The sequence below is a fragment of the Paenibacillus doosanensis genome (genome assembly GCF_025060755.1).
Classification (GTDB): Bacteria; Bacillota; Bacilli; order Paenibacillales; family NBRC-103111; genus Paenibacillus_S; species Paenibacillus_S doosanensis.
This window is the reverse complement of record NZ_JANYUY010000029.1, coordinates 1-95,388: the sequence shown is the minus strand read 5'-3', so window position 1 is coordinate 95,388 and position 95,388 is coordinate 1. Positions and strand designations below refer to the sequence as shown.

Annotated in this window: 105 protein-coding genes, 1 tRNA gene and 1 pseudogene; 7 read left to right on the top strand and 100 right to left on the bottom strand. The window is 52.3% G+C overall.

What is annotated here, in order from left to right; all coding sequences use genetic code 11:
• The 10 genes from N0M98_RS20475 to N0M98_RS20430 all read right to left on the bottom strand — a co-directional run.
• Positions 1-1,650 (bottom strand): dynamin family protein (locus N0M98_RS20475; RefSeq protein ID WP_259618978.1); only part of this gene is annotated, 1,650 nt, incomplete at its 3' end.
• Between the two features lie 64 nt (positions 1,651-1,714).
• On the bottom strand, positions 1,715-1,987 hold the full coding sequence (locus N0M98_RS20470) for an NAD/NADP transhydrogenase alpha subunit (RefSeq protein WP_249864070.1): 273 nt from the start codon (positions 1,985-1,987) through the stop codon (positions 1,715-1,717).
• Between the two features lie 39 nt (positions 1,988-2,026).
• Positions 2,027-2,692: an endonuclease III gene (nth, locus tag N0M98_RS20465; protein WP_249864071.1), complete on the bottom strand. Its 666-nt coding sequence runs from the start codon at positions 2,690-2,692 to the stop codon at positions 2,027-2,029.
• 221 nt (positions 2,693-2,913) lie between these two features.
• A complete protein-coding gene (locus N0M98_RS20460; RefSeq protein ID WP_249864072.1) occupies positions 2,914-5,670 on the bottom strand; it encodes an S-layer homology domain-containing protein in 2,757 nt (918 codons plus the stop codon).
• Positions 5,671-5,721: 51 nt separating this feature from the next.
• Positions 5,722-6,279: a GerMN domain-containing protein gene (locus N0M98_RS20455; protein ID WP_249864073.1), complete on the bottom strand. Its 558-nt coding sequence runs from the start codon at positions 6,277-6,279 to the stop codon at positions 5,722-5,724.
• Between the two features lie 13 nt (positions 6,280-6,292).
• Positions 6,293-8,008, bottom strand: a complete 1,716-nt coding sequence (locus N0M98_RS20450; RefSeq protein ID WP_259618977.1) for an N-acetylmuramoyl-L-alanine amidase — start codon at positions 8,006-8,008, stop codon at positions 6,293-6,295.
• Positions 8,009-8,197: 189 nt separating this feature from the next.
• Positions 8,198-9,703: an AAA family ATPase gene (locus tag N0M98_RS20445; RefSeq protein WP_249864075.1), complete on the bottom strand. Its 1,506-nt coding sequence runs from the start codon at positions 9,701-9,703 to the stop codon at positions 8,198-8,200.
• Positions 9,696-10,229, bottom strand: a complete 534-nt coding sequence (locus N0M98_RS20440) for a hypothetical protein (protein ID WP_259618976.1) — start codon at positions 10,227-10,229, stop codon at positions 9,696-9,698. Before N0M98_RS20440 ends, N0M98_RS20445 begins: the two co-directional genes overlap by 8 nt.
• A gap of 200 nt (positions 10,230-10,429) precedes the next feature.
• Complete coding sequence (locus tag N0M98_RS20435) at positions 10,430-10,921, bottom strand: cell wall elongation regulator TseB-like domain-containing protein (RefSeq protein ID WP_249864077.1); 492 nt, start codon at positions 10,919-10,921, stop codon at positions 10,430-10,432.
• 71 nt (positions 10,922-10,992) lie between these two features.
• Positions 10,993-12,291, bottom strand: coding sequence for an amidohydrolase (locus N0M98_RS20430; RefSeq protein ID WP_249864078.1), 1,299 nt, complete (start codon positions 12,289-12,291; stop codon positions 10,993-10,995).
• Between the two features lie 270 nt (positions 12,292-12,561).
• On the opposite strand from N0M98_RS20430, the gene N0M98_RS20425 reads away from it, so the two are divergent.
• Together N0M98_RS20425 and N0M98_RS20420 are read left to right on the top strand one after the other, a co-directional pair.
• A complete protein-coding gene (locus N0M98_RS20425) occupies positions 12,562-13,182 on the top strand; it encodes a DUF47 domain-containing protein (protein ID WP_249864079.1) in 621 nt (206 codons plus the stop codon).
• Positions 13,183-13,210: 28 nt separating this feature from the next.
• The gene (locus N0M98_RS20420; protein WP_259618975.1) at positions 13,211-14,209 is read left to right on the top strand and encodes an inorganic phosphate transporter; all 999 of its coding nucleotides are present in this window, start codon (positions 13,211-13,213) and stop codon (positions 14,207-14,209) included.
• Positions 14,210-14,381: 172 nt separating this feature from the next.
• Here N0M98_RS20420 and N0M98_RS20415 read toward each other — a convergent pair whose 3' ends face one another.
• The 14 genes from N0M98_RS20415 to N0M98_RS20350 form a co-directional block, all read right to left on the bottom strand.
• Entirely contained in the window at positions 14,382-15,002 is a 621-nt protein-coding gene (locus N0M98_RS20415) for a redox-sensing transcriptional repressor Rex (RefSeq protein ID WP_259618974.1), read from the bottom strand.
• Complete coding sequence (dinG, locus tag N0M98_RS20410) at positions 14,999-17,863, bottom strand: ATP-dependent DNA helicase DinG, 3'-5' exoribonuclease type (RefSeq protein ID WP_259618973.1); 2,865 nt, start codon at positions 17,861-17,863, stop codon at positions 14,999-15,001. Before dinG ends, N0M98_RS20415 begins: the two co-directional genes overlap by 4 nt.
• Positions 17,864-17,949: 86 nt before the next feature.
• Positions 17,950-18,588: a tetratricopeptide repeat protein gene (locus N0M98_RS20405; protein WP_259618972.1), complete on the bottom strand. Its 639-nt coding sequence runs from the start codon at positions 18,586-18,588 to the stop codon at positions 17,950-17,952.
• 67 nt (positions 18,589-18,655) lie between these two features.
• On the bottom strand, positions 18,656-19,039 hold the full coding sequence (gene panD, locus N0M98_RS20400; protein WP_259618971.1) for an aspartate 1-decarboxylase: 384 nt from the start codon (positions 19,037-19,039) through the stop codon (positions 18,656-18,658).
• Positions 19,040-19,124: 85 nt separating this feature from the next.
• Entirely contained in the window at positions 19,125-19,988 is an 864-nt protein-coding gene (gene panC / locus N0M98_RS20395; RefSeq protein WP_259618970.1) for a pantoate--beta-alanine ligase, read from the bottom strand.
• An 18-nt stretch (positions 19,989-20,006) separates the two neighbouring features.
• Complete coding sequence (gene panB / locus N0M98_RS20390; RefSeq protein WP_249864086.1) at positions 20,007-20,861, bottom strand: 3-methyl-2-oxobutanoate hydroxymethyltransferase; 855 nt, start codon at positions 20,859-20,861, stop codon at positions 20,007-20,009.
• A gap of 306 nt (positions 20,862-21,167) precedes the next feature.
• On the bottom strand, positions 21,168-22,148 hold the full coding sequence (locus tag N0M98_RS20385; RefSeq protein WP_259618980.1) for a biotin--[acetyl-CoA-carboxylase] ligase: 981 nt from the start codon (positions 22,146-22,148) through the stop codon (positions 21,168-21,170).
• Positions 22,148-23,455 carry a CCA tRNA nucleotidyltransferase gene (locus tag N0M98_RS20380; protein WP_259618969.1) on the bottom strand — a complete coding sequence of 436 codons (1,308 nt, stop codon included), beginning with the start codon at positions 23,453-23,455 and terminating at the stop codon, positions 22,148-22,150. The genes N0M98_RS20385 and N0M98_RS20380 overlap by 1 nt, the downstream gene beginning before the upstream one ends.
• Before the next feature lie 49 nt (positions 23,456-23,504).
• On the bottom strand, positions 23,505-24,674 hold the full coding sequence (gene bshA / locus N0M98_RS20375; RefSeq protein WP_249864088.1) for an N-acetyl-alpha-D-glucosaminyl L-malate synthase BshA: 1,170 nt from the start codon (positions 24,672-24,674) through the stop codon (positions 23,505-23,507).
• A 74-nt stretch (positions 24,675-24,748) separates the two neighbouring features.
• Positions 24,749-25,447: a bacillithiol biosynthesis deacetylase BshB1 gene (gene bshB1 / locus N0M98_RS20370; protein WP_249864089.1), complete on the bottom strand. Its 699-nt coding sequence runs from the start codon at positions 25,445-25,447 to the stop codon at positions 24,749-24,751.
• The gene (locus tag N0M98_RS20365) at positions 25,444-25,863 is read right to left on the bottom strand and encodes a methylglyoxal synthase (protein ID WP_249866184.1); all 420 of its coding nucleotides are present in this window, start codon (positions 25,861-25,863) and stop codon (positions 25,444-25,446) included. Before N0M98_RS20365 ends, bshB1 begins: the two co-directional genes overlap by 4 nt.
• 48 nt (positions 25,864-25,911) lie before the next feature.
• The gene (dapB, locus tag N0M98_RS20360; protein ID WP_375295512.1) at positions 25,912-26,715 is read right to left on the bottom strand and encodes a 4-hydroxy-tetrahydrodipicolinate reductase; all 804 of its coding nucleotides are present in this window, start codon (positions 26,713-26,715) and stop codon (positions 25,912-25,914) included.
• Between the two features lie 40 nt (positions 26,716-26,755).
• Positions 26,756-27,271, bottom strand: coding sequence for a tetratricopeptide repeat protein (locus tag N0M98_RS20355; protein WP_249864090.1), 516 nt, complete (start codon positions 27,269-27,271; stop codon positions 26,756-26,758).
• Positions 27,272-27,316: 45 nt separating this feature from the next.
• Entirely contained in the window at positions 27,317-27,655 is a 339-nt protein-coding gene (locus N0M98_RS20350; RefSeq protein ID WP_249864091.1) for a nucleotide pyrophosphohydrolase, read from the bottom strand.
• A 192-nt stretch (positions 27,656-27,847) separates the two neighbouring features.
• On the opposite strand from N0M98_RS20350, the gene N0M98_RS20345 reads away from it, so the two are divergent.
• On the top strand, positions 27,848-28,717 hold the full coding sequence (locus N0M98_RS20345; protein WP_249864092.1) for a YitT family protein: 870 nt from the start codon (positions 27,848-27,850) through the stop codon (positions 28,715-28,717).
• A gap of 3 nt (positions 28,718-28,720) precedes the next feature.
• On the opposite strand, the gene N0M98_RS20340 is transcribed toward N0M98_RS20345, so the two are convergent.
• The 63 genes and pseudogenes from N0M98_RS20340 to N0M98_RS20030 form a co-directional block, all read right to left on the bottom strand.
• Positions 28,721-29,587 (bottom strand): sporulation protein YpjB, encoded by an 867-nt coding sequence (locus tag N0M98_RS20340; RefSeq protein ID WP_249864093.1) that lies wholly within the window; start codon positions 29,585-29,587, stop codon positions 28,721-28,723.
• Between the two features lie 43 nt (positions 29,588-29,630).
• Complete coding sequence (locus N0M98_RS20335) at positions 29,631-30,287, bottom strand: DUF1405 domain-containing protein (RefSeq protein WP_249866186.1); 657 nt, start codon at positions 30,285-30,287, stop codon at positions 29,631-29,633.
• 92 nt (positions 30,288-30,379) lie between these two features.
• Positions 30,380-31,261 (bottom strand): menaquinol-cytochrome c reductase cytochrome b/c subunit, encoded by an 882-nt coding sequence (locus N0M98_RS20330; protein WP_249864094.1) that lies wholly within the window; start codon positions 31,259-31,261, stop codon positions 30,380-30,382.
• A gap of 232 nt (positions 31,262-31,493) precedes the next feature.
• The gene (gene qcrB, locus N0M98_RS20325) at positions 31,494-32,165 is read right to left on the bottom strand and encodes a menaquinol-cytochrome c reductase cytochrome b subunit (protein ID WP_249864095.1); all 672 of its coding nucleotides are present in this window, start codon (positions 32,163-32,165) and stop codon (positions 31,494-31,496) included.
• 16 nt (positions 32,166-32,181) lie between these two features.
• Positions 32,182-32,730 carry a QcrA and Rieske domain-containing protein gene (locus N0M98_RS20320; protein WP_283942808.1) on the bottom strand — a complete coding sequence of 183 codons (549 nt, stop codon included), beginning with the start codon at positions 32,728-32,730 and terminating at the stop codon, positions 32,182-32,184.
• Positions 32,731-32,979: 249 nt separating this feature from the next.
• Positions 32,980-33,417 carry a DUF2487 family protein gene (locus N0M98_RS20315; protein WP_249864096.1) on the bottom strand — a complete coding sequence of 146 codons (438 nt, stop codon included), beginning with the start codon at positions 33,415-33,417 and terminating at the stop codon, positions 32,980-32,982.
• 115 nt (positions 33,418-33,532) lie between these two features.
• Positions 33,533-33,724 carry an IDEAL domain-containing protein gene (locus N0M98_RS20310; RefSeq protein ID WP_249864097.1) on the bottom strand — a complete coding sequence of 64 codons (192 nt, stop codon included), beginning with the start codon at positions 33,722-33,724 and terminating at the stop codon, positions 33,533-33,535.
• Positions 33,725-33,994: 270 nt separating this feature from the next.
• A complete protein-coding gene (locus N0M98_RS20305; protein WP_249864098.1) occupies positions 33,995-35,131 on the bottom strand; it encodes a hypothetical protein in 1,137 nt (378 codons plus the stop codon).
• Between the two features lie 145 nt (positions 35,132-35,276).
• The gene (locus N0M98_RS20300; RefSeq protein WP_249864099.1) at positions 35,277-35,858 is read right to left on the bottom strand and encodes a histidine phosphatase family protein; all 582 of its coding nucleotides are present in this window, start codon (positions 35,856-35,858) and stop codon (positions 35,277-35,279) included.
• A gap of 21 nt (positions 35,859-35,879) precedes the next feature.
• On the bottom strand, positions 35,880-36,512 hold the full coding sequence (locus N0M98_RS20295; RefSeq protein ID WP_249864100.1) for an anti-sigma factor family protein: 633 nt from the start codon (positions 36,510-36,512) through the stop codon (positions 35,880-35,882).
• On the bottom strand, positions 36,509-37,099 hold the full coding sequence (locus N0M98_RS20290; protein ID WP_249864101.1) for an RNA polymerase sigma factor: 591 nt from the start codon (positions 37,097-37,099) through the stop codon (positions 36,509-36,511). The genes N0M98_RS20295 and N0M98_RS20290 overlap by 4 nt, the downstream gene beginning before the upstream one ends.
• Before the next feature lie 443 nt (positions 37,100-37,542).
• Positions 37,543-38,634 carry a prephenate dehydrogenase gene (locus N0M98_RS20285; RefSeq protein ID WP_249864102.1) on the bottom strand — a complete coding sequence of 364 codons (1,092 nt, stop codon included), beginning with the start codon at positions 38,632-38,634 and terminating at the stop codon, positions 37,543-37,545.
• Between the two features lie 50 nt (positions 38,635-38,684).
• Positions 38,685-39,785, bottom strand: a complete 1,101-nt coding sequence (gene hisC, locus N0M98_RS20280; RefSeq protein ID WP_249864103.1) for a histidinol-phosphate transaminase — start codon at positions 39,783-39,785, stop codon at positions 38,685-38,687.
• A gap of 278 nt (positions 39,786-40,063) precedes the next feature.
• Positions 40,064-40,873, bottom strand: coding sequence for a tryptophan synthase subunit alpha (gene trpA / locus N0M98_RS20275; protein ID WP_259618968.1), 810 nt, complete (start codon positions 40,871-40,873; stop codon positions 40,064-40,066).
• Complete coding sequence (gene trpB, locus N0M98_RS20270; RefSeq protein ID WP_249864105.1) at positions 40,860-42,065, bottom strand: tryptophan synthase subunit beta; 1,206 nt, start codon at positions 42,063-42,065, stop codon at positions 40,860-40,862. Before trpB ends, trpA begins: the two co-directional genes overlap by 14 nt.
• A complete protein-coding gene (locus tag N0M98_RS20265) occupies positions 42,058-42,765 on the bottom strand; it encodes a phosphoribosylanthranilate isomerase (protein ID WP_259618967.1) in 708 nt (235 codons plus the stop codon). The genes trpB and N0M98_RS20265 overlap by 8 nt, the downstream gene beginning before the upstream one ends.
• Before the next feature lie 6 nt (positions 42,766-42,771).
• On the bottom strand, positions 42,772-43,569 hold the full coding sequence (gene trpC, locus N0M98_RS20260; RefSeq protein ID WP_259618966.1) for an indole-3-glycerol phosphate synthase TrpC: 798 nt from the start codon (positions 43,567-43,569) through the stop codon (positions 42,772-42,774).
• A complete protein-coding gene (gene trpD, locus N0M98_RS20255; RefSeq protein WP_249864108.1) occupies positions 43,559-44,599 on the bottom strand; it encodes an anthranilate phosphoribosyltransferase in 1,041 nt (346 codons plus the stop codon). Before trpD ends, trpC begins: the two co-directional genes overlap by 11 nt.
• A 73-nt stretch (positions 44,600-44,672) precedes the next feature.
• On the bottom strand, positions 44,673-46,211 hold the full coding sequence (gene trpE, locus N0M98_RS20250) for an anthranilate synthase component I (protein WP_259618965.1): 1,539 nt from the start codon (positions 46,209-46,211) through the stop codon (positions 44,673-44,675).
• Between the two features lie 428 nt (positions 46,212-46,639).
• Positions 46,640-47,017, bottom strand: coding sequence for a chorismate mutase (gene aroH / locus N0M98_RS20245; RefSeq protein WP_249864110.1), 378 nt, complete (start codon positions 47,015-47,017; stop codon positions 46,640-46,642).
• Between the two features lie 2 nt (positions 47,018-47,019).
• Positions 47,020-48,114: a 3-dehydroquinate synthase gene (gene aroB, locus N0M98_RS20240; protein ID WP_259618964.1), complete on the bottom strand. Its 1,095-nt coding sequence runs from the start codon at positions 48,112-48,114 to the stop codon at positions 47,020-47,022.
• Positions 48,115-48,134: 20 nt separating this feature from the next.
• Entirely contained in the window at positions 48,135-49,298 is a 1,164-nt protein-coding gene (aroC, locus tag N0M98_RS20235; protein ID WP_249864112.1) for a chorismate synthase, read from the bottom strand.
• Positions 49,299-49,603: 305 nt separating this feature from the next.
• Entirely contained in the window at positions 49,604-49,768 is a 165-nt protein-coding gene (locus N0M98_RS20230; RefSeq protein ID WP_249864113.1) for a hypothetical protein, read from the bottom strand.
• Positions 49,769-49,848: 80 nt separating this feature from the next.
• Positions 49,849-50,628, bottom strand: coding sequence for a CheR family methyltransferase (locus N0M98_RS20225; protein ID WP_249864114.1), 780 nt, complete (start codon positions 50,626-50,628; stop codon positions 49,849-49,851).
• 15 nt (positions 50,629-50,643) lie between these two features.
• Positions 50,644-51,087, bottom strand: a complete 444-nt coding sequence (ndk, locus tag N0M98_RS20220) for a nucleoside-diphosphate kinase (protein ID WP_249864115.1) — start codon at positions 51,085-51,087, stop codon at positions 50,644-50,646.
• A 66-nt stretch (positions 51,088-51,153) separates the two neighbouring features.
• Positions 51,154-52,128 (bottom strand): polyprenyl synthetase family protein, encoded by a 975-nt coding sequence (locus N0M98_RS20215; RefSeq protein ID WP_259618963.1) that lies wholly within the window; start codon positions 52,126-52,128, stop codon positions 51,154-51,156.
• Between the two features lie 14 nt (positions 52,129-52,142).
• A complete protein-coding gene (locus N0M98_RS20210; protein WP_259618962.1) occupies positions 52,143-52,985 on the bottom strand; it encodes a menaquinone biosynthetic enzyme MqnA/MqnD family protein in 843 nt (280 codons plus the stop codon).
• Positions 52,948-53,580 carry a UbiX family flavin prenyltransferase gene (locus tag N0M98_RS20205; protein ID WP_259618961.1) on the bottom strand — a complete coding sequence of 211 codons (633 nt, stop codon included), beginning with the start codon at positions 53,578-53,580 and terminating at the stop codon, positions 52,948-52,950. Before N0M98_RS20205 ends, N0M98_RS20210 begins: the two co-directional genes overlap by 38 nt.
• A complete protein-coding gene (locus tag N0M98_RS20200; protein ID WP_375295511.1) occupies positions 53,577-54,452 on the bottom strand; it encodes a UbiA-like polyprenyltransferase in 876 nt (291 codons plus the stop codon). The genes N0M98_RS20205 and N0M98_RS20200 overlap by 4 nt, the downstream gene beginning before the upstream one ends.
• A gap of 20 nt (positions 54,453-54,472) precedes the next feature.
• A complete protein-coding gene (locus tag N0M98_RS20195; RefSeq protein ID WP_259618960.1) occupies positions 54,473-55,198 on the bottom strand; it encodes a demethylmenaquinone methyltransferase in 726 nt (241 codons plus the stop codon).
• Between the two features lie 11 nt (positions 55,199-55,209).
• Complete coding sequence (locus N0M98_RS20190) at positions 55,210-56,073, bottom strand: heptaprenyl diphosphate synthase component 1 (protein WP_259618959.1); 864 nt, start codon at positions 56,071-56,073, stop codon at positions 55,210-55,212.
• A gap of 89 nt (positions 56,074-56,162) precedes the next feature.
• Positions 56,163-56,684 (bottom strand): hypothetical protein, encoded by a 522-nt coding sequence (locus N0M98_RS20185; RefSeq protein WP_259618958.1) that lies wholly within the window; start codon positions 56,682-56,684, stop codon positions 56,163-56,165.
• Positions 56,685-56,797: 113 nt separating this feature from the next.
• A complete protein-coding gene (gene mtrB, locus N0M98_RS20180) occupies positions 56,798-57,028 on the bottom strand; it encodes a trp RNA-binding attenuation protein MtrB (protein WP_259618957.1) in 231 nt (76 codons plus the stop codon).
• A 96-nt stretch (positions 57,029-57,124) separates the two neighbouring features.
• The gene (locus tag N0M98_RS20175) at positions 57,125-58,051 is read right to left on the bottom strand and encodes a phosphatase PAP2 family protein (protein ID WP_249864123.1); all 927 of its coding nucleotides are present in this window, start codon (positions 58,049-58,051) and stop codon (positions 57,125-57,127) included.
• A 75-nt stretch (positions 58,052-58,126) separates the two neighbouring features.
• Positions 58,127-58,203: transfer RNA gene (locus N0M98_RS20170), tRNA-Pro, on the bottom strand.
• Positions 58,204-58,358: 155 nt separating this feature from the next.
• Positions 58,359-58,631, bottom strand: a complete 273-nt coding sequence (gene hbs / locus N0M98_RS20165) for a non-specific DNA-binding protein Hbs (RefSeq protein WP_249864124.1) — start codon at positions 58,629-58,631, stop codon at positions 58,359-58,361.
• 340 nt (positions 58,632-58,971) lie between these two features.
• Complete coding sequence (spoIVA, locus tag N0M98_RS20160) at positions 58,972-60,450, bottom strand: stage IV sporulation protein A (RefSeq protein ID WP_249864125.1); 1,479 nt, start codon at positions 60,448-60,450, stop codon at positions 58,972-58,974.
• Positions 60,451-60,767: 317 nt separating this feature from the next.
• Positions 60,768-61,505 (bottom strand): YphF family lipoprotein, encoded by a 738-nt coding sequence (locus N0M98_RS20155; protein WP_259618956.1) that lies wholly within the window; start codon positions 61,503-61,505, stop codon positions 60,768-60,770.
• A 3-nt stretch (positions 61,506-61,508) separates the two neighbouring features.
• Positions 61,509-61,838, bottom strand: a complete 330-nt coding sequence (locus N0M98_RS20150) for a 2Fe-2S iron-sulfur cluster-binding protein (protein ID WP_259618955.1) — start codon at positions 61,836-61,838, stop codon at positions 61,509-61,511.
• Positions 61,839-61,863: 25 nt separating this feature from the next.
• The gene (locus N0M98_RS20145; protein ID WP_259618954.1) at positions 61,864-62,451 is read right to left on the bottom strand and encodes a nucleotidyltransferase family protein; all 588 of its coding nucleotides are present in this window, start codon (positions 62,449-62,451) and stop codon (positions 61,864-61,866) included.
• 21 nt (positions 62,452-62,472) lie between these two features.
• The gene (locus tag N0M98_RS20140) at positions 62,473-62,766 is read right to left on the bottom strand and encodes a 2Fe-2S iron-sulfur cluster-binding protein (protein ID WP_259618953.1); all 294 of its coding nucleotides are present in this window, start codon (positions 62,764-62,766) and stop codon (positions 62,473-62,475) included.
• A 64-nt stretch (positions 62,767-62,830) separates the two neighbouring features.
• A complete protein-coding gene (locus N0M98_RS20135; protein ID WP_249864130.1) occupies positions 62,831-63,010 on the bottom strand; it encodes a DUF2768 family protein in 180 nt (59 codons plus the stop codon).
• A gap of 120 nt (positions 63,011-63,130) precedes the next feature.
• Complete coding sequence (locus N0M98_RS20130) at positions 63,131-63,430, bottom strand: stage VI sporulation protein F (protein ID WP_249864131.1); 300 nt, start codon at positions 63,428-63,430, stop codon at positions 63,131-63,133.
• A 69-nt stretch (positions 63,431-63,499) separates the two neighbouring features.
• Positions 63,500-64,543 carry an NAD(P)H-dependent glycerol-3-phosphate dehydrogenase gene (locus N0M98_RS20125; protein ID WP_259618952.1) on the bottom strand — a complete coding sequence of 348 codons (1,044 nt, stop codon included), beginning with the start codon at positions 64,541-64,543 and terminating at the stop codon, positions 63,500-63,502.
• Between the two features lie 17 nt (positions 64,544-64,560).
• Entirely contained in the window at positions 64,561-65,154 is a 594-nt protein-coding gene (gene plsY, locus N0M98_RS20120) for a glycerol-3-phosphate 1-O-acyltransferase PlsY (protein WP_249864133.1), read from the bottom strand.
• A gap of 13 nt (positions 65,155-65,167) precedes the next feature.
• Positions 65,168-66,490 (bottom strand): ribosome biogenesis GTPase Der, encoded by a 1,323-nt coding sequence (gene der / locus N0M98_RS20115; RefSeq protein ID WP_249864134.1) that lies wholly within the window; start codon positions 66,488-66,490, stop codon positions 65,168-65,170.
• Between the two features lie 107 nt (positions 66,491-66,597).
• A complete protein-coding gene (locus N0M98_RS20110; protein WP_249864135.1) occupies positions 66,598-66,789 on the bottom strand; it encodes a capping complex subunit for YIEGIA in 192 nt (63 codons plus the stop codon).
• Between the two features lie 13 nt (positions 66,790-66,802).
• Positions 66,803-67,705, bottom strand: coding sequence for a YIEGIA family protein (locus N0M98_RS20105; protein ID WP_249864136.1), 903 nt, complete (start codon positions 67,703-67,705; stop codon positions 66,803-66,805).
• Between the two features lie 15 nt (positions 67,706-67,720).
• Complete coding sequence (locus N0M98_RS20100) at positions 67,721-68,359, bottom strand: hypothetical protein (RefSeq protein ID WP_259618951.1); 639 nt, start codon at positions 68,357-68,359, stop codon at positions 67,721-67,723.
• Between the two features lie 80 nt (positions 68,360-68,439).
• Complete coding sequence (gene fni / locus N0M98_RS20095; protein WP_259618950.1) at positions 68,440-69,525, bottom strand: type 2 isopentenyl-diphosphate Delta-isomerase; 1,086 nt, start codon at positions 69,523-69,525, stop codon at positions 68,440-68,442.
• Positions 69,526-69,549: 24 nt separating this feature from the next.
• Positions 69,550-70,788 (bottom strand): 30S ribosomal protein S1, encoded by a 1,239-nt coding sequence (rpsA, locus tag N0M98_RS20090; protein ID WP_249864139.1) that lies wholly within the window; start codon positions 70,786-70,788, stop codon positions 69,550-69,552.
• A 123-nt stretch (positions 70,789-70,911) separates the two neighbouring features.
• Complete coding sequence (locus N0M98_RS20085) at positions 70,912-71,496, bottom strand: lysophospholipid acyltransferase family protein (protein ID WP_249864140.1); 585 nt, start codon at positions 71,494-71,496, stop codon at positions 70,912-70,914.
• A 1-nt stretch (position 71,497) separates the two neighbouring features.
• Positions 71,498-72,178: a (d)CMP kinase gene (cmk, locus tag N0M98_RS20080; protein ID WP_249864141.1), complete on the bottom strand. Its 681-nt coding sequence runs from the start codon at positions 72,176-72,178 to the stop codon at positions 71,498-71,500.
• 150 nt (positions 72,179-72,328) lie between these two features.
• Positions 72,329-72,541, bottom strand: a complete 213-nt coding sequence (locus tag N0M98_RS20075) for a hypothetical protein (protein WP_259618949.1) — start codon at positions 72,539-72,541, stop codon at positions 72,329-72,331.
• A gap of 64 nt (positions 72,542-72,605) precedes the next feature.
• Complete coding sequence (locus N0M98_RS20070; RefSeq protein ID WP_249864143.1) at positions 72,606-73,259, bottom strand: flagellar brake protein; 654 nt, start codon at positions 73,257-73,259, stop codon at positions 72,606-72,608.
• Positions 73,260-73,442: 183 nt separating this feature from the next.
• Complete coding sequence (gene ypeB / locus N0M98_RS20065) at positions 73,443-74,798, bottom strand: germination protein YpeB (protein WP_259618948.1); 1,356 nt, start codon at positions 74,796-74,798, stop codon at positions 73,443-73,445.
• Positions 74,799-75,011: 213 nt separating this feature from the next.
• Positions 75,012-75,173 (bottom strand): hypothetical protein, encoded by a 162-nt coding sequence (locus N0M98_RS20060; RefSeq protein ID WP_249864145.1) that lies wholly within the window; start codon positions 75,171-75,173, stop codon positions 75,012-75,014.
• A 52-nt stretch (positions 75,174-75,225) separates the two neighbouring features.
• Positions 75,226-75,918: a glutamic-type intramembrane protease PrsW gene (prsW, locus tag N0M98_RS20055; protein ID WP_249864146.1), complete on the bottom strand. Its 693-nt coding sequence runs from the start codon at positions 75,916-75,918 to the stop codon at positions 75,226-75,228.
• A gap of 231 nt (positions 75,919-76,149) precedes the next feature.
• Positions 76,150-76,379, bottom strand: a pseudogene (locus N0M98_RS20050) (glutamate dehydrogenase); the annotation flags it as partial.
• Positions 76,336-76,488 (bottom strand): hypothetical protein, encoded by a 153-nt coding sequence (locus tag N0M98_RS20045; RefSeq protein ID WP_259618981.1) that lies wholly within the window; start codon positions 76,486-76,488, stop codon positions 76,336-76,338. The gene N0M98_RS20045 and the pseudogene N0M98_RS20050, both read right to left, overlap by 44 nt.
• Positions 76,489-76,512: 24 nt before the next feature.
• A complete protein-coding gene (locus N0M98_RS20040) occupies positions 76,513-78,024 on the bottom strand; it encodes a DnaB-like helicase C-terminal domain-containing protein (protein WP_259618947.1) in 1,512 nt (503 codons plus the stop codon).
• A gap of 119 nt (positions 78,025-78,143) precedes the next feature.
• Entirely contained in the window at positions 78,144-78,746 is a 603-nt protein-coding gene (locus N0M98_RS20035; RefSeq protein ID WP_249864148.1) for a genetic competence negative regulator, read from the bottom strand.
• 201 nt (positions 78,747-78,947) lie between these two features.
• Positions 78,948-79,304, bottom strand: a complete 357-nt coding sequence (locus tag N0M98_RS20030; protein ID WP_249864149.1) for a hypothetical protein — start codon at positions 79,302-79,304, stop codon at positions 78,948-78,950.
• A gap of 108 nt (positions 79,305-79,412) precedes the next feature.
• Here N0M98_RS20030 and N0M98_RS20025 point away from each other — a divergent pair, with 108 nt between their 5' ends.
• The gene (locus N0M98_RS20025) at positions 79,413-80,333 is read left to right on the top strand and encodes a polysaccharide deacetylase family protein (protein ID WP_259618946.1); all 921 of its coding nucleotides are present in this window, start codon (positions 79,413-79,415) and stop codon (positions 80,331-80,333) included.
• A 30-nt stretch (positions 80,334-80,363) separates the two neighbouring features.
• Here N0M98_RS20025 and N0M98_RS20020 read toward each other — a convergent pair whose 3' ends face one another.
• Both N0M98_RS20020 and N0M98_RS20015 read right to left on the bottom strand, forming a co-directional pair.
• Positions 80,364-80,576, bottom strand: coding sequence for a hypothetical protein (locus N0M98_RS20020; protein ID WP_249864151.1), 213 nt, complete (start codon positions 80,574-80,576; stop codon positions 80,364-80,366).
• Positions 80,577-81,170, bottom strand: coding sequence for a CPBP family intramembrane glutamic endopeptidase (locus N0M98_RS20015; protein WP_249864152.1), 594 nt, complete (start codon positions 81,168-81,170; stop codon positions 80,577-80,579).
• 198 nt (positions 81,171-81,368) lie between these two features.
• On the opposite strand from N0M98_RS20015, the gene N0M98_RS20010 reads away from it, so the two are divergent.
• On the top strand, positions 81,369-82,292 hold the full coding sequence (locus N0M98_RS20010) for a hypothetical protein (protein ID WP_259618945.1): 924 nt from the start codon (positions 81,369-81,371) through the stop codon (positions 82,290-82,292).
• A gap of 107 nt (positions 82,293-82,399) precedes the next feature.
• On the opposite strand, the gene N0M98_RS20005 is transcribed toward N0M98_RS20010, so the two are convergent.
• Positions 82,400-82,726: a rhodanese-like domain-containing protein gene (locus N0M98_RS20005; protein WP_249864154.1), complete on the bottom strand. Its 327-nt coding sequence runs from the start codon at positions 82,724-82,726 to the stop codon at positions 82,400-82,402.
• A gap of 601 nt (positions 82,727-83,327) precedes the next feature.
• On the opposite strand from N0M98_RS20005, the gene serA reads away from it, so the two are divergent.
• Entirely contained in the window at positions 83,328-84,914 is a 1,587-nt protein-coding gene (gene serA, locus N0M98_RS20000) for a phosphoglycerate dehydrogenase (protein WP_249864155.1), read from the top strand.
• A gap of 138 nt (positions 84,915-85,052) precedes the next feature.
• Here serA and N0M98_RS19995 read toward each other — a convergent pair whose 3' ends face one another.
• The 10 genes from N0M98_RS19995 to N0M98_RS19950 form a co-directional block, all read right to left on the bottom strand.
• A complete protein-coding gene (locus tag N0M98_RS19995; RefSeq protein ID WP_249864156.1) occupies positions 85,053-86,909 on the bottom strand; it encodes a HAMP domain-containing sensor histidine kinase in 1,857 nt (618 codons plus the stop codon).
• Positions 86,910-87,626, bottom strand: coding sequence for a response regulator transcription factor (locus tag N0M98_RS19990; protein WP_249864157.1), 717 nt, complete (start codon positions 87,624-87,626; stop codon positions 86,910-86,912). It abuts the gene before it with no gap.
• Positions 87,627-87,664: 38 nt separating this feature from the next.
• Complete coding sequence (ccsB, locus tag N0M98_RS19985) at positions 87,665-88,900, bottom strand: c-type cytochrome biogenesis protein CcsB (RefSeq protein ID WP_259618944.1); 1,236 nt, start codon at positions 88,898-88,900, stop codon at positions 87,665-87,667.
• Positions 88,900-90,585: a cytochrome c biogenesis protein ResB gene (resB, locus tag N0M98_RS19980; protein ID WP_259618943.1), complete on the bottom strand. Its 1,686-nt coding sequence runs from the start codon at positions 90,583-90,585 to the stop codon at positions 88,900-88,902. The genes ccsB and resB overlap by 1 nt, the downstream gene beginning before the upstream one ends.
• 205 nt (positions 90,586-90,790) lie before the next feature.
• Entirely contained in the window at positions 90,791-91,321 is a 531-nt protein-coding gene (gene resA / locus N0M98_RS19975) for a thiol-disulfide oxidoreductase ResA (RefSeq protein WP_249864160.1), read from the bottom strand.
• Positions 91,322-91,387: 66 nt separating this feature from the next.
• Positions 91,388-92,134, bottom strand: coding sequence for a pseudouridine synthase (locus N0M98_RS19970; RefSeq protein WP_249864161.1), 747 nt, complete (start codon positions 92,132-92,134; stop codon positions 91,388-91,390).
• A 21-nt stretch (positions 92,135-92,155) separates the two neighbouring features.
• Positions 92,156-92,497: a peptidoglycan recognition protein family protein gene (locus N0M98_RS19965; RefSeq protein WP_249864162.1), complete on the bottom strand. Its 342-nt coding sequence runs from the start codon at positions 92,495-92,497 to the stop codon at positions 92,156-92,158.
• A gap of 58 nt (positions 92,498-92,555) precedes the next feature.
• Positions 92,556-93,089 (bottom strand): spore maturation protein, encoded by a 534-nt coding sequence (locus N0M98_RS19960; protein ID WP_310944063.1) that lies wholly within the window; start codon positions 93,087-93,089, stop codon positions 92,556-92,558.
• A 6-nt stretch (positions 93,090-93,095) separates the two neighbouring features.
• Positions 93,096-93,716 carry a nucleoside recognition domain-containing protein gene (locus N0M98_RS19955; RefSeq protein WP_249864164.1) on the bottom strand — a complete coding sequence of 207 codons (621 nt, stop codon included), beginning with the start codon at positions 93,714-93,716 and terminating at the stop codon, positions 93,096-93,098.
• A 51-nt stretch (positions 93,717-93,767) separates the two neighbouring features.
• A complete protein-coding gene (locus tag N0M98_RS19950) occupies positions 93,768-94,940 on the bottom strand; it encodes a D-alanyl-D-alanine carboxypeptidase family protein (RefSeq protein ID WP_375295510.1) in 1,173 nt (390 codons plus the stop codon).
• A gap of 287 nt (positions 94,941-95,227) precedes the next feature.
• On the opposite strand from N0M98_RS19950, the gene N0M98_RS33920 reads away from it, so the two are divergent.
• Positions 95,228-95,388, top strand: a 161-nt coding sequence (locus N0M98_RS33920) for a helix-turn-helix domain-containing protein (protein WP_375295515.1), incomplete at its 3' end; no start/stop codon positions are given.

Genomic DNA, 95,388 nt, shown 5'->3' with positions numbered 1-95,388 from the left:
CGCCGGGTCCGGCAGCGCTGGCGCAGGCGCCTGCAGCGCGGCGAGCGGCGCCGCCAGCTGCGCGGCGTAGGCCGCCTCCGCGGCGGCGATGCGCTCGAGCTCGCGCAGGCTGCCGAGGCGGCCTTCGAGCGCGGCGAGCCGCTCGCGCAGCTCGCGGAGCTGAGGCTCCTGCGCGGCCGCAAGAGCCGCCGTCAGCTCGTCGATCAGCTCGAACGCGAGCTTGCGGTACTGCAGCTTCACCTCGCCGGCGAGCTGCTTCGTATAGTTGAGCGTATAGTCGCCTCCGAACCCGGCGGCCTCATTCACCTGCTCGGCCAGCCAGCCGGGCGCAACTTCCAGATGAAGCCGTTCCGCGGCTTCGCGAATCCGCTCGGGCGCAAGCAGAGGCCCCGCCTCCGCCTCCACGCCTTTGGCAAGCGCCTGCTGCAGATGACGCTCGATCTGCGTCGCCACTTGCCCGGCAAAATCCGCATGGAACGCAAGCAGACGCCGTTCCACTTCCTTCGCCGTCTTCGCCGCGCCGGCGAAGAAACCGACCTTGAAGCCGGGCTTCCGGCTTTGCAAATAATCGTGCGCGAGATCGCGCGTTACGGCAGGGGTAATATTGGCGTTATCCAATATTCCCCCCGTTTCCTTGCGCAGCGCCGCACGCAGCGCCTCCGGCTTCGCTTCGCCGTCCGTCAGCGCCCGGCTCAGCTCCGCCTGCTGCCGCTGCGCCGACTCGGCCTCCTCGTCGGCGGCCAGACGGGCGCGCAGCTCCTCTTTGGCCGACTCATTGCGTTCGGCCATCTTCCCGGCATGCGCCGCGGCCAAATGCTGCGCCGATTGCCCCAGACTCAGCGCGGCGAGCGGCCCGCGCTCCTCGATCAGACGGCGCAGCAGCCAATCTAGCTTGCCCCATTCGCTGTGCGGATGGTCCGGCGCCTTCACCGACGTATAGACGATGCCGTCGGGCTGAATATGCCAGTTGGCGAACGCTTCGCGGACCCCCGCCTGATAATCTTCGAACGACAGCTCCTGATCCCGGTGTTTGTCGACCTGATTGATCAGCAAATAGAGAGGTTTGCCCCACTCTTTCATCTTTTTCGTAAAAGCAAAGTTAATTTCCGACTGAACGTGATTGTAATCCATCACATAGAAGACGACATCGGCCAAATGCAGCGCGGATTCCGTCGCCAGCTGATGCGCGTCGTCCGTCGAATCGATTCCCGGCGTATCGAGCAGCGAAGCGTGATCGCCAAGAAAAGGAATCGGATAACGGAGATTAACCGTTTCGATATCTTCGCCGTTTTTGCAATAGGCGGCCAGCTCGCTGAGCGGCACGGATTGCACCTTCGGCGCTTCTCCTTCGTTTTCGGTTCTGTGAGCGACTTGCGCTCCGGACTCGCCGTTGCTGATGCTGACAATATTCGCGCTCGTCGGAATCGGGCTCGAAGGCAGCAGCTGATGGCCGCACAGCTTGTTGATCAAGCTCGATTTGCCTGCCGAGAAATGTCCGCAGAACGCAATATAGAAGCCGCCGCTTTCCGCTTTTTGCAGCAGCTGTTTTAATTTTTTCGCATTGCCGCCGTCCTGCTCCCGCTCCACCTGCTGAAGCAGTGTACGAATGGCGCTTTCCATCGTTTCCCCAATAACCGTCAAGTTGCTCATCCCAATCTCCCCGTATCTATTCTCATGCTCTGGAACAACAAAAAAAACCGAATTGCTTCGGCTTTTAGTGTACCACACTTTCATTCACGGGGATAAAAATTTCGAACAAATTGCGGTGCTGCAAAATCGTAATGTCCTTATCCCGCACTTTCATAACGACAACCTCGGGCTTTGTTTTCATACGGTCTATGTAATTGTCGGGCACATCTCCCGATTCCATCACCGTAACGCCCTCGACTTGCTTCTCTTCATTTTCCGCCAGAGGCGTATTCAATACTTTCTCGTAAATATCGGAGAACACTTCAAAATCGTTGGTATATACCGAAATACATTTCATGATAATCCCATCCTTATCTTTTTGCTGTGGTAAAGATTGCTACTGTATAGGTTTCCTACGACTACCGGATTTCATACGTTTTTTTCCTTCACGGCACGTTGCGGCCAAAGGACAGCCGCCGCATTGCGGATTTTGCGCTTTGCAATGATAACGCCCGAAAAAAATAAGCCGATGATGCGTATCCGTCCATTCCTCCCGGGGAACCAGCTTCATAAGCTTTTTCTCGACTTCCAGGACGGAATCCTTCAGGTTCGCCATTCCCAAACGCTTGGATACGCGCTCTACGTGAGTATCCACTGCGATAGCGGGGACGCCAAAAGCGTTGGACACAACGACATTGGCCGTCTTGCGACCTACGCCCGGAAGCTCGACCAGCTGTTCGTGAAGCTTGGGAACTTCGCCGCCGTACTTGTCCAACAACATCGCGCACAGCGCTTGAATGTTTTTGGCTTTATTGCGGAATAACCCGATTCGACGAATATCCTGCTCCAATTCTTCTACTGGAACGGCAAGATAGTCTTCGGGACGCTTGTACTTTTGAAACAAGGAAGCAGTTACTTTGTTGACCGTCTCATCCGTACATTGCGCAGATAACAATACGGCTATCGTCAGCTCAAAAGGATTCGTATGATTGAGCTCGCAATGAGCATCCGGGAACATCTCCGCTATCGTATTCAATACTTCCCGAACCTGCTTCTTGTTCATAGTGACAAGCTACCTCTTTCTAGTAGTATAAACTTCAGTTTAACGAATCAAGCGTCAGGAATCAATGACTTCATCCGACAAAATACGAACTTTTCACGAAATTTCATAAAAAAATATAGTTCTTGAGATACAAAAGCCGTCTAAACGGCAGAAATGCAGCTTCTCCCCTTTAGACGGCGCTTTTGCAATAAAAGTTACTTCACTTTTCGCTCTTTACTCTATTATTTTTCCATCTCGTAAATTTTATCGTCGAGCACGTAAATCGTCACATCGTCATTTTCGGCGAAGCTTCCCGCGGCTACGGCCGATGCGCCCTGATGCAAATAAGCTTTGGAATACAAAGTATAGGTCGTTTTATCCCCGGACACGCCCGCTTTAAGCTGCATCAGATTCAATACGGAATCATAAGCCTGCACTTTACGCTTGCTCGCCGCAGCTACCGTAATAATGGTCTGATCGCCCTTGACCACTTCAACTCGATCGTTGACCTTCACCGAAGCGAGATCAGCCGATGCGGCGCCTCCAATATTCACGGAGAACTGCTTGCCTACGGTAATGGTCTGAACGCCCGCAGTATAATCTTGAACCGTAATGGTTCCCGAAGCCGTGTCGACGGCAGTCACTTTACCGCGATTCGCGGTAAGCAGCTCTACGCTTTCCAGCTTTTTGCCCGTATACGCTACTTTCATATACTCGTCGATCGCAATATCTTCGAAGCTGTGGGTCGCTTTGCCCGGATTCAATATTTTGTCGTTGTTATCGATGACGAATGTAAGCTTCCCGCCGCTCGAATCTTTCACGCTGACCTGACGCTCTTTGTTATCGGTAATTTGCGTTTTATAAACCGCCGTTTTCTTAATCGCGATCGACATAATCGTATCTTGGTCGCGGTTCAATGAACCTACAATGTTGTCGCCAATCTTCACGTCGCTGATCGTCGCATTGGCGATAGCCAGCGTCTCGACCGGGACGCTCGCCGTAATGCCGAAGGTTACGTTTTGCCCGCCTGCCGTACGGATCGTAATTTGGCCCGTCGACGCGTTAACCTGAGATACCGCACCTTCCGCGTCTTTGGCATATTTGATGCTTACGACTTTGTCCTTGGACACTTTCAGATCGACCTTGGTTCCTTTGGTTTTCGTGAACTTGCTGGTGAAGTCGTCCAAATTCATCGGCGCGTCCCAATAGCTGATGCCTGTCGTCTCCGTCATTTTATAGGCATAAGGAGTTCCGTTCTCGTCCGTAACGGTCAACAGCTTGTTTTCCGCATCGTAGTTGACGATTCTGGCGAAGGACAGCTGTGTAACGCCACGGCTTGTGACCGTCACTTTCACAACCTTCTCATTGACCAGATCCAGCTTCAGCTTGTCGCCCAGCTCCAAATCGAAGAAGCCCGCCGTTCCCAATCCGTCGATCGAGACAACGGCATTATCGTCGATATAAAAAGCACCGAGGGTATTGTCCGGCTTGTTGATCGTCAATATTTTCTTGTCGTCGCTGACGCTGGTCAGCGTTCCTTCCACGGCGCTGCCGATATCGGCCTGCTTGCTCACCTTCACGCCGGTAATTTGATTGTTTTTAATGTCATAAGAAACGATGTCGCCGACTCTCAGCTTGGATAAATCCCCTGTCGCATTCCCCGGAAGCGTAACCGCCAGCTTGACGCTAATCGGGAACGATTCGTTTTCTCCGGATGTTTTCTCCAGGAACGTGATCGTATTTTGATCCGCATCGATGCTGACGATCGTTCCCTCCGACGTCTTGCTGATCGGCACCTGTTTCACAACAATTTTCGAATATTTGGAATTAGGAATAAGAAGATTCCGCTTCAATTGGATAATGCTTCCGACCGGTATCGAGCTTAAGCTCAGCCCTCGGCCGTCACTATCGGTAACCGTCACGTTTTCCGCCAGATCCTTCAGATCCTCGGTTCCTCCTTGAGAGACGGAAACCATCATTTTGGACACGTAGAGCTGCTCCAGCGTCCCCTCATACGTCTCCATTTGCTCCGTATCGTTAGTAAGCTCTATGTAGGAAGCCGTTCCTCTATCCTGAATGACATAGACTTCATTCGTTTCTTTAATATCGCTGGAAGGAATCCGCGAATCGCCCTTGTAGAATACCGTATCCGACGCCAGCGTATATTCGCTCGTTTTACCCTGCTTATCCATCACGGTAATCTTGCGGTCTTTCAAATCCATCATATACCCGATCGCCACGCGCTCCGAATGCGTCGTAAGCTCCTTGTCCGCACGGCTGAGGAAGGTCGCCATTTGCGCTCTCGTCACGTTGCCTTTCGGATCGAAATTGTTATCGTCCACACCGTTTACGATTTCAAGGCTAACCGCCGCGTTGATATAACCGACGGCCCATGAAGACATGTCCTTGGCATCCTGGAATATCGAAGAATCGGCGCTTTTCTTGTCGGCCAAATCCTGCTTGTCGATGGCGCGGATAACCAGCTTACAGACCCATTCCCGGCTGGCCGGGCTTGAACCCCAAGCGGTTTTGGATTTGGCGTTATCCGAGCCGGAAGCTTTGGAGCCGGCGCTGCCGGAGCCGTTCGTATCGGCTTCTTCGTCGACGGTTATCAGCCCTTTATCGAATGCGTAAGCAATATAAGGCTTGGCGTAGCTGTCTACGGTCACCGGAAGAATCGTCTCGCTCTTGTTCTTCAGCGCTTCGTTCTCAAGACCCATCATTCGGATCGCCATAATGACGACATCCTGCCGGGATACCTGCGTATCCGGGCTGAATTTGCCCTTGTCCACCCCTTGGATAATTCCAAGCGCCGCCAGCTTCGTAATATGCTTGATAGCCCAATGATCGCTGCTTACGTCGGTAAAGGCCGTTGTCGTACTGCTTGTTGCGCTCGTTTTGGTCACGGTATCCGCCGCATAGACGGGACTTGCGACCAGCACGGATAAAGCGATAATTCCTGCCGCCATTTTCTTTGAATGCTTATACTTGTTGTTCATATACTTGCTCCTCCCGGAATTCTTCGATTGCCAGCTTCAACAAAAGCGCGGTTATCCGCGCTTAATCGGATGAGGCAGATCCATATGTCCCATCAAGCTTTCCACGGCTTTGCCGTCAAGCAAAATGTCCAGATTCTGAATCTCTGAAAATTGAAATACGTTCTTTTTCAAAGCTTGCAGCAGCAAGCTCTCTCCCCCGGAACCCAGCCTGGATTCGGGAGCCATCGATACGTCGACAGTCAGGGTCTGATCCTTCAGCGTGACGGAATTGAAGGTAAAGCCCTTCATCAATGGAATTCGCTTGTCGTCGGAACTTACCGTCAACGTCTTCAGCGCGGCCAAATACTTGTCGTTGTCCTGTTTGTAAGAGATGACCGCTTCCTGCTCGACCAGTCTTTCTCCATTCTCATCGCCATAATAGGTTTTAATCTTCATCTGCTTGACGTCTTGGGCCGCCGGAGTCGGGGTCGGAGTCGGCGCCGACGATTGCGCCTGCTTGCCCGTCTCCTGTCCGCCGGCTGCCGGCGCGGGTTGTTTCTGCCCGCATGCGGCGAGCAGCGCGACCAGCGTAATTCCGATAATGGCGCCGTTCACTAACCGTCTTTGCATCGCTATCCTCTCCTTAGTCGATATTCAACTGCTGTTTGATAGCAGCAACGATGGACGCGGCAACTCGATCTTGAAATGCATCCTGATACATAACTGCTTCCTCGGACTTGTTCGTTAAAAATCCGATTTCCAGCAGCAGAGAAGGCATCGTCGTATTTTTAACGACATAGAAATTTTCCTGCTTCACCTTGCGGTCGGGAAACTGCGTAGATTTCAATAATTGTTCATGCATCAATTTGGCGAAAGGCAAGCTTTGGTCCGTATAATAATACGTTTCCACGCCTTCTACGGATTCCTTGCCCGCCGAATTGGCGTGAATGGAGACGAACAGATCCGCGTTCATGTTGTTGGCGAAAGAAGCCCTGTCTGCAAGCTCGACGAACGTATCGTCGCCGCGGGTCATGTACGGCTCGATTTTGGGCTCTTTCTGAAGCAGCTTGTTCACCTTAAGGCCGAGCGAAAGCACAAAGTCTTTCTCCATGCGTTTTGTCGCCGAGATCGCGCCGCTGTCTTTGCCCCCATGCCCCGGATCGATGACTACCTTGTATTTATCCTTGGCCGCGGAGATCGTCCACGACAGCTGATTCGGCACCTTTTTCACGGACGGCTTGAAATCTACTCTATTAGTTAAATCTATTATTATTCTAACGATAGACGATTCTTTTGAAAATAGCAAATATCGAATTTGCGAGACGCCGGCCCGGTTTACCTTGATGGTTCCCTCGCCCTTGTCGTTCAGCTTGAGCGTCGGGTCAAGCTGGCCGTACGGAATATCGATGACGATACGGTTTTGACTGTTCACGGCCGATACGTTCGCTGCTTGATCGGCGCCGCTCGTTTTGATCACAAACTGGTCGCCCTCAAGCGCTATCGAGCGGATCGTCGTCAAAGGCTCCTTGGCCTGGTCTTTATTCTGATCCTTGCCGCCGTCCTTCCCTTCCGCAGGGGAACCGGGTTGTCCGGACGGATTGACGCTTCCCGGCTTGTCCGCCGCGGTTCCTGCAGCATTGTTCTTGCCCGCGTCCGCCGCGGCTGCGCTTCCGCCTGTTTTATCCGGCTCAGGCTTGTCCTGTTGCTTGTCCCCTGCTGCGTTCTGCTGTTTCTCGCCCGGCTTATCTTGCTGCTTATCACCGGCGTTATCCTGCGGCTTGCTCTCCGTCCGGCCGTCCGTTTTGCCTTCGTCCTTGCCGGCGGTTGCGGCTCCTTCGTCTTTGCCCGGTTTCGCTCCGGCTTCTTCCCCGGCCGCCGGTTTGCCGTCTGCGCCCGCCGCGGGCGAGGAGACCGCCTCTTTGACGTCGCCCTCCGACTGGTATAAAAACACGGAACGGGTCAAGTCGTCCCAGGTTACGTCCACTCCGAACTGCTCGCTGACAAAGCGCAGCGGAAGCAGCGTATTGCCGTCCACGATTGTTGGAGCCGTTTCCAATTCGAACGATTCGTTGTTCACGAGAGCACTCTGCTTGTCGATGAACAGCTGGATGCTGACGCCCGACTTATCGATCGTTACTTTACGGCTCTTTTCATCCCATTTGACCTTGGACCCTAGCGACTCGGCAATGATTCGGACAGGAACGACGGTATTGTCCTTAATAATGCGCGGAGGCACCTCCGCGACAAGCGGCTTGCCGTTCAGAAACAGCTGGATCGGCTGTACCGCGGCGAAAGCCATCATCGGACATAACAGCAAGGAAAATAGCAGTAAAGATAATAACGTAGTAGCAACTCTCATCTTACACCTCAGCTTATGTATTTTGAATTTTGTTATGAATGCGGCTATTATGCAAAAACGACCGGTATTATGGCGAAACTTACCAAAAAAATAGACGCCAAAATGACGGAAAAGTTGCGGAAAACGACAAAAAAAGCTCGAAGCTGCAGGCAAACGGCCTGAACCTCAAGCTTTTGGCGTCATTTTGTTCTATGCGGTCTGCAATCGGGATTGCTCCAGCAATTGACGGAACTGGTCTCCCGACAAAACCTCTTCTTTTACAAGAATCGAAAGCGACTGCTCGAATACGATGCGGTGCCGTTCCAAAATCTCGCGCGTGCGTTCGGTCAGCTGCTCCAAAATAGCGGCGTTTTCCTTCATCAGCTCTTCCTTCGTCACCATTTGACGGTCGATAATACCGAGATTCGTTAATCCAGAGTCCATCATCGTGCGCACTAGGTGCAGCGACTGTTCAAAATCGTTGCGGGAACCGGTGCTCCGCCCGCCGTAGAACATCTCCTCGGCTACGGCGCCGCCCAAAGCGACAATAATTTGCTCCTCCAGCTGCTCCTTTGTATACAAATACTGGTCCTGCTGCGGATTATGACGCACATAGCCGAGCGCTTTGCCGCGCGGGCTGAGCGCAACCTGGGATACCGAACCCGGACGAACGTTCTCTGCGGCTATAGCATGTCCCAGTTCATGAAGCGCTACTCTATCTCGTTCTTCCTTCGTCGATTCGCGGTCCGTCCGCTCTCCGATCATCACCTTGTCTACAGCTTGCGACAAATGCTTCTGTTCGATCAGCGGCGATTCTTCGCGCATCGCGTAAATGGCCGCCTCGTTCATAACGCTCTCCAGCTGCGCGCCGGAGAATTGGAACGTTTCCTCGGCGATCATCTCCAAATTCACTTGCTCTGACAGCGGCTTGTTTTTGCCGTGTATATTCAAGATATGCAAGCGGCCCTTCTTGTCCGGCAGATCCACTTCGATATGACGGTCGAAACGGCCAGGACGAAGCAGCGCGCTGTCCAGCATCTCCTTGCGGTTCGTCGCCGCCATAAGGAGAATGCGCGGAGAATCGGTCGTATGAATGCCATCCATCTCCGTCAGCAGCTGGTTTAACGTCTGATCGTATTCGCGATGCTGCCCTCCGTCGCGCTTGCCGCCGATCACGTCGATCTCGTCGATAAACACAATGGCGCTCTCTTTGTTTTCCTTTGCGGCGCGGCTGCGCGCTTCCTTAAACAATTCGCGGACCCGGCTCGCCCCTACGCCGACATACATTTCGACAAACTCACTGCCGGAAGCGGCGATGAACACCGAATTCGTATAATGCGCCGCGGCCTTGGCAAGCAGCGTTTTCCCCGTTCCGGGAGGCCCTTCAAGAAGAATCCCCTTCAAAGGGCGAATGCCCAGCTTGCGGATCTCTTCATGCTTGATCAAAAAATCCAGAGCTTCCTTAAGCTCGATTTTGGCCCGCTGCTGCCCTCCGATATCGTCAAAGGTCAAGTACGCCGGCGCCTTTCGGGTCCGGGCTTTTCGTTCGGAGCCTCCGAAGCCGCTGCTGCCGCCGCGCATCTGGTTCATATACAGTATTGTGCCTAAAATGACGGCCGCAAACACAAGCGGAATCGCATTGATGCCGATAAAAAACAAGAAAATGATAACAACGGGAACCGTTCCGATGAAAATTTCCTTATAAATTTTACTCATTCGGCCACACCCCTAACTTCTCAGGCGTGCGCGGGAGCATAACATATTTGCTTTTATCCCCGTTCGTCAATGTAATAAATACGTATTTATCGTTCATTTCCGTAGATACTTGCAGGTCAGATACCGTACCGGCGCGCGATTTCAGCGTCGCTGGAATGTCCGAATAATGTTTGGTTTCCATCGCCTGGGCTACGTCGAACAAGGCGGACGACCACCATGCATCCAGATCGGCGGACGAATCGTTCACAACCTTTAATTTCAGTTCTTTTTTACCGAGAATCGAAGATCCTTCGCTTTGAATATGGTCATACACTTCACGCAGGCTGGTTCCCGGCGTCATTTTAATATCGATTTCCGCATCGTTTGCCGTAAACCGCGTAGTGACCAGCTCCACTCCCGGGGTTTCTTGGACAATATTCGTAAGCGGACTTTCCATTGCATAGCTTTGATATACGAACCAACCTCCGAACAGCACGGTGGCGGAAACTACTACACTCACTATCACAGGTAAGAGACGCAACTTCATGAGCCGACGTCCCCCTTTCTATATAATAATATATCAACTAAAGTATATAGAAAGTATATCATATGATATATCAGTTTGCCCGATGTAATGTGTGGTAATGCATCCTATCCCAACCGCAGCCGCCGTTGTATTAAAAAAAGCGCCGCCGCGGCACCGCAATCCGCTATATATGCGAAAATGCGATGCGACAGCTGCGCCATCTATTGAATGCTCAAACGATACGTATCCAGCAACGTGCCCTCTTTAAAAGTATAATAATCGTAATAATAGCGCTCATCGCCCGAATCATCCGCCGGCAGCTTGTAGAAAGCCTCCCATATTAAAGCGCCGTTCAGAACGCCCGGCATCGCCCTTAATAAGTCCGCTTCCGGATGCTTGGCTTCGACCTGGGCTTCGATTTGCTCTTCAGTGACGCCGTCCGACGCCATCTGCGCGAACAATTCCTCTTCCCCGACCCATACGATCATCTTCTGTCCGATTTTATTCTCACCGTGAATGACCGTATACGGCTTGTCTCCGACGAACCTTTCGACTTTGTCCGCTTTAGTTAACAACGTTTTTTGATAGGCGGTCTGAACTGCGGCCCGCTGGATTTTCCATTCGTCTTCCTGAACCGCGTTGATGAACCGTCCTCCAAAAAATAACAGAAGAGCAACGACAGCTACGGAGGCTATCGTTATTTTCAGTTTCATCGGGGGATTGACCTCCTAAACATTTTTGCCAGAACGCCGCTGAATTTGGCGCCAGCATCACGACACTTTATTTATGCGCTAGTCAACCGCTCAAAGCAGCGCTGAGCTTCGGCCAGTACTTTTTCCTCGTCAATCGTCAAACATTCGCCGTTCTTCACGAGACGCTTCCCGTCTACCCATACATCTGTCACATCTTTGGCCGATGCGGAGTACACCACATGCGAAACATAATTCGTTTTCGGAAAGAAATGAGCCTGATCGATATCGATGGCGATGAAATCGGCCTTCATCCCCGCTTCGAGGGCGCCGACATCGTCAAGCCATATGGAACGGGCGCCTTCCAGCGTCCCCATGCGGATCGCTTCCTCGGCCGGCACAGCGACGGGATCGCCGGTGACCGCTTTATGAATCAGCGCGGCAAGCCGGATTTCTTCGAACATATCCAAATTATTGTTGCTTGCCGCGCCGTCGGTGCCGAGCGACACCTTCACGCCGCGCTTCAGCAGCTCGGGCACCCGGGCGACTCCGCTTGCGAGCTTGAGGTTGCTGCCGGGATTATGCGATACGCGAACGTCATATTTTTGCAGCAGCGAAATTTCTTCATCCGTCAAATGCACGGCATGGGCTACCAGCGTCGGTCTGGCGAATACGCCAAGCTTTTCCAGATGCTCTACGGGTCTCGCCCCGTATTGATCTACGTTATCCTGCACTTCGCGGGCCGTCTCCGACATATGCGTATGAATAGGCAAATTCAGGTCGTGAGCCGCCTGCACAATTTTCTCGATGTAATCGGGAGGACAAGTATACGGAGCATGCGGAGACATCATCGTCGTAATGCGTCCGTTCGCTTGGCCGTTCCAATCACGGGCAAATTGCACGGCTTCCTTCAGCTTGGCGTCCTGTACCTCCGGAGGACATAAGCCGATCACGCCGCGCGTCAAGACGGCGCGCATTCCGCTGCGCTCCACAGCCTGCGCGACTTCGTTCATATGATCGTACATATCGACGAACGTCGTCGTCCCTCCCTTGATCATCTCCAGGATGGACAGCTCCGTTCCCCAACGAACATCGTGAGCGGTAAACTTGCCTTCCATCGGCCACATTTTCTCCTGCAGCCAAACCTGCAGCGCGAGGTCGTCGCCGTAGCCGCGCAAGAGCGACATTGCCGCATGGCAATGCGTGTTGACAAGCCCCGGCATGAACAGCTTGTTCGTTCCGTCAATACGTTCGTCATACTGCTCCAGCGGCAGCGGCGCTTCCGTGCCGATATATGTAATCCGGTTGTCTTCTATTACCATACAACCGTTAACGATCGGATGTTGTTCATTCCATATAATGAATTGTCCGTTAGTAATTATCGTTTTTTTCATAATCACCTTATCCTTTCCGACTCCTAGCATCAACCTCCACTGTACAACTTCGTTAGCCGAAAAGCAAGTAATAGAGCGGCTGTCAAGAGGTTTAACCGCTGCATCATTAATGTTTGATGAACATATTCTGAATTGGATAAACTATGATTGCATTCCCTTACTCTGATGTGTTATTTTTATTTTTGGTGTTCATTTTCACGCTTATTCTACATTATTCGCGATCATTATTCGTTGTGTAAATTATTTACATATATTGAAGGAGGCTGTTTCATGCTTTTCGCCAAAAAGAACGATACCGACTTTTTGCTCCTGCTGATCAAAGCGTCGGAAAATACGCTGCACGCGGCGCAAATGTTTCGCAACGCCGTAATGGGAGATCAACCGCCCGCAGCGTTCTATCCTCAATTGAAGGATTTAGAGAACAAAGGCGATCAGATTACCCATCAAATTTTCAAAGGGCTGAACAAAGTGTTCATTACCCCATTGGATCGGGAAGATATTATGGAACTTGCCTCCAAAGTCGACGATGTCATCGACGGGATCGAAGCGACGATCGCACGTTTCGATTATTTGAACATTAACGAGAGCGATAAGTATATGCAGGAGTTTTCCGCCGTTCTTGTTGCCAGCTGCCAGCATATTCTCGATGCCTTCAAACTATTGTCCAAAAAGAAATATATGCAAATTACCGAACATACCGTCCAAATCAACAGCTTGGAGAACGAGGCCGACCGGTTAATGCGGGAAGGAATTCGCGAAATTTTCTTGAATCCTCAAGACCCTTATCACGATTTCAAGCTTAAGGAGCTCTATGAACGCCTTGAGCAAACTACGGATGCCTGTGAAGACGTAGCGAACATTTTGGAAAGCGTCGTATTGCGTTATTCGTAAGCTGCTTCGCAACCGGTAGGAGGTAATTATGTTAACCCTTTTGTTCATCATCGTAGGATTGGCTTTGCTGTTCGATTTCATCAACGGCTTTCACGATACGGCCAATGCGATTGCAACATCGATATCGACCAGGGCATTATCCCCTAAGGTAGCCGTTTTTTTCGCGGCCACCCTCAATTTTATCGGAGCGGTTTACTCCTCTGAAGTGGCCAAAACGATCGGCGGCAAAGTCGCCAATCCGGCAACCATCGAAAACGGGGTTACCGTTGTCATCGCGGCATTAATTACGGCTATTATATGGAATTTAGTCACTTGGTATTTCGGCATTCCTTCCTCCTCCTCGCATACGTTGATCGGAGCTTTAGCCGGCGCCGTCGTGGCCGGTGCGGGGATATCCGCAGTCAACTGGAGCGGCTTTAAAGAAATTATCGCTATTCTGATCCTGTCTCCCATGATCGCTTTTGCAACAGGATTCATCATTATGTGGATCATTAAACAGATTATTTTTGCCAGCGGCAATCATTCCCGCTCGAAGCTAAATCGAATGTTCCGGTTTTTTCAAATTTTTTCGGCCGGTCTTCTCTCCCTGTCGCACGGAGGCAACGATGCTCAGAAAGCAATGGGAATTATCGTTTTCGGAATGGTGGCGTTAGGGTACCAAACCAATCTGGACGTGCCGTTATGGGTCAAATTATGCGCGGCTACCGCCATGGGCCTCGGCACTTCGATCGGCGGCTGGAAGATCATCAAGACCATGAGCAAAAATCTGATTAAGATCGAGCCGATCAACGGGTTCGCTTCCGATCTGAATTCATCCATCGTCATTCAGATTTCGACGGCAATGGGGATGCCGCTGTCCACGACGCATGTCATTTCGTCCTCGATTATCGGAACGGGATCGGTGCTGAGATTCCACGACGTAAAGTGGGCGACCGTTACCAAAATGGTTATGACTTGGGTCATTACGATACCGATTAGTATGGCGCTTTCTTATCTCATTTACAAAGTCGTCGTTCTGTTCGTCTGAACTTGACTGCTGAACCCGACCGCATACATAAGTAAAGAAAAGATTCACGTTAGCGCATAGAGAGTGAGTCGGGCCCGATTCCTCCGCCCGCTACAATTTTATAAATACCAAAAAGCCTGCAGCGCTGCAGGCTTTTTGGTATGCGCTCTGTCTCCGGGACGGAGTTGAAACTCTAATCGAGATAATAAGCGAGGCTTTGCAGCTCCGTCGTAAAATCGGCGTGATGCACCCGAATTTCATTCGGTACTTTAATAATAATCGGAGCAAAATTTAAAATCGCTTCGACTCCGGCCTCGACGAACTGATTCGCTACCCCTTGCGCTTCAGCGGCAGGAACGGTAATGATACCGATTCTTACGTGAAGCTCTTGTATCGCTTCTTTGAGCTCTTCCATCGGCTTCACATTCAAATTGTTGATCGACTCCCCGATCTTCGATGCGTGCGCGTCGAAAACGGCGACAATTTTCATATTATCTTTCAAATAAGCGTTATAGTTGCATAACGCCCGCCCAAGGTTCCCCGCTCCGACGAGCGCAACCGGAATCACCTTATCAAGCTTTAAAATTTGCCGTATTTTTTCGATTAAATAGTCGACGTCATAGCCGATGCCTTTTTTGCCGAACTCTCCGAAATAGGCGAGATCTTTACGGATTTGAGCCGGGTTAAGATCCAGCTTTTGACCCAAATCCTGCGAAGATACCGTGTTCACGCTTTTTTTGCTCAATTCGTTTAAAAACCGCAAATAAACCGGCAGTCTGCGAACGACCGCTTCAGAAATTTTAATTGTTTTCATACGTCGCTTTCCCCCATCCACTGCTTAATTCTCGGTACCAATTGATTGGTCGGCATATGCTCGATTTTGGGGCCGGGCAGCGAGTACAAGAAGTACTTTCCATATGTCGTATCAATGACCCGGGTATCATATATAATGACAATGCCTTTATCGTTCGCCGTCCGAACCAATCTCCCGAAGCCCTGCTTAAAGCGGATCACGGCCTGGGGCACCGACAGCTTCATGAAAGGATTTTGGTTAAGCTTCTTCAAATTTTCCGTCTTCGCTTCCACTAACGGATGATTCGGAGGCTGGAACGGAAGCCGCACGATCGCCAGACAACTCAGCGCGTCGCCGGGAATGTCCACGCCTTCCCAGAAGCTGCTCGTTCCCAGCAGTACGCTCGCCGGACTGTTCTGGAACAAGCGGGTCAGCTTGCTCCGGTTGCTGCTGTCAACCCCTTGACCCAATACCTGAATGCCAAAAGGGCTCAGCACTTCCTTCAATGCCGCGTGAGTGAGCTTCAGCATCCGATTGGACGTGAACAGCACCAGCATACGTCCTTTGGTCTCCAGCGCTACCTCGGCAAGCGATTGCGTCAGCCGGTCCAAGAACTGCTTCTCTCCTGAATTGCCGCGAATGCTGGGGAAATCTCTTGGAATCGCCACCAGCGCCTGCTGACGATAATTGAAAGGAGAAGGCAGCTGCACCGTCTTCAGTTTGGCCTGTACGGAGCCGTCCTTCACTTCTTCAAGTCCCAGCTGCTCGCAGGTATAACCAAAAGACTTGCCTACGGAAAGCGTAGCCGAGGTCATGATGACGCTGTCTTTTACCTCGAAAAAGTGCTGCTGAAGCATCGGGCTGACGTCGATCGGAACGCAAACGAGCTGCAGCGATTTGCTCTTGTTATGCTGTCCCCCTTCAAGCCAATATACGTAATTGTCGTCCGGCATCGTCATAAAAAAATGCAGATTGTCGCGGTGACGGTACAGCTCCTTGACGGTGCCGCCGATATCGGTTACGACTCCCTGAAGATCCTGCTCGTCTTGAAGCTCCTTCATTTCGCTGAGCATTTTATCCAGTTTTTTCAAAACCTCGGAGCAGTTCAAATAAATGTTCTCTTCGAGAACAAGCAGCTTATCCCACGAGCTTGGCGTCTGGTCTTTCTTAATCCGGAATACAAGCTGTCCGCCCTCGGTTTGCGACGGATCGGAACGCGAGGCAAGCAGTTGGTACAGCAGCTCGGCCAGTTCGTCCCACTGTTCCTTAATCGCAACGATTTTCGGAATGACCGCGTCGATAACGCCGCTCCACGCTTGCGCCCGCTCCGATTCCTCGCGCTGCAGCCTGGCCTTCAGGGAAGATAATTGGCCGCTGCGGCCATCTTTATACAGCCACCATAACGTATTCAGGAAAGCCCCGTAGAACAGCTCGATACCCAAATGCTTGCTGGCTACTTCCTCGAAATGATGCGCTTCATCGATAACAAGATGCTTATAGGACGGCAGAAGCCGGTTTTCCGCCTTCGTATCCGTAAACAGCATAGAGTGGTTGGTTATAATGACATCGGCCGTATTGGACTCATGCCGGGCACGATGATAAAAGCAGCGTTTGAACCAGGGGCATGCTCTGTTCAGACAGGAATCGGAATCGCTTGCCACCGTATGCCAAAACTGATTGCCTTTATTCGTGGCAAAATGCAGCTCTTCTTCGTCGCCCTGCTTCGTTTCGCTAAGCCAGACAAGCATTTGTCCGGCCGTGATCCGGTCTTCTTTGCCGTTTTCAAAATCTTGAAGATTCATTTTATGCTCGAATTTGCGCAAGCACAAATAATGACTTCTTCCTTTCAACACCGCCGCGCGAAAGCCCACCGGAAATAAACTGTGCAGAAGCGGTATGTCTCTTTCTCTAATCTGCTCCTGCAAATTGATGGTGTGCGTGCTGACAAGCACCTTCTTATCCTTCTTCAGCCCGTAATACAGCGACGGAATCAAATAACCGAGCGATTTGCCCGTGCCGGTTCCCGCTTCGATCATCAGATGCTTGCCTTCTTCGAAAGCGGCTTCGACCTCTTCCAGCATCTTCACCTGAGCTTCGCGGTCCTCGTAGGACTCGAAACGGATTTGCAGCTGCTGTTTGAGCCATTCATAAAATTCGGCGAAGCTATCCGGGATCGACTGCATTTCGTCGTCCTCGCGCACCGGCTCTTCGTTGCCCCATTCATCCACATTGATGGCAAACTGGCGAAAATAACGTCCTTCCTCCGTATCCACAGAGGTAAACATTTCCTTATACGCTTTCATTTCATGAAGAAACCATCCGAGATCGCTAGTCACTTCATCGAAAATAAGGGATAACCGCTGAAGCGTAAGCAGCGGCAAGCTTTGGAGCCTCTCCAAGCAGCGCAGCCAAACAAGCGCCGTCGCTTCGGCGTCGCTGTCCGCCTGATGCGGCCGTTCATGCTCAATGCCGAGCGACTGGCAAACCATGTTTAGCTGCAGGCTGCCCAAATACGGAAACAGCACGCGCAGCGTATCCATCGTGTCCAGCACCTTGCCGTCGAACGGAAAATAACCGTGCTCATCCAGAGCCCGCTGCAAGAACGCCAAATCAAAGGCGATATTATGCCCGACCAGGACGGTATCCTGCAAAAGCGGCACCATTTGCCCAATAACCGTATCAAGCTCTGGGGCATCTTTGACCATCTCATCGTCAATGCCGGTTAACGACGTTATAGAAGAAGGTATACCTATCCCGGGATTGACCAGAGAAGTATACCTGTCGATGATGTAGTCGTCTTGTATAATGACGAGGCCAACCTGTATGATGCGATCCGCAGGCTGGCTCCCGGTCGTTTCAAAATCCAAAACCGCGAATTTCATTACTTTTATGTCAATCCCTTCATTCCCACTCTCTTCTAAGCATACCAATACTCTCGGGAAAAGGGAATAGTAAACTTATCCTTCGTTTAACGGTAAGGCTGCTGGTGAAACTGCAGCTGGCCCTTCTTTTCGCAGCACAGTCCCATCTCCATCAGAGGCTGAACGCTGCTCGGGTCCGTTTGAAACGCCAAATTAAAATATTCCGCGGCTTTATCCATATTGTCGTGATGAGCTGCTTGAATACATCCCATCGCATTGTAAGAAATAGCTCTCATCTGCAGGTTATTCGTTAATTGCGCCAAAAAATGAAAATGACTGTAGCTTTCCGCGATATCTCCTCTGCGCAAGTAGCTCATGGCCAAATAAACTCGCGCCAATGTAAAATCAGGCTGTTTGCTGACGATAGCGGAAAATTCGCGGATCGCCTCGTCGTACATCCACAGTTTGTAATAACCTTGTCCGCGCACAAATTCGTCCGACCGCTTGCCTTCCAATTCCGGGTCCATCATATTGGCAGCATATAAAGGATGATGGTGCTGCTGCTGATGGAACGCGGCCAGCTTTTCTTCAAACAACAGCCATTCTTCGATAAACGTATCGCTCATGGCCTTTAGCGTGCGAAGCTTTTCCTGCAGCTCCTTCTTTCTTGCTCCTGTCGCCTTATCGTACTTGGAGGCAATCTCGTCCAGCATCTCGTTCATGGAGGCAAATAAATGTTTGAACATGTATGCATCCCACCGCCTTTAAGCTGAGCATACCCTCATTTTTTGCCCCCGGACTTGTTTTCATTCGTTACAGGACGGTGGAATGAATTTCTTCCTTCAATACGCTGACGACCTTGTTATTCTCGCCCATGATGGCCACTTGCGGATGATGCTTTCTGGCTTCTTCGTCGGTCAACATGACATAAGATAAAATAATGACGGTATCCCCTACATGCACCATGCGCGCAGCCGCCCCGTTCAGACAGATGACACCGGACCCGCGCGGTCCGGGAATAATATAAGTTTCGAACCGTGCGCCGTTATTGTTGTTTACGATTTGCACTTTCTCGTTAGGCAGCATATCGATCAGATCCAACAGATCCTCGTCGATCGTAATGCTTCCTACGTAATTAAGATTGGCTTCCGTTACGGTAGCGCGGTGAATTTTCGATTTCAGCATCGTTCTGAACATGTTGAACCCTCCTAAGAGTATTCTGAAGGAAAACTTACTTCGTAAGCATAAGCTAAAAGTTTTCTCGAAGAAACTTACTAACCGGTTATTTTCGGATAATGATATTGTCGATCAGCCTCGTTTTCCCGAATTTGACGGCCAAGGCGATAATGAACGCCGGCGTCGAACGAAGATCGGTTACCGGCACCAATGAAGGATACGCTAAAATATCCGCATAGTCAATATCCGCAAGCGGAGACTGCCGGATGTGATCGATTACGGCCTGCCTCAGCTCCTCCGCCTGCAATGAGCCTGAATCGCTCTGAACGAGCCGCTCCGCCATCTGCAGCGCCGAAGAAAGCACCAGCGCCTGCTTGCGCTCCTCGGGCTGCAAATACACGTTGCGCGAGCTCATGGCGAGCCCGTCTTCCTCGCGGACAATCGGACACGGCACAATGCCCACAGGGATGTTGAGATCGTCGACCATCTGCTGAATGACCGCAATCTGCTGCGCATCCTTCAAGCCGAAGTAAGCTTGATCAGGCTGTACGATATTAAACAGCTTCGTTACGACGGTAGCGACACCGTCGAAATGGCCGGGACGGGCCGCGCCGCACAACCGCTCGGTCACTTCCGATACGGAAACGACCGTTTTCGTCGGCTGCGGATACATTTCTTCTACAGAAGGGAAGAAGACGATGTCCGTGCCCGCAGCCCGCGCTACGGCCAGATCCCGTTCCTGATCTCTCGGATAGCGGGACAAATCTTCGTTCGGTCCGAATTGCAGCGGGTTGACGAAGATGCTGAGCACGACCAGATCCGATTGTTCGCGCGCCGCTTCAAGCAAGCTGGCATGCCCTTTATGAAGATATCCCATCGTCGGCACGAAGCCTACTTTCAGCCCGCTGTTTTCCGCTCTTGCCGTCTTTACCGCTTCCCTGACATCTTGGATACGATGTAAAATTTGCATTTCTTCTCCCCCGCTCGTTTATTTCTTGCTTCCGTACAAAAATTCGGCTACCTGATCTTCCATTTGAAAGGAATGCTCCGGCAGCGGAAAGCGGCGCTGCTTCACTTCGTCGGCATACTGCTTCAAACCTTCGCGGATGATGTTTCCGACTTGGGCGTATTCCTTGACCATACGCTTAGGAACGATGTCCGAGGCGTAGCCGAGCGCGTCATGGAATACCAGCACCTGTCCGTCGCAATGAGGACCCGCGCCGATGCCGATCGTTGGAATCGACAGCTCGGCTGTAATATGCTCCGACAGCTGATCCGTCATCAGCTCGAGCACGATGGCGAATGCTCCTGCTTGCTCCAAGGCTTTAGCGTCTTCCAGCAGCTTCTTCGCCTGCTCGGTACTTTTTCCTTGAATTTTAAAACCGCCGATTTGATGAATCGACTGGGGGGTCAAGCCGATGTGGGCCATTACGGGAATGCCCGCCTTCGTACAGGCTTCTACCGCCGCGGCGATTTCCGTTCCGCCTTCCATCTTGACCGCCTTAGCACAGCCCTCCTGCATGATTCTGGCTGCGTTGCGCAGCGTCTGATCCACGCTTCCGTGATAAGTCATAAAGGGCAGATCCGTAACGACAAACGCCGTTTGCGCCGCTCTGGCAACCGCACGGGAATGATATACCATATCGTCCAGAGTGACAGGAATCGTGGAGTCGTACCCCAATACGACATTGCCCAAAGAATCGCCGACCAAGATGGCGTCGATTCCCGCTTCCTCGGCCAATCGGGCCGACGGATAGTCGTAGGCGGTAATTATGGAGATGGGTGTTCCTTCTTCCTTCATCTTTTTCAGCTTGGCTGTTGTTACCGGTCTCCGTTTTTCCATCACAAACACTCACCTTCCTCCAACGTTTTACGCCGATAAGTTGTAGTATAAACAAAAAAACCTTTTAGCCTACGGGAGCTAAAAGGTTCACATGGCAAAAAAAATCATATGATCCTTCTGTCTCGGTCCGTTAGGCTCAGAGCAGAATCCGACATATTCCAGGTAAAGCTATGCAATTGTCCGTCATGTCTGGTAAGAACTTCCGATCGTTCAGCAAGTGCAATTCCCATGGATATCGCCTTGCATGAACATTATACCAGACTTTTCTTTCTTACAACACCCTTTTTCGACACGCTGGCGCACTTTTCAGGAAGAAAATTGAATATCCCCCGAATACCACTTGGTCACGGTACCGTCCTGCAGCTTTACTATTAGAGCTCCGCTCTCGTCGATGCCGAGCGATGTCCCTTCCGCCAACCCTTTTGGGGTTTGACAGGTGACCGGGCGGTTCAACGAAACGCTGAGCGCTTCCCATAGCAGCTTGATCGGTCCAAAGCCCTGTTCGTGATATATATCGTACAAGCTTTCCAGCTCCTGCAAAAAGGCAACGAGAATTTCCGACCGGTCCAATGTATGACCCGCTTCGATCGCGAGCGAAGTCGCTTTCGCTCTCAACTCGTCATCGGGATAATCGTCCGGCAGCAAATTAACTCCGATCCCCACTCCCGCTACGACATAATTCAAATTTTCTTCTTCCGCGCTCGATTCAAGCAAAATGCCGCTGATCTTCTTCCCGTCGATAAGCAAATCGTTGGGCCATTTGATTCCGATAGGCAGCGATGAAATTTGCCGGAGAGACCTGCATAAAGCAACGGCTACAAGAAGAGTCAGTTGGGGAGTAAAATGCAGCGGAATGCGCGGCTTTAGGATCAGCGTCATCCACAGCCCCTTCCCTTTCGGCGAATGCCACTTGCGTCCCAGCCGTCCCCGGCCGGCGAGCTGCTGCTCGGCAACGACGAGAGTGCCTTCCTGCGCCCCCTGCTGAACAAGCTCTCTGGCTACGTTATTGGTGGAATCCACCTCGTTCATGTAATGTATGCTCCGCCCCATGACGCGCGTATGCAGGCGGCCTAAAATAGCCTCCACATCCAGCTTGTCCGGCTTGGCGACGAGGCGATAGCCTTTGCGCGACACCGCTTCGAATTCATATCCTTCTTGGCGCAACCTTTCGATATGCTTCCAGATCGCCGTCCGGCTCACCTGCAGCGTCGCGCTGAGCTCTTCTCCCGACAGAAACTCGCCCGGCCTGGCCTCGAACGTACGCAGCAAATGTTCGTTTATGTTCATCATTCATCCCGTTCCCGCTCAGTTAATTGATCATAGCGCCGCGCTTCAAGCAGCAGAGCTTCTTTACTGTTGGGAATAGTCCCCAGCGCAGCGGCTCTTAATAAATGCTGCAGTACCGGAGCTACCCAAGGCCCCGCAGGCTTGCCGATATGTGAGATCAGCTCGCCTCCGTTAACCTGCAGCTCCACCGTCTTGCCGACCGGCATCTCATCGAGCCAGACAACGCTGCCGCCGGCAAGGCTGCGGGCTTGACCGCTCTCAATTCCCGCCGAAGCGGCCGCATCTTCATCTATGGCGAGAATGGCGCCTAGAGATCGTACGGCCTGCTTGCCGAATCGAACCGCGGCCAACTTCCACGACTCTCCGTAGGAAGAAGCGGTGACCTCTCCGGCCGGGTCGCCGTTCAAGCAGCCGGCTACATTGCGGGCTGCGGCGATAATAAGCCGCACTTCCTCGACCTGATGGTTCGAGAAAGTCAGATTTCTCAGTTCCTCCTCTACCGCCTTCGCCTCGGCTCCGAGCTGTAAATACATATAAGCCCAACGCTCAAGCGGCGAATGAAGCTGCGCCAGCCCTTCGGACAGCCGGTCCGGGCTGACATCGGCCAGCAGAAGCGGCAGCTTGCAGTAACGCAGCGCTCCGCTTGCCGCCAGCAGTTTGACCGCCTTCACCGGCGCGGCTCCGGCAATCATCCGCTCCAGCTCCATACGGACCCGTTCCATGGCAATATGCTTCAGCAAGTGGACTTGCGCAAGCAGCGCTTCCCACGTAGCGCCTTCCACCTCCATGGAGTATTCCGCGGCGAAGCGGATGCAGCGGAGAATCCGCAGCGCGTCTTCCTCGAACCGCTCCTTGGCTTCGCCGACGCAGCGCAGTATGCCCTGCTCCATGTCGGCCCTCCCGTGAAACGGATCGATCAGCCTGCCCTCCAAATCGAGCGCCATCGCATTCATCGTAAAATCGCGGCGGCGCAGGTCTTCGTATAAGCTGTCTATGTATTCCACCCCGGCCGGCCGGCGGTGATCCTCGTAGGCATCCTCTTTGCGGAACGTGGTCACTTCATAAGGCTGGCCTTCGATCACGACGGTAACCGTGCCATGCTGAAGACCTGTCGGTATCGTTCGCGCGAACGCCGACTTCACCTGCTCCGGCTTTGCCGAGGTGGCGATATCGTAGTCCTTCACTTTGCGGCTCAGCAGCTTATCGCGGACGCAGCCGCCGACCAGATAGGCTTCATATCCTTGCTTCATCAGGGCCTCCACAATGGTGAGAGCTCCCCGTTCCAATCGCTCCAACGGCTCCTGCATTTCAGACCCCCGCATGCGTAATCGGCCGAATCATCCGGCACGGTACCGCTCAACAATTCATCGGTTTCATCTTTAGTTCCTCGGGCATCGGTCTCTCCAGTACCCGATAATATATTTCCTCATACTGACGGGTAATCACATCGTTACAGAACGTAAACCTCGCTCTGTGCAGACAAGCTTGCGTCACTTTCTCGTACAACGCCTTATCGGTCAGCAGCATTTTCGTATAATAAGCCATTTGGTCGACATCTCCGATATCCGCCAAAAATCCGGTTTCCCCGTGAGTGATCAGCTCAGGAATGCCCCCGGCATTCGATGCGACGGAAGGCACGCCGCAAGCCATCGCCTCCAGAGCCACGAGCCCGAAGCTTTCCTTCTCGGAAGGCAGCAGCATCACGTCGGACAACGAGAGAAGCTGCGCCACATCGTCCTGCTTGCCGCAGAAGGTAACTCTGTCGAGCAATCCGCGCTCCTTCACCTTGCAAAGCACCTTGGACAATTCCGGGCCTTCGCCGACAAACAGCAGCCTGGACGGCACGTCGCGGCAAATTTTATCGAATACTTCCACCACATCCGTTACCCGCTTGACCGGGCGGAAGTTAGAAATATGGATCAATATTTTCTCGTCAGGATGCGCGAACTCCTTACGCAAGGCGGTCACCTCGCGCGGATAGTAAACCCGCTTGTCGACAAAGTTATAAGCCAGATCAATCGGCTTCTCGATCGAAAGCAGCTTGCGCGTTTCCTGGATCAAGTCCCGGGATACGGCGGTGACCGCATCGCTCCCGTTAATGGCGTAGCGGATCAGATCGCTCAGCGATTCATCCTGCGCCAGCACCGTAATATCGGTGCCGTGCAAGGTGGTAACTACCTTGACCCTGTCTCCTACCATTTGCTTGGCGAGCAGAGCGCACACCGCATGCGGAATCGCATAATGAACGTGAAGCAGATCGAGCTCCTCCAGTTGAACGACCTGGGCCAGCTTGCTGGCCAGAGACAAATCGTACGGAGGATATTTGAACACATAATAATCATTGACTTCCACTTCATGATAAAAAATATTTTTATCAAACTTCCCAAGCCGAAACGGCATGCTGTGCGTAATGAAATGCACCTGATGTCCTTGTTCCGCCAGCAGCTTGCCGAGCTCGGTCGCCACGACGCCCGAGCCGCCCAGCGTAGGATAACAAGTAATTCCGATTTTCAACCGATCCTTCATGCGCTCCCCTCCCTTGCCTCATATGTTAAGTATCTTATTCGTTTATCCCGTTATGTATATCCGTCTTCCTGCCGTCAAAATAAATCGACCATATAAGGAAGCTTGCTTACAAATCCTTCGGCATACGGAACCATCCGCTTTTGCCCGAGCATGCGATCCTTGGCCTCCACTCTTTCCAAGTATCCTTGGTTAAGAGGGGTGGCGACGAAATCGTTGTTCGCCCCGACAGCCTCGAATTGCGTACGGTAAGCTCCGAGCGCCTGCATCTTGCGTCCATGCACGTCCGTAATATCCACGAGCAGATCCGACTCGGCGACATCGTTAATAAAGTAAAAATAACTTTGTACTACCGTATGCGCTTCCGTCTGCGGCTCGTATTTCCTCAGCTTGGCGTTGAACAGCGCCTCCTGCACCAGCTTGCTGCACGCAATATGATCCGGATGGCGGTCTTCCCAATACGGCGCAAAGACGATTCTTGGCTTATACTTGCGAATTTGCAGCGTAATGGCCCGAATCTGATCCGGCTCCATCCGCAATCCGCGATCGGGAAGCCCCAGATTGCTGCGCGCCGCAAGCCCCAAAATATCGGACGCCTGCGCGGCTTCCTTCTGACGAAGCTCTACCGTGCCGTTCGAGGACATCTCCGCATAAGTTAAGTCACAGATGCCGACTTTATACCCTGCCGCCGTATGCTTGGCGATCGTTCCCCCCATACCGATCTCGGCATCGTCGGGATGCGCGCCGAAAATGAGAATATCGAGCGCTTCCGTCATTCCGGCACACCCGGCTTATATTTGTGCACCAGCTCTCTCCACGCAAAATCTCCGCGGTCGAGCGCCTTGACCAGGATCTCCGCCGTCGCAATATTCGTCGCCACCGGAATCCCCTGCACGTCGCATAGACGCAGCAGCGCAATGATATCCGGCTCGTGAGGCTGCGCCATCAATGGGTCGCGCAAAAAGATGATCAGATCCATATCGTTCGTCGCCACCATCGCGCCGATCTGCTGGTCCCCGCCAAGCGGTCCGGACATAAAGCGATGAATTTGCAGCTTCGTTTGTTCCATAATTCTCGTTCCCGTCGTTCCTGTAGCGAACAGCTCATGGTGTTCAAAAACGGTCTCGTAGGCGGTAATGAAGTTTACCATTTCTTCTTTTTTTCTATCGTGTGCAATTAGCGCTATTTTCATTGACATCCCTGTTAGGCTCCTTTAGTCACTGTAAATCTTCGTGAGACATTAATCTATAAAATGTTCAAAACCGTACACCATGCCGGTAATATCCATTACCTTTTTCACGGCAACGTTGACTCCTGGCATATATCCGGCGCGATCGTAGGAATCGTGGCGGATTTTCAGCGTCTGCCCGAACGCTCCGAAGATAACCTCCTGCTGCGCGAACACGCCAGGCAGCCGGACGCTATGTATTCTAAATCCATTGTATAGTCCGCCGCGGGAACCTTCAATCGTTTCTTCTTCGTTAGGATTGCCTTGACGGAGCTCCTGACGCGTCTGCGAAATCAGCTCGGCCGTCTTGACCGCCGTACCGGACGGGGCATCCAGCTTCTGATCGCCGTGGTATTCGATAATCTCCAAATGCGGCATATACTTGGCGGCTTGCGCGGCAAACTTCATCATCAGAATGGCTCCGATCGAGAAGTTCGGGGCGATAATGCCGCCGATTCCAAGCTCTCTGCATTGCTTGTCCAAATTCTCGATATCCTCCGGAGTAAACCCGGTCGTTCCCATAACGGGACGAACCTTATGACGCAGCGCCAGAGCGGTATGGAGAACCGCCGAATGAGGAGCCGTGAAATCGACGAGCACGTCCGGCTTCCCTTCTACCAAAGCCATCTCCAGATCATTGCTCATATGAATTCCGCACGGGTCCATACCGACAAATCTTCCCGCGTCGACCGTAGGATCGGAAGTCCGGCTTACGGCCGCGACCAGTTCCAGCTCGGGATCGCCCAACACCATTTTTACTACTTCACGGCCCATTCTGCCGCTTGCGCCTGCTACAGCCACTCGAATTCGACTCATTATCTATTCTTTCCTTTCATTCAACAAAAGTGTTAGATCGCTACGACTGCATATATTCCTTCCATTTGGCGCGGCACTCTTCCAGCAGCCGAATGCCGGCTTCATGCTGCGGATCGAGCTTGAGCAGCTCGCGGATCGCAGCAATCGCCTGACTGTACTCCTGAACCTCCGCATAAGCGACCCCTAAGAGCAAAAACGCCTCCGACGACAACGAATCCAGCGCGATGGCCTGCTTCAGCAGCGAAATAGCCAGCCACGCTTGATCCCCGGCTTTCTCCAAATACGCCTCCGCTTGCCTGACGATCTCTTTGGCTTTAAGATGCTGCAGATGATACCGGTAATGCTCTTCGTCCGGGTCCAGCTCAATCGCTTGGGAAGCGTGCTCCAGCGCCTTGACCAGCTTGTTGCTTCTGGCGTACGTGATCGATAATCTATAATGAAAGGCGGCGTTACCCGGTTCCATGGCAATCGCCTGCTCGAACCATTCTATCGCGCTCTCAAAATCATTATGGAGTATGGCATCGTACGCTTTTTGAATCAGCTCATGCCCTGTCATCAGCCCCATCCTCCTTCGGCAAGGTGATGGTACAGCATATGAGCTTTATTCGTTATCCGTGTTTATTTTTGTCCACCGGTTAGCGTCTCTTGTGCGAAATTTATGCATAATCTTGTCATGCGCTTCCGTCAGATCGATGCCTAAGGAATTGGCAAAACAGATCGTTATAAACAAAATATCGCCGAGCTCCAATTCGATGGAGTTGTCTTCTTCCGAAGCTTTTTTCGGCTTTTCGCCGAATTGATGGTTCACTTCCCTTGCAAGCTCCCCGACTTCCTCGGACATTCTGGCCAGCATCGCAAGCGGGCTGAAATATCCTTCTTTAAACTGCGATATGTATTGGTCGACTTCCTGTTGAAGTTCCTGTAACGTTTTTTCGGCCATGTACGCTGCTCACCAACCTTGTCTTTATGCATAAACATTCATTTGTCGTTACCGATCCTATATACCATGTTATCGCAAACGTCTGGGGATGACAAATTTTTTTTGCTTGAAACTAAGGCATACTATGATTAAACTTACACTAATCCGGTCGTTATATGTCTTGAAAGTTCATTTTCCGGGAGGTCGATTTCTCTGTTATCCTCTTATCCGCTCGTCAAATGGAAGAACCTGCTGCCCATCACGTTAGGGACGGCAATCTACGCTTTCGGCCTTCATTATTTCGTTATTTCAAACGAGCTTATGGAGGGCGGGATCACCGGAATCGCTCTCTTGCTCAATTACAGCTTTCATCTTCCTCCGTCCGCGACGACATTGGTCATTAATATCCCGCTATTTTATTTGGGATGGAAAGTTCTCGGCAAGGAAACGATGCTCAACACGGTGATCGGCACTGTCTCTCTATCTTTTTTCCTCTGGATAATGGAACAACTGATCCATCGCGGCTGGATTGTGCCGTTTCACTCCGAACACGACTACTTTCTGGCCGTCGCCTATGCAGGCGTCACGCTGGGCGTCGGTCTGGGGCTTGTCTTCCGGTACGGCGGCACGACAGGCGGGTCGGATATTATAGCTACGATCGGGCAAAAGTGGCTCGGCTGGAGCATGGGCCGGGTCATTCTCGTATTCGACTGTCTGGTCATCGGCTCGGCGCTATTTTTTATCCCTAAGGAAAAAATATTGTATACCTTCGTCGTCGTCTTCATTACGACCAAAGTGATCGACATTATTATCGAAGGGGCCTACGCCGCACGGGCGTTTACCGTCATCACCGATCACGCCGAAGAGCTCGTCGCCAAAATTGCGGAGCATATGGACCGCGGAGCTACCATTATTCCCGCCGTCGGCGCGTACTCCAAAGCCCATAAGAACGTCGTCTATTGCGTCGTCTACCGGCAGGAAATGAAAAGGCTTAAAGACCTCGCCCGTTCCGTCGATCCTCGCGCATTTATCATAATCAACGAGGTTCATGACGTAGTTGGGGAGGGCTTTAAGCCCGAATAATCGCTATGCTTCGTCTTTCTTGCGGACTAGCACCAAGCCGTTGTCTTTCTTCGCCAGCCGCCAGCCTGCGAACCCAAGTGCGGCCAAAATAACCGAACCGATCGCAAACGTCCACAGAATCGGATTTCGATCGTCGACGACAGGCAGGAAGGCGGTCGTATCCTTCTTCAAGAACAGCTTGTCGAGCATTTGCCGGACCGTCGGCAGCAGGTTGCCGACCGGTTGATAAGGCTCTTTCTCCGTCCGGGCTTGTCCGCTCATGAAAGTAACCAGCGAATCCAGCTTCTCCACATCGGTTGCGTCTCTGCTGATCAAAAGGCTCGGATGAATGATCGAAATATGCCGTTCAAACAGAAACACCGATTTCTGAAACTGCTGCGCTTCTTTATCCTTCGCCGCCTGCTCGATTCCGTTCACGTCGTCCTGCAGCAGCTTGTAGTACTGCAGCCACATCGGCTGCTCCGGATGCGACAACGCGTCGGTGGCCAGACGGATTTGCGCGGCGGCTACTTGTCCTTCATCCGGCGAGAAACGCGCCGCATTGAACACTCTCTTGCCCTGAGTGACGGCTTCCGTCAGAGCGTGCAGCCCGTCCAGTGTCGTAAGCCCCTCGTAACGAATCGTCGTCACTTGATCGCTCAGCTGCTGCAGCGCGTCCCGCCCCCCCATAACATCCCCCTGCATTACCTTCTTATACATATCGTCAGCCGTCCGGTTCAGCAGCTCCACCCTCTGCAATTGCTCCGTAGACGGCTTAGGCTCCGCCTCTTGCGCCGGTTTCTCCGCCTGGCGGCAGCCGGCGAGCAGCTGCATTCCGAGCATCGCAACCAACAAGAGGCCGATGCCTCTCCCTACTTTTATACGCAACATCGGACATCCCTCCTATCATCATCCTATGGGGGGATGTCCGCATTTAGACCTCGCGTTTATTCAAAACTTCCCTAACCTTCATAATAACGAAGGCGACGACCAGACTGACAAAGCTGAGCTCAACCGTAAATGCCGCAACCGAAGGAAGGTGATCCATCAAGCTTTCCGGCAGCCACGGGAATACCCCGACGGCATAATCCATAAAATCATTCCACAACGTCCATACCGCCACCGCAACGATAGGCCAGAACCGGTACGTGTATAAACGCCAATATAATAAAGCTTCGGCCGCCATCCCTAAATGCGAGATGCTCAGCATCCAATCCTGCCAGTTCACTTCGCTTCCCATATACGCGCCGGCCCAAATGATCGACACGGCCCATACCCCGTATTTGAAGGAGGTGACGACGGCGAATGCTTCTACAAATCCACGGAACCATCCGGGACGGGGAGCAAGAGACCGCCCTTTGTACGAGTCGACCAGCAAATAGGCCAGAACCCCGGTAAAAAACAAGCTGGCCGTCGGACTATCGGGAACGAACGGCAAATAAGCCGCGGACATCGTTTCAGCCGTATACGTCATCTGGTTCCAATACCATTCGTAACCATATATCGTCCCGAGAAGATTAACCCAGAACAGGCTCCACAGCATGAAGCGGCTGGATAAAAAAGCTCTGGAAAAATAGGAGCGAATCGACATGCTTAGCAATAGGTTTCCCCCCGCCTGAAAATGCTTTCGTTTCTTCCATTGAAAAGACCTGACCGCAACATAAGCGACCAGGTCCTTCGTAACTACTCTTTCTTTTGCTTGGACAACCACTCAGCCACCTTGTCGATGTCGGCGTCCGTCAAGCCTTTTTTGATATTATCATCGTATTGAGGGGACATATTGCCTTGCCCTTTTTTGATGATGTTCAAAATTTCATCCTTGCTGTGCTTGTCGCCTACGCCGCGCAATGCAGGAATTCCGGAAGAAGGCATTCCTTTCAATTCGCCGCCGTGACATGCTACGCAAGTTGCTTTTTTATAAATTTCCGCACCCGGATCATCCGGAGCTACGATCGCTGCGGCAGCAGCCGGTTTCTTGGCGCCGCCTCCGCCGCTCTCTGCCTTGCCGGCATGAAGCTCTTCCTCGCGTTTGATGTGCTCAGGCACCAGGTTTTTATCTTTCATCTCGTGTTCGTAATGCGTCCACGAAACGACCGTCAAATAGGTGCAGGCAACCAATGTGAGAAACATTAAAGTCGAAGCGATCGGGCGTTTGTAAAAGCGTCTTTCTTTCCCCGTGTCCAGAAAAGGAGCTACCATCAAGCCGCCGAACATAATAGCCGGAATGACCAATGTTCCCAAAACGACGAATTGATCGGAAGTATACGGATATTTCAGCAATTGATACATGAACAGGAAGTACCAGTCAGGCATCGGAATAAACTGTGTATTGGTCGGGTCCGCGGGATAACCAAGCGGAGCCGGGTCGGATACGACTAGAACCAGGATGCCGACGAGTACGACAACCCCTACCATCCATTCTTTGAGAAGGAAGTTCGGGATGAATACTTCGGATTTTCCCGGGAAAGCCGAATAATCCGGCTGAGCCATTTTAGCAGATCTCGTCCGAACGCGAGAGTCTCCAACATAAACGATTTTTTCGTCAGACTTATGGCCGTGTGCCAATTTCGCCCCTCCTTACTTCTTTTAGTGTCGGAAAGCCTCCTCATGTCTTGCCCTCATGAAGAAATCTCAAGCTCTCCGCACGCAAGAACTGCCGTTTCAACGCGACCTGTCGTCCCCACAGATCGAAAAGCCGCGCTGCGGTTTTTCGAATAACGTTCTCGCTTGCAACAGCGAGACTGGCTGTAAACTGAAGCCGCTTCCTTGATTGATACAATGCCAATCGAAGTCTTGCTTACAGCGGACCGGAAATCCCTTGCTTACGAATCATAAAGAAGTGACCCGCCAGCAATGCCAGCAAAATGCCCGGGAAGAAGAACACGTGCAAAGCGAAGAATCGAGTCAACGTTTGCGCACCGACGATCTCGCCGCCTTGCAGGAACGTCTTAATGTAATCGCCGATATAAGGAGCGGATGCGGCGATCTTGATACCTACCTGCGTTGCAAAGTAAGCTTTGTTATCCCACGGCAGCAAGTATCCGGTGAAACCGAGACCCAACATGACGAAGAAGATCAGCACGCCTACTACCCAGTTCATTTCGCGCGGCGCCTTGTAGGAGCCTGTAAAGAACACGCGAAGCGTATGTAAGAACATCATGACGATAACAAGACTGGCACCCCAGTGATGCATACCGCGAACGATGACGCCGAATGCAACCTTATGCTGCAGATAGTCAACACTCGCATAGGCGTTAATAATATCCGGCACATAATACATCGTCAGGAACATACCGGACAATATTTGAATAACCGTAATAAAAAACGTCAATCCACCAAAGCAGTAAACAAATGCGGAAAAATGGTGCGCCGGGTTAACGTGTTCGGGAACCTCGTGATCGGCAACATCTCTCCACATCGGCGTGATATCAAGACGTTCATCAATCCAGTTATACATACTTTTAAACATCTGATGTTACGCCTCCTTATTTCACCCTTTTGTTAGGACCAAGTTGTCCTAAATAAACGAACCCATTCTCCACCTTGAGATCGTATTGATCCAAAGGCGCCGGCGCTACAGCAAGGTTTTTGCCATCTACCGTATAGTGCGCGCCGTGGCAAGGACAGAAATACTGATCCTTGTACTCCGGATTGGCATTCCAGTTAACCGTACATCCAAGGTGCTTACAGGTCGGGTTCAAGGCGAAGATGTTGCCTTGCTGATCCTTGGAAATCCAAGCTTCCAATTCAACGTCGCTCTCATACCAGCCGTCGACCTGATGCACTTGAAATTTGAAGGATTTCGGTTCGTTCTCGATCTTCGCTTCTTCGACTACCTTGACCCAATCGGCTTGCGATTTAGGCTGAAGGACCGGATCGATAGCAAATCGAAGCATAGGAACAATCATACCGGCGCCCATGAACGCAGAAGCTCCACCAAGGGTATAGGACAGAAACTGCCTGCGGGACATCTCGCGACGTTTAACCGGCCTCTCACCCTGATGCTGCGCATCATGACTGTTGTGCTCACTCATTCTCGTTCTACCCCCTTTTGCAACATATATCACGTCGTTCGACATAACTTTACACCACATACTAGGACATTACTAATAATAGCTTACGACTCTAGGTGCGTCAAGAATGTTAACTTCCATTTAGAGCCATCAATTCTTGTCCCAGCAGTAACTGTTAACGAAATTGTCACAACTGTTCATGAGGGGAAAAATCGCGTCCCGTACTTAGAATTAGCAAAAATGTAATCAATCATACACGCTTCGCAAAGGTTACCTTCCCGACCATAAATGCTGCAGTTGCTCGGCAATATGCCGCTTGATCTCAGCCAGATTTTCAGCCAATTCTCCGGGCGTCAGAATAAACGTTTTGTCCGCGCCGCGAATTTCGCCAAGCTCGGCTAAGCGACCGTCGGCGGACACAAGAACGACATAGGGGAAGTTGTCCTTTAGCCGGCCGCACATCGTCGCAACCAGCTCCCGTCCTTCTTCTCCTTCTATATAATGAAAAGCGGGATACGTCAGCACTCTTCCTTTGTACGGAATTTCGAAGCAATCGAGCGCATCTCGCAGCTGCTCCAGCGCCCTCGTCGCTTCCCAGGGCTGCTCCTTTCCCGTCATACCCGTTACGGGCAGCAGGCACGTATCCACGTAGGGTTTCAGACTTTCCCATGCCCCCTGCTCTACATCGCTAAATTTCATCGGCTTCATTCACTCTCCACATCAGTATTCATTTCTCCACATAATGTAACACAAAAAAAAGACATATGATTGGTTCTCACATGCCTTTCAAAAAGATGTCATAATTTAGGCCAGGAGCTTCGGTTCACTTGCCATGAGTATTGAGCGATTTCAGTTCTGTCGTGAGGGCTAGAAACGATTGTTCGTCTCCTTTTGCCAAAGCCAAATCAATTTCTCTGTACAAATACTGCTCCTTATATTTACGTATGGCTTCATCCAGCACCATCTCCGCAAACAAACTCAGCATCATATCATTGGAAACGTTCATTTTGCCCATTAGAACCTACCTCCAAACCGGTCTCGCGTTAATATTTTTAAAACATCATCAGCTGCCTGTACTCCGCTGCCCATCTTTGCATCCATTCCATCGGTTTGTTTTCTTGCTGCATTGCCGGGACGATGCGAACCATCACCCTTGAAAAGCGAACGGTAAAGCTGCCCCTACTTAAGCATATTCACCCTTTTTCGGCCTCGATAAGTACAACAGCCCCTATCGCGCCGAATGTGCTTTTACCTACATTAGGGCTAGCCGTTGCTCCCCTCCCGGTCACGCTTCGCCCGAACGGTTTTCGAACGGGATTGTAATCTTATCCTCGTCAGCGACATAACTGCCTTGGATCACGCCGTTTCCGAGCTTCGTAACCTGTACGACCGTGCCGAACTCATCGCTTTCGCCGATCCGAAGCAGCCCCAAATGCATCATCATCCGCACGATGCGCTGCTCCAGCACAGACTCGGGCGTATCATAATAAAACGGGCGGATAAGCGGCACGAGCGTTTCTTTTACCGACTCCAGGGTGACCCAGCTCTTCGCTATTTTATCGAGCCAATGGACCAGAGACTGCAAATTCGGAATCGCGTTCTTATACAATCTCAGCCAAAACCGGTACACCTGCACCAAATCTTCCTTGGTCGCATGGGTTACACGCTCCCTGCCTTTATCGCTGAGCGCGAGCACCTGATGATGTTCCGTTATCAGTTCTGTATAGTAGCAATAATCGTAGATGAAAGAAAAACGATTCGGATAATCTTTGAACATTCTTCCGTAGCCGAAGCGCCAAGCCGTTTTGGGGGCAGGCTCTTCCTTAACCGAAAGCCGGTCCAGCACCTGCAGCAGCTGCCGTTTGTACATCGTGTTATCCGCTGTAAGCACTGCCTCGTTCTGATGAACATATTGCAAAAAATGAGCGATATCGTCCACAATCAGCTTCTGCTCGTCCCGATACACCTCAGGCTCCTTGGCCGCGACAAGCCGCCGTTGAAACTGTTTGGTCAGCGCATCGCCGAACCTTCGCTTTAAATCGGCAGGAACCTGGAACAAATAACGCGTTTGCTGCGAATAACCGTTGAACAGCCAGCCCCTCTGTTTAAAGCGCAGGATCATATCCCGCGGGTTCCATTCCTCATCCTCTTCCTTAATAAAGCGGCTCTGCTGCACCCTGGCAATAAGCTCCTCCAGGCTGAACGATCCTCTCGGATCGAAAATCAAAGAGTTGAGAAAACGAACATCCTCAATCGGCATGTCCGTGACCTGCCGTTCAAATACCTCTTTGCGGTTGACGGTCGTAAGAATCGACTGAATGAGCTCATTTTTGGAGTGACCGTTGCATTCACAGTTGTACGTATGGGCAATTCGGCTCAAGTCTTGAATATCCGCATAGCTTAACATATCCGCTAAATTCATGGTACAGCACCTCCAAATAGGCTTAGTACCATTATGGGAATTTGCGCCGGATTTAAACGCCGATTGCAAGAAAAACTTTCCTGCGCGGCGCTGGCTGCACAAAAAAAGCCCGTGGATTCACGGGCTTTCTTTAACTCCATTTATTCTAGATGACCGGCTCCAAATGAGCCGTACAATTCAGCAGCCTGCAATGCCAGCCGCTGTCAACGGCCTCCATTATCGTAAGCGACGTATTGTGCAAATGGGATTCCACCGGCCTGCCCGTCAAAGAATGCAGAACAGGGGCGATATAACCGCCATGACTAACCAGCAGTATTCGCTTTCCCGGTTGGGCGGCGCTTAGCTCCCGAAGGAACGCATCCCAACGCTTCAGCAGTTCCTCGTCCTTCTCCATTCCCAGCTCCAGCTCTCTCCAGCCTTCACCCCAGCGGGCGATCCTCTCCTCCTGCGTCGTCCCCTCCACTTGCCCGAAATAACGCTCCCGCAGACGGGCATCGACACCGATAAACGGAGTTCCCGTTACATTCGATATCATCTCGGCCGTTTGTCTGGCCCGAATCAGATCGCTCGCGATCACCCCGTCCCAGCTGTCGCTCTTCAGCCGCAGGGCAAGCAGCTCGGCTTGGCGCACGCCTACTTCCGCCAGCTCCGTATCCATCTGACCCTGCATCCTCCCGGCCAGATTCCATTCTGTAGTACCGTGACGAATAAAACCGATTGTAAGCATTAAATCCTCCTGTAAGGCCGATTAAGATCTCGTTCTGGACAGCCAGTTCATAATAAGCAGCGTGCACGTCAGACCGAGAAGCGAAACAAAGATCATGTAATCTTTTATCGTGTGAATAGGGCCGACCTGGTACATGAACGGCTCGCTGAATCCTTTCAAGCTGGCGACGGCCGAGGGCATCGTATGTACGTTCATCGATTCCTGCTTGCTTCCGGCCACGACAACCGGGTCGCCTATCCGGCCGAATACGGCGGATTCTCCGGAGACCATAGCAGATTCCGGCGCAGCTTGATGCGTCACCGAGTATAGGAAAGAGCATATAAACAAGGCGAGACAAAAAGCGATGATGGCCGATACGTTGCGGCGCAGCTTGAACGTCATGGCGTACATTTTGTCGGCGACAGGCACTCTCCACGATTCGTCCTCATAAATGCGGTTCATGACGCTTCTCGAAATCGGTGTGGACATTTCCGCGAACTCGCCGGTTTCCGCTGCCGACTTGATGAGCTCCGTGCTCTCGCGCCATATTTCGAATTCGGCGGCGCAGCAAGGACAATTTTTTATATGTTCATCCACATACTGCCGCTTCAGATCATGCTCGGGCAGATCCCAGTAGACGCCTAGCATCTCTTGTACTTCTTCACATTTCATCATCGATTCATCCCTTCATACTCCTCAAAAATCGGATCAAGAAAGTATGGTTCCAACTGGAGCTTTACACTCGCTCTCGCCCTGAACAATAAGGATTTAACCGAACTTACGGTCTGCCCAAGGATATTGGCAATTTCCTGATAATCCAATTGATCGTATTCACGCAAAATAAGCGCAGACCTCTGCTTCTCAGGCAAATTGTTAATGGCATCCCGGACCATCGATACTTTCTCGTTGCGAAGCGCTGTTAATTCAGGCATAGCGTCGGCCCCGGCATGAGGCTCAAGTCCGCTTTGCTCCAAAGAAACCTTTGTATTTTTATTTTTTCTCAGCTCGCTAAGAACGGTATTTCTGGCGATCGTATATAACCACGTGGAAAAGGTCGCCTCCACTTCGCGAAACGAGTGCAGACTCCGGTATGCTTTATAAAAGGTTTCGTTGCATAGATCCTCCGCCAACGACTCCATTTTTGCGCTTTTCAGCATGTGGTAAATAAACGCCAATATTTTTCGTTCATAGCGACGCATTAATTCATCATATAGCTGGACGTTGCCGTCCTTGATCTCTCTGATCAACTGGGAATCGGTCATTGAATTACGACCCTCCTTGTGATTCCTGCTTACTCCCAGCGATTCTACTTTGTTTGACTATACGGGAGTAAAAAAGTTGCGGTATATTTTCAAAAAAATTAAAGATCGGACTTCATCCTTATAACATTCGGTAAACTCGGTCAAAAATCCTGCTTAATCGACATATTTCAGACAACTTTCAGAATAACTTCCAAAAAAAGGTGTAATTTATTACGACTAATGTCCCCCTTGGAGCAAACTGAAGGCCGCCGGTAATTCCCCGCTCTTTCTAAGAAATGCCGCAAAACAAAAAAAAGAACCACCTTGGAAAAGGTGGCTGCACATAGTGCCATTATTCGGATAGGAGTGGAGAGAAACCATACTGTACTTTTATTATATGTATACGTTTTCAATTTGTCAATACTTTTTTGAAAACGTTTTATTTGCGCCAAAAGAAAAAAGAATTACACGTGAACCGTGTAATTCTCTTTCGCGAGTAGTTCAATAGCCTTATCCATCTGGTACTCGTCCCGGAAAGATAATCGCAGCACGCCCGGGATATCTTCCCTGCTTTCGATGATCTGAATGTTGCTCAAGTTAATTCTGTGGCTGCCGAGCAGCGTAGCGATTTGGCCGATGATGCCCGGATGATCCGGCACATCGACATAAACCTCGTACACCGAAGTCAGCACGCCCTTGCGCCTTTCGGGCAGAGCCGAGCGAAACTCGCTGGAGAGGCGGAATTGCTCCGCAATCCCTTCCCCATCTTTCTCCTTCAGCAGCCGGATAAACGAAGCGATCTCTTCATTCCAGTCCTCCAGCAGACGAAGGATGACCTCGCGGTTATCGAGCAATATGTCGCGCCAGACAACCGGATCGCTGGAGGCGATACGGGTAATATCCCGGAAGCCGCCCGCGGCCAAATTCTGGTACAGCTCGTTTTTCTCGTTGTAGCGGGCGATTTGGTTGACCAGCGCCACTGCGATAATATGCGGCAGATGGCTGATCGCTCCGACAATATCGTCATGAAGCTTCGGGTCCACCTTCACTAGATGGGCTCGCGTCCACTGCAGCAGCTTCGTCAGCCGCTCGTATACTTCGGGCGGTATGGACTCATCCGGCGTCAGAACGTAAAACGCATTTTCGTACAAATGGGAAGTAGCCGCCTCCACGCCCGACTTCTCCTTCCCCGCCATCGGATGGCCGCCGATAAAATACGCATCCTGCAAATCCAGCTTCGAAGCGAACGACGCGATCGAGGCTTTGGTGCTGCCGACGTCCGTGATGATGCAGCCCGGCTTCAGAGGCAGCTTGGACAGCTTGACCAAATATTCCTGCAAATTGCCTACAGGAACACAGATGAAGATGAAATCGGCGTCAGCCGCAGCCTCCTCCATCGAGGTAGTCGCATCATCGACGACCTGCCGCTTCAAGTACTTCTCGACGGACCGGGGAGAATTGGAATGTCCCACAACGGTTATCCCCGGCTTTCCCTTAAAGCACAGCGCCAAAGAACCGCCGATCAAGCCCACTCCAAAAATAGCTATTTTAGTCATGAACAGGTTCCTTCTCTATTTACTAACGCCTTGAAAAAGCGAAGCTTCTCTTATGCGTTCACAGCCACTTCTTTTAACGCCGATTGCAGGGCGCCGATAAATTTCTCGTTCTGCTCCTGGCTGCCTACCGTGACGCGCAGCATCGTCGGCATGCCCCAACCCGGATCATGGCGAACGATAACGCCTTTTCTGAGCAGCGCCTCGAAAACGAGCCCGCCCGGACGCTCCACGTCGACCATGACGAAGTTGCCGTGCGCAGGGTAATAGCTCAGCTTCAGCTCGTCGAACTGAGCGGATAAGTACTTAATGCCGCGGGCATTCGTTTCACGGCAGTCCGCAATGAACTGTTCGTCCTGAAGCGCAGCGAGAGCCGCTTTTTGCGCGAAGCCCGTCGTATTGAACGGCTCGCGGACTTGATTGATCGATTTGATCACTTCAGGATGCCCGATGCCGTAACCGATACGAAGGGTCGCCAGCCCGTAGATTTTGGAGAACGTGCGCAAAGTAATGACGTTCTTGTACTGCTTGACCAGGCCGATGCTGTCCGGATATTGCCCGCTCACATTGTACTCCGCGTAAGCTTCGTCCAAAACGACCAGAACGTGGGACGGCACTTTGTTCAAAAAGTCCACGACTTCTTGATGCGAATGCATCGTGCCGGTCGGATTGTTCGGATTGCACAGCCAGATGATCTTGGTGCGCTCGCTTACTTTATCCAGCATGCCTTGCAAATCGTGATATCCGTCGATGCACGGCACTTCGATGCACACGGCGCCTTCGATTTCGGCGTTATGCTTATATTGAGGGAACGTCGGAGAAGCCATAATCGTCTCGTCGCCCGGAACGAAGTAAGCGCGCGCAAGCATCAGAATGATCTCGTCGGAGCCCGCTCCGAAAATAACTTGGTTCGCTTCAACGCCAAAATGCGCCGCCACGGCATTCGTCAAATCTACGGCGCCGCCGTCCGGATAAATGCTGGTTTGATCTACGTGAGCGATAATCGCTTCTTTGGCTTTAGGGGAACATCCGAACGGATTTTCATTGGAAGCCAATTTAATGACTTCGGTTAAGCCGAGTTCTCTCTTTACTTCTTCCATCGGCTTGCCTGGCTTGTACACCGGCAGATGGACAATGTTTTTCTTGGGCTGCACTCAAGGTCACCTCATTCAAATAATAAGTTCTGCTATGGAAAGCGCGCGCCCCTCGGGACACGCTCTTCTATTGGTTGCTTCCTAGTAATTTTCTCACAACTGCTATCAAATGTGAAGTTTTATATTGCCGAACTATGAAATTAATTAACGCTTAACGAAGACCTTGCGGATATTGCGGCGGTTGAGCCGCATTCCCGCAGCGGCGCCCAAGCCCGCTTCTTCCGCCGTGAAAAAAGCAAAGCCTCGCCGATTCCGAGAATAGCGAGGCTTTCGTCTACTTATCCTATTAAATTTCTTACAAATTGATCGATGCGAGAGAGCGCCTGCGGACGCGTCGCATCCTGCTCAAATAGCGGCAGCGCCTCTTCCACCTGGCGCACCAGCGCGCTGCCTACGACGATGCCGTCGCAAGTCTCTGCGAATCTGGCAAACTGCTCATGAGTAGATACGCCGAAGCCGATAGCGATAGGAAGCGCCGTCGACTGCCTCACCGTCTCCAGGAACGAGTCGATCCCGCTGTGAAACTCCGTTCTCGTGCCCGTAACCCCCAGCGAGGAGACGCAGTATACGAAGCCGGAGGCGCGGGATACGATGCGCTTGATCCGGTCGTTGGAGGTCGGAGCCACCAGCGGAATCAAATGGATGCCGTGCTCGTCGGCCAGCTTGCGGACTTCCGCATCCTCTTCCATCGGAAGATCGGGGATGATTAATCCGCTGATCTCGCTTTCCTGCAGCATCGGGAAAATCCGCTCCAACCCGAACTGCAGCACCGGATTATAATAAGTAAACAAGATGAACGGCAGCTCGCAGCCTTCGCTTCTCGCTTGACGAGCCGTATTCATTACGTCCTGGATGGACACCTGATGGTTTTTAAGCGCCCGCATCGATGAGCGCTGAATGACGGGCCCGTCGGCGAGCGGATCGGAGTAAGGCACGCCCAGCTCCACCATGCTCGCGCCGGACTGCTCCAGCTGCTTAATAATATCGACCGATGTCTTCAAATCCGGATCGCCGATCGTTAAAAAAGGAATAAATGCAGGCTGCTTGCGCTGCTTCAGTTCGGCGAATACACGATCAATGCGATTCATGAACAGCACCTCCCAGATAGCCCATAATCGCTTCCACGTCTTTGTCTCCGCGTCCGGACAAGCTCACGACGATGATCTCGTCTTTGCCCATCGTAGGAGCCACTTTCATCGTTTGCGCGATCGCATGCGCGCTCTCCAGCGCCGGAATGATGCCTTCCGTGCGGCTCAGCAGCTGCAGCGCATCCAGCGCTTCCTTATCGGTAATCGGATGGTATTCCGCACGGTTGGAATCCTTGAGGTACGCATGCTCCGGCCCGATGCCCGGATAGTCGAGTCCGGCCGAGATCGAGTGCGCTTCCTGCACTTGTCCATATTGATCCTGGAGGAGATAGCTCATGGAGCCTTGGAACACGCCGTGGCTTCCCATCGTCATCGTCGCCGCGTGCTCCTTCGTTTCAATCCCGCGTCCCGCGGCTTCGGCGCCGATCAGACGAACGCCTTCATCCTGCACGAACGGGTAAAAAATGCCGATTGCATTGCTTCCTCCGCCTACGGCGGCAATAACCGCATTCGGCAGCTTGCCTTCCAGCTCCAATATTTGCTTGCGGGACTCGTCCCCGATAATTCTTTGGAAATCGCGGACCATCATCGGATAAGGATGCGGACCGGTAGCCGAACCGAGAATGTAGAACGTATCGTCGACATGGCTCACCCAGTAGCGCAGCGTTTCGTTACAAGCATCCTTCAGCGTTCTGGTGCCCGAAGTAACCGGAACGACTTCCGTGCCCAGCAGGTTCATTCTAAACACGTTCAACTGCTGGCGCTTCATATCTTCTTCGCCCATGAACACTTTGCATTCATACCCGAGCAGCGCCGCGACGGTAGCCGTGGCCACGCCATGCTGACCCGCCCCCGTTTCGGCGATCAGTTTCTTCTTGCCCATATATTTGGCAAGCAGCCCTTGACCCAAGGAGTTGTTGATCTTGTGAGCACCGGTATGGTTCAAATCTTCGCGCTTCAAATAAATTTTGGCGCCGCCCAGATGGGCCGACAAGCGCTCCGCATAATACAGCGAGGTCGGTCTGCCCGAATAACGATGCAGTAAGTATTGAAGCTCCTGCTGGAACTTCTCTTCCTTTACATATTTCTTGTAGGCTTCTTCCAGTTCGATCAACGCGTTCATTAAAGTTTCGGGAACGTAGCGCCCGCCGAACTTTCCGAAGCGGCCTTGCTCATCCGGTACGTTATACACGATGCTTCACCCTTTCGACAAAGCTGGTTATTTTCATAATATCTTTTACGCCATCGGTTTCGACTCCGCTCGACACATCCACTCCATCGGGCGTATAAACATCCAGAAGCTCTCCCACATTATCCGGCTGAAGTCCCCCCGCCACGAGCAGAGGAATCCCTGCAGCCCGGCTCCAAGCCTGGTATGGGGGTATCGCCTCCCAAGAGAACGTTTTTCCGGAGCCTCCACCATATACCGGATCGAACGTGTCCAGCAAAATAGCGTCCACGGTTTCCGCGTACGGGTCCAGCGCGGCCGCGATAACGCTGTGCTCGGCATCCGAATCGTTTGCCCCGGCCGCTTGCCCCGTCTGGGCTACCGAAACGACCCTCCACAGCTTGACTCCGGGAAACTCCGACTTGATGCGTCTGCACTCTTCCGGCGTTTCATGTCCATGCAGTTGTAAAATATCGAGAGGAGCTTCCTGCATCACCGCAACCAGTTCCTCGCGAGTAGGATTAACAAGCACGCCGACGGTCAACGGGACAGCCTTACCGGCTTCCCGCCGCTCAGCAATAACCCGAATCATTTCGCCTGCCTGCTGCGGCGTCACCTGCCGTTTGCTTTTGGCAAAAACGAATCCGATATAATCGATAGGCAGATGCAATATCGATTGTACCATATCCGGAGTCTTTAACCCGCATATTTTTACGCTTGTCATATTGCTTTACCCCTTCGCCGCATAAGTCCCGAGCAGATCATGAACCGCCTGCCCCACGACCGGCTGCCGCATGAAATGCTCTCCGATCAATACGGCATGCGCACCGATCGATTGCAAATAATCAATTTCCGAAGGTTTGGAAATGCCGCTCTCGCTTACGATCGTAACATGCTTCGGAATGTAGGCGATCAGCTCTTCCGTCGTTTTCAGCTCGGTGACGAACGTCTTCAGATTGCGATTATTGATGCCGATCAACGATGCATCGAGCGTCAACACCCGGTCAAGTTCTTCCTTGTCATGCACTTCAACCAGCACATCGAGGCCGATGCTCTTCGCTTCGCGGGCGAACAGCTTCAACTGCTCCGTCGTCAATATAGCCGCGATGAGCAGCACGGCATCCGCGCCGATGCTGCGCGCTTCATAAATCTGGTGCAGATCGATCGTAAAATCTTTGCGCAGAATCGGCACTTGAACCGCGCCCCTAACCTGACGCAAATAGTCGTTGGAGCCTTGGAAATAGTCCGCGTCCGTCAAGACGGAGATGCAGTCCGTCCCGGCTTGCTCGTAAGCCTGAGCCAGCAGCACAGGCTCGAAATCTTCACGAATTAGCCCTTTGGACGGAGAAGCTTTCTTCACTTCGGCGATCAATCCCATCGGGCGCTTGCGTCCTGAGGACAAAGCTTTCTCGAAGCCGAGCGTCGGCGCAAGCTCCGCAATTTCCCGCTCCAGCTGGGTCAAAGAGATTTTTTCTTTCAAGTCTGCCACTTCTTTATGCTTGGTCGCTACAATTTTATCAAGAAACATGTCTGATTTCTCCCGTAAATTGGACTAGCTCCTGCAGTTTGCCTAGCGCCTGGCGCGAGTCGATCACATGAGCCGCATATTTGACGCCTTCCTGCAAGGTGGCGCATATTCCCGTAACGTAGAAGCAGGCTCCCGCGTTGGCGAGCACGATATCGCGGCATGCGCCCTGCGCTCCCTGGAACACGCTGTGAATAATTTCCGCATTGACCGCCGCGTCGCCGCCGATCACTTCCTTCAGGCTGGCGCTGCGCAAGCCGAGCAGATCCGGCGTGATTTCGTAGGTGACGATCTCTTCGTTCTTCAGCTCGGTCACCTGCGTCGCGTCGGAGATGCTAATTTCGTCGAGACCGTCGAAGCTGGCTACGACAAGCGCTCTTTTCACGCCCAGAGCCCGCATTACATGGGCCATCGTCTCCGTTTTGCCGCGATCGAAGATACCGAGTACCTGACGATCGGCTCCGGCCGGATTCGTCAGCGGTCCGAGCAGATTGAACACCGTCCGGAAGCCGAGCTCTTTGCGAGGCAGCGCGGCGTGTTTCATCGATTGGTGGTAACGCTGGGCGAACATGAAGCAGATGCCTACATGCTTCAGACATTCAGCGGCCTGCTCCTGATTCAGCTCGATATTGACGCCGAGCGCTTCCAGCACGTCGGCGCTGCCGCTCTTGCTCGACATCGCCCGGTTGCCGTGCTTGGCGACCCGGATACCGCCCGCCGCCGCTACAATCGCCGCGGTCGTCGAGATGTTGAACGTGTCGGCGCCGTCGCCGCCCGTTCCGCAAGTATCGAGCAGATTGAACTGCTCGGTCTCCACCCGGTTCGCCTTCATTCTCATCGCTTCGGCGAAGCCGGTAATTTCCTCTATCGTTTCGCCTTTCATCCGAAGCGCCGTCAGGAAGCTCCCGATCTGCGAAGGCGTAGCCAATCCGTCCATAATGTCGGACATGACCCCTCTAGCTTCCGCGCGGGTCAAATGATGCAATCCGATCAATTGTTGAAGCGCCTGTTGTACCGTAAATTGATTTTCCATGTAAACTGCCTCCCCATAAGTTCTTTAAGCAGCCGACAATGGCTCCGAAGCCCTCGGCCGACAGAGATTCGAATTAATAGTAGTCGTGGTTGATGACGCTGTGAGCTACCGGTCTAGGGGCGAATACGGCTTCGGCCGTGCGAATCGACTTCAGCATCCCCTTCGCTTTGTTGACGGTCTCCTGATACTCGCTCTCGGCGACGGAATCCCATACGATTCCCGCTCCCGCCTGCACGTACGCCTTACCTTTTTTGAAAATAATGGTACGGATCGTGATGCAAGTATCCATATTGCCGGAAAAGCCCAAATATCCGATAGCTCCGGCATAAGCGCCGCGAGCTTCATTCTCCACTTCCGCTATAATTTCCATCGCTCTCAGCTTCGGCGCTCCCGATACGGTGCCCGCAGGCAAGCACGAGATGAACGCGTCGAAGAAATCTTTATCCTTGGCAATCTTCCCGGTGACATTCGATACGATGTGCATAACATGCGAGTAGCGCTCCACTTGCATGAAGGTGTCGCAGCGCACGCTGCCGAATTCGGATACTCTGCCGATGTCGTTGCGTCCGAGGTCGACCAGCATCAGATGCTCGGCGCGCTCCTTCTCGTCGGCCAGCAGCTCGCGCTCGAACGCTTCGTCTTCCTCCGGCGTTTTGCCCCGCGGGCGCGTTCCGGCAATCGGCATCGTCTCGACCTTCTCGTCTTCGACGCGGACGAGCAGCTCCGGAGAGGTCCCCACGATCACTTCGTCGTCCATCTTGAGGCAGTACATGTAAGGCGAAGGGTTCATCGTCCGCAAAATACGGTATACGTGCAGCGGCGATACGTCGGTTTCGATCTCGAACCGCTGCGACAGCACTACTTGGAATATATCGCCGGAACGAATGTACTCCTTCGCTTTCTCCACATTGGCGACGTACTGCTCCTTCGTCAGGTTGGACTTTAGCTCGCCGATTTCCACGTCTTCCGGAATCGGATGCTGCTGCATCGACAGCGCAGGAAGCGGACGCTTCAAACGCTCGATCGTTTCGTCGATTTTGGCGCAGGTCGCTTCATAAGCGGCCACAATCTCCGCGTCCGAGCCATGCTGGGGAACATGGACGTTGGCGATGACCTTAATCTGCTGCTTGAAATGATCGAATACGATCACTTGATCGCAGAACATAAACTGAATATCGTTCATGTGCAGGTCGTCATTGCGGTGCGCCGGCAATTTTTCGTAATATTGCAGCAAATCGTAACCGAAGAATCCGACGGCTCCGCCCGTAAACCGCGGCAAATCCGGAAACGCAGGGCTCGAATACGCCCGCAGGTAAGCTTTCAGCACGTCGATCGGTTTCTCGATGGAATGTTTGGTTTCTTTCTGACTCTCGATTTTCGTCACACCGTCTTTGGCCGTGATCATCATAAACGGATCGGTTCCGATAAAGGAATACCGCGCCCATTTCACGCCGCCCTCGACGCTTTCCAGCAGGAAGGCTCTCTTCTCCTCGTAAAAGTGCTGGAACACGCGAATCGGCGTTTCCGTGTCGGCCATTAAAGACCGGACGACCGGGATCAAATTATACTGCTTCGCCAGCCGGATAACTTCCTTTGCTTCTGGTGTGTACATATCGAATCTCTCCTCTTCTCGTCTCAGCCTCAGCTTCCCCTTCGGAAAGCCGGCTTTCTGCTTGTTTGCCCGCCAACGGGTATTTTCAACAAGAACAAATCCCCCAAAAGTGACGTGATGCTCTGAAGCTCATTCCCATTACTTTCGGGAGAGCCCCCGGATTTCCACAGGATATTGCTGCGCATCATTTCCTAAACAATTAAAAAAGCCTCTACGTCAAAGTAGAGGCGGTTTTTAGATGATCATAAACATACTTAGCCCTGGCATCATCTTATCGATGACAATAAGAAATATAAGTGCTCGCAACAACTGCACCATAGGCTTAAGTACTTTACTCGGCTCATCTCAACTAGGCTCTACTCTGCTCTAAAACTCTCTTCTCTTCTCAATCAACTAACAAATCAGCTACCATAACTATACTATGCCGCTTATGCTTTTGTCAATTTAGATAAATCGGGACGAAGACGCATAGCCTCTTTCAAATAAACATGAACGATCTCGTCCTGCTTTTTCTCCGTATTGGCCATTACCATGAGCCGAATGCACTTTGGCAGCGCACCTTCTACGGGAACTTCCAGAGAACACATCAGCGGTACAAGCTCCCAGCCCGGAAGCTGGCGGATCGCTTGAGCGGGGAACGTACTGGTCAGATCGCTTGTCACCGTAACGAATACACAAGCAAGCTCATCCGGTTTAATTCCGTTTTCAACGATGATTTGATTCAACAACTCCGTCGTCGCGCTTAAAATTTCATTTTTCTCGTCATGCTCCACGGTCGTGGCGCCGCGAATACCTCGAACAAACATGGTCAAGCCTCCTGTTTCAATTGCTCTACGACATCTCTTACCCATGCCGTAGATACGTTTTTATTGATTTCCACCTTGCCGATAGCCGTCGGAATAATAAATACCATCGTACCTTCTTTGAACTTCTTGTCATGCATCATCGCGCTCATGATCGCATCCGTATCCAGATGAGCGGGAATGCGCGTCGGCAGGCCGAATTTTTGCAAAATACGTTTGGTCGTCGTATAAATAGGCTCGGGATAACCCAGCTTCATCGCCAGCTTCGCCGAGCCGACCATCCCTATAGAGATCGCTTCCCCGTGATGCAGCTCATTGTAATTGGCCACCGCTTCCAGAGCATGGCCTATCGTATGGCCGAGATTGAGAATAGCCCGCAGATCGTTCTCCTTCTCATCCTGGGACACGACGATCGATTTCACCTTACAGCCCTGGTACAGTCCGTACTGCAGCGCTTCCTGGTCGAGCGCGATCAGCTTCTCGGCGTTGTCTTCCATCCACTGCGTAAACTCGGCGTCCCAGATCAAGCCGTGCTTGATCATCTCGGACAGCCCTTCGCGCACGATGCGCTCCGGCAGCGATTGCAGAGTCGCCGTGTCGTACAGTACCATTTCCGGCTGATGGAACGCGCCGATAATGTTTTTGGCGAGCGGATGGTTCACCGCCACTTTGCCGCCAACGCTGCTGTCGTGGGCCAGAATCGTCGTCGGAATTTGCACGAAACGGATGCCCCGCATGTAGCTTGCCGCCACGAAGCCGGCCAAATCCCCGACGACGCCGCCGCCCAAAGCGACAACTGTGGACTTGCGGTCGAGCCCGGCCTGCAGTGCCGTCGTTACGATATCCTCCAGCACGCCGAGCGATTTGGACTTCTCTCCCGCGGCTACGATATGGGAGACGACGGAGTAACCCGACTCCTGAAGCTTGCCCATAACCGGAGCCAGGTGATGCTCTGCAACATGCGAATCGGTAACCAGCAGGATCGGAGAAATTTTGCTGATGCCGTGCTTATCGAACAAGCCGCCGATTTGATCCAAAATCCCTTCGCCGATATAAATCGGATACGATCGTTCCCCTAAATCAACCGTTAGCTCCTTCATCCGGTCCTCGCCTCTTTCCTCTAGTAACTTTTCACTTGCTCCAAAAAGCTGTTGTAATTGTTGCGAATCTCCTCCAGAGAATCTCCGCCGAACTTGTCGAGAAACGCGCTTGCCACTTCCCAGGCAACGATATTTTCCATAATGACGCCCGCTGCCGCTACGGCGCAAGTATCGGAACGCTCCACCTGAGCGGTGAACGCTTCCTTCGTATCGATATCGACGCTCTGCAGCGCTTTGTACAGTGTCGAGATCGGCTTCATGACGCCGCGTACGACGATAGGCTCGCCGGTCGTCATGCCGCCTTCGAAGCCTCCCGCACGGTTGGAAGCGCGATAGAAGCCTCTTCCCTCCTCATACATGATCTCGTCGTGTACTTTGGAGCCTCTCAGCTTAGCCGCTTCGAAACCGATGCCGATCTCGCAGCCCTTGAACGCTTGGATCGACAAAACCGCCTGCGCGATGCGTCCGTCCAGCTTGCGGTCCCATTGCACATGGCTGCCGAGCCCGACAGGCACGCCTTCGATCACGCATTCCACGATGCCACCGAGCGTATCTCCGTCTTCCTTCGCCGCGTCGATCGCCGCGATCATACGCGCTTCGGCTTCCTTATCGACCACGCGCAGCGGCGATTCCTCGGTAATGCGGATCAAATCGTCGATCGGCAGCTCCTGGCGGTTCACTTCCACCTCGCCGATGCGGATTACTTGACTGGCCACTTTAATGCCGAATGCGGACAGCAATTGACGGGCTACCGCGCCGATAGCCACACGCATCGTCGTCTCCCGGGCGCTGGACCGTTCCAAAATGTTGCGCAAATCTTTTTGATTATATTTCAAACCGCCGTTCAAATCGGCATGACCCGGACGCGGCCGGTTTACCCTGCGCTTCGTCTCGTCGTTGCCTTCGATCGGTTCGATATTCATTACGCTCGTCCAATGCTTCCAGTCGTTGTTCTCCACGACGAGAGCGATCGGAGCGCCTGTTGTTTTGCCGTGTCTTACGCCGCCGACAATGCTCGCGGTATCTTTCTCAATCTGCATGCGGCGTCCGCGTCCATACCCTTTTTGCCGGCGCGCCAATTGAAAATTCACTTGTTCAAAATCGATGGTTACATTGCTCGGAAACCCTTCGATAATCGCAGTAAGCTGCGGACCGTGCGTTTCCCCTGCTGTTAAATATCTCACACTCGTTGTCCCCTTTCATCCTATCCCCAAAAACGCAGCAATAACCGACCGGCACGCTTTAGCGCTTTTATGTACTCCATTCATGTGCTAATTATAGTATAGGCGCCACCGTTTGACAAGAAACGGACTCAAATCCCGGGCCGAGCGTCTAGGGCCGTCCGCGGCGGAATGCGCAAATCTGAATAAAGCCCTCCCTGTACGGAAATCCGATTAGCATCGTTTCCGGGCGCAAAAAAAGATGCCCCGCTTAGGGCTCGTACCCCGCAGCGGCGCATCTTCGCTCAATCGTAGTGCTTCCTGCTCTATCAGCCGTTGACGGGCTGCTTCTTGAACGGACTCGGAAGCTCTTTCAGCTCCGGGTCCTCCATCATCCCCATCACTTGCAAAGAATCGATTCCCATAATTTGCGCGCATTCCTGCACCGTAATAAATCCTCTTCGATAAGCCATGATCACTTTTCGTTTATCCACCGAATCCCCTCCTGCAGATTTTTGTCGATTATTCACAGTATAGGAACAGATGGAAAAAGTTATACATGGCTTCCGCTTTTTTAGCCTTTTTTCCGATAAAAGAACGTTTCCGCAGGCTCAAGCTCATATTGTCCCGGAGAGAAAATTTGTTCCGTGCTGCCGACAAACAAGATGCCTCCCGGCTTCAGCGCATTGGCGAATTTATGATATAACAAGTGCTTGGCTTCTTCCGTAAAATAGATCATGACGTTACGGCAAATAATCAAGTCGAACTGCGTATCGAACGGATCGATGAGCAAATTTTGCTTCTGAAAGCGAATTTCTCGCTTCAGTCCGTCCGCAATCGAAAACGTCATATTTTCCTGCTTATAATATTTTTTCAAGTACGCTTGCGGCACATCCCGGATCGAACGATCGGAATATACGGCCTTCTTCGCCTTGGCCAGCGCGCCCTCGTCGAGATCCGTGGCCACCAGCTGCGCATCCTGCAGCGCGCCGAGCTCCGCCAAAATCATCGCCAGCGTGTAGGGCTCCTCCCCCGTCGAGCAAGCGGCGCTCCAGCATTTCAGCTTGCGGGTTTTGCGCAGCATTTCGGGCAGAAACTGTTTTTCCAGAACTTCCCACCGATTCGGATTGCGCCAAAATTCGGATACGTTAATCGTCATCCGGTCGAGAAATTCGTAGAACAATTCCTTATCCTTCGTCATCGCCTCGAAAAAGGAAGCGAACGAGTCGTACCCCTTCTTCATCCGCAGCGTAGTCAGCCGCCGTTTCATCTGGGCTTCTTTATATTGCGCCAAATCGATAGACGTGTAATCTTTTACCTTTTTGATGAACAGCAGAAAATCCTGATCCTCCATGCCGGTCTCCTCACCCTAGATCCACTGGCTTATGACTTTGCTGTAATTCAACAACTCGTGCTCGGCGAAGAAATTGGCAATCTCTCTTTGCGCGCTTTCCGGAGAATCGGAACCGTGAATCAAATTATAATTCGTATGTATGGCATAATCGCTTCGAATCGTTCCCGGGGCCGCGTCCAGGGCGCTGGTTTTGCCGATCATCGCTCTGGATAATGCGACGACCTGATCCCCTTCCCATACCATGGCAAATACGGGACCGGACGTGATGAAATCGACCAATCGATCGTAGAAATCTTTTCCTTTATGCTCTTCGTAATGCCGCTCCGCCAGCTCTGCCGTCACTTGGATCAGCTTGGCGCCGACGAGCTGAAATCCTTTTTGCTCGAATCGTTTGACGATTTCGCCGATAAGACCGCGTTGGACGCCGTCGGGCTTGACCATTAGAAAAGTGCGTTCCATCCCTCTATTCCCCCTTTTCTTCCCAATATATCACATAAACCGCATGATAATAAACCGTTTTAACGTTTAATAAGAACGATTGCCGATAAAATGGGCTACGCCGATCAAATCTTTCTTGGCCTGTATGTCCGGCAAGCTGTGCAGAACGGCAATCGCTTTGTCGATATAGCGGTTGGCCAGCTCTTCCGCCTGCCTGATGCCTTGACTGCCGCGGATCAACCCGATAAACCGGCTGACGTCGATTTGGCCGTCGGCCTCCTGAATTCTCCGCAGCTCCTGCATGAGCGGCGCCTGCAGTCCGGGCTCCCGCAGCGCATAAATGACCGGGATCGTGATATTGCCCTGCCGGATATCGCTGCCCGGAGGCTTGCCGATCTCCTTCTCCGTGCCGCACAGATCGAGCAGATCGTCTCTTATCTGAAAAGCCATCCCCACGTTGTAGCCGAACGAATACAACCGGTTCGATACCCATTCGTCCGCATCGGCCGCAATAGCTCCGAGCTGGCAGCTTATCGCGATCAGCAGCGCCGTCTTCCGGCGGATTCTAAGCAAGTAGTCGCGCACCGTCTGCTCCGCGTTGAAGAAAAGGCGGATTTGCTCCATCTCGCCGATGCTCATCTCCAGTATCGCCTTGGACAACGTTTGGTGTATCGCGGGATTGCCCAGGCCGGTCGCTACGTGAAGCGCTTTGGCAAAAATATAATCGCCCGTGAACATGGCGACCCGGTTATCCCATTTGGAGCGGACGGTCAGTTGGCCGCGGCGGGTTTCCGCATCGTCGATCACGTCGTCGTGAACAAGCGAAGCCATATGTATTAATTCCAGAGGCACCGCTACATGCTTGACGCGGGTCAAATCGTAGGTGCCGAATTTCGCACCGAGCAGAACAAAAATAGGCCGGATTCTTTTGCCGCCTGCCTTAAGCAAATGTACCGACGTCTCGCGCAGCATGGCGTGATCGGTGTCGATACTTCGTTCCAGCTCTTTCTCTATGTACGAAATATCCTTTTTCATTTTTGCGTACAGCTCAATCAGTTTCATTCCGTCACCTGTGTTCAGTATTTGTCGTTCCACAATTGAATCGGCACTTGTTTATTGAGCAAGCCGAGCTCCCATGCATAGCGGTAGTACAGCTGCAATCCCGCTTGCTGATCCGGACCGAACTCGTACGTTAACGTCGAGAAATACCGCTGCCAATAAGCGGCGTCCCCGCCGATCTGCCGCTGCGCTTCCTGTACGAGAGCCGTCATATCGCCAAGCGATTTGCGTTTGCTTTCCATGAAGCCTTCGTAGACGCGGGCGATCAGCTCCGGATGACGCTCCGCCTCCTGCTTGCGGACAGCACATACGGCAAACGACATCCACTGCCCCGTTCGGCGCGTCCATTCCTCGGCAAGATCGGTCACGTGCCAGCCGTGCGGAAGCCAGCTTTCCCGGATTGCGTGGTCGCCGATCAATAGAGCCGCATCGGCCGTGCGCATCATGTCGTTCAGCACGGGCGCCGCATCATGATAAACCGGCTCAACCCCATAAAACCGCTGCAAAATAATTTTAAGCAGATTGACGGAGGTTGCCGATGTCGTGGGCAGAGCGACCGAAGCTCCCGACAGCTCGCTCAGCGGCTTCCGGTGAAACAGCAATATGGACTGAACCTGACGAAAAGCGCTGACGGACATATCCGGCAGCAGCACGTACTGCTCGCAATGCTCGCCGTAAGCGAAAGACGAAATGGGACCGATGTCGATCTCGCCTGCGGCCATCGCGGCATTTAATTGGGTAGGGACCTGAGTAACCAATTCCACTTCCCCTTGAAAGCGTTCATAAGGGAAATAATAAAAGAAAGGCCAGACATTCGTAAAATCAATCCGGCCGATGCGGATCGCCTGGCTTCGTCTCATCCTCCGTCGTCCCCCATCTTTTATACAATTCATGCTCCACATCCATGCTGTCCAGCACTTTGCCGACCATAAAATCGACCATATCGTCCATCGACTGCGGCCCTTGATAAAATGCCGGCATAGCCGGAATGATTCTGACTCCCATGCGGGCCAGCTTCAGCATATTCTCCAAGTGAATCGCGTGCAGCGGCGTTTCCCGCGGCACGATAATCAGCGGCCGGCCTTCCTTCAGCATCACGTCCGCCGTTCGTTCAAGCAGATTGTCCGAGGCGCCGTGAGCGATGCCGGACAAGGTCCCCATCGAACACGGAATGATGACCATTCCGCTGGTCCGGAAGGAGCCGCTGGCCGTGCTGGCCCCGATGTCCTGAATCGGGTTGTACACATAGCCGCCGGAGTATCCGCCGAAATGCTTCTCCAGCATTTCCTTCCTGCGGGCAGCGTCCCAGCCGAGCTCCTCTTTGAGCACCCGCCAGCCGGCGTCGGTAATCAAGAGATGGATGTTCAGTCCGCGGGCAAGCAGGAACCGGCAGAGGCGTACGCCGTAAGCGGCTCCGCTAGCCCCGGTAATTCCTACGACCCAGGGCCTTCTCATCCGCGGAACACCACCAGATCGACCAGGGTGAACACGAACATCGCCACGCTAATGACGCTGTTGAGCGTAAAGAAAGCGGTGTTCAGCCTGCTCAAATTTTTCGGCGTCACAATCTTATGCTCGTAGAACAGCAGCGCGTTGGCAAGAATGAGGCCGGTCAAATAAACCCAGCTGAGATCGGTCAAATAGAACAGCGTGAGCAGCCCTAACGCCGTGATGACATGGAACCAGCGGGCGATCCGCAGCGCCTTGGCGACGCCGAACCGCTGCGGGATCGAATGCAAGCCTTCCTCACGGTCAAACTCTTCGTCCTGGCATGCGTAAATAATATCAAAGCCTGCAACCCAGAAAGCGATCGCTACGTAGAAGATCAAAGCGCTCAACGTCACATTGTTCGTAATGGCCACCCAGCTGCCAAGCGGAGCCAGCGCGATCGTAAAGCCGAGGAACAAATGGCACGCCCATGTGAAGCGTTTGGTATAAGAATAAAAGACCAGTAAGAAAATAGCTATAGGAAGCAGTTTCATCGATAGCGAGCTTAAATTGGCCGTAGCCCAAAACAATAATGTGAATGAAATCACAATGAACAAAATGGCTTCCTTGGAAGAAATCAGACCTGCCGGAATGGCCCTGGCGGCCGTGCGCGGATTTTTGGCGTCGAACACCTTGTCGATAACCCGGTTAAGCCCCATAGCGGCGCTTCTTGCGCCTACCATAGCCAGAATGATCCAGCCGATTTGTCCCCAACCCGGCAGTTTTTGAAAAATAACGACCGAACCGAGCAATGCCCCCATAAACGCAAAAGGCAAAGCAAACAGCGTATGCTCGATTTTAATCATTTCCATAAACACTTTTGCTTTTTTCAACAACATTCGTTTTCCACTCCCATTTCTTATTGCGCTCCCTTACTCTTGATGCCGATATGAAGAGCCGCGATGCCTCCGGTAAGCGGAAAAGCTTGAACTTGGGTCAGTCCCGTTTTTCTGAAAATGTCAGCCAACTGCTTATGATCAGGAAAATGAATTAATGATTCCGGCAGCCATTTGTACTGCTCATATCGTTTGGCAATCAACTTGCCGAGCATAGGTAAAATATTTTGAAAATAAAAATAATAAAGCCCCTTGAACGGCTGCCAAGTCGGCTTGGACAGCTCCAAAGAGACGACCATGCCTCCAGGCTTGACGACTCTCTGCATCTCCTCGATAACCTTCACCAGGTCCGGCACATTGCGAAGCGCAAAGCCGATCGTCGCATAGTCGAACGTATTATCCTCGAACGGCAGGCTCATCGCGTTGCCTTGAGTGAGCTTGATCTGCGATTCGAGCCCCGCTTCCCGCACTTTCGCGGCTCCGTAATCAAGCATATTTTGACTGAAGTCGAGACCGACCACTTGACCGCTGCCGCTCGCCCGCGCCGTGCTGATCGTCCAGTCGCAGGTTCCGCAGCATAGATCGATCGCGGTACTGCCCGGCTTGACAGCCATTTTGCTCATCGTAAATTTTCTCCAGGCTTTATGCCTGCGGAAGCTGAGAATATCGTTCATCAGATCGTATTTCGGCGCGATGCTCTCGAAGACGGAATGAACGAATTCTTCTTTTGACTTCGCTTTGGATTGCACGAATTTTCACCTCAAATTTCTTCCAGCGCTTTAGGTGTCGAGAGGTAACGCGCAAAAGGCTCTCCAATCAATTGCAGCTCCTTAGCCAATTCCTTCGATTCCAGCGTCTGCAGCTTATCCTGCAGCTGTTTCATGCATGAATCCAGCATTTGGTACAGCTGCGGCGTAATTTTATATTTAAGCCAGATGGACCGCAGCTTGGCGTAGTCCGGATCTTCGGCTTGAACATGCTTGCCCTCTTCTTTGGAAGCTTGATGCAGGATATGCCAATATCCCCAGCTGTCCCGGTACTGCTGTACGGATTCCGAACGGCCGATCTCCAGCAGCAGCACTTCGCACTGCGTGAACAGCCCCAGCACCTCCGGCCACGTATGCCGCAGAGACTCCTCCATCAAACAGGCGAAAGCCAAATACAGCTGCGCGCGGATTTCGACCGACAGCTTGATGTAATCGTCGGCCGTCAAGTTCAGCTGTCTCATCCTTTGATACAAATTCATCTTCTTGCGGTTGACTTCGCAGATGGCGTTCGACAAGATCCCTATCAGCTCGATCTGTCCCGCATGGGAAAGCAAATAATAAAAACGGCTGCTAAAGTAGTCTCCGGCCAAAACCTTGAGCTGCCTCGACCTTGCCGCTTTCGTTTCCTTCGCGTTATTGGTGATGCTGACCAAATCATGCGTGTCCATCCCGATTTGAACCAAAGAAGTGACCAGACTGAACAATTCGCTGTAGCCTGATAACGAGCTGTGTCTGCTTAAGAACGCATACAACAAATGTGTCCGAAATTCAGGAAATACCGGCAAGTCGGTATGCTGCCGGATCATGTCGTAATCCATATATTTTCGGGCCATTTCGGGGATCCGATAAGAATTCATAATGTGCCTCCGAACCAATCCAAAGAATCGCTGATATCACAATCTAAATTATTATAGCACAATCCGCAGAGACTCGCACAATACTTGTCTTAACTTTTTGCGTCGAATCGCTGCTGCCATTTTGCCGTATACGTCACGCGGAAATGCGATTGCAAATATTGCTCCATCTCCTCTGCGCTCTGCGTTCTGGGCGTGATTTCCCCGGGAAGCCACTTTTCCCTTCGCGCGTCCGTGGCCAGCAAAAGTGACGTGCCGCCTTCTTTCGAGCCGTCGAGAACGCGAATCAGCACCTGATTGATATTGGTCGTGCTGCTGAAGAAGTAACGGGATAACGCGTACATATCCTGTATGATCTCCGCCTTCTCCGAAGAAGGGGAAGCAAACAGATCGACCGATACGATCGCATGGGTCAGCTCGACATGGCTTATGCGCAAATGCAGCTGCACCTTGCTCATCACGTCGACGATATTGTTATCGGAAACCGGCTGCGCTTTAACGGTATGAAACGCCGGGATATTCCACTTGCTTTCCAGCTCAGGCAAAATGGACAATCCCAGAACAAGACCTACGGAGAGTACAATGGTGATGAGAAGACGGGAAAACCATTTCATCGGACAAAATCCTCCTTCACTTCATCTGCGTCGTGTGTGAATGCTTGGCCGAAATCCCTCTTCTATCATTGTACAACGAAAAAAAGCAGGCTATGCCTGCGAAATTTGAAAAATTATTCCTCCGTATCCACAACCCCGTGCTTCGTCATCACGACCGCTTTGCCGCGGATTTTGACAGCCGACGTGTGCGCCGTAAACTGGGCGATCATCACTTCGCCTTTGTCCAGCTTCTCGGTGTGATGAAATTTCGTATCTTGCCCGCGGGTTAATCCGATGACCTGCACGCCGTTCTCTTTGGCCTTTATGACGAAGTAATCCCCTTGATTCACGTTACCAGCTTCCATGGCAATCTTCCCTTCCTGTCCAGCGTCTTTACTTGTATGATGCAGAAAAACAGTCCCGTTGTCAACTGTTGCCGGCGGCAAAAGAAAAGCCGCCCGTCAGGCAGCCATGGTGTCTGTTGCGTATGCATTGTCTTTCTTTTTGCTGTAGAAGCCTTTGAAGCGCTGCGGCAGCAAACGGGTCGCCACGCCGATCAACAGGTCGGCCAGCTTCACGATCAAGTAAGCGAACGCCATTCCGGCGATCACGTCAAGCACCCAGTGAATTTGCAAATACAGCGTCGAGAAAATAATTGCCGAGCAGTATGCGACCATCATGTATTTAAAAATCCGATCCTTTTCGCGCAGAGCCAAAAGCAGCATCGCAAAGGAGATCGACGTATGCATGCTCGGGAAGCAGTTCATGACATTGACGAGCAGATCGTTCTCCGTCGCAAACTGGCGTCCCAGCAGGTCGGGCTGTCCTTTGACCCACCACACTTCGCGCAGCAAAATCAAATTGTAAAACGGCAGTATAAGCGGGAACTGCAGCAAATGCCCCGACAAAGCGTAAGACATCATCTTCTTGACGCTTTTGGTCCAGAAGCTGCGCACGATGCAAACCCACAGCGACAGAACGAAGCCGTAGTTATATACCCACACCATCCAGTTGTCCAAGCGAGGGCGGGCGATGATTCGGGTCCATGCGCCGTCGTTGAAGGGGATGCTGTTCATCATGCTGTCCCAAGTCCACGGATGGCGGTTGTTTTCGAACATCCAATTGGCGATCTTCCACCACAGCCCGTTGCCCGAGCCGTAGAAATAATAAAATACGCCCAGCAGCGGCAGGCCGAAAATAAAAAAACGTTTCCAATCGACATCGGTTTGATCTTTGCGGACTCCCAATAAGCAAATCATCAGCAGCACCCAGCAGGCCGTGCTCCAGTTGCCCACGACGCCGATCCGCCAAACCAGGAAAATCGAAACAATGATGCCGTACATGGTCCAGTCGTTGGACGCAAGCCACATTCTTGCTTTCTCTCTCACTCTAGTAAGCCCCCTCATTCATCTAACCGCGGCTATTCAAAACAAAAAGACACCGATTTTACGATGTCTTTTTCATGGTCGGAGTAACACGATTCGAACGTGCGACCTCACCCACCCCAAGGGTGCGCGCTACCAGGCTGCGCCATACCCCGATTGTCATGTAAACAAGTATTATTATAAGATGGCCGGGCCCGATTTGTAAAGTATTGATGAAGATTTTTTTGGCCGGAAATATAAACACCCGAACCTTCACGATTCGGGTGTTATGCTATCGAAATAGCCGTAAGACTTATGTACTTACGCTTGCTTATTGGATTCCGTCTCTCAGAGCTTTACCCGGTTTGAAAGCCGGGATTTTGCTGGATGGAATTTCGATTTCTTCACCCGTTTGCGGATTGCGTCCTTTACGAGCGGAACGTTCACGAACTTCGAAATTTCCGAATCCTACCAGTTGCACTTTATCCCCGCTTTGCAGAGCTTCGGAGATCGCTTCAAAAACAGCCTCAACCGCTTTAGTAGCATCCTTCTTGGAAAGCTCGCTGGTTTCTGCCACCTTGTTAATCAATTCAGATTTATTCATGCCATTCACCTCCCCCCAAAACTTAATTTCAAGACGGTTCTTAGCAAAAGAGAAGTACGCCGTATTGACGATTTTTCCTGTTACTTCCTTTGTTAACCGAAAAGTTCAAAAATATACATGCAAGCGCGCTAAAACCTTGAGTGAAGCCTTTACCGGCAGCTTTCCGGCCCCCAAAAAAGCGGCTATCTTTATCGCAGCGGAAGTCCGTCCGGATTACCAAACTTTGCTATTCCTATGCGATAAATCAAGACTATAGTAATACACGGCACACACTTTTTCAAGTCAAAACGAAAAAATGCACCCGCAAGAGTGCATTTTCTCCTGTATTTGGTGAAATTTATTACAAAATGATTGCGATCAGGCCGCCGGAGCCTTCGTTGATGATGCGCCCGAGCGTCTCCTGCAATTTGTACCGGGCGTTGTCGGGCATCATAGCCAGCTTGCCCTGAATGCCTTCGCGGACGATGGAATGCAGCGATCTGCCGAAAATATCGGATTCCCATATTTTGAGCGGATTGTCCTCGAAATCCTGCATCAGGTAGCGCACCAGCTCCTCGCTCTGCTTCTCCGTACCGATGATCGGCGAAAACTCGGATTCGACGTCGACGCGGATCATATGAATCGACGGCGCCGTCGCCTTCAGGCGCACCCCGAAGCGCGAGCCTTGACGGATCAGCTCCGGCTCATCCAAAGCCATCTCGGCGAGCGTCGGCGGCGCAATGCCGTAGCCGGTCGTTTTGACCATTTCAAGCGCTTCGGCAAAATGGTCGTACTCGCGCTTGGCGTGGCTGAATTCCTGCATCAGCTGCAAGAGATGATCCTTGCCGCGGATTTCGACCCCGACGACTTCCATCAAGATGCGATCGTACAGCTCGTCGGGAGCGTACAGATCGATCTCGGCCACGCCTTGCCCCATATTCATGCCGGCCAGCGCCGCTTTATCGATAAATTCGTATTCCTCGAAGTGGCTGACCACACGGTCCACGTCGCGAAGTCTGCGGATATCCTGCACCGTCTCGCGGACGGAATTTTCAAAGTGGGAACGAAGCCAGTGGTTTTCCTCCAGCACCATAACCCAGCTTGGCAGGTTGACGTTAACTTCGTGAACAGGGAATTCGTAGAGCACTTCGCGAAGCACGGAAATCATATCGTCTTCATTCATATTCGCTACGCTCATGGCCACTACGGGAACGTCGTGACTCGCTTGCAGCTCGCCGCGAAGCTCCTGGGCGATTTCGCCGTTAGGCTTGGTGGAGTTGACGATCACGATGAACGGTTTGCCGACTTCCTTCAGCTCGGAAATAATCCTTGCTTCCGCATCGACATAAGAAGAGCGCGGAATTTCGGCGATCGAGCCGTCAGTCGTAATGACGACGCCGAGCGTCGCATGCTCCTGAATCACTTTGCGCGTTCCGATCTCGGCTGCCTCCTGGAACGGGATCGCTTCGTCGAACCAAGGGGTATTGATCATCCGCGGGCCGTTCTCGTCCTCATACCCTTTCGCCCCTTCGACTACGTAGCCGACGCAGTCCACGAGACGAACATTGACATTCAGTCCTTCAGCAACATGCAGCTGTACTGCATTGTTCGGTACGAATTTCGGCTCCGTCGTCATAATGGTCCGGCCCGCCGCGCTTTGTGGCAATTCATCCGTCGCCCGGATACGATCGGCCTCGTTTTGAATGTTGGGCAGCACGATCGATTCCATAAAGCGCTTGATAAACGTTGATTTCCCCGTACGGACCGCTCCAACGACCCCCAGGTAAATATCCCCGCCAGTACGCTCTGCAATGTCCTTAAAGATATCCACTTTTTCCAATGAGAATCCCTCCTACAGGTTGTTTAAGACGAAACTCGTACACATGCTTTTTGGACTAGTAAAAATATATGTACTAGCTAACAAAATATGATGATTCGAAATCATATATTTTATTTTCAAATCACTCCTTGTTTGACAACGGCAACCCACCGCGGCTTCATCTCTTTGTGAATATATGAACGGTTGCCGCTTGATATTCTTGGACAAACGAAAAAAGTCCCCTTACAGGGACTCGCGGAAGGCGGGCCGGCTCGGAGGAAACGGCAAAAAGCCTCTATCTCCCTTGTAAAGGTTAATAGAGGCTCGGCTGCGCCGGACTATTCGAGAACCGGCGTCGGCTGTCCGTTCAGCCAATGATAGGGGCCTGTGCGCGCCGGAACATAGTAGGATTCCTGCACGAGCAGCTCTCTTAAGTCCTGATCCGGCTTCAAGCTGCTTTGAAGCGATTTTTTGTCGATAAGGCGCATAATTTCTTCCGAATAATCGATAGATACCCGTCCCGTTTCGTCGATCAGTAAAGGCAGCATCACCTGCCGCGTGTACATGCTGCTTGCCTGCAACGGCTTTTTGTTCATTTGGGCAAAATCGATCCGGAAATACGACGGAGCCACGGGTTCGCCCAGAGGCAGCTTTCCGTTATTTTTCGACTTGTACTCATCCACCTGCTTTTGCAGCTCTACCGTCAGCTGGAACGATGTCAAATCCATCATTTTGACCGTAGGCTTCGTTTCCACATCGACGAGCACATAAATGGCCGTACCGCCGTTTTCAAAAGCGTTGGCCGGGATGTTCGAGATCAGCCCGCGTTCCTTGAGCTTTTTGAAATCGATCGGGTATTTCTCGTAAAGCGGCGTCATTTGATCGCTGTTTTTGATAGGCAGCACGCCGGTTTTAGTATGAAACTGATCGACCGCATTTTGTACGACGACGACGTATTCGCCGGATGCGACCTGATTTTGTTTGAGCTGCTCCTTCGGATACATGCAGCCCGAGAGCAATATGAACGCCGTCAGCATCCAAATCGGCGCCCATGCTTTCCGTAGCTTCCATTTCATCGGTTATTCTTCCTCCTGCTGCCGCTCCAGCTGCTTTCTTACGGCCGCTTTCAGCGGGTCCTCGGGCAAAGTGATGAGACAATCGCCCGTCACTTTGGCTTGGCAAGCAAGCCGGAATCCCTGCTCCAGCAGACCGCCGAGCTTTAAACGTTCGTTCTGATTGGCGGCGGCCAATCCTTGATCGCCCGCCGTCACTTTGCACATCAGACAGGCGGCTTTTCCCCCGCAGCGGGTGCGGATCGTAACCCTCGCCCGGCGGGACGCATCGAGCAGAGTCGTTCCCGGGCGCACTTCAACCGATTTGCCGTCCGGCAAAAACGTTACGCGAGCCATCTGCCGTTCTCCTTTTCCTTCCGAGTCATCCTTGCAGCAGACGCTGCAAACGGGAGACGAGCGCGTCGCTTAGCCGATTGCGCGCCACGAGCTGATCCAGCGCTTTCGTCCATCCGCCGTATCGGCCCGCCATCACTCTGGCTATGGCTTCATACCGGTCAGGCCGGTCCCTGAGCAGATTGAAGATCAGCTCGTGCTCAAGCGGCATCAGCTTAAGCGGTTTTCCCGCACTGTCTGCGAGCGGGTACGACGCCGCCAGCTCCTTGTACAAATAGTCCGTCTCCACACGATAGACGCTGTCATGCGCCGTCACTTCGAAGTCCCCGACCAGCTCCAGCGTAATGCCGGATAGACGGTAATGGCTTAAGACGGAACAATACATGGAGGAACGGTCTTCCTGCTGCTCATCGACCGAATAGGCCAGCAAAGCGCTATGGATGGCCGCCGCTCCGGCCCGGTCGGCGTACATATCCAAATCTCTGGGCGCCTGCGCCAGAGAAACTCCCTGCATTAGCAAACCGCAGCTGCCCCCGATCAGCCAAGGCTCTTCCACGCGGCTCAAATCGGCAAGCAGCATCTTCAGCGCATCCCCCAGCTTGTCTATACCTTCCACGACAATCCCCTTTTCTTACATTTAAAAATAAGGCTTATACTGCACCGTCACAGGCCCGTCCTGTTTGACGACAGCTTGGCAGCCAAGACGAAACCCGGCTTCGATCTCTTCCGGCTCCAGCCGGTCCAGCTCGGCGTCCGTCGGCTCGCTTAGCAGCCCGCTTCCTTCTTTAATCAAGCATCTGCATCTGGCACAGGTGCCCCGGGTGCAAGAGAACGACCAATCGACGCCATGCTTCATGGCGAGATCCAGAATCGTCAATCCGCCTTCTCTCTCTACTTCCTTGCGGACCTTGCGTCCAATCAACGTAATCATAGATGTTATACCCTCCAATACGTATGAAAGCCTCTTGCGGGCGATCTTTGCGGCGGCAGCCGGTCTAGAGCAATGAAACCAGCATGTACAGCAAAATCGGAATAAACATTAAAAAAGCGATGATCGACAATACCGCCCGAAGAACGCCCTTCGTTCTCGTTCTGGCAAAAGAAATGATCAAAGATGCGAACACCATCAACCCGATTGCGATAAACGACGCCCACATTTTATCCATCGAAGACATGAACTACGACCCCTATCGAATGAATTATTATGTATGATCGAAAACACCCAAAATATTCTTTGCTATTATAACATAAAAAAAGCATAAGCGCGCCCGAAGGACGCTTATGCCACGAAACTGTTATTTTTTTGAAATCAGCTTCATAAGCTGCTCCATCGTATTGCCGTTCTTGCTGCCCTTCACCGATTGTATGATCTCATTGATGGTCGATTCGGACACCGGTACGTTCACCAGACCGGATACTTGCTTGATCAACTGCCGCAGCTGCGCTTCGCTTTGCATCGTGGAAGGCTTAACGCCGCTCGCCAGCTTATAAATATCTTTTTCGCTCACATTTTTTCCGGTTTTCTTTTTTACGGCATTCAAAATGTCTTTTGGCGTATGTTTGTCGGCCACTGTCCTGTCCCTCCTTAACCTCATAGCCCTCTAAAGGGGTTATGAACCTAAGGTATTGTATGAACCGCGGTCATGAACCGTGTAGGCGCATAACTACCCGAACCATTTTGTTTGCACAGGCTTGGCTACTTCCTCAAGCTCATGGGTGCGTCCGCGCCCCATCAAATCCTCTACCGCCGCCGCCGCCGTTTTCCCGTTGAACAGCACCTCGTACAGCTCGTCGGCAATCGGCATCGTCACATCGTATTGACGCGACAGCTTGTAAGCCGCTTGCGTCGTTTTGACGCCTTCGACAACCATCCCCATCTGCTTGAGCACGTCATCCAGAGGATGCCCCTGCGCGATCAGGTAGCCCGCCCGCCAATTACGGCTATGCTTGCTGGTGCAAGTGACGACGAGATCGCCGATTCCGGCCAGACCGGCAAAGGTGAGCGGATTGCCGCCCATCGCGGTGCCCAGTCTGCTTATTTCCGCAAGCCCTCTCGTCAGCAGCGCCGCCTTGGCGTTATCTCCGTAGCCGAGCCCGTCGGTGAGGCCCGCACCGAGCGCAATGATATTTTTGAGCGCTCCGCCTACTTCCACGCCGACGACATCGGGGTTGGTATACACGCGAAAGCTCGAATTGATCAGCAGATCCTGCGCCTCTTCTGCCGCTTCAGCATGTTCGGAGGCGACGACGACCGTTGTCGGACACTGCTTGATGACTTCCTCCGCATGGCTCGGACCCGACAGCACGACGATGCGCGTAGCATCGTATTCCGGAAGCTCGTCGGCGAGCACGGTAGACATTCTTTTCAAGGTATCCGCTTCAAAACCTTTCGTCGCATGCACCAGGATCGTCTCCTTGGAGAGATACGGCCGCATTTGCTTGGCTACCTCCCGCATCGCGGACGAAGGAGCCACCACGAAGACGCCTTTTGCCCCGCGCAGCGCTTCCTCCATCGAGGTCGTGGCGCGAATCCGCGGCGAAAGCTCTACATCGTCGAGAAACCGGTGATTGCGGTGCTCTGCGTTAATCTCCGCCACCTGCCGCTCATTTCTGGACCACAACCATACGTCGGAATCGTTCTCCGCCAAAACAGAAGCAATCGCCGTGCCCCAGCTTCCCGCAACCAAGACGGATACTTTGCCAGGCATGAGTCAACACCTCCGGATTATTTTTTGGAACCGATTTTACTTTCCTGACCTTTAACCAATTTGACGATATTGCCGCGGTGGCGGAACCATGCGAAGACAAACACAAACAGGCTCAGCCAAAAAATTTCTTTCGGTCCCTGCATGAACCAGATAAATAATGGTAAGAGGGCTGTAAACAGAAGAGAACCGAGAGAAACGTAACGGGTGAGTACGATCGCCAAGATACATACGATGCCGGCGTAGACGACGGCCATAGGAGCTACGGTAATCATAACGCCGATCGTAGTGGCTATCCCCTTGCCGCCTCTGAATCCGAAATAAATCGGCCAGTTATGACCGGAGATGGCGGCCAGTCCGCACAGCGCTTCGATCAGAACGTCGCCGCCGCCCAGCCAGCGCCCGATCAGCACGCCCGCTACGCCCTTCAGCGCGTCGAGGATAAGCACCGTCACCGCGGGTCCTACCCCGAGAATCCGCAGCGTGTTCGTAGCTCCCGCATTGCCGCTGCCGTGCTCGCGGATATCGATCCCTTTGAGCAGCTTGCCCGCCAAATAACTGAAACTGATAGATCCCAGCAAATAAGCAATTATGATTGAAATAACGAAAAGCACCGCTGATCTCTCCCTATTCGTCGTCCGATTTTTTACGCGTGAACAATCTTAGCGGGGTTCCTTCGAAGCCGAATGCGGCCCGGACTTTGTTCTCCAAATAGCGTTCATACGAGAAATGCATTAATTCAGGATCGTTCACGAAGAAGACGAAGGTCGGAGGTTTGACCGAAACCTGAGTCGCGTAATTGATTCTCAGCCTTCTGCCTTTATCGGTCGGAGGCGGATTAATCGCTACCGCATCGGAGATGACGTCGTTCAATAGATGCGTCTGAATACGCAAAGCATGCTGCTCGGCCACCTGATCGACGACCGGAAGAAGCTTGTGGATGCGCTGCTTCGTCTTGGCGGACAGAAACACGATAGGCGCATAGGTCATAAACAGGAAATGATCGCGGATTTTTTGCGTAAATTGCTGCATCGTCTTATCGTCCTTGTCGACGACATCCCATTTGTTCACGACGAAAATCGCCGCCTTGCCCGCTTCGTGAGCGTATCCGGCAATATGTTTGTCCTGCTCGATAATCCCTTCCTCGCCGTTGATCAGCACGAGAACGACATCGGCGCGTTCAATCGCTTTCAGCGCGCGCATGACGCTGTACTTCTCCGTATTCTCGTACACTTTGCCGCGTTTTCTCATCCCGGCGGTGTCGATGATAACGTATTTTTGCCCGTCCCGCTCAAACGGCGTATCGATTGCGTCCCGCGTCGTCCCAGCCACATCGCTGACGATAACCCGGTCTTCACCCAAAATTGCGTTCGTCAGCGACGATTTGCCGACATTCGGGCGGCCGATCAATGCTACGCGGATCACTTCTTCCCCGTACTCTTCGTCGTGCGTATCCGGGAAGTGATGGATGACTTCGTCCAGCAAATCGCCGATTCCTGTGCCGTGAGAGCCCGAGATGCCGTACGGGGTGCCGAAGCCGAGGCTGTAAAATTCGTAAATATCGTCTTGCCGCTTTATATTGTCGACCTTATTGACAGCGAGAACGACCGGTTTCTTCGCACGGAACAAAATCTCGGCCACCTCGTTATCGGACGGCGTCACTCCGGCCTTCGCATCGACCATGAAAATAATGACATCCGCTTCCTCAATCGCCAATTCCGCTTGCACGCGGATCGATTTCAACATCTCATTGTCCCCGTCGATTTCAATACCGCCGGTATCTATAACGCTGAATTCGCGATCCAGCCATTCTCCGACTCCATATAGCCGGTCACGGGTTACCCCCGGCATATCTTCTACAATCGCAAGCCTGTCTCCGATAACGCGGTTGAAAATAGTAGATTTACCGACATTCGGACGGCCGACTATGGCCACTATGGGTCTTGCCACTTGACTTCATTCCCTTCCTAGCTGCGCAGTTAAGCAACATGAAAAATTTCACAATCTACATCATAGCATTTGCTTTCCTTGAAAGCAATGGAATCTATGACTTGCCATTATGAGGATGAACTTTTATGATCCACGAGAATCAGCGTCCCGTTCTCCAGATCGTGAGTGGTGGCGTCCAAAATTTTTTCCAGCTTGAACGCCACCTTTTGCAGCTCGTCCGCATCCTTGACGAAAAAAATCGGGGCTCCGCCTGCAACCTGCTGCTTATCGGCCGTGACCACCGCCATAATTTTGCCCATAGCGCATTCCTCCCTAACCTTCTGCAGTTACATCCGCTTCCGACGGCAGCCTGACGGCGCTCTCCAGCACCGGGGAGTTCAACAGAATTTGCCGCGCTTTTTCCGCGTCTTTGATCTGCGGCAGCAGGAAAACGGCCAATCTCCCGTCATTAATATCCAGCTTGGCGAGAGGAACCAGCGCCGGCTCCCCGTCATCCCGGTAGACGCCGAGTATCGTCGATATGTCGTGAAGCAAAGCCTGGCGCTGCCCGAGATTGGCAATCGTCACCCGGCTGTTCTGATTTTTGGGAACGACAACGAGCCCGATTCCGTGTTCGGCTATTTTTTGCCGGGTATCCTCCAAGCCGAGGTTCATGATGTAAATATCGTCCACGAACAGATTCGGTCCGTCGACGCGCACTTCTCCCTTCTGTACGTCGGCGATATGCGAAATGCTTTTGCCGCTCTTGAACCGGTTCGTAAACAAAATGGCGGCAATGCCGGCGACAATGCCCCAATACCACGCAAAAACGATGCTGAACAGCGCGGCGACGAACGCGGTGAATATGACCATATAGTTTCTGCCTTCGAACACCATGGCGATCCCTTCGATATAAGTCGCCCCCCGCGGCACAAGCTCCATGCTGTCGATTTTCGACAACGTTTGCCGTTCCATATTGCGGACATCGCGGAATTGCTGGGCCGCCACGGTCAAAAAGGTGATCGCGGTATAGTTTTTATCCAGCAGCGACGGCACCGCCACAGAGCCGAGTCCTGCGGCGATAACGCCAAGCGCAATGTGAATAATTTTCCCGTGAGGATAAGTCGGGTATTGCCGGTAATCCGTCTGCAGCATGCTCAATCTCGCCAGCAGACCGAATATGACCCCCATAATGATCCCTACCGTATATTTTTGCTCTGCAATCCACTGCCACATTCCGTGTCCCCCTTTTTACTCACTATCGCCGCCGCCTCTGCGCTTTATACCTTCAGTCATCCAATTGACGCTTTTTTTACAGGCCAGCAGCCCGAAACCGGTAATCAGCGACAAGCTTCTGCTCATGAAGACGGTCAGCCACCAGCGGTCTTGGAACGACTGATACCCGATCTGCAGTCCCGCATAATCTTGATGCAGATAGCCCCGATACAGTTCGGCCAGCAGTAAACCGATGGAGAGAGCGGCCAATTGAACGGACGGGATCTGAATCAAGACGCTGGCCAGCAGCCCGATGATCAAAGCGATGGACACCTCGGTGCCTCCAAGAAATAAAGCGGGAATCAGATGAATCGTCTCCTGCATGAAGAAGCAGAGCGAGCCGAGGAGGGCTCCTACGGAAAGCATGTGCAGACGATAGACGAAGCCGCGCATGGTCCACAACGTATAAGCGGCAAAAAACAGCAGCACCGCTACGCACAGATTGACGCGGCCGCCGGCTGCGGGGACAGTCAATTGGGATGCGACAAGCCAGCAAACAAAAAAAAGAAGTATGACCTTTGAAGTTATACCTCTTACAATAATGTCTTTCCAGCCGCTTGCGAATAAAATCAGCGCTACGACCATAAGCAATAAGGACAAGTATCCTGGATTCATTCGCACCACCTAAGAACGTACCGTATTCAAAAGCATGGCCCGCATGTACGGCCAGCCGCTCGTTTCTTAGTATGGCTAGGTTATGTAATTTTTATCAATCCTGTGCGACCCGCGTATTCTTGGATATTTATCCCTCTGGCCGAGCACCACTGAGCCGTCTCTCCGGAGAGGACGACGGGCGCGTTCCACAGCTGCGCAACTGTCGGGGCGCCAAGCGCCGTCATGACCAGCTTAAGCTCCCGATGCATATGCCCGATCTGGGAGATCAGAGCATCCACCCCTTCGGTTCGCAGCGTTCTCAGGAATGCTCCCGCAATGCCTACCGCCGACGCACCGAGCGCCAGTGCTTTAACAACCTCCAAGCTGCCTTGGATGCCGCCGGAGCCGATCAAGGCAATCTGCCGCCCGTTGTGCCGGCTCTCTTTGAGCGCCTCGGCAGACTCCAGCAGCGCCACAGCCGTCGAGCATCCCCAATCGTTCAGCCACTCCATCGGCTGCTTGCGCCGCGCGTTCTCGATAGCCGCGAAGTTCGTGCCTCCGTAGCCTCCGACGTCGATTGCCGCAACTCCTGTCTCGATCAAAGCGAGCGCGCTTTCTTTGGCCATGCCGAAGCCAACTTCCTTGACGATGACCGGGACGCCGACCTTATCGGCGATCGAAGCGATGCGCTCCAGCATACCGCGAAAATCGCGGTCTCCTTCCGGCATGATCAGCTCCTGCATCACATTCAAATGAATTTGCAGCGCATCGGCTTGCAGCATATCTACCGCCCGCAGCGCCTGCTCCACCGTCGCCTCGCTTCCCAAATTGCCGAAAACAAGACCGGACGGGTTCATCTCCCGCACCACTTTGTAGCTTGAAGCCACCTCCGGATTTTTCAAAGCCGACATTTGGGAACCGACGGCCATTGCGATTCCCGTCTCTCTGGCGGCAACCGCCAGATCGCGGTTAATCTCTTCCGTTTCCTGGGCTCCCCCGGTCATCGCATTAACAATAATCGGCGAGCTCAAATTGAGTTCGCCGATCGAAGTTTGCAATGTGATGAGCTCGGTAGAAGCTTCAGGGATACAATTATGAATCAGCTTGATGTCGGAGAAGCCTTGCTTTCCGCTTTGACCAAGCTGTAGAGCATAATGTACATGCTCCAGCTTCCTAGGTATCCGCACCCTGTTTCCTCATTTCATCACTGCTTATTTGAATTTGCTTAATTTATCCCCGAATCTCTCGCCCAAAGTGAGGTTGAGTCCTTGGTTTTGATATTCTTCGGCAATGGCCGTTTCTTTTTGGTTTCTTGCCGGTCTGTCCGCTTTAGGAGCAGGAGCCGCAGGAGCTTCCTCGGTTTCCTTGATGCTCAAGCTGATGCGTTTCTCATCGGCGTTAACGTCCAGTACTTTCACTTTCACTTCTTGTCCTTCTTTCAGCACTTCGAAAGGAGTCGCGATGTGACGGTGAGCAATTTGGGAAATGTGAACCAGGCCTTCAACGCCGGGAGCCACTTCAACAAATGCGCCGAACGGAGCAAGACGCTTCACGGTTCCGGTTACGATATCGCCGATTTTGAAGCTGTCGTTCACCTTTTGCCAAGGGCCCGGTTGAGTCGCTTTGATGCTCAGGCTGATGCGCTCGTTAGCAGGATCCAGCTTCAAGATTTGCACCTTCACTTGGTCGCCTTCTTTAACAACCTCGGAAGGAGTTTCTACATGATGCCAAGCCATTTCGGAAATATGCACCAGACCGTCGATGCCGCCGATATCTACGAACGCGCCGAACGGAGTCAAGCGTTGTACCGTACCGTCCAGTTCTTGTCCGACGGACAGCTGAGCCAATACTTCTTGCTTCTTGGCCTCGAACTCTTCGTCCAATACGTCTTTCTGAGAAAGGATCACTTTGTTTTTCTCGCGGTCCATTTCTTTCACGCGAAGACGCAACGTGCGGCCTTTGTAGTCGCTGAAATCTTCAACGAACGTACGCTCTACCATCGATGCGGGAACAAAGCCTCTCAAGCCGATATCTACGACAAGACCGCCTTTAACCACTTCGGCAACCGCAGCTTCGATAATCGTTTTGTTCTCCATGTCCGCTTGGAGCTGATCCCAAGCTTTCTCGCTGTCCACAACGCGTTTCGACAAGACCAGCTTTTCTTTGTTGTCGTCGATAGTCAGTACTTTCAGTTCCACTTCCTGGCCTACTTGAACGCCTTCGCCCGCGTTACCGAGAGTAACGGAAGAAAGCTCGCGCACAGGAATGACGCCGTCGTACTTATAACCAACGTCAACGAATGCCTGATCGTCGTCGACTTTAATGATTTTGCCTTTCACGGTATCTCCCTTTTTGAGCACGGACATATTGGCCATGGATTCCTCTTGGGATACCTCTTGCTGATTTTGCTCCTCTTGCACATTTTGCTCTACGTTTGTCTCTTCTGACATGGTTCAATGCCCTCCTTGATTAGCAACCTAACAAATAGTAGTTACAATTGCTGCTGTCTTATATAATTTACCGGCGTGAAAAGAATGCGCGGTTAATTGTTTCTCTAAGTATTCCACATATTCTCAATTCGATTCGTGCTCTTTGACCATAGCTCTAATAACGGTCATGATTTTGTCGGTCGCCATCTCCAGACCCTCTCCTCCGGCATCGGCGAACTCGCTGATATCTACCGGCTTGCCGTAAACGAGCTTCATCCGTTTGAACGGCTTATAGCCTCCGACGATGGCGGCGGGAATCACCGTAGCGCCCGATTTCAGCGCCAGCATGGCGGCCCCTTTCTTGCCCATCCCTCCGGCATTGCTTCTCGTGCCTTCCGGAAAAATGCCGATGATGTTGTTCTCCTTCAGCAGCTGCAGCGACAAACGGATCGATTCCTTGCTGACGCCGCCGCGCTTGACGGGGAATGCGCTGATTCTGGGAAGCACCCAGCCCAGCACCGGAACATCGAACAGCTCGGCCTTGGCCATATAATGCACGCGCCTTCCTACAAGCGGACTCCCCAGAAACGGAGGATCGAAATTGCTTGTATGATTAGCGCACAGAATAACGGGAACACCTTCAGGAATGTTTTCCTTTCCTATCACCTTCAAGCGGAATACGGTTCGAAAAATAAAATGAAATATGGCGCGAAGCGTCGAGTAAAGCATGCTACTTCCCTCCGCCGACTTTAGCTCTGCAAAGCTCCAAAATGCGTTCCACCACTTGAGAAATATTCATCTCCGTCGTATCCAGCAAGATGGCATCGGCTGCCTGAACCAGCGGCGAGGTCTCCCTCTCTTCGTCCATGCGGTCCCGCAAAGCGATCTCCCGCTCCAACTGCTCCAGCGTAACGTCCGCGCGGTCGTCCCGGACTTCCTTGTAACGTCTCTCCGCTCTGGTTCTTACGCTCGCAGTCAAAAATATTTTCAATTCCGCATCCGGCAGCACATGGCTTCCAATATCTCTGCCGTCCATCACGACGCCCTTGTCCTGCGCAAGCAGCTTCTGCTTGTCCGTCAAAATTCGGCGAACCTCGGCAATCTGCGAAACGCGCGAAACATTGCCGGTGACGGCCGCGGAACGAATATCCGCCGTTACATCCCGCCCGTCGACAAACACCTGCTGCCCTTCCTGCCCCGGCACAAGACGAATATCAAGCCGTTTGGCGACCGCTATCACATCCGTTTCCTGATCCGGCTGCAAATGAAGCTGCAGGATGCTCCAAGTGACGGCTCTATACATGGCCCCGGTATCGACATAAACAAATCCCAACTCATTAGCGACAAGGCGGGCAATCGTGCTCTTCCCTGCCCCCGCCGGGCCATCTATAGCTATGTTGATCTTTTCCAAAACGCGGGCCTCCCAAGCAATAAAGTAAACGATGAAGACAATGAAGAACGAAACAGGCCCTGCCTGTGACCAAAGAAAATTATACCATAGGTGAGAGAAGGATTGCAAAAAACTCTTCACGCCGTTTCGTCACGAAAGCGTCGAATCTTATCATGATGAACGCAAAAAAGGGATTCCTTCCAACTGCTCCACCTTCACCATATAATAGCGAAGAAACGGCACCTGCAGCAATAATTGCGATGCGACCAGCAAACAAAGCAGCAAAATGAGTATTCGTTTGGCCCACATTTCAATAATGGAAGAAAAAATAAGAAATAGGTCTTCGTACCTATCCGAAGCATTAGGCTTTTCGTTTCGTTTCATGGCTACCACTCCGTAGAATGCATTCTTTTGGTGGTAGCTTGTCCATCCTTCGACAAATTATGCGCTATCTTTTACGAAATTCCAGCTGGCGTTCGAAGCAATATCGAATAATTTTTTGTCTGTCTCTATCCGTGATCTCGGCAAACTGCAGCATCACCAGCTGCCTGCCGGTTTCCAGCGGCTTGATCCGCACAAGCTCCCCCTTGAACGAAACATGTTCCAGTATGCCGTTCTTGTACTGGATAAGCAGCCAGCATTGAACGGTTTGCTGTGCTGCCAGCGGAATGTAGCCGTCGCACAGAAACGATACGCCTCCGCCCCCGACGTCCTCGGTGACGGCGACGAACTGCAGCTGTTCGGAGTAAGTCACGGCGATATCCAGCTCAGCGGGCACCCGCAAAAAATTGCGCCGCTGCACCTTCGTGATCGTCTCGGGCTCCGGCTTCTTAATATGAACCAGGCGGATGACATCGTCGGAGAATCCGAGCACGGACGTTGTAAAATAGTTTTTGATTCCGCCGTCGGTAAGGAAATAAGCCGACATCTCGTCTCCCGCAAACAGCCGTTTCAATCTTCCGGTATGCTCGTTGATGGGCACCTCCATGCTGATGACGCGGTCCTTGATATCGGCGATTCTCGACTTGTACTCCTGCTTGGCTTCTTCCTCGTCGATCGAATTGATTTGTATATGTAAAATCTGATTAACTTTCGGCAGCAAATAAGCGCACCTCCCCGTGATGTTGACCAAAAACCAGTACCTAAGCACTATTTTATCTTTAATATTATAACATGCGGCTCCATATTGGGAAGCGAAAAAATGCCCCGGCACCGCAGAACCCGCTGACGGCGGCCGCTCGCACAAAAAAAGAAGGAGCTGCGCGAGCCCCTTCTCTCTTCCGGCTTACGTTTGGGTGACCTGCTGCTCGTCTTTGCCCAAACGTTCTATTTTCTCCTCGACGCCGGTATCGCCGTTAATATAGACTCTGTACACTCCGCCGTTGATGCGGCCGGTGTATTGATAGCAGAGAACTTCCTCCCGCAGGTCGTTGCGAATGAGAGCCATAGCTTCGCTATCTACTTTCATGTTCGGATTGAGCACCTTGCGAGCCTCTTCGGCCTTTAATTTGGGCGCTTGAAGCTGGCGCTCTTTATGATCGAACACATAGTCGTTAGCCTGCATGCCCAAAATTTCGCCGTTGTCCATTGCGACCTTGACCGCAACCTTGTCCAGATAATTGATTACGTCGTTGCTGCGGCTGGCAAAGGTAATGTTTGCGGTGTTGCTGTATTCGTCGTAGCTGACGGCCGTCATATTTTTATAGTCGTGCCCGTCCAGAAATTCGGCGGCCGTATCGCGCGCCCGGCGCAGATCGAGCTTCTTCTCCGGAACGTCGCGCGAGGCGGAGAACCACAGCAATTGCCCGCCTTTGGTGCTGTAATCCATATGGATCCCGTCCGGGCGGTCGCTTCTGGGCGCGGACACGCTGAAGGAATGATACTCCGTCCCGGCCCCGTTCTCTACTACCTGCAGCGAGGCGGCATCGGTATTTAAGAACTTCGCCGCTTTTTGCCGAATTTCCTCGGCTGTAACGTCGCTGCCCGACAGCATATTCATATCCCGCGTCTGAAACGCGCTTAATACCGAGGGACTCCATTTGACGTCGGAATATTCGGCGACCTTCTTATCCACAGTCTGGAACCCGTCGATGATCGTATTATCGAGCGGCTCCTTTTGCGTCGCCAGCGCTGTCTCCACATCCATCCAGCGCAAATTGTTCTGCATTACTTTCGTCTGCATCGCGCGCAGATCGGTCGAAATCTCCGACGCGTGAGAATACAGCGCATTGAGATTGGATAGTTCTTCCTCGGAGAGCGGCTGCTTGTTCAAATCGCGAGTCGCCGCGCGGTACGAGAAATTGGCCATATTGGCCAAAAATTCTTCCGTCTTGTTGAAGGGCAGCAGAGATAAAGGCAGCTGATTGATTTCGCTTTGCGCCTGATTTGTTATGCGCCATACGTTGACAAGGCCCTTCCTGTAGCTGTCCTGGGAAGCCGTATTGTAAGCCAGCGTATTGCCCAGCTCGCTTTGCAGCTTATCGACATGGAAGGACAGATCGTGAAAGGCTCTCTGGTATTGATTTTCCGCTTTGATCAATATAGCATTCTTCTCCTGATGCTCCAAATATCCCCAGACCCCGGCTCCGATCAAGGCAACCAGCAAGACGGGAAACATGACGATGCTTAATCTTTTGTACATGTTCGTGAAATCTCCCTTCATCAGCCAAACTTGGCTTTAGTTTTCGCTCAAGGAAGAAGTCTTATGCACGAATACGCTGTTAAGCAGAATAAGAAACCGGCTTTGTCTTAAGTATGATAGCAGCAGAACAAATCCCCCAAAAGTGACGTGTGTCAAAAAAGCCCGCGCCGGTCTCCCCCCTTCAGCGAGAGGATGACCGCGCCGGCTTTCCGGTTAAAAATCGTGAGGCTCGATTTCGAAATCACTTTCGTTGTTGCAGATGCATTGTTTGAACCCCGTATCGATTCTGCCTTTATCCCGCCTGCCTTTCAAGATAAAGCGCTCGCCGCACCAGTTGCAGCGGATAGTTACTTTCACTCTTTCGTTTAACGCCATGCATACCCTCCGGTTTTTTTGGAATCTATACTGCTAAGTATAGACAAACCGGTCAAATTTTAACCTGCTCTTCGGAACGAACCACGCGCAGAGGCGAGGTGGCGTTGGCCCGGTTCACCTTCCGCAGGCTGCGGACCCACAGGAACGCCATGAGCGGTATCATAAACCAGATCCAGTACGTTTTGGTCGTCGCAAGCACATAATCGAACACTCCGTGCCAGAAGATCGGCAGCATCAAGGATAACGCCAAGTGCCTTCTGGTCAAACCCGGATTAAATTTAGCCTTGCCCAGATGATATCCCATGATGACCCCGAACATCGCATGACCCGATACGGGGAGCAAAGCCCGGAACAACAAGCTGGAAATCGAGGCCGAGTTGAGCAGGGCGTAGAATACGTTCTCCAGCGTAGCAAAACCGAGCGAACCGGCTACGGCGTATACGATGCCGTCATAAGGCTCGTCGAACGAAGTGTGCTTATATATCACGAAATAAATAAGAAACCACTTGAGAAACTCTTCGACGCCGGCCGAAATGATAAAGCTGAAGACAAAGGGATTGTCGCCGAGCCCGTGCACGAACGCCCTTTGCAGCACCATGACCGGAAACACAAGCAGCACGCCGAAGAAAAACACTTTCATCACAAGATGAACAGGTTCCGTATCGTAACGATCCTTCAAGTAAAAATAAGCCAATAGAGCGACACCGGGCGCTATCGCCGCCGCTAGGACTGAAAAGACGCTCACGTGTCCCCCTCCATTCCCGGTTTTTGATAACAGAAGCGCGCGAACTCTCAGGTTAAGAACAAGAACACCGGCCTCCGGCCGCTGTTGAAAATGGATTCATCTGAATGACGATAAAAGTTACAATCCATTTTCAAAGGCTGCACGTAAACTCTCCGACTTGCTGTTCTGTTCTCCGCCTTTTCGTTCGGCAGGAGCTTCATGTCAAAAACCTGCCGTATTATTATAATGAACCTACCCTCTGAACCGGGCGGCTTCAGCCATTTTACGAACGCCGACCCTATAAGCGGCCAAGCGCGTATCGACATTTCTCGCAATACGAATATTATAGACATTTTCAAAGCCTTTTTCCATCACTTCTTGCGCTCTGGCATGCACTTCCGCTTCCGTCCATTAATATCCTTGGTTGTTTTGCCCCATTCAAAATACGACTCTTCGACGCCGCCGGCGCATCGTAAAAACTCGCATCGGCTCTTTAAGCAGCTCGACCATCGCTTGCGAACAGCCAAGCTTCAGCAGCTCCTGCCCGATAATGACCTGCGTAGAACGAAACACGTTCAAATTTTCCGCCATCGCATCGGCCCTTTTCTTTAAAATTTATTGCTCCGTAAACACGGCTTTTTGCTGCTGAAAATCGAGCGGAATATGCGCCGGAGTGCCGTTTCTGTTTTTAACCAGATCGAGCGATACGGAGTGAACGTTATCATGATGAGCCGTCCCCTCACGCTTCAACATCATTATGACGTCCGCGCAGGCCTCCATTCCGTCGGGAATGCGCTGCTGCTCGTATTCTCCCGGCAATGCGGCGACGATCACGGCGCTGCTCTCCTTGGACCACTGCTTCAAGGCATAAGCGATATACGTCTGCCGCTCGGTTAAGGTCGCCGCGGGAGCATGATCCTGGACCATCCGAACGGGAACCCGCTTCAAGTGATCGATGAAGACGACGGGCGTTTTGCCCGCCAAACCGGCGATTTTCCCGATGGAGGCCAGCACCTTGTCCAGCGTCGTGTCCGGCGAGCATTCGAGCGTCCACATATTTTTGCTGACCGGCATATAGCTTTGGATCGCCTCGTTGATTCGTTCCGGGTCCAGCTTGCCGTTCAATATTTGTTGCGGCTCGACGCCAAGCGTCCGGGCGATGCTGCGAGCCCACAGCTCGAAGCCGGTCATATCCCACGATACGTATACGACCGGATTTTGCAAGCCGGCTATATGATCGGCCATCTGCTTCATCAGCATCGTCTTGCCGCTCGACGCGGCTCCGCATATCAGATACAGCCCGCTGCGGAACCCTCCGTAAAGCGCCCTGTCGAGTCCGTAGAATCCGCTGGACAGCCCGTAGACTTGTCCGCGGTACCGCTTCATGTACTCCTCGGCGTAGACCGTCAAATTTTTCACATCCGGCGCGACCGGAACCAGCATCGCTTCTTCCATCGTATGATTCAAGATCTGCATGAACGTGTCCAGCGGATTTTGCGCCCTGACAAAGAAGTCGTTAAGATCGCGGATCGTTTCCGGCAAATTCACAATATAAGCTTCTTGCGCCGTTTCGTGAAGCAGGGTCTGTATTCTTACACTTTCCCGGCGGCCTAATTCATCGTTTCCGAGACAAATAAATACGCGCTTGCCGCTCAGCTTGACCGCATGCTGTTCCTTAAAACCGAACCAATAGGGTACGCATACCGCCGGCAACCGGGCTTGGTACAGACTGAGAACGTCAAACACGCCGTTGCATAAAATAACGTCCTCGGTTTCCGCGAGAATCTGCTCATTGAACATGTAATCCTCTACGCCGATCAAGGTTTTATACTTCGGCTCGCGGTGATCGATGGACCTGCCTATCAGATCAACGGTCTCCTCGTCCGCGTTGGTAACGGGAATAATAATCCGGTTGGCAAAAAAATCGCTGACGAAATGCTCGCTGACATGAAACCCGATTTTGCCCGGGGCGTATCCGATCCGGTACTGCTCGATCGTCTCCTGCTCGATCCCTCTTTTTTCCAAATAGGCATAAGCCGCCTCGCCCAGCTGCTTCTGATATTGACCGACCATTTCTTCAAGGTCGACTGACGATTTAACGGTTTCCATACTTATGTTTTTTACCATAGTGCGCCCCCTTGTCCGAACTTCGTATCCGCATCGCAAAAAAGGCACTCCGCAAAAACAAGACTGTTTTTGAAGAATGCCTTCGAACATTGTGATCGATCTGTAAAGCACCAAGATCATTATTTAAAATGTGCGCATAGCACTTTAACGGCGTTTTCAGCAATGACCGTCTTCCCATACTCCTCCAGCACAGCTCTAGTCACAGTAGCAGCCTCACCGAACTCCGACAACACGGCAATGACAGCCTGGTATCCGTTCTCATCCATTTCGTCGGCATTAAGCAGCAAGAACCATTTGTTCTTATAAGCAAACAGGCTCCCGCCCTCTGTGACTAACGGATTCAAAACCTTAGCCATGCGAAGCATATCTTCAAAATCATGGAACATGTAGGAAATCTGATCGGTTTGCTCCAGCGTCACTTCAAGCTCATACATCTCCTCGACTTCCTCGTCATACGACTCGACGGTTTGCTGGAAATCGACTTTGCCGCGGGTTACGATGACAACCATGCCCTGAGCAGGAAGCTGCAGCACCTCCACGGCCAGCGGGCCGGACGGTTCAAAGCCCAGCTCGGTATAAGCCTGGTCCATCATGTCGCTGAACAGTTCGTGCACTTTAGGAATTTCTCTCCACATGTCATCCTTTTGAATGCCTCGCTCCGTCAAGTCGTCGAATGTGAGGAAAATCCGTATCTTGTCCTGACTTAAACGCTCCATTTTCATACAGGATTCCTCCTTGCCGACGCGTATATTAATAGCTTATGAAGTAAGGTTAAAAAGGTGAGTAAGCAATTATAGCTTGTATTCAATTATATGTCTATTATATCACAACATAACAATAAATGTACGAATGACTGTAAAAAAACAAAAAGCACAAGCAGCGCTTTCCTGCCTGTGCTCTTTGCAAGCGCCCGCTCCAGACGGTCACTGCGTATGATATACTTCTTTTTGTTGATTTTCGGCCAAAATTTCGTCGACTGTCGACTTCAGCTCGGGGTCTTGGCTGATGATCTCCTCCACCTTGCTGAGCGTCGAGCCGGAATGGCTGCCGTCCTTCTCATGGGAGGAGCCGGAGTCATGGGAAGCTGCTGCAGACGCAGGCTTATGCTTCTCCTCGTGCACCGAGTCCTTGCGCCGTTCCTTCGATTTGTCCGTCATTTGTCCGAGCGACTGATTGTTGCTGCTGAAAGCGGAAAATAGCATGGATTTGCTTTTATTATTAAAATACATAACGGCAGCCGCGCCGACCAAGCCGCCTAGCAAGAACGAACCGATCTTCATGGTATCCATCCCTCCATCAGTTTGCTTACAATCGTATTTTCCGCTATGAAGAGGGGAACCATGCATGATAAAATTAGGAAACCAGCAAAGAATAGGAGTTTTTATGCGATGAAAAACAAACTGCTCTGGGCGCTTGCCGCCTGCCTGATTTTAACGGCAACCGCCTGCCGCAATTCCGCCGAACCATCCGCCGCGCCTCCGGCCGGACAAGCGCAGCCTGACAGTACCGGCACAGCGTCCTCCCCTGCGTCTTCGAACGCAATCGATCAAGCAGCGCAGGCTCAGCCCCCGCAAGCGGGGCAAGGAGGCCCTCAGACCGGACAGGCCGCAGTCCCTCCCGCCGGGCAAGACAAGCAGCAGCAAGCGGCCGCCGAGAAACCGGCTCCCAAACTGTACAAGTTGAACGCCAAAAGCTATGATATCGTTCCGATCGATCCGGAAGCGACGAGCAAGAAGGTCGTCCTGCTCACCTTTGACGACGGCCCGAAGGATAAAGACATGCTTGAGCCTCTGCTGGATACGCTCGACAAACATCATGCCAAGGCGATTTTCTTTGTGAACGGGTACAGGGTCAAGCAGCATCCCGAGCTGCTGAAGCTCATTCAAGAACGCGGACAAACGATAGGCAACCATTCCTGGGATCATATCGATTTGAAAAAAGAGGGTAAAGAAAAAGTCGATCAACAAATCGGGGACGTACAAGCGATCGTGAAGGAAGCGACCGGCAGCTCGCCGCAGTTTTTCCGGCCTCCGTTCGGGTCGGGAGGAGATATCGTTCGCGCGAAGGTCAAAGAAGAGAACATGCTGTTTATGACGTGGTCCAACGGTTCGAAGGATTGGGAGATGTCGACCAAAAGCAATGATCCGGATAAAGTGGTCGCGAACGTGCTTGAGCAGCTCCGGCCGGGCAGTAACATTCTGATGCATGAGCTTCCCTGGACGGTCAAAGCCCTCGACAAGCTGCTGACCGAGCTGGAGGGGAAGGAATACGGATTCGTAGACCCTTCCTCCATTGATATCGGCTTGTAATCCGAGCCGGACGCGCTTCAATCCTCAAGGTCATGTATGGCTGCGGACGTAACGCCAACCCCATACCAGTAAGCTTACGACAAGTAAAATGAACAGCCAAAGCAAGGTCCGGTAAAAAATCGGGAGATATTTTTCTCTTTCCGTCGGGTGCACCGTTTTGCGCGGCGGGAGGAAATGCTCCTCCCGTTCTTCTTCCGGTCCTTGCTCATTCGGCATGTTCAGCTCTTGTTGTCTGGAATACATTTAATCCTCTCTCCTGTAACGAATGATACAACCCATGATGAAATCGATGACGAAGTGCGCAATGATCGGCGCCCACAGAGAGCCGGTCTGTATATAGATCCACCCCAGTCCGTAGCTGATGCCGAACACCAGCCCCGTCATCAGCCAATGCTGCAAATAGCGGATATGGATCGCCGCAAATAAAATGCTCGTCCAGTAAGGCCCCCAGAATGATTGGATCGCTCCCCGGAACAGCCATTCTTCGCAAACCGCCACAATAAACGACATGACCGTAATATGCCACAAAGGGCGGTTTCTGAACAGCATTTCGTTGATGCCGCCGTCGTCGGTGACCTCGGGCGGAACCCACCGCGAGATCAGAACGTCCACGATCAGCACGACGGCCGCCAAAGCGACGCCCCAGAGCGGAATGGCTATCCCCTGTTTCCATGAAAACATCGCGGCAAGCGATGGCCTATGAAACAGCATAATGATGGACCCAAGAACCAATACCAATAATTGCGTTACGTACAAGTTCATGATCAAGTATCGTTCGTCGATTTCATCCACTCTCAGCGACCGAAACTTGAACTGCTTGAAGTTAAATTTTTTCATCCGGATTATTCCTTTATTCGACAAAATCACCTATACTATCAGTGGGGTGGCCGCCGCTTCGCGCCTGCCCGCGACAGCTGCCGCAAGCAGTGAAACCGCAGATTGCCGGTCACCCGGACAATGGGTTCGCCGCAGGCAGTCTCGCGGACGCGAACCCCGCTTTCCTACGCGCAAAAAAGACTACAAGGAGCATGCTTAATGGAGAAACAGTTGACCCGTTCTGATTACTTATTTGTTCTCATCTTTATTTTTATGCTGGTACTGGCCCTCGGAACTTTTTTCCTCGGCGTACGATTGGGTCAGGAACGTTCCGAAGCGAAGTATGCCGAACTGTTCTCCAAACAGACAAATGCCGCCCAAGAGTATTCCGCCTATCATCAACAGTATTTGGTGTCTTATTATCATACCATTTATCAGCCGTATAGGGAATTTCAGAACAGCTGGTTCGATAAATTAAACGCGCTCGAGCTGAACCGTTCCGCCGACGTCTCCCTGATATTGAAAGATTTGGCCAAGCTGGCCAAGGACAAATACGGCGAAGTCAGCAGCGCGTCAATGCCGGACTCCTCGCCTTTGCTGCAGGAAGGCCAGCAAAACTATGCGAAAAGCCTTAAGCTCTTTAACGAAGCCTTAAGCGGATTTCAATCCAAAGCCAATGCGATTCCCGCCGCTCAAGCGCTGGATGAGCTGAACAAGGACGCGTATATTGTCGAAGCGAAAAAGTTCGCTCTGGCCGCACAGCAAAATTATTACGACGCCATCGTAAAATGGAATGCCGCCGATCACCCCGACATCAAGCTCGCCGACCCGGCCAAGCCGCTCAATGTGACGGATTGGAGGGCGCTGTCGTTAAACGCCAAAAACGACTACGTCGCCGCCATGCTTGCCGCTTCGCAGACGTTCAGACCGTTTACGCCCCAGGACATGACCAGCCGGATCGATGAGATGGTGGCGACGGGGCAAGCGGGCAAAATGAATTTGAATCAGGTGCAGCCCGTAGCGGACGTTCTGCTCGCCACGGACGCCGTTCGCACCGGCGACTTTATCCGCAGCAAGAGCAGATGGTATGCGGGCGAAACGCTGCCGCAGCTCCCCTTCTTCATCGACGAGCCGCAGCCGTGATTCGCGCGGAAGCCAATGCCGCGCCATTACAGCAAAAGCCGCCTCGCGGGCATCGCAGTGAACCTGCTTGCCGCTAGCGGCTTGTTTGCCGTTCTGACATTTCGGCCTCAGTCGTATTGAAAACCGCGCAGCATGGCCACGGCCGCCATCCCGCCCTCCACATTGATCACCTGCTCATACCCGTGCTGCCGCAAGTAATAGCATACGTTTGCGCTTCTCAGGCCATGCGCGCATACGATGTACAGCGGCTTGTCCTGGGGAAGCTCGGGCAAGCGGGCGGGAATCGTATTCATCGGTATCAGCTTGGCCTCTTCCAGATGATAATAATCCCACTCCATCGGCTCCCGGACATCAATAATCAGAGCATCGCCCAATCGCTTCCCGTCCACCTTCTCCAGAAACTCTCTTGGCTCGATATATTCGAACGATTCCATAAGGCTGGTCCTCCTTTTTTCGCGGCTGTAATGAAGAATAACGAAAAATTCACAATTGATCAAGTAAAAACCATTGCAATCTAAAGCAATTTGCCATAAAATATGGTTTGTATCCGGATAAAGACGAACAATCAGCAGTAAATATCCGGTAAGCGTACGTAGATTGCCCTAAGAGGTCCAGGCTAATTCAACGGCTGAAACAATCGTTTCGACACCTATTGACACGACCTGAAAGGCATGGTACGCTAATGAAAAATTTCAACTAGCCAGCAATGACATTGACGGAGACAATGTAAACCGGTAATGCGCAGAGAGCCGACGATCGGTGCGAGTCGGACATTATCATTTACGTGGAGCACTCCCGAGTCGCTGTTTTCGAAATGGCCTTCGCTTTCCGCGAAAACCTGTGTAGACTCAGCCGCCTAGAACCCGTTATCGTTCCGAGTCGACAGACTCATGAGGCTGCGCGTGCGAGCGTGCAGCGAATTAGGGTGGTACCACGAGAGCAGCTCTTCGTCCCTTTTATACGGCAATCGTATGGGGATGAGGAGTTTTTTTATGTTCTTTTTTCAAATTATAATAAAATGGAGGTCTGTAAACAATGTTTAAAGTGTTAGTTATGGATGGCATCAGCGATATGGGGATTCAAATGCTGTACGACGCGGAAGATGTCGAGGTTGACAAAAAATCCGGCCTTTCCGAAGCCGAGCTGGTCGCTATCATCGCCGATTACGACGCTTTGATGGTACGCAGCCAAACGAAAGTGACCGAGAATATCATGGCTGCAGCTTCTAAGCTGAAAGTCGTCGGCCGCGCCGGCGTCGGCGTCGACAACATTGATCTGGAAGCCGCAACCAAACGCGGAATCGTCGTCATCAACGCCCCCGACGGCAACACTATCGCCACTTGTGAGCTGACCTTCGCTATGATGATGTCGGTCGCTCGTTCCATCCCGCAAGCGTACAAGAAAACCGTCGGCGGCGAATGGGACCGCAAAACGTTCGTAGGCGTAGAGCTTCGCAACAAGACGCTGGGGATTCTCGGCATGGGCCGGATCGGCAGCGAAGTAGCCAAGCGCGCCAAAGTGTTCGGCATGGACGTGATCGGCTACGACCCGTTCCTGACGGAAGAACGCGCCGAAAAAATCGGCGTAAGACTCGGCACCGTCAACGAAATCGCGGCGCAAGCCGACTTCATTACCGTGCATACGCCGCTGACTAACGAGACCCGCCACATCATCTCCCGTCCGCAATTCGAGCTGATGAAAAAAGGCGTAAGAATCGTTAACTGCGCGCGCGGCGGAATTATCGACGAAGGAGCTTTGGTCGAAGCGATCGACGCAGGCATCGTAGCCGGAGCGGCATTCGACGTATTCGAAGAGGAACCGCCTCGCGCCGAGCATCCATTCCTGAACAATCCGAAAATTATCGTAACGCCTCACCTCGGCGCATCGACCGTAGAAGCGCAGGAGAACGTAGCGATCGACGTGTCGGAGGAAGTGCTTCACATCTTGCGCGACCAGCCGTTCAAAAACGCGGTGAACATGCCTCCGGTACCGCCGACCGTGCTCAACAAGCTGCAGCCGTACTTCGGTCTCGGCGAGCATCTCGGACAATTTGCCGGCCAAATGACCGATGGCGCGGTGAACGAAATCGTCGTCAATTACTCCGGCGATTTGAGTGACGTCGACACCACTCCGCTCACTCGCTACATCGTTAAAGGCATTCTCGCCAATCAGCTTGAAGGCGTCAATATCGTTAATGCCATGCACCTGGCCAAAACTCGCGACGTGAACATCGTAACGCAAAAATCGACGGCATCCAAAACGTTCACCAACCTCGTATCCGTCACCTTGAAGACGAAAAACGAAGAGCGCACTTTGGCTGGAACGCTGCTGTCCGGCTACGGCGAACGGATCGTGCAAATCGATCAATACCCCGTCGATATCGCGCCGCAAGGCAACCTGCTGTTGATCTCGCACAACGATAAGCCGGGTATTATCGGCAAAGTGGGCACGCTGCTCGGCAGCAACGACGTCAACATCGCGACGATGCAGGTAGGACGCAAAGTATACGGCGGTTCCGCCATCATGGTGCTGACAACCGACAAACAAGCTTCCAAGGATGTCCTGGATCAGCTGATCAAGCTCCCCGAGCTGACGAACGTCCGCGAACTGACTTTGGAATAGTACGGTTCGGCCCCGATTTGTTTCACGGACAACAAGATTTAGCTTCTTTTTTCAACAAAAATAGCGAGCTTCCGATATCGTATCGGAAGCTCGCTTCGTTGTTTCGAGCCGTTTCGCGAAAATGTCTGAAAATTCCCATTAGTTAGAAAACGACTGTTGTTTTGGCAAAATGACCGTAAACGTCGTGCCCTGCCCTACGGCGCTCTTCACTTGCACCGTGCCGCGATGGGCTTCCACGAGGTTGCTGACGATGGACAACCCCAGCCCCGTCCCTCCGGTAGTCCCGCGCGTACGCGCTTTATCCGCCTTGTAGAAGCGCTCGAATATATACGGCAGATCCCCGGCCGGAATGCCTTGTCCCTGATCGGTAATCTCCAGTATTACCGCCTCTTTGCCTTCATACACGGAGGGGGCCGCCTTCATCTGAATTTGCGCGCCGGCCGGCGTATGCCGGATCGCGTTATCCAGCAGATTCGTCATCACCTGCTCCAGGCGGTCTTCATCCGCGTCCGCAACCAGCGGCTCGCCCTCCGGCAGTTCGCAGGTCATCGTAATGTCCTGCTCCTTCGACAGCACGGCGAACTTGCGGTGCATCCGCCGCATGAAGCCGGCGATATCAACCTCGCGGAAGTGAAGCTCCAAATTGCCGTTTTCCATCTTGGCGAGGTCGAGCAAATCTCTGACGAGTCTGCCCATGCGGAGCGACTCGTCGTGTATAACCTGAGCCAGCTCCTTGCGCTCTTCCGGCGACGAGGCGATATCGTCGATCAGCGCCTCGCTATAGCCTTGCAGCATGGAAAGCGGCGTTCGCAGCTCATGCGATACGTTGGCTACGAAATCTTTGCGCAGCTTGTCGAGCCGGAACTCCTCGGTTACATTGCGCATGACCGCAACGACGCCTCGTACGACATCCCGCGAGTAGAGCGGCGCCATCACAATGGACCATACCTCATTTTGCACGTGCAGCTTCGTGGCAATTTCCTTGGCTTCGTTGATCACCTGCTCGAACAGCGGTCTTACCGGCGCAGGAATCGTATCGACCCGAATCCCGTCGCCCGCTTCCTCCCCGCCATCCGTATCGAATTCTTCCCACTCGATTTGGTTCCAGTCCCTGACGATCATATAGCCTTGCGGATTGGTCAAAATCACCATTCCGTCCGCATCGAACGTAATCACCGCATCCGCCATACTGCGCAGCACGCTTGACAGATGTTCTTTCTCATGGTTAAGCGCCTTAATCGTATCCGACAGCTCTTCTCCCATCCGGTTGAACGTTTTGGACAGCTCGCCGATTTCATCGTCCGAAGAGATCGGCACCCGCGTACCGTATTCTCCATGGGAAATAAGATCCGCCGCTTTCCTAAGCTGCTGCAGCGGCTGCGTAATCCGGGTGAGCAAGAAGAACGCGAAAAACGTCGTCATCAAAAACCCCGCCATCGACACATAAGCGAATAGTCTCATGACATACGCCTGCGTCGCTTCGACCGATTGCGTCGATTGGTACAGCACGGCGGCTCCGATCACCTTCTGCTGCGCCGAATCCCTCAGCGGCACGGCGACTGCGGAATACAAGCTGTTCGTGCGCTGCTTCACGCCGCCTTTGCCGGCTACCTGATTATCGATGATCGTTCCGTTAAATACGTTCTGCATATCCTGCTTGCTGAAAAAATCATTATAATGCAAATCATCCAAGCTGCCCGCTTCTTCCGAAAACCCGGATTGGTTGAAATCCGTATCGACGATAAATACGGTCGCCTCTTGAGCGCTTAGCAAATCGTTGACCATCATAATATAATGGTCGTCCTCGCTGTGAACCGAAATCCCGTTCGACACCTTCAAAGCGAGCTTATGCAAATTCTCGATCTGGTCCTGCGACTTGGGAAAGGAAGTTTGGATATATTGAAACAGAAACAAGCCCAATACCATCAAGATGACGGCGACCAGGCCGATAATCGTGATCCACAGCTTACCGACTATGCTTCTGAGTATGAACACTTATTTAGGCACCTCAAGCTTGTAACCGACGCCCCAGACGGTGGTGATCATCGAAGCGGCGTCCGGAGAAACCTTATTGAGCTTTTCGCGAAGCCGTTTGACATGCGTGTCGACCGTCCGCAGATCGCCGAAAAATTCGTAATTCCATACATCCTTAAGCAGCTCCTCCCGGGAAAATACTTTATCGGGAGATACCGCCAAGTAGTGCAGAAGCTCGTATTCCTTCGGCGTCAGCGCCACTTCTTGCCCGCCCGCCGTAACGCGGTGAGCGTCGTGCTCGATGACGAGATTCGGGAAGACGATATTGTTGCTCGAATTTACCTCTTTGGACAAATAGGCGGTTACCGACGATCTGCGCAAAATCGCTTTGACCCGATAGATCACTTCGCGCGGACTGAACGGCTTGACGACGTAATCGTCGGCTCCTACTTCAAAGCCCTGCACGCGGTTCGTTTCCTCCCCTTTGGCGGTTAGCATGATGACCGGGGTAGATTTGACCTGGCGCAATCTGGCGCAAACTTCATTGCCGTCGATCCCCGGCAGCATAATATCGAGTAAAATGAGGTCGTAGTCGGTTTCCAACGCTTTCTTGAGCGCGCTTTCGCCGTCTTCCGCTTCCTCGATCGTGAAATTTTCTTTCTCCAAGTACATTCTCAGTAAACGGCGAATGCGCTCTTCATCGTCGACTACCAAGATCGTCATTTTTCTATCCGACATCGGCCCCAACCCTTTCTAAATGAAATGCACTCTCTTCATTATACGCCTGCATACGAGTGAAGCCCAGCGATGACCAGATTAACGCCGATCAACGTGAACATCACGACGAGAAATCCGATAACGGACAACCATGCCGATTTTTTGCCGATCCACCCTCTGGACAAGCGAAGATGCAAATATGCGGCATAAAATAACCATGTAATTAAAGCCCATACCTCTTTGGGGTCCCATCCCCAGAAGCGTCCCCATGCTTCCGCCGCCCAAATCATGGCGAAGATGAGCGCTCCCAGCGTAAAGATCGGATAACCGATGGCAATCGCGCGGTAGCTGATCTCATCGACATCATCCGCGTCGATCCCGTTCATCAGCGGGCTGATGGCAGCGGACAGCGACCGGCGCGCGATTAACCGAAGCAATCCGTACAGGATCAACCCGCCGAGCACCGACCAGATGACCGTATTCAGCTTTCTGGCGGCATTGCTGCCCTTAAGCCATGAAGGGGATTCCATAGGAGGTGTCGTCATGCCGAGGAACGGCTTCATCTCCAGCACCTGAGCGTCCGCAGGCTGCACGAGCGGCGGCAAAACGTAATCGACCGTCTGCTGCACCGCCGTTTCCGCGCCCTCTTCCATTGGCAGAGCGAATTTGGCGTGATAGCCCGACGCATTGAAGCCGAAAATCGTAACGACGAAAGCAATGATCACGACAAGGAAAAACATCGTGAACTCGACGCCCTTTTGTTCCCGGCGATCCGTCTTCGAGGTTCCCTTAAAATTAACGCTGCGCAGCAGGTACATAAGGCCGGCCGCGAAACCGACGGCGAAGAACGCCTCTCCCGCCGCCGCCGTCGTCACGTGGATTTTCAACCAGTAGCTTTGCAGCGCCGGAATGAGCGGCTGCACTTCTTTCGGGAATACCGACGCGTAAGCGATAATGATAATGCCCACCGGCAGCGCGAAAATGCCGAGCACCGGCGCGCGGTAGATCAAGTAGACGATAATAAACGCGAGCATGATCATCATGCCGAGGAAGGTCATAAATTCGAACATGTTGCTCGTCGGAATATGCCCCGCCTCAGCCCACCTTGTGAAGAAGAAGCCGGCGTGACAGGCTAAGCCGATAATGGAGAAAATAAGTCCTGTTTTCCCCCATCGTTTCACATGCCCTTCCGGATCGTCCCGATTCCAACTTTTCCCGGCAATAGCAAGAACGAAGATAAGAAACGCTACGTTGTATACAATGAAAGCAAGTAGCAATAACGTGCTGCTGTTCACTACGACACCCCTCCAGCCTCTAACGTTTTGGGATCCGCGTCAATCCCCGATTTGTGAAGAACCTGGGCGACCTCCTTACGGATGCCGAACCAGTTTTTGTTCGTATGCGCGCCTAACGACAGCTGTCCGTCGTCGATGCGCAGCCATATTCTGCGGTGATGCCAGTAAAAGCCCATGACCAGCCCGATCATGCTGATTCCCGCCCCGACCCATATGAACGGAAGCGCGCGGTCCACGCGAATGTTCAAGTAGCTCGTATATTCCGAGAACTGCACGTCATCCATCGAGTTGACGGACAGCTCGAACTTGGAAGCGATAGCTCCGTTAATTTGATCCTGGGAGAACGCTTCTTTATCCACCTGGCGCGGGAAATACATGTACGGCTGCCCTTCGGGAGCCAGTCCCGGCCCTTTGATGTAAAAAATAAACGCAGGCGCCTTCGGCTCGTTCGATTTGGTCATCGGCAGCCCTTTTTCGTCCAATCCGAATTCGGGGAAGTAGCCCTTCAGCGTCAATTCATACGGTCCGGCCTGATACTTGTCGGCAGGACGGGTCATGGACAGGTCCAATGCGCCGTACACTTCTCCGGTCTGTTTATTTTTCAGGGACGGCTTAACCGAAATCAGCAGCGGATCTTGCTTGAAATCGTACTGATAGGCCAGCAGACCTTTATAATTCAACGGCTCGTTTACGATAATATTTTGCCGGTGCACCTCTTCCAGCTTCGGCTGCTTGAGAGGATCGTCGCAATCGGCCGTGCATTTGTACAAAACCGCTTTCGTTTCGTAAACTTTCGGCACGGCCTGCTCCTTCGCCCGGAATCCCGGCGACATCTCGTCCTCGCTATAAAACTCCAGCGTAAACTTCTCATTTTTCAAATAATAAGAGGTTTCCGGAATTTTGACGATTTGCCCTTCGGGAAAGGCGACGTATTGGTCCATATTCCATCCGGGAAGACTCCTCATTAAGACGGCCAACAAAAAGATAATAAGCCCGATATGGTTAATATACGGCCCCCAGCGGCTGAATCGGTTTTTCTCGGCCAACAAGGCCGTTCCGTCGGTATGTACGCGATAATGCTGTTTCCTTAACGCTTCGGCCGCTTGCTCGACCCATACTTTTGCATCCTCGTCCGCGCTTTCACAGGATGGACCGCTCGTCGGCAGCGGCCCCTTGTAGGATACCTTCTGGCGCAAAATAAAGTTGGTATGCTTGCGAATCTGCTGCTTGTTCAGCGCGCGGTACAGCGGAAGCACCCGGTCCAGACTGCAGACGACAAGCGAGGTGCCGAGCATCAGCAGCAAAGTAATAAACCACCAGGATTGATATGTATGAGATAGCCCCAACTGGTAATAAATCTCGCCGATCGTTCCGTAGGTGTCTTTGTAATAGGTGGACGGATCAAAATTGACGAAGTTGCTCTCCTGGGTAAAGATCGTGCCCAGCGCAGCTCCCAGCAGAGTAATGATAATAAGATAGATGGCAATTTTGACGGAGGAGAAGAAGTTCCACACTTTGTCGAGCAAGCCCGGATTTTCCCTCTGTGAACGTCTTGCCACGCCATCGTAGCGCATCTCCAGCGGAGCCGACCCATCGTCGTCGAACAACGGCTTCCCGCACGATTCGCAAAGCACGGTTCCGAGCAAATTCTGGTGACCGCATTCGCATTTGGTATTCTGAATCATGATGTCCTCCTAAAGCGTCTGACTGATGGCCGAGCGGCCGGCCCGCGCTTCTGCCCCGTTCATGCCTTTCGTTCGCCGCAAAAGAGGGCTCCTGTTCACGGCAACGGTCGGAAACCCTCTTTTCATAGACGAATAGTGCGGATGAACAAGAATTGCGGCACAAAACGCCGCTAACGATGGACTGCCATCAGACGTAAGCCAGCCGTTATTTACTCGAAGCGGCAATGGTTGCAAGTGTTTGCTCTATGTAAGCTTCATCCATTTCGCCGATCCTGATCGTAGCGATTTTGCCGTCGGGAGCGATGAAAAAGGTTGTAGGATACTGCATGACGCCATACCGCTTCCGGGTTTCTTCCTTGTCGTCAAGCAAAATCGGAAAATGAATCTTGTACTGGTCGATGAAACTTTGCACCGTGATCTTGCTCTCTCCAAGGTTGACGCCAAGAAAATCGGCGTTCTGCTTATTCAGCTTGTCGTACTGCTGCTGAATGGCCGGCATTTCGTTCTTGCAGGGCGGACAAAACGTCCCCCAGAAGTTGACCATAACCGTTTTCCCCTTATAATCGGAAAGCTTATGCTGTTTGCCGTCCAGTCCGACGAGGGTAAAGTCGGGGGCCTTGGACCCTTCGACAGGCTTCTTGTCCGTGGCGTATAAATTGTTGAACAGCGTAAACGCCCCGATCACAACGACCACGGCAAAAATGGCCAACTGCACCCAACGTTTATTTTTTCCCATTATGTCACACCTCAAACAATCGCTATTCGAGTCTAACCTCATTATATCGAAATTTGACGCCAGCGCTTATTTGCCTTTTTGAATTTTATGTGTCTTGAGAGCGCTATCGATAAGCTCCTTCACTTCCTGCGGCTTTAAATGACGGAATTTGCCCCGAGGCACGCCGGTCAGCGGAATCGGCCCGAATTGAACGCGTCTCAGCTTGATTACGGGATACTGAATCGCTTCGAACATACGCCGGACCTGGCGGTTACGCCCTTCATATATCGTAATCGAAACTACAGTTTCATTCTTTTCCGGATTGATGTCATAATATTCAACCTCGGCGGGGGCGGTCAGACCGTCCTCCAGCTCGATTCCCTCTCTCAGCTTGTCCAACAGCGTTCCGTGCGGAACTCCCTTGACCGTGGCATGATAAGTACGCGGGACATGATGCTTCGGATGCGTCAGCAGGTTGGCGAATTCTCCGTCGTTGGTTAGCAGCAGCAAACCTTCGGTATCGTAATCGAGCCGCCCTACCGGATAGATCCGCTCTTTGACCGCTTTAAGAAAATCCGTAACGATTTTTCTTCCGCCCGGATCGGATGCGCTTGTAATAACCCCTTTAGGCTTATTAAACAGAACGTACACTTTCTTTTGTTGACGAATAGCCCGTCCATCCACTTTGATCACATCCTTCTGAGCGTCGACCTTCACTCCCAAGGTTGTGATCACTTCATCGTTCACCTGCACGCGGCCTGCAGTGATTAATTCCTCGCACTTTCTTCGGGAGGCCACTCCCGCTTCTGCCAACACTTTTTGTAGTCTTTCCATTGGACTCTATTCACCTCAACCCTAATGATACCTATCATCGGGTGAAATCACAAGCTGAGACCAAGGGAAATAACCGCCGGGACACGAAATCGTATGCGGAAATATGTCGTCGGACTGAAATTCGTGCTTCTCCGCAAGCCGAAGAATCAGCTTATTCAAGACGAACAGCTGCTCCTTCTCCTGGGCTGTGAAGGCTCTGCGGGGTTCGGAGTAATCTCCTTCCAGGCAAATATGGATATATAGCGGATCGGTCTGCTCGGAGGCAGGAATAATGGACCCGTCTCGGGCTATAAAAAAATCATAGCCTTTTCCGTTAATGGAGGAACATGCGGAATGATGAATGACAACGCCGTAAAACTGCACTCAGCTCACCTCTTATCCGTTCGCTGGTACAGTATATGTGCGGAGAAAACCGGGGGTTCTAGGCGAAGACTAAATAACAGACGACAATCGAGGCAACGAAACCGACCGCATCGGAGATCAGACCGACTTTGAGCGCATAGCTTGCCTTGCGGATGCCGATGGCTCCGAAATATACGGTGATGACGTACATCGTCGTATCCGTGCTGCCTTGAATCGTCGAAGCGATCCGGCCGATCAGCGAATCGGGGCCGAACTGCTGGATCAAGTCCGTAGTGAAAGCCAGCGAGCCGGCTCCGGTGATCGGCCGCAGGATGGCCAGCGGCAGCACCTCGCTGGGAATTCCTATCATCTCGAAGAACGGGCGAATCCAGCCGATGAACAGCTCCATCGCTCCGGATGCGCGAAATACGCTGATGGCGACCATCATCCCAACCAGATGCGGAATGATCCGGATGGCGGTATCGAAGCCGTCTTTGGCTCCTTCCACGAAGGACTCGTAGACAGGGATTTTACGGTAGGCGGCGAACAGGGGGATAAACACGATAATAACGGGAATCGCCCAGGCCGAAATCATATTTATCCAAGAGTACAATGGAGATCATCCTTTCCCTTTCGGATTGTTCCTCCGGTTCTTAGGTATCACGGTGCTGCGCTGCCGGTACCACTTATCCACGAGGATGGCGGCGAGCGTAGAGATAAAGGTTGCAAGCAGCGTCGTGCCTACGATCTCCGCCGGATTGGCGGAATTGAAGTTCATCCGGATCGCGATCAGCGTCGTCGGTATCAGCGTAATGCTCGCCGTATTCAGCGCAAGCAGCGTGCACATCGCGGGACTTGCCGTATCCTTGTCCGGGTTCAGCAGCTGCAGCTCCTGCATCGCCTTGATTCCCATGGGAGTGGCCGCATTGCCGAGACCGAGAATGTTGGCGCTCATGTTCGACATGATGTAGCCGATGGCCGGATGATCCTTCGGAACGCTCGGAAACAGGAAGCGGACGATCGGGCGGAGCAGGACGGCCAGCTTCTGCAGCAGCCCCGCGTCCTCCGCAATCCGCATCATGCCTAGCCAAAACACCATAATGCTGATAAGCCCGAAGCATACCGTCACTCCGCTTTTGGCTCCGTCGAACGCCGCCTGCGTGACGAGCTCGATCTTCCCCTGGAAGGCGGCGACGGCGAATCCCGCTACGATGAAAAACAACCATATAAAATTGACCATTTCCGCTGGCTCCCTTCCCGCCGGCATTTGGCGCTTTGGCTTAGCTTTGGCTTAGATCGCGCGTCCCGTAAACAATACGCGGACGAGAAATTGCATAATATACAGCCATTTCTCGGTGAACGACGCTTCCCATTCATCGCTCGCCGAAAATGACATGGACGAGCTTTCCTTTTCCTTCAGACGGGAACTGCCCTTCTCGTACAGCGGAACGTTTCCGATAGGCTTGCCGTTCAAACTGAACTCCAGTTTTCCCATCTCGCCGAGCCGGTAGTTGATAGAAGCAGGATCATTCAACTGCACCTTGGAGCTGAACTGGCCTTGCTCCGAATCCAGAGCCGGATAAGAGAAGGCGTTGCCCGCGACATAATCCGTCCCCTGCACAGGATCGCCCTTGGCGGTCAGTTTCTTCAGGGGGAAGTTCTGAAAGCCGTAATCGAGCAGCTTCGCATGATCCGCCCAATCATCGCCGTCGTTGAGCGTAACGACAGCGAGCTGCTGGCCGTTGCGCGTAGCGGACGAGACGAGGCAGCGCTTGGCTATTTTCGTGTAGCCTGTCTTGACTCCGTCGGCTCCTTCGTACAAGCTGAGCATCTTATTTTTGTTCATCCACGTGTAATCCCACGGATCGTTCGGGTTCGGCGCCTTCTTCACTTTGGTTTTCACGATATCCCGAAATACCGGATTTTTGAGCGCATAGGCGGCCAGCAGCGCCATATCGTTGGCGGTCGAATAATGCCCCTCCGCATCCAGTCCGCTCGGATTTTTAAAGCTGGAATTGCGCATGCCGATGAGGCGCGCCTCTTCGTTCATCATGTAGGCAAAGCCCTCGACCGTTCCGCCGACATGCTCCGCTATCGCCGTTGCGGCGTCATTGCCGGAGCGGAGCATCATGCCGTACAGCAAATGATGCAGGCTCATTTCTTCGCCCAGCCGCAAGTAGATCGACGAGCCTTCTTTGCCGAACGCGTTTTTGCTCACTTTCACCACGTCGGACAAATTGCCCTTTTCAATGGCGACGATCGCCGTCATAATTTTGGTCAGACTTGCGATGCGCATCGGTTTGTCCCCCTGCTGGCTGTACAAAATCCGCCCCGAAGTAACATCGATCAAAGCCGCCGTCTCCGCGTGGGTCGATACGGGCGGGGCTGCTTCTGCCGGTGTTGACCCGTTCATTACGGTAAAGGTCAAAACGATTGCCATGATGAGCGATCCCAATCTTTTCATGTGGCTCCGGTCCTCCTAAACTTGAGTACTCCCCGTCTTACTCCCTGCTTGTACTTTTTGTCGGGACAGCGCAGCGGCGGCTCCCCGAGGAAACTATTCTTAAGTCGGCAAGCGGGACATCTTGTACATGTATATGCTTAAAGAGCCGCGTTATGTCCTCTTCCTTATCGGCGTATGAAACCGGCTTTATTTCGAAACAGCGCAAAAAAACCTACGGGGAACCGTTAAAGTTCTGAACTGCACCCCAATTGTTAGACACAAGCTAACAATTGGAGGTGCAGTTTTTTATGAGTAGATTCAGTGTGAAGGAGAAGTTCCAGACCGTACAAGATTATTTGTCAGGAAAAGAATCCTATTCTGAGATCGGGGCACGCATTGGAATCGATTACAAGTCCGTTATTAAGTGGGTAGCTTTCTATCGTGCACATGGTATGGAAGGTTTAGCTGC

Coding starts and splice junctions, on each gene's coding strand:
- N0M98_RS20470 (WP_249864070.1), bottom strand. CDS start 1,987: ATGAAATGTATTTCGGTATATACCAACGATTTTGAAGTGTTCTCCGAT.
- nth (WP_249864071.1), bottom strand. CDS start 2,692: ATGAACAAGAAGCAGGTTCGGGAAGTATTGAATACGATAGCGGAGATG.
- N0M98_RS20460 (WP_249864072.1), bottom strand. CDS start 5,670: ATGAACAACAAGTATAAGCATTCAAAGAAAATGGCGGCAGGAATTATC.
- N0M98_RS20455 (WP_249864073.1), bottom strand. CDS start 6,279: ATGCAAAGACGGTTAGTGAACGGCGCCATTATCGGAATTACGCTGGTC.
- N0M98_RS20450 (WP_259618977.1), bottom strand. CDS start 8,008: ATGAGAGTTGCTACTACGTTATTATCTTTACTGCTATTTTCCTTGCTG.
- N0M98_RS20445 (WP_249864075.1), bottom strand. CDS start 9,703: ATGAGTAAAATTTATAAGGAAATTTTCATCGGAACGGTTCCCGTTGTT.
- N0M98_RS20440 (WP_259618976.1), bottom strand. CDS start 10,229: ATGAAGTTGCGTCTCTTACCTGTGATAGTGAGTGTAGTAGTTTCCGCC.
- N0M98_RS20435 (WP_249864077.1), bottom strand. CDS start 10,921: ATGAAACTGAAAATAACGATAGCCTCCGTAGCTGTCGTTGCTCTTCTG.
- N0M98_RS20430 (WP_249864078.1), bottom strand. CDS start 12,291: ATGAAAAAAACGATAATTACTAACGGACAATTCATTATATGGAATGAA.
- N0M98_RS20425 (WP_249864079.1), top strand. CDS start 12,562: ATGCTTTTCGCCAAAAAGAACGATACCGACTTTTTGCTCCTGCTGATC.
- N0M98_RS20420 (WP_259618975.1), top strand. CDS start 13,211: ATGTTAACCCTTTTGTTCATCATCGTAGGATTGGCTTTGCTGTTCGAT.
- N0M98_RS20415 (WP_259618974.1), bottom strand. CDS start 15,002: ATGAAAACAATTAAAATTTCTGAAGCGGTCGTTCGCAGACTGCCGGTT.
- dinG (WP_259618973.1), bottom strand. CDS start 17,863: ATGAAATTCGCGGTTTTGGATTTTGAAACGACCGGGAGCCAGCCTGCG.
- N0M98_RS20405 (WP_259618972.1), bottom strand. CDS start 18,588: ATGTTCAAACATTTATTTGCCTCCATGAACGAGATGCTGGACGAGATT.
- panD (WP_259618971.1), bottom strand. CDS start 19,039: ATGTTCAGAACGATGCTGAAATCGAAAATTCACCGCGCTACCGTAACG.
- panC (WP_259618970.1), bottom strand. CDS start 19,988: ATGCAAATTTTACATCGTATCCAAGATGTCAGGGAAGCGGTAAAGACG.
- panB (WP_249864086.1), bottom strand. CDS start 20,861: ATGGAAAAACGGAGACCGGTAACAACAGCCAAGCTGAAAAAGATGAAG.
- N0M98_RS20385 (WP_259618980.1), bottom strand. CDS start 22,148: ATGAACATAAACGAACATTTGCTGCGTACGTTCGAGGCCAGGCCGGGC.
- N0M98_RS20380 (WP_259618969.1), bottom strand. CDS start 23,455: ATGCAGGAGCCGTTGGAGCGATTGGAACGGGGAGCTCTCACCATTGTG.
- bshA (WP_249864088.1), bottom strand. CDS start 24,674: ATGAAGGATCGGTTGAAAATCGGAATTACTTGTTATCCTACGCTGGGC.
- bshB1 (WP_249864089.1), bottom strand. CDS start 25,447: ATGACGGAAGCGCTCGATATTCTCATTTTCGGCGCGCATCCCGACGAT.
- N0M98_RS20365 (WP_249866184.1), bottom strand. CDS start 25,863: ATGAAAATAGCGCTAATTGCACACGATAGAAAAAAAGAAGAAATGGTA.
- dapB (WP_375295512.1), bottom strand. CDS start 26,715: ATGAGTCGAATTCGAGTGGCTGTAGCAGGCGCAAGCGGCAGAATGGGC.
- N0M98_RS20355 (WP_249864090.1), bottom strand. CDS start 27,271: ATGACAGGGCATGAGCTGATTCAAAAAGCGTACGATGCCATACTCCAT.
- N0M98_RS20350 (WP_249864091.1), bottom strand. CDS start 27,655: ATGGCCGAAAAAACGTTACAGGAACTTCAACAGGAAGTCGACCAATAC.
- N0M98_RS20340 (WP_249864093.1), bottom strand. CDS start 29,587: ATGTTGCGTATAAAAGTAGGGAGAGGCATCGGCCTCTTGTTGGTTGCG.
- N0M98_RS20335 (WP_249866186.1), bottom strand. CDS start 30,287: ATGTCGATTCGCTCCTATTTTTCCAGAGCTTTTTTATCCAGCCGCTTC.
- qcrB (WP_249864095.1), bottom strand. CDS start 32,165: ATGTTTAAAAGTATGTATAACTGGATTGATGAACGTCTTGATATCACG.
- N0M98_RS20320 (WP_283942808.1), bottom strand. CDS start 32,730: ATGAGTGAGCACAACAGTCATGATGCGCAGCATCAGGGTGAGAGGCCG.
- N0M98_RS20315 (WP_249864096.1), bottom strand. CDS start 33,417: ATGAAGCCGATGAAATTTAGCGATGTAGAGCAGGGGGCATGGGAAAGT.
- N0M98_RS20310 (WP_249864097.1), bottom strand. CDS start 33,724: ATGGGCAAAATGAACGTTTCCAATGATATGATGCTGAGTTTGTTTGCG.
- N0M98_RS20305 (WP_249864098.1), bottom strand. CDS start 35,131: ATGAATTTAGCGGATATGTTAAGCTATGCGGATATTCAAGACTTGAGC.
- N0M98_RS20300 (WP_249864099.1), bottom strand. CDS start 35,858: ATGCTTACAATCGGTTTTATTCGTCACGGTACTACAGAATGGAATCTG.
- N0M98_RS20295 (WP_249864100.1), bottom strand. CDS start 36,512: ATGATGAAATGTGAAGAAGTACAAGAGATGCTAGGCGTCTACTGGGAT.
- N0M98_RS20290 (WP_249864101.1), bottom strand. CDS start 37,099: ATGACCGATTCCCAGTTGATCAGAGAGATCAAGGACGGCAACGTCCAG.
- N0M98_RS20285 (WP_249864102.1), bottom strand. CDS start 38,634: ATGACTAAAATAGCTATTTTTGGAGTGGGCTTGATCGGCGGTTCTTTG.
- trpA (WP_259618968.1), bottom strand. CDS start 40,873: ATGAATCGCATTGATCGTGTATTCGCCGAACTGAAGCAGCGCAAGCAG.
- N0M98_RS20265 (WP_259618967.1), bottom strand. CDS start 42,765: ATGACAAGCGTAAAAATATGCGGGTTAAAGACTCCGGATATGGTACAA.
- trpC (WP_259618966.1), bottom strand. CDS start 43,569: ATGTTTCTTGATAAAATTGTAGCGACCAAGCATAAAGAAGTGGCAGAC.
- trpD (WP_249864108.1), bottom strand. CDS start 44,599: ATGGAAAATCAATTTACGGTACAACAGGCGCTTCAACAATTGATCGGA.
- trpE (WP_259618965.1), bottom strand. CDS start 46,211: ATGTACACACCAGAAGCAAAGGAAGTTATCCGGCTGGCGAAGCAGTAT.
- aroH (WP_249864110.1), bottom strand. CDS start 47,017: ATGTTTGTTCGAGGTATTCGCGGCGCCACGACCGTGGAGCATGACGAG.
- aroB (WP_259618964.1), bottom strand. CDS start 48,114: ATGAAGGAGCTAACGGTTGATTTAGGGGAACGATCGTATCCGATTTAT.
- N0M98_RS20225 (WP_249864114.1), bottom strand. CDS start 50,628: ATGGAGGATCAGGATTTTCTGCTGTTCATCAAAAAGGTAAAAGATTAC.
- ndk (WP_249864115.1), bottom strand. CDS start 51,087: ATGGAACGCACTTTTCTAATGGTCAAGCCCGACGGCGTCCAACGCGGT.
- N0M98_RS20215 (WP_259618963.1), bottom strand. CDS start 52,128: ATGAAACTGATTGAGCTGTACGCAAAAATGAAAAAGGATATTTCGTAC.
- N0M98_RS20210 (WP_259618962.1), bottom strand. CDS start 52,985: ATGAGACGAAGCCAGGCGATCCGCATCGGCCGGATTGATTTTACGAAT.
- N0M98_RS20205 (WP_259618961.1), bottom strand. CDS start 53,580: ATGAGAAGGCCCTGGGTCGTAGGAATTACCGGGGCTAGCGGAGCCGCT.
- N0M98_RS20200 (WP_375295511.1), bottom strand. CDS start 54,452: ATGTTGTTGAAAAAAGCAAAAGTGTTTATGGAAATGATTAAAATCGAG.
- N0M98_RS20190 (WP_259618959.1), bottom strand. CDS start 56,073: ATGAATTCTTATCGGATCCCCGAAATGGCCCGAAAATATATGGATTAC.
- N0M98_RS20185 (WP_259618958.1), bottom strand. CDS start 56,684: ATGAAATGGTTTTCCCGTCTTCTCATCACCATTGTACTCTCCGTAGGT.
- mtrB (WP_259618957.1), bottom strand. CDS start 57,028: ATGGAAGCTGGTAACGTGAATCAAGGGGATTACTTCGTCATAAAGGCC.
- hbs (WP_249864124.1), bottom strand. CDS start 58,631: ATGAATAAATCTGAATTGATTAACAAGGTGGCAGAAACCAGCGAGCTT.
- N0M98_RS20155 (WP_259618956.1), bottom strand. CDS start 61,505: ATGAAATGGAAGCTACGGAAAGCATGGGCGCCGATTTGGATGCTGACG.
- N0M98_RS20150 (WP_259618955.1), bottom strand. CDS start 61,838: ATGGCTCGCGTAACGTTTTTGCCGGACGGCAAATCGGTTGAAGTGCGC.
- N0M98_RS20140 (WP_259618953.1), bottom strand. CDS start 62,766: ATGATTACGTTGATTGGACGCAAGGTCCGCAAGGAAGTAGAGAGAGAA.
- N0M98_RS20135 (WP_249864130.1), bottom strand. CDS start 63,010: ATGTCTTCGATGGATAAAATGTGGGCGTCGTTTATCGCAATCGGGTTG.
- N0M98_RS20130 (WP_249864131.1), bottom strand. CDS start 63,430: ATGAGGTTAAGGAGGGACAGGACAGTGGCCGACAAACATACGCCAAAA.
- N0M98_RS20125 (WP_259618952.1), bottom strand. CDS start 64,543: ATGCCTGGCAAAGTATCCGTCTTGGTTGCGGGAAGCTGGGGCACGGCG.
- N0M98_RS20110 (WP_249864135.1), bottom strand. CDS start 66,789: ATGGGCAAAATTATGGCGGTGGTCACGGCCGATAAGCAGCAGGTTGCA.
- N0M98_RS20105 (WP_249864136.1), bottom strand. CDS start 67,705: ATGTGGCAGTGGATTGCAGAGCAAAAATATACGGTAGGGATCATTATG.
- N0M98_RS20100 (WP_259618951.1), bottom strand. CDS start 68,359: ATGAATCCAGGATACTTGTCCTTATTGCTTATGGTCGTAGCGCTGATT.
- rpsA (WP_249864139.1), bottom strand. CDS start 70,788: ATGTCAGAAGAGACAAACGTAGAGCAAAATGTGCAAGAGGAGCAAAAT.
- N0M98_RS20085 (WP_249864140.1), bottom strand. CDS start 71,496: ATGCTTTACTCGACGCTTCGCGCCATATTTCATTTTATTTTTCGAACC.
- N0M98_RS20075 (WP_259618949.1), bottom strand. CDS start 72,541: ATGAAACGAAACGAAAAGCCTAATGCTTCGGATAGGTACGAAGACCTA.
- ypeB (WP_259618948.1), bottom strand. CDS start 74,798: ATGTACAAAAGATTAAGCATCGTCATGTTTCCCGTCTTGCTGGTTGCC.
- N0M98_RS20060 (WP_249864145.1), bottom strand. CDS start 75,173: ATGGCGTTAAACGAAAGAGTGAAAGTAACTATCCGCTGCAACTGGTGC.
- N0M98_RS20045 (WP_259618981.1), bottom strand. CDS start 76,488: ATGGCGGAAAATTTGAACGTGTTTCGTTCTACGCAGGTCATTATCGGG.
- N0M98_RS20040 (WP_259618947.1), bottom strand. CDS start 78,024: ATGGTAAAAAACATAAGTATGGAAACCGTTAAATCGTCAGTCGACCTT.
- N0M98_RS20035 (WP_249864148.1), bottom strand. CDS start 78,746: ATGAAAATGGAGCGTTTAAGTCAGGACAAGATACGGATTTTCCTCACA.
- N0M98_RS20030 (WP_249864149.1), bottom strand. CDS start 79,304: ATGAAGATCGGTTCGTTCTTGCTAGGCGGCTTGGTCGGCGCGGCTGCC.
- N0M98_RS20025 (WP_259618946.1), top strand. CDS start 79,413: ATGAAAAACAAACTGCTCTGGGCGCTTGCCGCCTGCCTGATTTTAACG.
- N0M98_RS20020 (WP_249864151.1), bottom strand. CDS start 80,576: ATGTATTCCAGACAACAAGAGCTGAACATGCCGAATGAGCAAGGACCG.
- N0M98_RS20015 (WP_249864152.1), bottom strand. CDS start 81,170: ATGAAAAAATTTAACTTCAAGCAGTTCAAGTTTCGGTCGCTGAGAGTG.
- N0M98_RS20010 (WP_259618945.1), top strand. CDS start 81,369: ATGGAGAAACAGTTGACCCGTTCTGATTACTTATTTGTTCTCATCTTT.
- N0M98_RS20005 (WP_249864154.1), bottom strand. CDS start 82,726: ATGGAATCGTTCGAATATATCGAGCCAAGAGAGTTTCTGGAGAAGGTG.
- serA (WP_249864155.1), top strand. CDS start 83,328: ATGTTTAAAGTGTTAGTTATGGATGGCATCAGCGATATGGGGATTCAA.
- N0M98_RS19990 (WP_249864157.1), bottom strand. CDS start 87,626: ATGTCGGATAGAAAAATGACGATCTTGGTAGTCGACGATGAAGAGCGC.
- resB (WP_259618943.1), bottom strand. CDS start 90,585: ATGATTCAGAATACCAAATGCGAATGCGGTCACCAGAATTTGCTCGGA.
- resA (WP_249864160.1), bottom strand. CDS start 91,321: ATGGGAAAAAATAAACGTTGGGTGCAGTTGGCCATTTTTGCCGTGGTC.
- N0M98_RS19970 (WP_249864161.1), bottom strand. CDS start 92,134: ATGGAAAGACTACAAAAAGTGTTGGCAGAAGCGGGAGTGGCCTCCCGA.
- N0M98_RS19955 (WP_249864164.1), bottom strand. CDS start 93,716: ATGGTCAATTTTATATGGTTGTTTTTCATCGTAGCGGGATTCGCCGTC.
- N0M98_RS19950 (WP_375295510.1), bottom strand. CDS start 94,940: ATGAAAAGATTGGGATCGCTCATCATGGCAATCGTTTTGACCTTTACC.